Here is a 115,343-nt window from a genome sequence, read left to right on the forward strand (position 1 = left end):
CAGAATCCCTAAGAAATTTGAGGGCAAACCAGCTAAACAAGTTTAAAAACAATCACAGGTTTTGACATTAACTCAAAGCAAACTGTTGTTGGCTCAGATGGTTTTGTGGTCGATAACCCCAAGTTTTTAAAGCAGTCAAAAACAAAGTTAAATCAATTGCAACGCCAGCTTGCACGCCGAACTAAAGGTTCAAATCGCTGGCAAAAAACCAAACAACGCATCAACAAATTACACGGCAAAATCTCACGGCAAAGGCTCGACTTTGCACACAAAATTTCACGTCAGATAACCAATGAAAATGACATTTTAGTGTTCGAAGATTTAAACGTAAAAGGGATGCAAAAGTTCAATGGCAGCATGGTTGCCGACAATATGATGGGCTTAATTACTCAGCTTTCAAAATACAAAACTGAGCTTGAAGGTAAACTCTATCACGAGATTGACAGGTTTGAAAAATCCACAGGGGTTTGTTCTGAATGCGGCCAACATCATGTTTTAACATTGAACGACAGATATTTCACATGTATGGCTTGTGAAACTTACCAAAGCCGAGACTTGTCAGCGGCTAAAAGCATAGCAAAAACAGGTGAATTAGATTTGATTGCGGCTGGGATCGTCGCAAGGGTTACCCCCACATCTCAGCAGAAATCAGCCATTAAAACGAAAGTCTTCGAGCTATCGAAGTTTGCTGTTGGAACTGAGAAAAAAGAAGCAGCCTAGTCTCCAAGTCAAGGCTGTAGAAGCCCATTGATCGACACGGAGTGGCGTCGATGGGTAGTTCACAACTGTTAAATTGGCCGGTACTATCATGTTTTCATTACGTGGATGGGCGTTTTCAAAACCAGTTAAGGTTGCACTAGGCGGCATATAATGTATTTGTGCCACCACCGGGACTATTTTACCCGCGATATCGGCTTCAACTAATAATTGTAAATTACGTGGATAGTCTTCTTCACCTTTAAATATCATTGCCAGCTCGTTTTGACGAGCCACACCGCTTTGCGTTTTTAGCGACTTTTTGGTGTCTGTATCACTGAGTGTTAATACCACCTTACCTAAATTTGGGGCACTTACGGTTAGCTCTATAGCTTGTGGATACACATACCGATATTTAGACAAGCTCACTGTTAACTCCCCGCCTTGCTCACCCACTGGGCTGCTAACAGGAAAGAACTGATTTGGCTTAAGTCTGTCCTCATCATATACCGTTAATGGTTGTGAATAAGGCGGAAACGCCAAACTTTTCTGATACTGATCAGCAACCACAGAGGCGGCTTTGGCTAAGTCTTCATCAAATGCTGACTGAATTACTGAGCTGGTTTTTGTTGTTGCCTTTGTCACAGGTTGGCTTAGCGTGCGCTGCTGAGCAGGAGGTGCCGATATCGGCTTTTTATCATTGAGAGGGGGGTGCAAAAGCCGATGTGCATATAGATCACGGCTACCCTGTCACAGTAAACAATGTAGCACTCACCCCAAAAATGACCCCAACGCTTGTCCGTATTGCTGGTGCTGACAATATTATTACCACCGATTTAATTACCGGCGCAGAAGACTTTAGCTACTATGCGCTTGAAACCCCCGGGCTGTTTTACTTTTTAGGCGTCACTCCAAAAGATCAAAACGCTAAAACAGCAGCAAGTAATCATTCACCTCAGTTTTATGTTGACGAAAATGCCTTACAACTTGGCGTAGAATCACTATCACAACTGGTTGTTGACTACTTACAATAACAACTCAACATAACAAACACAGGGCTAATAACCCTGTGCTTGTTTTATTAGAGAGTGTTATTCAGCTAATATAAATCCCCAATCGCTTACCTTTAATTATAAATTCTCAAATTGGAAAGGACGCCTTAGTGACAGCAGAATATTTTAATTTTTTAAGCCTTATTGGCGTGGCATTCTTTGCAATTTCAGGTGCGTTATTAGGCCATGATAAAGATATTGGCGGATTTGGAGTGGTGGTTGTTGGCTCAGTCACTGCGCTTGGCGGTGGCACGCTCAGAGACATACTTCTTAACCAACCCGTTTTTTGGATAGCCAACCCCGATTTTTTATATGTCACCTATGTGGCTATTTTTGTCACTGTTATGTTTATTAGCCACTTACCCGATGTGTCTAACTATTACATGTTGTTGGTTGATGCAATTGGTATGGCTATTTTTAATGTGGTCGGTATCGAAAAAGCATTAATTGAAGGCACCACCATGATGGTTGCACTTACAATGGGCATGACTACGGGGATATTTGGTGGCTTAATACGCGACGTGATCTGTCGAGAAGTGCCGTTGGTGATGCGAGAAGAGCTCTACTCCACCGCCTGTTTTGCAGGAGGCTTGACCTATGCAGCGCTATTTTTATTAGAAGCCCCTTATTTATGGTGCATTCTTGGTTCGCTGTTGGTCAGTGTTTTTTTAAGATTGGGCGCGCTCCATTTTGACTGGCAGCCCAATCTATTTAGAAAAAGAACACCAAAAATAAACGATTAGTATAAGTATTGCGTTACACTAATCGCTCATAGAGTCCTGATGCCCGTGACACACTTTTACCCATCGCCAGTTGCAGCACTTTTTTATCTGCTACCAGCTCAAAGGTCTGCTTTGCACGGGTAATACCGGTATACACTAATTGCCGGTTAATACCGACGTTTGCTTGTTTAAGTGGTGGCAATACCATAGCAGTGTAACTAAACTCTGAGCCTTGCGATTTATGAATGGTCATAACATACACTTTATCGTGCGCTGGGAGTCGTGCAGGTGAAAATGCACGTTCATTACCCTGCTCATCAATAAACAGTGCTTTGAGTTGGCCACTGTCATCAGGCATCAAAATACCTATATCGCCGTTAAAAAGTTTAAGTTGATAATCGTTTTGGCTAATCATAATAGGCATACCCGTGTAATGTCGCTGATTAGGGTTAACGCTAATTAACCCTTGCTGTTGCAATACACGCTCAATACGCTGATTTAAACTATTAACGCCGTAATCGCCCTCACGCACTGCTGCAAGTAATTGATAGCGGGCAAAAGCCTCATGCACTTTGGCAACACTCGCTCCTTGGGCAATCAGTGTTAAATAATCACCGTAGTGACTTGCCGCGCTGTTTATAAGCTTTTCAATCGGGGTAGAGACAAAATCGTAGTCTAAAATAACATCGCTAAAATGCCCTTGCGTACTGTGTTGTTCAACATAATTTAATATTCCTCGATCATTGGTATTAACAGCCAAAGCCAACTGGCCTATACCACTTTGGGCATCAAAGCGATAACTATGTTGTAAAAAGGCAATGCAGTCAGCCAGTTTAAACTCACTCTGAGTTTGCACGCCAAGTTTAGCAGTGCCATTAAAACACACCTTATTTAATTGCTCACAGCGTGCTTTTGAATACTGCGGTGTTTGTCCAAGCACTAAACCTTGGCATAAATCACTCATTACACTGCCGGTATCAACCGAGGCGAGTTGGTCTTTATCGCCAAGTAAAATCAATCGGGCATGCGCTGGTAGAGCCTCAATTAATTTGGCCATGAGCGATAAATCGACCATACTGGCCTCATCAATAATCAATACATCAACATGCAACGGATTGCTTTTATCGTGCCTGAATTTATTGGTAAATGGCTTAACTCCTAACAAACGATGAATAGTTTGCGCACTTTGCGGGATCAACGCATTAATATCAGCCGGTATTTCTGTGAGCTTATTTTTAGCCCCTAAAATTGACTCTGTTAGTCGTGCCGCTGCTTTACCGGTCGGTGCCACTAATTTTATGCTCAATGGTGCAGCCTGATATAACGACTGTAAAATGGCTAACAGCTTTGTCACCGTGGTGGTTTTACCTGTGCCAGGCCCACCGGTGATCACACTAAAGCCCTTTGTTGCAGCAATGGCACAAGCGACCTTTTGCCAATCAATATCAAGCGTTGGATCATCAGGAAAGTAGCGAGTTAATAACTCAGTAAGGACTTCATCATCAATATTGAGTTGTCGCTCACTCATTGCCAGTAATCGTTGCGCTAAGGTTTGCTCATACCCTGCTAAACGGGAAAAATACAACCGCTGATTAAACAATTGCAGCGGCTTGTGATCCCCCACACTGTTATGCGCGTGTAAGTAATTTATTGCCGCCTCAGTCGTAAAATCGTCACTAAATGGGGTGAGAGTGTCAGGTACGGTACCTTCTAACTTAGTAAAGTCGCTTTGGCGTAAATTAAACGGATTAGCCCAATCAACCTCTGTTAGAGTTAAACAACTATGCTGGCTTTGCTGCGATAAACACAGCATTAAAATAATATAAAATAGCTCGTCATAATCATGTTCAGTATTGTTACCACTGACTAATTCAGCCAGCTTTACATCCACAACACGTACGCGGTGCTGCTCAGTTAAATAGCTAAGCAGCGGCACAACTTTAGGTGTTTGAGTTACAGGGTCCGCTAGTTGTTCATTGAGTAACGCCGACTCATCAACAGGCGCGTTGTCAAAGTCATCAAACAAACCGGGTTGTTGGTTTAAATCACTCATAGCATCGCTCCTTGGCTAAACAAACCATCTAAAATAATAACTTGCTCTGCACTTAACTGTTTAAAGTACACCCCTTCACCCGCTGGCATACCGCGTAAAAAGGTATAATACACGCCGCCTAAATGCGTCTCTATGGCATAATCAGGAATACGCTGTTTAAGCAATCGATGCAGCGCTACGGTATAAATTAAATACTGTAAATGGTATTGGTGGCTGGTCATGGCTTGCTCAAGCTGCTCTGGCTCATAATCTGCGGGGGTACTGCCCAAATAATTCGATTTATAATCTAAAATATAATACTTGCCTTGGTAACAAAAAATTAAATCTATAAAGCCTTTTAGTAAGCCTTTTACATGGGCAAATTCAAGTTTGCTTTGGCTAAAAGCAAAGTGTTTAATCAGCATTTCGTTGAGTTTAGGCGCACTTAGGCTAGCAAGCGGTAAGTTAAACTCCATTTCAACAAGACAATCTCTCGGTGATAATTGACTCAAGCTTAAATTATTTTCACTATTTAATGGGCAATTAAGCGCATCGAGTATCCATTGTTCGGTTATTGGCTGCCATTGTTCACTAATGTGGTATTTTTCAAAAGCACGTTTAATTACTGCCGATAAGTTTTGCTCTGGATTTGAGGGGTGAACAAGCGGGCTGGTAAAATCAAGTTGCTCGAATATTTCGTGTAAGCAACTTCCTGGTTTTGCACCTTTTGGAAAATTATACGGTGAGAGAAGTTCATCTTGTTGCACCGCAAACTCATCTCTTTGATGATCTTCATCGCTGCGCCCAGGTGCCAGTTGGTCAGTATGCTTTTTAAAGCTTAAAGCACTAAAACTGGTTGCCCGCCAATCGCGTTCAATCTGCGTGGTTACAGTATTAATACTCAGCGCCTGCTTTTTAACGTGTTCATTATTAAAGCGAAGTATGCCCTGCTCGAGTAATTCACCCGAGGTAAATTGCAAATATTCCATCGAATCATTGGCATCACAAAACTCACTTAAATGAGTGCGCCATGTTTGGCTGCTGGTTAACGCTAACCCTGAGAACAACACATGCCCAAGCGCACTACTTTGAATCGCTAAGCGGCTACTTTGCCCTTGCCCGATGTTATATACACCCAAGGCACAAAAATGCACTGCACGGGTCAATGCGACATACAATAGGCGTAAATCTTCGGCTAGGCGCTCTTGCTCTGCTTGTTGCAAGGCGTCTTCGCCTTTACTTAAATCAAAAATTAACTTGCCGTTATGGTGATAAAGCGCGTCTTTAGTTTCACGATAGCCACTGGCAAAGGGCATAAATACCAATGGATATTCAAGCCCCTTTGAGGCATGCATAGTGACAATTTTAACCAAGTTTGCGTCGCTCTCTAAACGTACTTGCACTGTTTCGCCATCTTGCTGGCTCACCTTTTGCGCAAACCAACGCAACAAACGAAGTGTCCCTTCAAGCTCTATTTGTTTTTGCTGCAGTATTTCGCCAAGGTGTCTAAAATCGGTAAGCCAACGTTCTACGTTATAGCCCAAGCCTTGCCATTTGGCACTGAGTTGATTATGACTTAGTAAGCGCTCAAGCATCGCCATAGCCCCTTGCTTATGCCAAATATGGCTAAGTTGAGCAAAAAAGTTTAAATGTTCTTGCCATGCATTTTCATCATCGGCCAAAGCAAAAATATCGTTATAACTTAAACAGAATAATGGCCCTGCGAGTACACCACGTAGAAGTGACTCGTCGTACTGGCCGTGCAATGCGGTTAAAAAGTTGAGTAAATGGTGGCTTAGCTCTTGGCTAAATACACTATCACGAGACAAATACACGCTGGCAATATTGGCTTTGCTCAAGGCCTGCTTCATTATTTGCGCTTCAACGCGGTCGCGCACCAAAATACAAATATCAGCAGCGCTTACCGGCGTACTGCCAATACAGGCTATTCCTTGGTTTGCCTGCTCAAGTAAAGTAACTATTTTATTAGCAAAATGGGTGGCTAAATGTGCTTGCCCTACGCCTTTACTGGTCGGCTTGGCTTTTTCATCGCCGGCTTCATCCACAAACACATTAAATTCAAAGGCGGTGGCCGGTTTGCCATCAATTAAAAATGTATCTTCGGCTTTTTTACCCTTGGCTTTCACTTTATTAAAAGGAATGGCATCGTTATAAATAAAGCTGTTGTCGTATTTACCAAACAAGCTATTTACACTGTTGACGATATCACTGCTGGAGCGAAAATTAGTGCCCAATGTAAATTGTTGCGACTGCTCTACGGCCTCTTTGGCACCAATGTAGGTAAATATATCTGCGCCCCTAAAGCCATAAATAGCTTGTTTGGGATCGCCTATCATGGCTAAAGTGGTATTGCTTTGAGCATAAATTTTACTAAAAATACCGTACTGAATAGGGTCGGTGTCTTGAAACTCATCAATCATTGCCACCGGAAATAACTGCGCAATTTTTTGCGACAATACGTCACCCTGCTCACTATTAAGGGCTGTATGTAAATTAGTGAGTAGGTCATCAGGCGTGATCACGCTTTGTTCTTGTTTGCGTTTAACTATGGCCGCTTTTACCCAACTCGCCGCATATTGCACTATCGCAATTTTTAGCCCTTGTTTAATGGTATTGTTAAGTGCGGCTAAGGCATCGAATTGGCTAATAAGTGGATGCGTCAGTAATGTGCCATTTTTTTTATAATTAGCGGTATTACTTAAATTCTCGCTGCTCCAAACCTCAAACGAATATTTGTTAGTACCAAATTCAAAAAAGTCATCATTGCCTAAGCAAAATGCTTCAAGCGCCGCTAAACTGCCTTTTCGCCCGGGTGTTTTTGAGCCACTTAAATCGGATGCTTTAAGAGCACCAATAAACTCTTGCTCTAGGCACGTTTTTTTAAAAGCGGGTATAAGCTCTAAATATTCATCTCGCGCTTGCCACACATCCTCTAAATTTATTTGCGGCGTTATTTCGGCGTTAGCTTTATTTAAAATACTGCTTACTTGGCTAAATAATGATTCAGGTGCGGCAAACACCTCTAAAATCGCATCTGTTCTTTGCTTATTAAGCGGGTAGACAAACGCGCGCCAAAAATCTTTTATGGTCTCAAGCAGTATCTCGCGCTCATCTAAAATAAACTCTAAGTTAAACGCGACCCCCGACTCAAACGCATGTTGTTTTAGCATCCGCTGACAAAAACCATGAATGGTAAAAATAGCCGCCTCATCCATTGATTTAGCTGCTGCATCGAGTAAGTCAAACGCACGATGTTTATCATCTACTGCGGCTATTACACCTTCTATTAATTCATCGTTTGGCTGTTGCCCCAATAAGGCATCGCGCGCGGCAATAATACGGCTGCGTACCCGGTCTTTAATTTCTTGTGTTGCAGCATCGGTAAAGGTAACCACCAAAATTTGCTCAACACTCAATGGCGTACTCAGCTCACCGGGTATTTGCATGCCTAATAAATAGCGTAAATACAAACCCGTGATCGTGTAGGTTTTACCTGTACCCGCACTGGCTTCTATCAAACTTTGGCCTGATAAAGGCATAGTGAGTGGGTTAAGCGCTTGCATAGTCACTCTCCTTGGCATGCTCAAATAACGGGGCGAGTAATTTTTCGCTCCACTTAATAAACTCCTCTTGGCAATCATTGAGCGATTGCACCGTTAAACGAATATAGGGATTCTCCCCTTCACCTGGGCCAATATACTGTGGGCTAAATTTACTGTTAGCTTTTGCCATGTCGCCACCGCTTTTCACGTATTCATAACCGCTCACCGGAAAAAACGCCACCGGCGCATTTCGCAGTGCTTTGTATAGTTCAAACCAATCTGCAAGCAGCAAGTCAGCATTGGCTTTGCTCATAGGGGCAAAGCTAATTTGTTTATCTAAACCCAGTAATAAGGTTTCAACCTCTTGTTGCATGCTTTGAGCTGCCAGGTGATAAAGAAAGCCTTTTATTAAATCTTTGGCTTTAATACTGGCACTGCGGTAAAACACTTGTTTTTGCATATACACATGGTTAAGCCAGCCTTCAATGGTGGTATTTTCAAGCGCAAGTAACACTTCTATCGGTTCGCTTTTACCGGCTTTTATTTGCTCTTTTACTTGCCCTGCAAGCGCATCAACTCGGTGCTGCATACCCTCATAAATTAAGCTGCCTACATTGGCTTGGGGCAACTCACCGCGCTGCAGGATTTGCTTGGTACTGAGCGGCGTATTGTTAATGTTTGCTTCAAGTATTTCGTCAAGGTAAAAATAACGGCGCAGCGCATCTAAGCTAAACGGTTCTTCGTCTTTCGCTATATCGTTAAATTGCGGCAAGCGTAACCCTAAACTTTGTTGATAAAAGCTCTCTTGGGCATGGCATACACTACGAATAAACACATCAAGATCAAGTAGCTCTGGGGGCGTTACATCAAGCGCAGTGATTGCTTTAGGCTCAATAGCCTCGCTAGGCAGCCAAATTGGGTTATAGCTGTGATTATTTACTCCCGCCTGTTCAGTGCTAGCTGGCAAATAATACTGACTATTAAAAGGTTGTAAATGTTGTTGGCTAATAAGGCAATCTGGCAAGGATTTATCACTGGGTTCGCTAAGTTTAAAACTGCGGCCTATGTATTCTAAAAGCTCACTGACAAGCGTTGATGGCATGCGCGGCTGGTTGTCAAAACATGAGCGACCAATGTAGCTCATATATAAATTATCTCGAGCACTTAAGAGCGCTTCTAAAAAGAGGTAACGGTCATCGAGTTTACGTGAACGGTCACCTTTTTGCTTTTTAGAATACGGCACTAAATCAAATCCGATTGGCTGCACCGTGCGCGGGTAATCGGCATCGTTTAAGCCTAGCATACACACCACTTTAAAAGGGACGGCGCGCATGGGCATGAGAGTACAAAAGTTCACTTGTCCTACTAAAAAGCGCTGACCTACACCTTTTTCTTGTATACCTTGTTTTATTAGATAGCTCACTATGCGCTGCGAAACGGCTTTACTGTAGTCGCCGTTGTCGTGGTGCTTCGCAATGTCTTCGAGCACCTTTTGCAGCAGTAATAAATCCCAGCTATCATCGCTTTCGCTCTCATACACAGCATTGAGTAGCTCACTTAGTATATGGGCTTTATTAGAAAGCGTATCATCAGGGGTGAGTTTCGCTTTAAAGTCTTGAAGCACATCAATAAAATGCACCAGCTTATTGAGAGTATCAAGCGCCATACCTTCTACTTCATCGGCGCTGTAAATACCATTAAATGGGCACTGTTCGTCGCGCATGGCAATCCCCAGTAATAAACGGTTCAAGCCATGTTGCCAGGTATTTAAATCAATGGCGGGTAAATCAAAGCTTTGTTTATGCTCAGCGTTTATACCCCACTTTACCCCTACTCGCTCAAGCCAATAATGTATTTGCTCGTATTCATGGGCTTCTAGGCCAAATTTTTCGGCAATTTGCGTAACCTGTAATAAATCAAGAATATCCGACACGCCAAAGCGCGAAAACGGTAAATTAGCTAAACTGGCAAACGAGCTCAGTACTGGTTTTTCTTGCTCTATGGCTAAATCGGCAAGGGCGTATGGTATAAATCGGCTGCCCTGCGCACCACCAAAAACGGCCTCAATGTAAGGGCTATAAGTACCTACATCAGGCATCATCACAATGATATCTTTGGGGGTAAGCGTTGGGTTTTGATTAAACAAATTGAGTAAGTAGTCGTGCAGGCGCTCGACTTCCCTTAATGGTGTGTGGCAGTCACTTAACGTAATGCTGGTATCGTGTGCACTTATGGGCAGTTTACCCTCATCGTTTATAAACCATTCTTTGTTATCGGTAAGCGATTCACCTTTAAAGGCAAGTTGGTATATTTCGCTTTGCACTTGCCCAAGTAAGGTATCGTCAAACGCATCAATAAAACCATCAATCCAACGGGCATCAAGCTGCACCAGTTGCTCAAAATAATCGCGGCCGAGTTTACCCCACGACGACAACAACGGATTACCAATAAAATAGTATTCTTCATCAGGATTCGTTTGCTTTTTTTGCTGCGCTTCCACCAGCGGCATTTTGGCGTATTTAGCGTTTATTTTAGCCGCTGTTTTTTCATCGATTATATCGCCCCAATAATGCTCGCTGGGGTTAAAAAAGAATAAAAACACCTCAGTTTTTTTACTCAAGGCTTCAAACACATCAAGCTGTGAGCTGGCAATAGCAGATATACCAAATAGGCTAATACGCTTTGGCAATAAGCTGCTATCCATACTCTCAAGGGCGCTGAGTAATTGTCCTTGCATGTTGGCGCGGTGAAATTGACTTTGCCCTAGCTGTTTGCTTAATTTGACAAGGCGGCGCCACAAATCGGGTTGCCAAGGAGCAATGCTTACATCAACATCGTCAAGCGTATCAACACCGCTATCCCATTTGGCTATCCAATGGGGGCGATACATTAAATATTGGTCGTACACATCGGCTATTTTTTCACATAGGGCAAAGGTTTTTTGGCCGTCAATATCCCCCTCTAAATAGGTTTTTAGGGGTAAATACAGTGGCTCGTCAATACAAGTAGGTAAAATTGCAAACAGTTTCCAAGCAAGGTTCGGTTTATTAAACGCCGACTCTTTAGGCACGTTTGGCAATAGTTGCTGGTACAACTGCCAAATAAAGCTCGACGGCAGCGGAAAGTCTACCTGCGCAGCCACGCCTAAATTTTCACTTAAACCAATTTTTAGCCACTGCGACATACCCGGCGATTGCACTAACACCACTTCTTTATCAAATGGGCTTTGCAATGGGTTTATTTTTAATAGCTGATGAAACTGCGCTTGCAGGGCTTCCATACGGTTTGATTGAAAAATATTGAGCATACGATACCAGCCTTAATTGAGATAAAGCCAGTGTATGATATTTTCAATTTAAGCGGTAGCGCTAAGAAGACATTGGCGTTAATAAATCAGCAAGTTAGCCCGCCGATAGATGAACTTTTAAACGCACAGCTTTAACCGCAGTGCGTTTATTATTTAACCTGAACTGTGGATAATAAATCCATCTCAAGCAGCTATTTTCAGCGCTAACTGCGTTGAATTTACTTGCAATAGGCTAGCTATTGACGCGTAATTTCGCCTTGTTTTCACTAAAAATCTCTAGCTAGAGAAAATAAACATAAATATCATTTTGATTCAATATGTTAGTAAATCTCTTAACCAGAGTTCAGGTTATTTAAATGGTGATGCTATTTATAAGGACTAATACTTGAAAGACTAAAGTCACTTTGCATAATAACTTGCCCATCAATGCCTTTAAGCTTTAATGAAATAGCAGGTTTCTAATTATAAAAGGTAATGATGAAAGCGGGCACAGTCTATTTTTTAAATATGACAACGAGGGGCAATTTTATTGACAGCAAGATTAAACAATTATGAGTAAATTATGGCAAATAAATGTATAAAAAAAGACACTCAAAGTTGTCCATGAGTGTCCTATGGTTTTTACTAAATTAGCTGCTATTTCAATTCAGCTAGCATTTCATCACTGTAAGCTGTGACTTCTTCGCCGTTTTTAATTTTGCTAATGTAATCTGGGTTAGCAATTAGCGGGCGACCAATAGCAATTAAATCAAATTTATTGTCGTTAATCGCTTCTTTGGCAGTTTCAAAACTATAACTACCTACCCCCACAAAGGTACTTGCATAACCAGCTCGTAAAAATTCAGAGGTTGATTTACCTTCTAGTGAATCAAAACGCATGCTGTCGTCAAAAATACCGCCATGTAAATAAGCTAACTTGCGGTTTTCAAGCTCTGGTAATAAGTAGTCAAATACTGCTTTATCGCGATTGTCTTCGCTCATATTAAAATAAGCACCTGGCGTTAAACGTATTGCGGTGCGTTCATTGCCTACTACATTAATAACTGCATCGGTTACTTCCAGTGCAAAGCGCGACATGTTTTCTGGTGTTTGGCCGTACTCGTCATCACGTTTATTTGCCGCATAATGTAAAAATTGGTCAATTAAATAGCCATTAGCACCATGAATTTCCACGCCGTCAAAACCCGCTTCCATCGCATTTTCTGCGGCTTTAGCGTAATCGGCCACTAAGCCTTTAATATCATCTTTAGTGGCAGCTTTTGGCGTAATATAAGTTAGCTCGCGCATACGCGGTACTGAACCTTCAACCCCTATTGCAGATGGCGCCAAAACATCACCACCAAAAAAGTGAGGGTGAGCAACACGGCCAACATGCCATAGTTGTGCAAACATTTTTCCGCCATTGGCATGTACTGCATCAGTGACTTTTTTCCAACCTTGAATTTGTTCGCTAGTGAAAAGCCCAGGTGTATTTGGATAACCTTGAGCATCAGCACGGATAATAATGCCTTCACTAATAATTAAGCCTACATCAGCACGGCGAGCGTAGTAATCAACCATGGCTTGTGTTGGCACTAAATTGTCATCTGCCATACAACGGGTCATTGGTGCCATAAGTACGCGGTTTTGCAGTTCTATGCTGTTATTTAATTTAAAAGGTGAAAGTAAGTCAATCGACATAATGTTTATCCTTTATTGAATGTACATTCAAGATAAGGTCACTTGAATGAATATTCAAGTATAATTTTGAAACTTTGTTTAAGATTGCGTAAACTCCACCTAAGCCTAAGAAAAATAAATTTATTCATTACTACTCTCTCCACTAAAAGAGTCATTATGAGAACTGCAGAATTTGATACAGAGTTTGTACTGCGCCAAGCTATGGCCATGTTTATGCTTCATGGCTATGCAAAAACCAGTATGCAAAAACTGACTCAAGCCACCCATTTACATCCGGGCTCGTTATACGCGGCATTTGGAAGTAAAAAAGGCATTTTTTTAGCCGCTACTGAGCAATACCAAACCGATCGCAATACACAGTTTACGGCGCTGTTTGAGCACAGCAGTTGTATTTTAGATACGCTGAAACAATACCTTAATATCATTGTGCAAGAATGCGTTGACGGTGAAGCAACCAAAGTGTGCCTACTCACAAAAAGCATTAGCGAGGTAGAGGGTAACGAACCACAAATTTGCCACGTATTGCGTACTAATTTAACTGCATATGAGCATGCCTTTGCGCAGCAGTTACAAAAAGCAATTGATAATAAAGAAATTACCAATGGCCGAAGTGCCATAGAGCTGGCACGATTTTGTGTTATGGGTATATATGGATTACGCACCTACGCATTAACAAACCAAGACCCCGACGCACTAAACCAACTAGCCAATGAGCTACTAGCAGCCATCAGCTAAACTAAATTTTAAAGCGCAGCAGCTCGCTGCTCTTTGTATACTCCACAGTGAGAGAGAGCCAAAAATGACCACTGACAATTTATCAAAGCAAGACGACGTAATTTTAGGCCTTGGCGCAAAAAAACGACTCGCATACATGTACGAAACCGTGCAGCAATTTAAGCAAGTGTGGATTTTAAACGATGACGACGGCTGCGTAATGCTCACTAACGAGGACGACGATTGCGTGCCGGTATGGCCAACACGAGAATTCGCACAAGCCTGGGCAACCGGCGAATGGCAAGGATGTACACCTAAAGCAATTCCAACTGCAGATTGGTTTAGCCGCTGGACACCTGGTCTTGAAGAAGACGACTTACTGGTGGCCGTGTTCCCTACCGAAGAAGACGACGGCACAATTTTATTCCCTGATGAGTTTCAAGCCCAGTTGAGTAAATCAATTAGGAAGTATTAAATTTTAGGGCCTGTTGACCTTTCAGGATTAAAATTTGTTCAATCTAGGGGCCATTTAATCGCGGCGCGAGGTTTGTAACCTAGTGGGCTAAGTAAAAACCGAGCAACAAAGAGTAAATGACCCCTAGGCAGAAACCCTTCGGGCAGCGCCTGTTTGGCATTTACGCTACGTTATCGCCTATTTATGGGGAACAACCACACTACATAGGCTCTGCCTTGCCTAATTACCAAACAGACTGCTGAAAATTCAACCTCGAAAGATAAACAGGCCCTTAAGCATTAAAAGAAAAGTTTATTTACCAAAAGGTTATAAAGCATTTATTATAGTGTTGTAACTTACTTTTATAAAAATCGACTTGGGTGGACGTCAATTCCACCCCTGTAAAAAATCGAATAAAGTAATCAATGTTCAGGTAAATTTAATAAAAAATATACGTTTATTTTCTGTGTTTAAATTGGGGTCTACATGCTGTTCAATTCAAAATATAAAAACAAAATTAATGAGTTAAATAACGAGTTAATGCAATTAAAAAAAACCAATGAAAAACTTGAGGCGCAATTGTTAGCAGCAAACAGCGAGCAATCACAACTAAACGACAATGAAATAGCAAACAATACAGCCTTTGTAAAACAGCGTGAATTAAACACCTTATCATTACAGTCATCTTATTTAATGAGTGACATCAGAGAAAGCTTAGCCTCAACTTCACATAAACTAATTAATGATATTACGTCATTTAAGTCATCCCAAGAATTACTTGATACAATTTTAGATATGTTAGCAACGACTTCATCGTCAACACATAATATCTCAAGAGATACAAAATCAGCCACTAAATCCGTTAAAGAATTGCAGTCAGTAACAACCGGAATTAATGATTTTGTAAACATAATTAAAGGGATTTCTGATCAAACAAATTTACTTGCACTTAATGCGGCCATCGAGGCCGCTAGAGCCGGAGAACAAGGACGAGGCTTTGCTGTTGTGGCAGATGAAGTAAGAACGCTCGCTCAGCGCTCTTCTGATGCATCTAACGAGATCTCTAATTTAATAGCTAAGGTCAATGAGCAAATGCAAAGCGTTGTAACTAACATTACTAGCGTTAGCGAAGAAAGTAATGGCATTGCAAATAGCTCATCAGAAATTGATGCTACCGCTAAAAAGGTGGTTGAACTATCACAAAATATGTATAGCGTTATTGTTAATTCAAGTGCCGATGCATTTATTCAAACAGTAAAAATGGATCACATTGTATGGAAATACGATATTTATAAAGTCATTTTAGGCCAATCAAATAAGACTGCAGAAGACTTTTCTGATCATACCATGTGTCGTTTAGGTAAATGGTATTACCAAGGTGAAGGTGCATTAAAATATTCAAGCATTAACGACTTTAAAGCATTAGAGCAACCACATGAAGATGTCCATAAGAATGGCTTTGCTGCTTTAGAAGCATTCCAATTAGGCGATATCAATACTGCTGTAGAAAAAGTATCTCTTATGGAGCAAGCAAGTTTTAAAGTAGCGGACATACTTAGCGCTTTATCACACAAAATTATGGATTATAACTGTAAATAAAATAGTCAAAAAAACCTCACTTTGCATAGCGTTATGATTCATAATCATTTGGCTATGCATACCAAACTTATATAAATTAATCACAAACTAATGACACCTCCACCTAAGCAATGCTGTTCAATAATCAAAAGTCGGATTTAATTCGTTATGGGCGCTTATTAATTATTGATACCTATAAACAACTTCCCAATAACGTAAATAATAAGCTCAATTGTAGCACTTACCATCTTAATGAAGGGCGTGTAGCCAAAGCCGCGCCTTATGTGGGCATGAATGTGGTATATCCAAAGTATCGTTCACGTAATGCAAAAATAAACACCATTGAAGACAGAATTAATGGCTGTTTTCAACGCTCAATGAAAGGTCAGCCACTGTAAAGCGGATGACTGGCCAAAAGGTGGCGCACCAAAAGACGTGCGTCGATAAATAACTAGATAAGTAAATAAATTAAGCATCGCTGGCGTATTTAAGTCACTCAACGCCCCTCCTATTTACTGCTTTATATTTTACTCGCTCGTCAAAAAATGTACTATGGGGCATATAAATTAACAGCTCGTCGCAGTTAATTAAGACTTTATCGCAACCTAAGTGTAGTTACATTTAAGTCAACGTACTCTTACATGATTAATGACAAGGTAACGACAGGTTACAATAATAAGAGAATGTAAATATGAAAACTTTACTCGCCACGGCAATCAGCTCTGCGTTATTACTTTCGGGCTGCTCTGAGCCAAATGTAAACGCTGACAACAAACAGCAAACTACTGCGCAAAGTATTTCAGCGCAAGCACAACAAGCTACCAACCCATTATTAGAAAAAAGCACACTACAGTACGAAACCCCTGACTTTGCAGTCATCAAAGATGAGCATTTTTTACCTGCCTTTAATCAAGGTATGGCGCAGCAAATGGCGCAAGTACAAGACATTATTAATAATACAGCCCCTACGACTTTTGAAAACACCATCGTGGCACTTGAGCAAAGTGGCGAGTTATTAACGCGTGCAAGCAGCATTTTTTACAACCTTGCAGGCTCTAGCTCAAACCCAGCGCGTCGTGAGCTTCAAAAAGAACTTGCACCAAAGCTTGCAGCGCACAGAGACAACATCTTTTTAAATGATGCGTTATTTAAAAAAGTAGCCACACTTTTTGAAAAAACAGACTCTTTAGCATTAACAGCGCAAGAAACACGACTATTAGACGTTTACTATAAACGTTTTGTACGCTCAGGCGCTCAGCTTAATGATGAACAAAAGCAGCAAATACGTGATATTAACTCATCGCTATCAACTTTAACGACACAGTTTTCACAAAACTTACTTGCGCTAAGTAAAAGTAATGTTGTCATCGTAAAAGACCAAAAAGAGTTAGCTGGCTTATCGGCAGGTCAAATTGAACAATTTGCTAATGCAGCCACAGAAGCCGGCCACGAAGGGCAGTATTTAATTAAAATCACCAATACCACTCGCCAGCCTGTTTTAGCTTCATTACAAAACCGTGATTTACGCGAGAAAGTGTGGCGTGCATCTTCAGAACGCGCGCTAGATGGTGAATTTAGTAATCGCGACATTGTTGCGCAACTAGTTAAATTAAGAGCACAAAAAGCAAAGCTACTTGGCTACAACAGCTGGGCTGAATTTAGTTTAGAGTCGCAAATGGCTAAAAAACCACAAGCTGTATTTGATATGTTTGCTAGCATGGTGCCAAGGCTAACTCAAAATGTAGCGTTAGAAGCTGCCGATATTCAAGAAAAAATAAATGCATCTGCAGAGCAGTTCGAACTTAAACCATGGGATTGGTTATATTACGCCGAGCAAGTACGTCAAGATAAGTACAACCTTGATGAAAAAGCAGTAAAAGAATATTTTGAGTTTAACCGTGTATTAGAAGACGGTGTATTCTTTACCATGAATCGTTTGTATGGCATTACATTTAAGCCACGTAACGATCTACCTGTGTATCACCCAGATGTAAAAGCATATGAAGTATTTGACGCAAATGGTGAAAGCCTAGCTATCTTTTTTGCTGATTATTTTGCGCGTGAAGGTAAACGTGGCGGCGCATGGATGAGCTCGTTTGTTAAACAGTCTGGTTTGCATGGGCAAAAACCTGTTGTCGTGAATGTTATGAACATTCAAAAAGGCGCCAAAGGTGAGCCAACACTTATTAGCTACGATGAAACAACCACTATGTTCCATGAGCTTGGTCATGGCTTGCACGGTATGCTTTCAAAAGTAAAATACCCAACCTTATCTGGTACGTCAGTATCAAGAGACTTTGTTGAATTCCCGTCTACGTTTGAAGAAGATTGGGCAATGCACTCTGAAGTAATTGCTAACTATGCTAAACATTATCAAACAAGCGAGCCGATTCCGGATGAATTACTTGAAAAAGTAATTAAATCAAGAAGCTTTAACCAAGGTTTTGATACATTAGAATATGTATCTGCCGCTTTATTAGATATGGAATGGCATTCATTACCGGCAGATGCCCCACTGCAAGATATTGAAAAATTTGAGCAAGATGTTTTAACAAAACACGGCGTTAACGTGCCATTTGTGCCGCCGCGTTATAAGTCTGCATTCTTTTCTCATTCAATGGGTGGCGGTTACTCTGCAGGCTACTATGCCTACATGTGGAGTGAAATTTTAGCAGCTGACGCTTTTGCTTATGTACAAGAGCAAGGTGGCTTAAAACGTGAACTAGGTGACAAATACCGTAAAGAAATTTTAGAAGTCGGTAACTCGCGTGACCTGATGGAATCGTTTAAAGCATTTCGTGGCCAAGAGCCAGACACATCAGCCTTACTTAAACGTCGTGGTTTAACAGCCACGGTTGAATAACAAGCTGTTAGTAGAGCTTGATGGCTACATAGCCATTAAGCTCTGCTTTATGCTATTACATTAAACTTCAAACGCCCCTCAGCCATTTTTATGGGTATTAATAATTGCCCAGCAGCAAAACGAACGCCCCCACTTACCCAACCTGTTTAACCTTAGCCGAGCATGCATACGTTAAAACATCGGCATAAAAATAATCGAGTCGCGCAAGCGATAGGCTAACAGGCTAACAGGCTAACAGGCTAACAGGCTAACAGGCTAAACTTTATTACAGGCACAAAAAAAGGACGCTAAAAAGCGTCCTAATATTGAATAATGGTGGAGGAAGAGGGATTCGAACCCTCGTTAGGGATTAACCTAAACACACTTTCCAGGCGTGCGCCTTCAGCCACTCAGCCATTCCTCCACGGTGTTGCATTGCAACAGCGCGTTATAGTATGAAATAGGTTACATAGGTGCAAGGCATTTTTAAATTTGTGCTGCTAAGTGCCTAATAATCAATCAGCAATTTACTTTAGGCATAAAAAAACGGCTAACCCAGTAGGATTAGCCGTTTTTATACGAAGTGATGTTTACTTTGCCATGTTGGCTGTAAAGTCTAACATGCGATTAAGTGACTTGAGCGCGCCTTCGCGTAAGTCCATATCTACAAATACTTCTTTACCGCTGGCATCAATCAGTGCTTCCTCAATCGCTTGTAAGCCGTTCATTGCCATCCAAGGGCAGTGAGCGCAAGTTTTACACGTAGCGCCGCTACCAGCCGTTGGCGCTTCAAAAAACTCTTTCTCTGGGCATAGTTGCTGCATTTTATAAAAAATACCGCGATCGGTGGCTACAATAAACTTTTTATTAGGCATAGTTTGCGCAGCTTTAATTAGCTGGCTTGTTGAACCCACCGCATCTGCCAGTGCTACTATTTCGGCAGGTGACTCTGGGTGAACCAATACACCTGCGTCTGGGTGTAGGGCTTTCATATCTTTAAGCGCTTTGGTTTTAAATTCATCGTGTACGATACATGCGCCGTTCCACATGATCATATCGGCGCCGGTATTTTTTTGAATGTAGCTACCTAAATGCTTATCTGGGCCCCAAATAATTTTTTCGCCTTGCTCATCTAAGTGCTCTACTATTTCAAGTGCACACGATGAGGTAACTATCCAATCAGCACGCGCTTTAACCGCGGTAGAGGTGTTAGCGTATACCACCACTTTGCGATCTGGGTGTTGATCACAAAATGCTGAAAACTCATCCACAGGGCAACCAATATCTAACGAACAGGTTGCTTCTAGCGTTGGCATGACCACAGTTTTATTAGGCGTTAAAATTTTAGCGGTTTCACCCATAAAACGTACGCCTGCGACGATGATCATGTCGGCATCGTGGCGAGCACCAAAACGTGCCATTTCTAGTGAATCGGCTACACAGCCCCCTGTTTCTTCGGCAAGTGCCTGAATTTCAGGATCTGTGTAGTAATGGGCTACAAGCACTGCATTTTTATCTTGCAGTAGTTGCTTAATACGTGCTTTATATTCGCCTTGCTCGTCTTTAGTTAACGGCGCTGGCTTAGGAGGAAAGATATAACCTTCAGGCATAATAGTTTGAGCTAGACTCATGTTCTCGACCACTTCATCTACAGTGCATTAATTACGGCAAATTATACGAGAATACGCAGGTAAATAACAGCTATCTGGGCATGCTGTTTATAAATAAAAATAACAAACTAATTTAAATATAATAAGAGGAATGTTGAGATTTTTTAGAAGTGGTGGGTCATGATGGACTTGAACCATCGACCAATGGATTAAAAGTCCACTGCTCTACCAACTGAGCTAATGACCCGCTCTGTGTCTAACTGCCATTAATTCATCCTGAAGCTTGGGACCGGCTCGTCGTCCTGACTCGCGTTCATAAGACTGCGAAACTTCGTTTCGGTTTTTATTCACCCAACTGAGCTAATGACCCGCTCTGTGTCTAACTGCCATTAATTCATCCTGAAGCTTGGGACCGGCTCGTCGTCCTGACTCGCGTTCATAAGACTGCGAAACTTCGTTTCGGTTTTTATTCACCCAACTGAGCTAATGACCCGCTCTAAATTCTGTGTAGAATTAACATGCTGCGTAAATCCGCCGATTAAACCAATCTTTACTTAAATAAAGAATGGTGGGTCATGATGGACTTGAACCATCGACCAATGGATTAAAAGTCCACTGCTCTACCAACTGAGCTAATGACCCGCTCTAAATTCTGTGTAGAATTAACACGCTGCGTAAATCCGCCGATTAAACCAATCTTTACCTAAATAAAGAATGGTGGGTCATGATGGACTTGAACCATCGACCAATGGATTAAAAGTCCACTGCTCTACCAACTGAGCTAATGACCCGCTCTATGTGCTTACTATTTAAGTGAGCTGCGTAAATCCGCCGATTAAACCAAACTTTATCTTGATAAAGAATGGTGGGTCATGATGGACTTGAACCATCGACCAATGGATTAAAAGTCCACTGCTCTACCAACTGAGCTAATGACCCGCTCTGTGTGCTTACTATTTAAGTGAGCTGCGTAAATCCGCCGATTAAACCAAACTTTATCTTGATAAAGAATGGTGGGTCATGATGGACTTGAACCATCGACCAATGGATTAAAAGTCCACTGCTCTACCAACTGAGCTAATGACCCGCTCTGGTTTACTTATAAAAAGTAAGTGCGCGTAAATCCGCCGATTATAACCATTCAATAGAGAATGGTGGGTCATGATGGACTTGAACCATCGACCAATGGATTAAAAGTCCACTGCTCTACCAACTGAGCTAATGACCCGCTCTGGTTTACTTATAAAAAGTAAGTACGCGTAAATCCGCCGATTAGACCATTCTAAATATAAAAAAGAATGGTGGGTCATGATGGACTTGAACCATCGACCAATGGATTAAAAGTCCACTGCTCTACCAACTGAGCTAATGACCCGCTCTTTTTGCCGCATTTCGAGTGGGGTTACCATTCGTTTGCTGCGGGCGCTTATAATACTTATTTATAAAATGAGTGCAACCGAAATTGTCTCTTTTTTTAAGTTTTTATGTCTAGTTGAGCAATTTTAGACCGCTTATGACAAAAAGCAGTCTAATCAAGCATCAACATTTATTTTGATAAGCGTTCTGTGGCTAATTTAGCAGCAGTTGTACTTGGGTACTGATTGATAAGCTCATTCAGTATTTTTTGTGCTTCTGCCTTCAAACCTTGCTCTTGTAAAAGTGTACCAAGCTTTAACATCGCATCTGGGCGTTTATTTGAATTTGGAAATTCGTTAACAACTACTTTAAAGTGCTCGGCTGCTTTTACACCGTCATTTTTAATCGTTAATAGTTGTCCCAGCCAATAATGTGCGTTTGAGGTGTACACTGAATTTGGATACGTTGTTAAGAACGCTTGAAATTCTGGAATAGCTTGGTCGTAGCGTTTATCTTTCATTATAAGCGCAACAGCACGTTCGTACGCTTCGTTTTCAGATAAATCGCTGCTGTAGCTCTGCTCGTTACTAGGCTGTGTGTAGTCTGTTGTAGGCGCTGGAGCGGTCGGCTTTGCATACGCTTGGCTAACACGGTTCTCAATTTCTTGATAAAGCTCGCGTTGACGCTGGAGTACTTTTTCAAGCTTATAGCTTTGCTCTTCTGTTACTCCGCGTATTTGACTAACTTCATCTTGCAGTAAATTGAGCTGTTGCTGTAACTCTACTTGTAAAAAATTACGCTGTTGCATCATACTTTCAAGTGTTGCTAAACGCTTTTCAATGCTTGACTGTGAACTTGCAGCTTCTGAAACAGGAGCGGGAGCAGCCAAAACTTGGGTGCTCCCGCTCAATATCATGGCTGCCAAAATAATTTTCGGCTTCATAATATCTCTTATCTTAGTAAACTAGTACCGCACGGCGGTTTTTAGCGAAAGCAGACTCAGTGCGAGATTTAACCATTGGCTTTTCTTCGCCGTAGCTAACTACTGACATTTGGCTTGCAGAAACACCTAAGCTTTGTAGGTATTTTTCAACTGCTTGTCCACGGTGCTCACCAAGTGCAATGTTGTACTCTGGCGTACCGCGCTCATCTGCGTGGCCTTCAATTAATACTTTAACAGAAGGATTTTTAACTAAAAACTCAGCGTGTGCACGAAGTAAGTCTGCATATTTGCTTTCAACTGTGGCTTTATCAAAGTCAAAGTAGATAATTTGCTCTTGACGAAGCGCTTCGTACTTTTGACGAAGTTGCTCTTCTGCTTGTTGCTCTGGCGTCATTGTGGCTACTTCAACTGTATCCGTTGTTGTTTGCTCAACAGTTGCTTGGTTTGACTGGTTAGCTGCATTTTCGTCGATATCTGAAGATGAGCTACAAGCTGCTAGTGTCATTACTGGCACAGCAATTAGCAGGCCTTTAAGTATTTTGTTAAGTTGCATTGAGTAGATTCCTATTTTGAGTAAACCAGCAATTATTACTGTAAATATGGCGACCAAGCAGGTGCCTTTACTTGTCCATCAAGCACAGGTAAACGTGCTTTAAAACGACCGTCCATCGATACTAGCGCAAGTACCTGTTTATTATTGTGGAGCGTGCTGTATATAATCATCGAGCCATTTGGCGCTATGCTCGGTGATTCGTCAAGGCGAGTTCGTGTTAAAACTTGAAACGCACCTGTAGCCAACTCTTTCTTAGCAAGATGATACTGTCCGTTAGTACGGTTTACCATCACTAATTCTTTTCCGTCTGGCGAAATAGAACCCGCTAGGTTCATGTCACCGTCAAAGGTTAATCTTTGCGTTCTGCCAGTTTTTAAATTTAACTTATAAATCTGAGCATTACCACCCCTTTCCGACGTAAATACTATATCTTCACCATTTGGGTACCACGAAGGTTCGGTATCTATACTACGATGGCGTGTTAATCGCGTCTCTTTACGTGTTAGTAAGTCTAATAAGTAAACCTCAGTTGCACCAGTTTTATCTTTTGACAGCACGAGCAGTAACTTTTTACCATCTGGCGAGAATTGCGGCGCGCCGTTAATTCCCTTGTAGCTGGTGATCAATTCGCGTTTACCCGTATAAATGTCTTGAATGTAAATTTGGCTCTGGCGATTTTCAAAGGTTACATACGCTAACTTAGTACCGTCAGGTGACCAAACCGGCGACATTAATGGCTCTTTTGAACGCAATAATACTTGTTCATTAAAACCATCGTAATCAGCAACGACTAACTGATAAGGCTTTTCTTCGGTATCACGTACAATAACATAGGCTATTTTTGTTAAAAACGCGCCTTTTTCGCCAGTTAGCTTTTCATAAATAACATCACTAATGCGGTGCGAGTATCGACGAAATCCAGTTTCACCAATTACGCTTTGACGTGCTTCTAAAATATGGTCTTGGCTTTGAACAAGCTTACCGTTGCTCATCATTTGTGTTTCACCGCCAGTAATTTGGCCGCGAATAACATCAACAAGCTCATAACGTACTAAGTAACGTCCGTTGGTTTGCTGTTCTACTTCACCCACTAAAACCGCTTCAACGCCTTTATTAACCCAAGCGCCGTAATCAATATCGCCGTCTTTATGTGGTTGTTGAGGCATTTGTGAAACGCTAACTGGCTTAAATTTGCCACTGCGCATTAAATCAGCAGCAATAACATCGCTAAGCTGCTCTGGAATAGGGCCAATACCTTGATATTTAAAAGGCACAATCGCAATCGGTCTTGCACCGTCTATACCTTCAGTAATAACAATTTCAAGTGCCGCGTGTGCAACACCCTGAAACCCTAATATTAAAACTAAACAGGCTATTTTAATTTTGTTAAACATGTCATCCCTTAAAACTCTGGCGCGATGGTTATATTAATATTCTTTAATTGTTCGAATACGTCTTTATCTTTCGATACCGGTAATGTGTCGGCCATGCGAACCGCTCTTAAAGCAGCTTCACACACTAACTTATCACCACCTAACGACTTAACCTGCGTAACCAAGCCATTAAACCCAAGACGGAGATTAATGCGGCATTGCTGGTTTTTCATTTTTTCATCAATTAATAAGTTTTGCTGAATACGCGCCATAATTAATGCACGGTATTTATCAACTTCACTCACTACTTGCTGTTGACGTATTTTATTGCGTGCAGCCTGCTCTTTGGCAAGTTGCTCTTGCAGTATTTGTTCTTGTAATGCTTGCTGACGTTTACGCTCAGCTTCTTCAGCACGTTTTTTACGCTCTTCTTCGGCTTTTTTAAGCGCGGCTTCTTCGGCTTTGCGTTTGTCGGCAGCCGCTTTAGCAGCATCTTCAGCCTCTTGCTTTTGCTTTTGCGCTTGTTTGGCTTTTGCTCGCTCACGTTGTTCTATTTCGCGGGCTTTTTTAGCTTGAGCTTCGGCTTCGGCTCTTTCTTTCTCTTTAGCTTTGCGCTGCTGCTCTAGCTTTTTAATGCGTCTTGCTTCAGATTCACTTTGCTTACGTGCTTCTGCTGCGCGGCGCTCTAAATCACGAATGCGTTTATCTTCAGCGCGCTTTTTATCTTCTTCTTTTTTGCGTAACTCAGCAATTTTTTGCTCAACCTGCTGTTGATCCACGGTCACAGCAGACACCGCATTTTCTGGCTCAGGAATGGCGGCATTAAGCGTCACTTCCATTACTTTAGGTTTAGGTGGATGAATGTTTGCTGATGCATACAAAAATCCCCCTAATGCTAAATGCAGTATTACTGATTTGATTAACGACGTATTCATATGACTACTTGGTCCCCTCAAAGGATTCGGTCATTAAGCCTACCGATGGTACACCTGCATTCTTCAAAAAATCCATGAGCAGTAACACTTCTTGATACGACACTTTACCTGAGCCTTTAATCATTACTGGGGTATCAGGGTTTTTCATTAGTTGTAGTTTAATTACAGCGGCTACATCTAATGCTTCCATTGGCTCTTCCGGATCAGTACCTATGCTTACATAATACTTACCTTGCGAATCAATAGAGGCAATAATGGGCGGCGTATCTTTGGTATCAACTAAGTCTGACTCTTCCATTTTTGGTAGGTCTACTTTTACGCCATGGGTTATTAATGGCGCAGTGGCCATAAATATAATAAGCAACACCAACATTACATCAATGTATGGTACTACATTAATTTCTGCGACTGGGCGACGCTTTTTACGCTGGTACATTCGCTTGAGCCTCTATTTGGGTAGCTGCTTGACGGTGTAAAATATTGGCAAATTCTTCCATAAAGTTAATGTAATGAGATTCTAACTTTTCAACTTTATTAGCAAATCGGTTATAGGCAATAACGGCAGGAATAGCCGCAAATAAACCCATTGCTGTTGCAATCAAAGCTTCTGCTATACCTGGTGCAACCATTTGTAAGGTTGCTTGTTTTACTTCACCTAAGGCAATAAAGGCATTCATAATACCCCATACTGTACCAAACAAACCTATGTAGGGGCTAATTGACCCAACGGTTGCTAAAAACGATAAGCTTGATTCTAGTTTTTCTATTTCACGAGAAAGCGCAACCCGCATTGAACGATGCGTGCCTTCCATAACAATGCCTGCACTTTGAAAGGTATTTTTTTTGTGGCGTGCAAACTCTTTGAAACCTGAGGTGAATAACGCTTCAATACCCGTTGATTGACCACCGCGTGATGAAATTTCGTTATATAGCTTACTTAGGTCAACACCAGACCAAAAACGATGCTCAAATTTTTTGGCATTTGCTAAGGCGTCAGAGATGGCTTTTTTACGTTGAAAAATAATAGCCCACGACATAACCGACATAGCAACCAACGCTAGCATTACTAATTGCACAAGCAAACTGGCTTCTAGAATTAGATCTAAAAAATTAAGCCCTGATCCCACGTTAAACTCCTAAATAATTAAAAACATCAAATTGATTTATTTGAGTAAGGTAACTTTGTAACACATTAGCCACCATTAAAGTTCAGCTAGTGTATCTAGTGTATTTCCTGCTGACAACGATATTGCTGTGAATAGCCAACAAAAAACGTTAAAAAAAATAGTTTTACTACTTAACTCTTGTTTTACTGTATAAATAAATAACAATAAGGCTATTTATAAGCCTGCTTAATTTCACTAAAGAGTCACAAAAATACGCTGTTTATTCAAAATTAATGCATAAGCACTCATAAACACTACACGCTTACCTTAACGTAATAGTAAAACTAATACCGAACGTTTATATGTTAATATACATAAACAAAGCATTTCATTAACTTATAGAATTAATGGTTAATTAACATGCAACATTAAGTAAAAACAGAAAACCCCTGCTATTAGTTTTTTTAATCTGAAAATATAAATTTTCTAGTTTGAACAAATTCTGCCGCTTCGGTATTATTCTCCTATACCGAGCTAGCGCATTAAATGAAAGCTATTTCATTGAATCCAGTTCTTCGTAATATGATTTATTTCGTATTACTTTTTTACTTCTTGGGGTATGACCTCAACAAGTAAAACGTAGTTCCCTAGATTACTTCCTTAAACTTGTTGTTTGCCCGCATTATTTGCGGGCTTTTTTTTGCCCGCAATTTGTAAAATTAGTTACACTCGGGCTCAATACCGTTACTACAGCCGCACAATAGCCTGATATGTCTTAACGCTCAGTGAATTATTGGCAAAGTAAAATACGTCTAAATTTAGCCTTTGCTTATACAAAAAAGCCACTGTCGTTAAAATGACAGTGGCTTTAGAAAGAGTCTCGTTATTCTGGTTATTTAGTCTTTTTTAGGTAACAAGCCAAAATGGTGATACGCATTATCAGAGACAATTCGCCCTCGCGGCGTGCGCTGAATAAATCCTTGTTGAATTAAAAACGGTTCAATCACATCTTCTATGGTTTCTTTCTCTTCGCCTATTGCCGCGGCTAGGTTGTCAAGCCCAACGGGGCCACCCATAAACTTTTCGATGATGGCGAGTAAATATTTACGATCCATGTAATCAAAACCGCTTTTATCAACGTCAATCATGTCGAGGGCTTGTTGAGCTACCTCAGCATTAACCGTACCGTCTGACTTTACTTGGGTGTAATCGCGCACTCGACGCAATAATCGATTTGCAATACGTGGCGTACCGCGCGAACGTTTGGCTATTTCAGCGGCGCCATCGTCACACATTTCTAAACTAAGATAATGCGCTGAGCGCCCCACAATGTGTGATAAGTCTTCCACAGAATAAAATTCTAAACGCTGTACAATACCAAAGCGGTCACGCAGTGGAGAAGTTAATGACCCCGCACGGGTAGTTGCACCAATGAGTGTAAACGCGGGTAAATCAAGCTTAATAGAGCGTGCTGCTGGCCCTTCACCTATCATAATATCGAGCTGGTAATCTTCCATTGCCGGGTAGAGTATTTCTTCAACTTGCGGGCTCAAACGGTGAATTTCATCAATAAACAGTACATCACCCTCTTCAAGGTTAGTAAGCAATGCGGCTAAATCGCCCGCTTTTTCAAGCACAGGGCCCGAGGTGGTTTTAATATTTACATTTAATTCGTTGGCTACAATATTGGCAAGCGTGGTTTTACCTAAGCCTGGCGGACCGAATATTAATAAATGATCCAACGCTTCACTGCGGCTACGCGCGGCTTCAATAAATATTTCCATTTGTTGCTTAACATGCGGCTGACCACGATAGTCGGCCAGTAACTTAGGCCTGATAGCACGGTCTATGGTGTCTTCGTTGGTTTTTTCAGCAGCATCTATTAAGCGATCAGCTTCGATCATAATTTACTCACAGCATTGATTTCAAAGATTCTTTAATTAGAACCTCAGTCGACATATCGGGTTTGCTTATTGATTTTACTGCTTTTTGCGCTTGTGGCAATTTATAACCGAGCGCCACTAACGCCGAAACCGCATCATCGGCCGCATTATTGGCTATAGTTGCATCGCTCGCAGGCTCTATTACGGCGCTATCGCTAAATGGGGTAAATAAGTCATTACCCCAATTTTTTAATCGGTCTTTCATTTCGAGCACTAAGCGCTCTGCGGTCTTTTTGCCCACCCCTGGCAGCTTAACCAAAGCGGTAGCATCTTCATTATTTACACAACTTACAAACTGCTGCGCCGACATGCCCGACAAAATAGCTAAGCCTAATTTAGGCCCTACGCCATTAGCTTTTAACAGCTCTCTAAATAACGCACGCTCGGTTTTATTATTAAAGCCAAACAATAACTGTGCGTCTTCGCGTACTACAAAGTGAGTGTACACAATGGCGTTGTCGCCTACTTTAGGCAAATCGTAAAAACAGGTCATTGGCATTTGTACTTCGTAGCCAACGCCGCTCACTTCTAATAGTATTTCTGGGGGCTGTTTTTCAACTAACACGCCGTTTAAGCGACCTATCATTGTTATTTCCTTAGACGTCCTCTAACGGTTTTGCTTGCGCTACCCGCTAGTTTTATTAAATTTTGTTCAGAGTGGGCATGGCAAATTGCAATTGCAAGCGCATCCGCCGCATCGGCTTGCGGCGTACCTGGCAGTTTAAGTATGTTTTTAACCATATGTTGAACTTGCGATTTATCTGCCCCACCGTTACCCACAACGGCTTGCTTTATTTGCCGTGCTGAGTATTCAAAAACCGGTAAGTCGGCCATAGAGGCACCGACAATCGCAGCGCCACGAGCTTGGCCTAGCTTTAAAGCAGAATCAGGGTTATGCGCCATAAATACTTTTTCTATAGCAAATGTTTCAGGCGAAAATTGCTCTATAAGCTGTGTAATGCCTTGGTAAATCATTTTAAGTCGGGTGGGAAAGTCGTGATCGGCTAATTTAATACAGCCACTGCCTAAGTAAGTAAACTTAGCCCCTTGGTGCGCAACCACACCGTAACCCGTTAAACGCGAGCCCGGATCGATCCCTAAAATTATGGCCAAACAGCACTCTCATTATTGTTATTTATTAATAGTGCTAATAATGCCAGAGCACTGTATAAATTACCAGTACCAAGCAAAAACAAAAATGCCTACATAAAAAGTAGGCATTTAAACGCTATTTGGCTGAAAAGTTTACGCCAATGCGCGTACTAAGCCTTGGGTATTTTGTTTAAGCGTACAAGCAATCATAAAATAGCCTAACCCTGCTACAAACACGCCACCAGCAACGGGGCCAATAATCCAAATATTAGGATGCAGCTTACCCGCTAAATCAAACATTTGCTGCTGTACAATCAATAACGCAATATCGCTGAAAAATGCAGCCACCAGTCCGGCTAAACCGCCCAGTAATAAAAACTCATACAAGGTGGCATTTTTGATTAATCGGCTTTTAGCGCCCAAAGTACGCAGTATCACAATTTCTTGCATCCGCTCACCTAAGCTTGCTTGCACCTGCGATATAAGTACCAACGCGCCACACAACACCACAATAGCCAGTACAAAGCCAATAGCTAACGACACTTGTTCAATAGTCGATTGTATTTGTTTAACAAAGTTGTCTACATCAATCGCTGTAATCGTAGGATATGTACGTAATAACTGGCTAAAGTCGCGCTTTTGCTCAGGCTCAATACGTACTGATGAAATATACGTGGCCGGAAAGTCTTTGAGTACATCGGGGCTTAAAATAATGAAAAAGTTAGGTTTAAGCGTGGCCCAATTAACTTTACGTACATTGGTAATTTTAGCGTCGAACGACTGCGCACCAATTAAAAACGTGAGGGTATCGCCCATTTTCACATCAAGGCGCTTCATCATCGACTCTTCAAGTGAGGCCTCAGCTACTGCGTCATCGCCAAACCACTGGCCATCGATAATGTCATTTTGTGAGGGGACTTCGTTAAGCCAAGTTAAGTTAAGCTCGCGGCCAATACCTGAGCGGGCTTCTTCGTCTTTTTTCTCGTTGTCTTGCAATGACACTTCACGTGCTACTGCTTCGCCATTTACTGCATTCACGCGGCCACGAATCGTTGGGTAAAACTCCGACACTTGAATGCCTTTTTGCGCTAAGTATTCATTTACCGGATCCAGCTCATTTTGCGTAATATTAACCAAAAAGGCATTAGGTGCATCACTTGGTAACTGAGACTGCCAATCCGAAATAATGTCGTTTTTTAGCACAATTAAAAACAACAGTAATTTAATCGCTAGCGAAAAACTAATTAGCTGCACCGCATTAACGTTGGCGCGCTTTTGAATAGACGCAATAGCCAACGACCAGCTGTTACCTGGCTTTAAGCCAAGCTTTCGGCCCCCGCCAAATATTAATTTAGAAATTAAAAACAACACTAAAATAAGCGCAAGCGTTGAGGCAAATAAAATAAGGGTAATTTTAATATTGTTACTAAATAACCACATTAATAAAAATACCGTTAAGGCGCTAAGCCCTAAATGGATTTTACTTACCGCAAGGCGGTCGCCTAAATTACGGCGAAGCACTCTAAGTGGTGGAATATCAAATAAATCTAACAACGGCTTAATAGAAAACATAACCGCACAAATAACCCCGGTGCTAATGGCGACTAACCACGGTTTAAACCCTGCCATGGGCAATTCGGTTCCCATGCTTTTTGCAAGGTAACCAGTTGCAACTTCTTGTAAGCCGTAACCAATAGCAAGGCCAACGACTACCGCCATGGTACACACCATTAATAAGTGCATAAGGTAAATTTTGCGGATCATATCGCGGCTGCCACCTAAGGTTTTCATCATCGCGACGGGGTCGTATTGGCGCTCACAATAGCGCTTAGCCGATACTGCAATAGCAACCGCGGCTAATATAATGCCCAGCAAACCTGCTAACAATAAAAAGCTTTCGGCTCTGTTTAAGCTATTTGAAATGGGTGATTGACGGTCTTTTACACCATACCAGTTTTGGTTTTCTTTAAGTTGCGGTTTTAACCAATCGTAAAAACTATTGATGTCGCTTTCATCACCTGCATACAACTGGCGGTAAAATACACGGCTACCGGGCTGTATTACTTCAGTTTTTGGTACATCATCAATATTAATAAGTACTCTGCGACTGCTAGAGAACACATTAAATGGCGCATCGGGTTCTTCTACAATCACCTTTTCCACATTAAATAACGCGGCACCTAATTCAACTTGGTCGCCTACGTTTATGTTTAAACTGTAAAAAACCGATTCACTTAACCATACGTTACCAGGGCTTGGCGCACCGGGTGCAACCTCAGTTTGAGCATTCAAACCCGACTTAACTTTCAATTGGCCTTTAAGCGGGTAACTGTTTGATGCAGCCTTTACTGAGCTAAACTGCATTTGATCGTTTGCAAACAGCATAGTGTCAAAGTACACCATTTGTGCAGTTTGTAAGTTTTGTTGTTCTGCTTTGGTTATAAAGGCGGTATCTATGGCGTGATTGCTGGCAAGAACACGATCTGCTGCTATAAATGCACTGCTTTTTTGGGCAATACTTTGTGCAATTCGCTCTGTCACCATAGATAAAGTAAGCACGGTTAATACTGCCAGTGCAATGGCTGCGCTTATTACGGTTAGTTCACCACGGCGAAACTCACGAGAAAATAGTTTAAGCGCTAATTTAGCCCACATTTGCCATTTCCTCTGTTGAATTGTGTACCAGCTCACCGGCTTCAATCTGAATAATACGTTCACACTTTTGCGCCAGTGCTTCATCGTGGGTAACTAAAATAAGCGTAGTGCCATTTTGTTTATTTAAATCAAATAATAACGCTTCTATCATGTGGCCGTTTTTGCTATCTAGGTTAGCTGATGGCTCGTCGGCAAACAGTATTTTAGGCGAACCCACGAATGCGCGAGCAATGGCAACACGTTGTTGCTCACCACCAGATAACTGCGACGGGTAATGATCAACACGGTGACTCAAGCCGACTTTTTCAAGTAATGCGAGCGCTTGCTCTTTAGCATCACGTTCGCCAGCAAGCTCAGCGGGTAACATCACGTTCTCAAGCGCAGTTAAACTTTGTACCAACATAAAAGACTGGAATACAAATCCGACTTTAGCAGCTCTCAGTGCTGCACGTGCTTCTTCGTCTAATTCGTGCAGCGGCTCGCCATCTAACACCACCTCGCCACTGCTGGCGGTATCAAGCCCTGCTAGCAAGCTCAATAATGTAGATTTACCAGAGCCCGACGTGCCCACTACGGCAACAGACTCGCCATGCTTGACATTAAAGCTGATGTCGCTGAGGATGGACAACTCACCTTCAAAGGTGGAAACCACTTTAGATAAACCATTTACTTGAATTATATTTAATTGAGAAAGCGCTGACATATGACCCATTCAATCCTACGTTGTGTATTCATTTTATTTTTAGTTATTAACCCACTACACGCGGTAGCTAACAACACGATTTTAATACTTGGTGATAGTTTAAGCGCAGCCTATGGCTTAAAACAAGAACAAGGCTGGGTGCAATTGTTACAAGATAAATACGATACCGAGCAACGCCCTATCAACTTAGTAAATGCCAGTATTAGCGGCGAAACCACCGGCGGTGCATTGCGCCGATTAGACGCGCTACTTGAGCAATACCAACCAACTCACGTGCTCATTGAGCTTGGTGCTAATGATGGCCTGCGCGGTTTTCCAATCACAAAAATGCAAACTAACTTAACGGCTTTAATTGAAAAAAGCCAAGCTGCAAATGCACAAACCGCACTTATGGAAATTTATATTCCACCTAACTATGGCCCACGTTACAGTAAAATGTTCACCGATAGTTTTGCCAGTGTTAGCAAAGCCACAGGCTCTTATTTAATGCCGTTTTTTGTACTTAAAGTAGCAGGAAAAAACGAGCTAATGCAAAACGATAACTTACACCCTAACAAAACTGCGCAACCAATACTACGAGATGAAATGTATAACACGATCAACCAGTGGTTAAATAAAGAGTAAAGCCGTGTAAAACTTCTGGCGCAAGCGCTTAATATTAAACGCTTGCGCAATAAATATCCAAACAAACAAAAGCTTATTGATTTTTTTATAAATACACGTACTATTGCAATCGAAGTCGGTATGTGGCGCAGCTTGGTAGCGCACTGTCATGGGGTGGCAGGGGTCGAGAGTTCGAATCTCTCCATACCGACCAATTAATTTTGTTAACTTCAATTAGTTATAAATTAAAACATCCTCTTTATCGCACTATAAAATTTGCCTTTCTAAATATTTATCGCACCCTTTTTAATCTAATTTATTTTCTACTTTCTGATTCTGATTGGGGGGGATATATAGGAAGAGAGCTAATGGCACCCTCCTAAACCAGCTTTCTCATTATTTTAAAAAATAAACACATTTAACTTGTCTCCATGTTTTTCAAATTGTAATTTGAGTCTAAAAATACAATAGAGAATGTTATGCAGATCGATCAAAAAAGAAAAACCACTTTACCCTTATTGTTTGATGAAATTATTTGCAATTGTGTTTGGCTCAATACCATGCCTTTTAGTATTACAATTTTCAGGTGTAGAGGGTCTAGTTAATCTCAGATCTGCATAAGAATTAAAGCCGAGTCACTTTTATACTCGGCTTTTTAGTCTGAAAAGTATAGGCAATTAATCCAGCCATTAAAATTAAATTAGCCATAAATGAGATGCAGCTGCGGTGCCTTGTGTGGTCTATTTGAGCCATATTTTTCAGCTGGTCGAAAACTGTTTCAATGATGAAACGCGTTGATAACATCGCTCTATCCCAAGATGATATTGGCTGACGTTTCATATTACGTCGTTGACCTGTAATAAAATCAATCCCTTGCTCAGCAAGTTCCGCTTTTAGGTTTGCAGATACATAACCTTTATCTGCGTATAAACTACCTGTAACATTATCGACCATATCTAATAATAAACAAAAATCATCGACATCTACGTAAATTGCATTTAAGTTATTCATGCCCTTGCCTCGGTAATCTTATGTTTCTTGGTCGAAAGATCTGATCACCGCAAGGGCATTTAGTTCCATTTCTTATGTGCAGCTCAGGTTAGCTAGCATAACAACGACAACAAGAATGAGTTCAATAGACATCTTCAACGCTGGCGAGAGTGTTTTATCTTCTTGTAACTGAATTTTAGTTTGCTCAACTATTTCAGTGATATTTATGCTGTTTAAATTCATTAAAGCTAGAGCGATAGGGTAATCGCTCTAGCTTGGCACACTGGCAGGATCAGCCAATAGCTAAAAAAGATCCTTAGAAAATAGTTTGTCTTGGTGAATAATTACCATTTATTTTATATTTAACACCTGTTTAAAATAAACCACAAAAAAAGCGCCATTTGGCGCTTTTTAAATTAGTAGTAAGGTATTAGTGTTTACGCCCTACGCCGTTGCGCACCATATCTTGGCCGCTTTGAAAAATCTCTTCGGTAATTTCACGGGCTAATAAAAGCTGTTGCTTGTCATCAAACACCGCGACAAAACGGCTGCCGTCGGCATTATTAGTTGCCATGCCGACGCCTGCTACGCCAGTTAAACCTAAACCGCCGTTTTCCACTTGCAGTAAAAAGCTTTCAAGTTCCGCGAGAGTGTCGATTGCGGTTAGTTTATTTTCCATTATGGTTACTCTGTATGTTGCTCGCCACGGCGAGTCTGTAAAAAATATGCAGTTATTTTACAGCACACAGTAAAAACTTAAACCACCTTATGGCAAAACAATAACAACGCGCTATAAAGCATCGGCATCATAAATTAAAAACCCCGCAAATGCGGGGTTTATGTATTAGCTTTGCTTCATTGTGCCTTGTTGTTCAAGGCGGGTATGCCAGCTGAATGCTTCTTCTAAAATATGAGGCGTATGGCCGCCACGTACACAAGCACGCTCGTAGTAATCAAGCATAGCGTTGCGATAATCTGGGTGTACACAGTGTTTAATTACTTCAACAGCACGTTCGCGTGGCGCTAAACCACGTAAATCAGCTAGGCCTTGCTCGGTTACTAAAATATCAACATCGTGCTCGGTATGATCGACGTGGCTTACCATAGGTACCACGCTTGAAATAGCGCCGCCTTTAGCAATTGATTTAGTTACAAACACCGATACATGCGCATTACGTGCAAAGTCGCCTGAGCCACCAATGCCGTTCATCATTTTAGTACCACACACATGAGTTGAGTTAACGTTGCCATATATATCAAACTCAAGTGCCGTGTTAATTGCAATAATACCTAAACGACGCACAATTTCAGGGTGATTCGACATTTCTTGTGGGCGAAGTACTAGCTTATCGCGGTACTTTTCAAGGTTATTAAATACTTGTGCGTTACAACGCTCTGATAAAATAATTGAACACCCAGAGGCAAAATTAAGTTTACCCGCATCAATTAAGTCAAAGGTAGAATCTTGTAATACCTCTGAGTACATAGTGAGGTCTTTAAAATCTGAGTCTAATAAACCCATCATGACTGCATTGGCTATGTTACCAATACCCGCTTGTAATGGGCCTAAATTTGCAGGCATGCGCTGTTGCGCTACTTCTTCTTTAAAAAAGTTAACTAAATGGCGTGCAATAGAGGCGGTATCTGCATCTGGGTCGGTTACTGTTGAAAATGAGTCACTTTGATTGGTAAATACAATACCCACAATTTTAGCCGGATCGATTGGAATAGCAGTACTACCGATACGGTCATCTACTTTCACGAGCGGCACTGGAGTACGCGTAGGACGATACGAAGGGATGTAAATATCATGCAGCCCTTCAAGCTCTGGCTGATGTAACATGTTAATTTCTACAATTACCTGTTTGGCAAAAATAGCAAAACTTGCTGAGTTACCTACTGACGTAGTTGGTACTATGTGGCCTTCTTCTGTAATAGCAACGGCTTCAATCACCGCTACATCAGGCATAGTTAACTGATGATTACGTAACTGTTCAACAGTTTCAGATAAATGCTGGTCAATAAACATGACCTCACCGTTGTTAATTGCTTTACGTAATGTGCTGTCTACCTGAAATGGCATACGACGCGCTAACGCACCTGATTCAGTAAGTAGCTTATCTAAGTCGTTACCTAATGACGCGCCCGTCATTAGGTTAATTTTCATTGGGTTTTCACGTACTCGCTCGGCAAGCGCACGTGGTACAGCTTTCGCTTCACCGGCACGAGTAAAACCACTCATACCTACGGTCATGCCGTCTTTAATAAATAAACTGGCCTGCTGTGCAGACATCACTTTGTTGTGTAAATCACTATGACGAATTCGTTCTAATTGCATTTGGAACCCCTTAAACCCCATTATTATTTGGGCGCTATTTTAAGTATTTCCTTATGCTTCGTAAGCTAGACCTAAGTCTCATTTACGCATAGTTGGTATAAAAACGTTGCAGAGCGCTTTAATTTTGTACACTTCATTACTTAACTTATTGCTGTTATTGGGGGGTAGAATACCAAAAAATCTATTCAATCATTTAACTAAATAAGCTTAAAAACAAATATAATTACTTTAAATCAAGTGCTTATATTTTTAGCCAGAAAAGCTAAAATTATAAATTGTATAAAAATAAAGCCGTACAGGCTAAATCCTACAAAATAATAAACGGGTCATTCATTGGGCAGAAACCTTGTAAGGAATAGAATCTACGATTTAGGTATTAAGGAAAATACATAGATTTGTCTGACGAAGAAATTAACTTTTTATCTGGGTTGTTTGAACCTAGTCAAAGTACAGCATTAATTAATGAAACAAAACTAACAGTACAAACATCAATACCAGATGGTATTGCGCATTTACTTGGTCAGGCTAAATTAACCCTATTAGCAGAAGTAGCTCATTACCAACTGTGATTTCCACTTCAATTTAAAACTGATGAATTAGGCCATTTCAGTACTGTGTTAGCAGCCCCAGAAGTGATTGATACTAAAGGCACTCAACGTAGCTGGCGATTAAGTGAATTAAATATTCAAAGCCAAGGTTTTTGCATTGAATCTATCTCAAGCACAGGAATATTTTTAAAATCCACATCAATAAACAGTGAGCTTGATGAGTTACAAAATATGCAATTTATTTTACCCAATGAAGCGGCTATATCATTAGACATAGAACCCGTTAGGCACAGTGAGTGTGGCATAGCAGCTAAAATAAAGCATATTCACCATGGTAAAGAGCAACTGAGAGCGTATTTATTTGAAGTTCATAAACGTGAATATTCAAGCTTATATCAACTTGAGCATAGGCAAGAACTGGGGCTATCAAACTAAAAAGCCACACTAATTAAGTGTGGCTTTACGGATTAAATAAACTTAATTTAGGTCATTTTTACTTTAATCGTTTTGCTATTTCAGCAACGCGCTCACCGTATAAACGAGCCGTTTCTAAATCGCCTGATGGAATAGCCGTTTCGTCAGCATCAGTAGGTGATTGTACTAATACGCCAACCGAACCGCCTAAGTTATTGATGTCTTGACGGGTTGATTCCAATTTATTGGCGGGTGGTAACCCTAGGCTTACCCAAATTCCACCATGCTGTGAAGCTAACGTTTGCATACTAATTAGGGTGACTTGTTTGTCGCCATTTAGGCTGCCGCTATTAGTAAAACCGCCAAACACTTTATCTTTCCAACCCATGGTAAACCACACTTTAGAGGTGGCATCAACAAACTTTTTAAACTGCCAAGGGTATGAGCCCATATAGGTAGGTGCACCAAAAATAATGGCGTCTGCATTGTTTAATGCATCCCAATCGGTGTCTTTAATATCACCATTTTCATCGATTGCAATAAGCTGAGCGTTTGCTCCATCAGCCACAAATTCCGCCACTTTTTTGGTATGGCCATATCCAGAAAAATAAATAACCGCTACTTTACTCATGAACCTTCCTTTTGTTGTGATTTAATAACACGCTTTAAATATAGTATGGCCGCTTAATCTAAAATCAACTAAGCAGCGTGTTTAATTAAATTAAAAGGTACTCACTGAAATTTCTAAATTACTCACCGCACAGCCATACTGCTCAGCACTAATACGGTGATAAACCGACTCAGGCTTAGTTGATAGACTAATAATAAACGCATCTTGCTGACCAACAGCGGTTTGTTCTTGGCTCAAGCACATGGCTTGCGTTAAAGAGCGCAATTTGGCATCCGTTAAAATACTGCCGAAACGCTGAACCGGTAAAGGCGGTATTTTAATTGCTGGTAATGCTTGGCTAATACTGCGCTGACTTAAGGTAAAATCATTATTTTTAATATCAATCACACTGCCAGCAGGCCAGTACGAGTAACTGTAGGTTTTAGTTTCAGCCTGAGCCTGCCCTGTTGATTTAACCATCACCACACCATTTTTACCAATTACGGTCATTAAATTCCCTGATTCAGATTTAATAACCACTAAGGCGGTGGTTTCGTCTACACCAAAACCAAATGCGGGTTGAGCTTGATTTGCACTGAAGCTGTCGAGCAAGGTGCCTAGTCTTAATGTACGGTTTCGCTCACTAAAGTGTGTATCGAGTACACCGTAACTAAATGTGCCTAAACCCCCAAAGCGGTTGTAAGTTAAACTATCGCTGTTTGAGCGCTCACTGGGTGCATCAATGGCTTGCGCGCCTTCTTTCAATGCCGATAAACTTGTGCCATTAGTGATCATAACCACATTACCACCGTGCGCTTGCCCGCCACTTTGCACTGCGGTGCCTGCACTTGTACCTACAACAACAGGGCGAGACTGTAACGCTTTTGTCCATGGATATGGCTGATTATTTTCATCAAACAATACCTTGCGCGTTAAGCTTTGATCGCCGCCATTAAACATAACACCGGTACTATTTTTGATTAGCTGCACTAGAGCGTCTGTGCCGTTTTTACACAGCAAATATTCTGCTTGAGTGCGATCAGGGTAAATATATTCACGTTGATATAGCCCCATTTCAGAGTGCCTAAGCGTGTTTAAATCATCACATTTATTGGTAGTTATTGCTTTAGCAAGCGCAGGAGTTAATGCAAGCCATTGTGAATTTATATTGGGAAAACGAAGTAATCCTTCGTAAAAATCAGCAGATTCATAAGGGTCTCTGCTTGAGGCGGTAATGGCTAGTATGCTCGGGTTAGTACTTTTTACTTTTAAACTGCCCGATATAAATTGCAAAATATCTGTCGCGGCGGATTCGCTATTAAGCGCGGTATTGACCTGCTCTTTTAGTCGCGTATTGTCGCTCTGCAGCTGCGCTACTTCAAGCATATCTATTACAAAATTGTATTCTTGATCCGTTAAACTATTGAGCTGTTTACTATCAATATCGCGCCATAACCATAACAGCTCTTTTTTTGACAATGTGGGTGATGATTTAGCCTGCATTGTTGCTAAATTTTTAATAGTTTTGTTTTTAGCTTGCGTATTTTTACTTGGCCATTGTAGCTTTATTTGACTAATTTTAGCGTGGGAGAGCGCAAATACATTATGTATTTTACCCGGAATTTGTGTGTTTTTTTCACAATTTTTAGGGCTTAAACTAGCACACGTTGTGAGTGCACCGCCGACTAATACTAACGTTTGTTCAGATTCTTTTGCGCTTAACTGCAGCGAAAAAGCAATAAAAAACGAAAAAACAGCCGTTACTGTACGCGATTTAGCTAACCGTTTGTTTGGTAAATATATTCGTTCCATTATGTTATACTCATGTAAAAAATTATAAGAAATAACTTGCGAGAGCGTCTCTCACTTGCTGTGAAAAAAAGGAACTTTAAAACGCGAGTAAGCTAGCACCCCTTTGCTGGCTTTGTCAAAAACCTTTTGGAATGAGAGTTATGTTTAAAAAAGCACGTTTGCTTACAACATATTTCTACTCACCACACTACCTTTCGGAGTGGTTTGACGAGTAGCCCACCACCTCACTTTTTCACAGTGAGGGGCTTAGCGTGTCATTTCACCACTGCCCTGTCTAAAAATATAACAATTAAAAGCCACAGATCTGTTTGTATGTTTTTGTGCGCTTAAAAAGACAAAAGGTATTTAAGATGTTTCGTCAACTAACAATTGCGGCCACAGTAAGCGCATTACTGAACCCGATCACTTTTGCACATGCACAAGAAACCAACACCGACACCAACATTGAACGAGTAGAAGCACGCCGTGAAGAGCTAAGAGACATTCCTTCGCTTGATTCACAAGCTCAAGCAGATAAAGACTATCTTGTTGATGTATTTGGCTTTGGCTCTAGTTTATCAGAAGCCGATCTCACTCAATATGCAGCGTTTGCTGAATTAAGTATTTCACTCACAGAGCAAATAGAGCTGCAAGCAGCAGGTCGATACGATCATTACGATGATTTTGGTGGCACCTTTAATCCTAAAATAGGTTTGAGCTATCGCCCAACTGATTCGTTGGTTGTTCGTGGTTCATGGTCAACCTCGTTTAGAGCACCATCATTAACGCAGGCTGGCGTTAAATTAAGAACCACACAATCTACTTTTGACTGTGGTGCAAACCAAGCTGTAGCCGATTTATACTGTATGGGTGATGGCACCCAAGTGAGTGTTAATTCGTTAGAGTTAGGTAACCCAAATCTAAATGCAGAAGAATCTGAGGCTATTAGTGTTGGTTTTGCATGGAGTCCCTCGGCTAATACTAATTTAACCATTGATTATTGGCAGTTTGATCATGAAGAAGTAATCGATACCAACATGACCGCAGTGCTCGACCGCGCCATAACCGATGCGTCACTTCGTCACTGTGGCATTGTACCACCGGGCGAGCAAGGCATATCGTACGATGAAGCATTATGTGATGTCACCGACAACAGTAATATAAACATAGAGCAAGACGGCGCTAATTTAACTGAGATTTTAAGCAATTATATAGGTGAATTTAACCCACGTGATGACGAGCTATTTTTACCGCTGTTTCGCGATCATGCAATCCCACTTGAAAACACTGGGTCACAAACATTAGCTGGCATAGACTTTAAGTTTGACCATAGGTTTGTATTACCAAGCGGCGATTTAACCTTTGCGTTTGACGGCACTCATTACCTTGAGTTTGAACGTAATAAACCGGGGTCTGACTAGTTAGAGAAGCTGGTGGGAACTTATCGTTATCCTGAAAATATTGCGCGTATGTCAATAGATTGGGAAGCGCAAAGTTACTACCTTAATTAGGTGCAAACTACACCAGCAGCTACGAAGATGATATAGAAGGCCTGCGTAGCCGTGAAATTGATGAGCTAGATTCACTTGGCGTACTAGACTCAAAAGGTGAGCATCAGGTTGATGACTGGCTCGTTTGGGATTTATCTGCGGGTTACTATGTTAATAAATCGCTGACTTTGCGCGCGCATCAATAATATTTTTGATAAAGAGCCACCCACACTTTATGGTTCAAGCCGTGGCTTTGATTCAATCAACCATAATGCCCTAGGTGCTAATTACAAATTAAGTATTAGCTACCGTTTTTAACCGCTTAGCCGCAAAGCAAACGCTTTGCGGCATTCCTTTTATTACAGGTCATGGCTACAGTGACACTGCCTATTAAGTGCTAAAGTACGTTTAAGCGTTTATTTACGCATCAACACAATGACCTTTTATTAAAGTGAAATTATGAAACAAAAACAATTTTCTATGCCCGATGCAAGCATCATTTTGCTTTGCGTGGCAGTGATTGCCTATATGGCCACGGTATTTATTACCTCTGGGGTATTTAATGCAGAGCCTGACAGCCATACTGTGCAGCTTTCACAATATCAAGCAGTTAACGACCAACAATCACCACCTGTTTTTGCACAAGGTGGCGAGGCTGGATTTGCCAGCCGCACCCCTGAAATGAACCTAACCGATGCAACCTTATCGGGCACCACCACGGTGGTGGCCGCACTGGGTACCGATTCAAGCTCACGTACACTGACCAACTTGGTTGCCAAAGCAAAAGGCCTAAAAGAGCAAGGGCTGAATGTATTTTGCCATACCGGTTCGTATCATTTACCCGCGAAAACACTCACCCACTCAATTACTGACGACATCATGTATATAGAGGAGTTTATAGGTGTTGGCGAAGTGGCGATTTCTGATCATCGCAGGAGCCAACCTACGGTACAGCAATTAGCAGAATTGGCAGCAGAGGCCAAAGTAGCCGGTATGCTCAGTGGTAAAAAAGGCACTGTGAGTATTCATGTTGGCCCTGTTGATAGCCATTTAACTATTTTACATCAGGTGGCTGAGCAAAGTGATATTAAGCTTAAACAGTTTTACCCTACGCATATGAACCGCAATAAAGCACTTCTTGATGCCGGTATTCACTTTTGTGATCAGGGCGGTACTATCGACTTTACCACCAGCACAACCGACTATGATTTAGCCCATGGTGAATATGCAGCAGCCCATGCTCTTGCTTACTGCTTAGAACAAGGTGTAGCACCAAATCAACTTACTATGAGCTCAGATGGCCATGCCAGCTTACCTATTTTTGATAAAGACTTTAATTTATTGGGGCTTGAGGTAGGCAAAGAGGCATCACTACTGAGTTCGTTTCAGCAAGCAGTCAAAGAATACAACGTCCCTATAGAGCACGCTTTAATGAGCATAACAAGTAACCCTGCCGATATTTTAGGACTTGATAAAGGCCGCCTTAAAGCAACAAGCGACGCGGATGTTGTCCTTCTCGATAAAGAGACCCTAACCCCTGAGTATGTATGGGCTAACGGCACTTTAATGGTGCAAAACACCCATGCAGTCATAAAAGGAGTGTTCGAGTAACACGCAATGCTGCTGAGAATGCTCAGCAGCATAAAATGCTAGATACTGAGTTATCCTAAGTGCCCACTTTCATAAATTGGGGTTACCCAATATTTTAACGGCGTGTACTTACAAACAGGGCTTAACGCCGTTTTTACTATGGCAAGTTCAGGTAATAATATATGCACCTCAAACTGATAAAAGCTGCGATGCCCTTCTACTTGCTCGGCAATGTCAAATTCACTGTGCTCTTTACTGTAGCCTTCAATGTTTTTTAAGTTAAAGCCGGTAATGCAGTCTATGCCAATTAATATATCAACCACGTCATCTTTTATGTTTGTGGGTACATTTAGGGTAAAAAGTAACTGTTCAGCCATGTTTTTTCTCCAACCAACCATAAAAGATAGGTAATAAATAAAGTGTTGTAATTGTTGAGGTAATTAACCCGCCAATAACCACAATTGCCAATGGTTTTTGAATCTCAGCGCCAGGGCCGGTGGCAAATACCAGTGGCAGTAAACCAAACATGGCGGTTGTGGCTGTCATTAACACTGGGCGAAGGCGTCTGCTTGCGCCATCTAAAATGCGCTGCGTTACATTGGCAGAAAACATTTTCATTTGCTCAAAGTAGCTGATCATCACAATACCATTGAGTACCGCTACGCCAAGTAAAGCAACAAAACCAACCGATGCAGGCACCGACAGGTATTCATTACTAATAAACAGGGCAATCACTCCCCCCATTAACGCAAACGGAATATTAGCAATTATCAGCGTTGATTTAGATAAGGATTTAAACGTGGTAAATAAAATAATGAAAATCAGTATTAATGCCACCGGAATAAGCACCAGCAAGTTTTGTGTTGCACGTTGCTGGCTTTCAAATTCGCCACCAAACGACAAGGTAAAACCACTGGGTAATTTTATGCTGCTATTAATTTTAGCTTCCAGTTCATTTACATAACTAACCACATCGCGGTTATCCACATTAACGCTTACAGAAGCAAAGCGCTTTGCTTTTTCTCGCTCTATTAACAATGGCCCCGTTTTAAAGCTAATATTAGCCACCTCTTCAAGTGGTAGTAGGCTGTTGTCGGGCATTAAAATTAGCTTTTGTTTTAATGCGCTCATTGACGATAACTCAAAGTGTGCTGCGCTTTCGCCTTTTTGTGCATTAAACACAATTGGGATCACGCGGTTTCCTTCTTGCAGTGCCGATACCTGTAGGCCTTCTAATTGCGACTTTAAATAATCACTTAATCCTTCGGTGGTTAAACCAAACTGACTAGCAACCTCAGGAATAAGTTTAATATTTACGTATTTACCCCCTTCGATAAGCGCCATTTGCACATCACTTGCGCCGTCAATGTTAGTGGCAAGTGCCGTGATTTTTTCAGCTAATGAGGAAAGTGTCGCAATGTCATTACCGAATACTTTAATCGAAATATCACCGGTGCCACCGGTGAGCATTTCTGATACCCGCATTTGTATTGGTTGAGTAAAGCCAATATTTACCCCAGGAAATTGCGCAAGTGTTTGTCGAATATCCTCGATTAGCCGCGCTTTGGAGTCAAAACGCCACGTATCTTTTGGCGCTAATTCCATAAACACATCGGTTTCGTTTAATCCCATAGGATCAAGCCCGAGTTCATCGGATCCGGTACGGGCAACAATTTGTACGATTTCAGGGGTGTTTTTTAACAGTGTGGCTTCAATTTGTTTATCTATATCCAACGAGGCTTGCAAGGAAATACTCGGCGATTTTTCCAGTTGCACAATAATGTCGCCTTCATCTAAAACGGGCATAAAGCTTTTACCAAGTCCCTGAAATAACACCCCACTGAGCACTAAAACAGCAACTGATATAACACTAATAGCCACCGGCTTTTTAATTGCTTGGGCAAGTGTTTTAGTATAAAAACCTTGTAATAGCGTGACCATTTTAGGCTGGGTTACGGGTTCATTTTTTAATAACAACGAGGCTAAAATTGGAATAACCGTTAACGATAACAACAGCGCACTAAGCATGGCAAACACGATAGTGAGCGCCACTGGGGTAAATAACTTGCCTTCTAACCCTGTTAGCATTAATAGCGGTGAAAACACGATAATTATAATGATTGTGCCTGAGAACACTGGCGCCGCGACTTCTTTACAGGCGCGATAAATAACATGCAGCCGAGGGAGGTGCTGATTATTAGCCAACCGATTCACTATGTTTTCAACAATAACTACCGATGAGTCCACCAGCATACCAATGGCAATCACTAAGCCACCTAAACTCATTAAATTAGCCGATAAATCAAACTGCTTCATCATTATAAATGTCAGCAATGCCGACATAGGTAAAGACAAAGACACCACCAATGAAGAGCGAATATCACCTAAAAACAAGGCAAGTAGCACTATCACTAAAATAATCGCTTGGCCTAGTGCGCTAGTAATGGTGCTAATTGCGGTATTTATTAAGTTAGAACGGTCGTAAAACACATTAATTTTTGTGCCTTGCGGTAATGACGCTTCAATGGTGCGAAGTTTATCTTTTACATCTTCAACAACTTGCGCTGTATTACTATTTTTAAGCGCAATTATAAGCCCTTGTACCGCCTCTTCACTGTTTTTAGTAACTGCGCCATAACGGGTTAAACTGCCAACGTGTACCGTGGCAATATCACTTAACCGAATAACCTTATTTTGAGTGGACTTAATCACGGTATTTTCAATGGCGGTTATATCGGTGTATTTGCCCTCAGTGCGCAAAATTAAGGTGTCGTTGCCTTTTTCTAAGCGCCCTATGCCACCGTTTTGATTCGTTTGCGTGATTGCTAACTTCATTTCATCAAAGCTGACTTGATGCTGTTGCATCAATAAAGTATTGGGAAGTATTTCATAGGTTTTTGAAAAGCCGCCAAGGCTATTTACATCTGCAACACCGGTTACAGTGCGCAGTAATGGACGAATTTGCCAATCTAAAAGCTCTCTTTTTTCAATCAGCGATAAGTGAGTACTTTCTATAGTAAACATGAACACCTCGCTCAAAGGCGTGCTCATTGGCGCCATGCCGCCACTAATATTACTGGGCAAGGTGGGCAAAATATTTAATAAACGCTCATTCACTTGCTGACGCGCCCAATAAATGTCGGTGCCCTCTTCAAAGTCAATGGTAATATCGGTAATAGAATACTTAGTGGTAGAGCGCAGCATTTGCTGTGACGGAATACCCAGTAATTCGGTTTCAATCACCCGTGTTACTTGCGATTCTATTTCAAGGGCGTTCATGCCGGGTAATTTGTAAACTATTTTAACTTGGGTGGGCGATATTTCTGGAAAAGCATCCACCGGAATACTTAACCAAGATTTAGCACCAATGGCCATAGCAACAATAACAAAAATACTAACAAACAAACGCTGAGTAAGTGAAAACTTAATAAGCTGGTTTAACATTTACTCTCTCCCTAAGTGAAGCAACATACCCTGTAGCGCACTTACCGAGCTTATTAGTACCTGCTGATCATCTAGGTTTTTGTTAGCAGTAAATACATAGTCTTTGCCTTGTGTACCCTTGAGCTCAATCGGCAGTAACTCAAGCTTATCGCCAGACTTTAAAGCAATATAATTAACATCTTCAAATTCAAACACCGCTGACTTTGCTATTTTAAAGCCCGTTAATTTATTTACCGGTGTGACTTTGATAGTTTGCCCCAGTCTAAGCTGGCACTCATTTGAGCTTGGCGACGCCCACACTATTTGATGGTATTTATCTGCAATACTGTCATAGCTCTCAATATTTAAGCTGCAACTTTCTGACAGCTTGAAATGCGCTAACGTGTTGGAAAAACTAAGAGGGACTTTAATCTTAACGCGAATACTACTTGCATCGATAATATCAAACGCGGTGTCACCCATCACACGGTTTCCCGACTCATTAGTGAGTTTTAAAATGCCCGTTTTTGGACTCACTAAGGTCACGTTTTCATTATCATCAATGTTTAAAAATGCCATTTGATGTTGCATATGTTCAAAATTTAGCTTGGCTTCAAAATAGCTTTTTGTGATTTCAACCCATTCAGAACTTCTTATTATTTTGTTTTTTAAGTGTTGTTGGTTTATGTCGTAATGGCTTTTAGCAATAGCGAGCATGTCTTTTGCTGATTGATAGGCATCTAAAAAATGGTGTACATCACTGCCCTCAACGCTTGCAATAGTGGCGCCCTTTTCAACCATGCTGCCGTTAGGGTATAAGTAACGAACCTGCTGTACATCAAACGCAAACAGCACCGTATAATTGACCCCAGGTTTGAAATTAACTTCACCAATTAAACTTTGCCTGTTAATAAACTCTGTTTTTTGAATCGGCGCAAATTCAACATCAAAACCACTGAGTGAAGAAAGCCCTACAGGTGCTAAATTTTGCGAAGCAAACACAGGATTAAATGTTAATAAAGTCACCGTAAAGAAGAAAAATAACGTATATTGAATACGCAAAAAATGACGCATTTTTTTTGTAAAATTTAACAGCATTTAGTTTGTTCACATTTGATTAATTTTATAGAATCAACCATGACTTTTTTAGACTGTTAAATCATCAGGCAAACGCCTTAATATGCTTATAAACCCTGATTTTGGCAGTACAGTACATATGTCCATTGCAAATTTAACCTACTGATATTAGAGAACTTAATGAGAGATAAAATAATCGCAGCAACGCTATTGGTGATCATGGTGTTAAATTTTTTTGACGTGATCATGGATTTAAAATTAGGGGTGCCGCAGTGGCATATTTTTACTGAGAGCTTAATTGTGATTATTTCTGCCTTGGGTGCTCTGTATTTAATTAAAGATATTAACACGCGAACTAAAAAAATTATTAACCTTAAGCGCGAATTACACAGTTCTGTGACTCAGTTAAACAACATATCGCAGGAAATGAAAGACGCGCGTCATGAATACAGTGGTGTTATTCAAACCCAATTTTCACAATGGACATTGACTCGCAGTGAGCAAGAAGTCGCGATGTTATTACTTAAAGGCTTAAGCTTTAAAGAAATAAGCGCACTAAGAAACACTAAAGAAAAAACAGTACGCCAACAAGCATCAGACATCTATAGTAAAGCCGATGTAGAGGGCAGACATGAGTTTGCCGCATGGTTTTTAGAAGACTTTATGCAACAAAGGCACTATCCGCATTCAAGCTCAGCCATTAACTAATGCAGTGACTATCGCATATACTTGCGCGCTATTTTAGTCAGCGTTAAGCTAACGCTTTATTTTCGTCATTATGGTCTATGTGCTCTATAGCCCGCAGAGATAATTCAACGTAAAGGTTTAATATGAATAACAGTACCTACCCTATTGGCAACCCTGGTGAAAAATGGAATAACAATCATAAACTCCAATGGCTTGAAGCCCAGAAAATTAAACGCAGCTATAACGATGAAGTATTAACGCTAATTAATGAGCTAAAAGATACGCTTATTGTAGAGCAATATGGTGAACTTAATTATGCTCAAAACAGTTACCCTTTGTTTGCATTAAAAACCCAAAACTTTGATAAAAATAAACACACAGTGCTAATCACTGGCGGCGTACATGGTTACGAAACCAGCGGAGTACACGGTGCGTTAAGGTTTGCAAAAACATTGGCAACTCAATACGCAGAGAAATTTAATCTGGTGATTACTCCCTGCATTAGCCCATGGGGTTATGAAACAATAAACCGCTGGAACCCAGAAGCAATTGATCCAAACCGTTCTTTTTATGAAGGCAGCCCAGCGCAAGAATCTGCATTGGTAATGAATTATGTGCAATCTTTAAATACTGATTTAATCGCGCATATCGATTTGCATGAAACCACTGATTCAGATAACAGTGAATTTCGCCCTGCACTTGCAGCGCGCGAAGGTAAAGTAAATACTAATTGGAATATTCCAGACGGTTTTTATTTAGTCGCTGACAGCAACAAACCAGAGCCTGCTTTTCAAAAAGCTATTATTGAATGTGTTGAAAAGGTCACACACATCGCTCCAAGCGATGAAAATAAACAATTAATTGGTGTACCTCAAGAACAATTTGGGGTAATAAACTATGCAGCAAAAGAGTTAGGTTTATGCATGGGGTTATCTGATGCGACCTACGTTACAACCACGGAAGTTTACCCAGATAGTGCAACGGCCACCCCTGAAGAATGCATATTAGCGCAAGTTGCGGCAATTTCGGGTGCGTTGGACTACATTATTAATAAGTAATAGTTATGGTATCCATCAGCACATAATAAGGTCTAGACAAAGGAGCGGCTATTGAAATTTAAAAATAATTACGGCAGTTACAGTTTTTATGTTGAGGGTAATATTGTTATTGCGCAATTTAAAGGCAACTTAAACCCTGAGTTATTAAATCACTTTAAAGCCGCTCTGTTAGACACCATTGCAACGTTTAAACATCAACCTTGGGGCTATATTAGCCACTCGCCTGACGTTGTGGCCGCCACCCCTGACGCTGAAAAAAATATGATCGATGTTAGCCAAACAATGGGGATAAATAATTGCATAATGAGTGCCTTTATACTCACCTCTCCCATAGCCATAAGGCAACTAAAACGTATTATGCACAGCTCAGGTCGTGACGCTCATTTACAAGATTGCTTATTTGATGACTTGCCAAGCGCTAAAGCGTTTATAAAAAGTCAGCTTACCTCAGCCGAGTAAATCAATGACACGACCGAGGCATAGTCAACGAAAAACCAAATGGGCTAGTTTTTATAAAACTGACTCTCTTTAGTAATAGAAATGCTATTGTCCTCTTGTGCGGTGATTTTAAACTGCAGCTTACTCACCTTCGTGGGTATATCATATCCATCGGCAGTAACCGTTACAGGAACACTTTTCATCAACCCTGGCTCTACCAACACGGCGTTAGGACTTTGCAAGCTCGCACCTTCTAACCCACTAATTGAAATAGAATAATGCAAAGGTTGCTGCGTTTTGTTAATGATGGTGAGTGTATAAGGGTTTTCGACTAACCCTTCATAATTTACCCGATACAGTGCGTTTCTGTCTCTAAGGACAGAGGCTTCGATAGGCGTACGTTGTAGCATCCAAGCAAACATAGAAATAATTAACAGCGCAGTTAAAGCGCCATAGCCCACTAACTTGAGCCTAAATGGATTAGTTTTTTGCCCCGCCATTTGCTTTTCACTGGCGTATTTAATTAAGCCTTTTTCGTAGCCAAACTTATCCATGGTATCGTCACAGGCATCAATACATAAGCCACAGTTAATACATTCATATTGCAGTCCATTGCGAATATCAATCCCAGCAGGGCACACTTCAACACATAAGTTACAGTCTACACAGTCACCTAAATTAAGCGCTTTAGGATCGGCTTTACGTTTACGTGGGCCGCGGTTTTCACCTCGTTCGCTATCATAGGTTACCACCAGCGTGTCTTTATCAAACATCACAGATTGAAAGCGCGAATACGGACACGCCACTGTACACATTTTTTCTCGTAAAAAACCTGCGTTGCCATAGGTACAAAATGCAAATAAAAACACCCAAAAACTAGTGATCCCAGACCATTCAAAATTAACCATTTCTAGGTATAAGGTTTTAGCTGGAATAAAATACGCTAAAAAAGAAGTGGCAGTTAAGAGTGAAATAACCAGCCATGCACTGTGCTTAGTAATTTTTTTACGCCACTTGGTAATATCCCATGGGCTTTTATCAAGCTTAATACGTTGGTTACGCGTCCCCTCAATACGTTGTTCCACCCAAGAGAACATCAACATCCAAATTGTTTGCGGGCAAGTATAGCCGCACCACACACGGCCAAGCCAATTGGTCACAAAAAATAACGCAAACGCCCCCACCATAAATAGCATGGCGAGAATCATAAAGTCTTGAGGTAATAAGGTTAGGCCAAAAATAGTAAACTTTTGGGTGGCCACATCCAATAAAACCGCTTGCTGACCGTTATATTGAATCCAAGGAATGGCGATAAAGCTGAGCATTAGCAGCCAGCCTAAATTACGGCGTATACGCTGAAAAAACCCTTTTTGCTCGCGTATATAAATCGGCCCTTCTTCTTTGTAGGGCTTAATGATCATGTCTTCTTCTTTAATATCAAACTTCATGCTACTTACTTAATAGTGACGGGTATTAAGTATGCTTTTGCAACTTTCAGACCACAGTGAAAGCTAATTTAACTTATTGATATTTTTTGATTTTACACAAATTACCCAAGCAAAAATTCGCGACATTTAACGACATGCACGATATATCGCGAGTTAAGGTGTGCGTTGCACTGCCAATTTTCGCATTTTTGAGCGAAGCGTACTCTCAGGTAAGCCCAGCTTATTTGCCGCGCCTTGTTCGCCTGCAATTTTCCAGTTACATAACATCAGTACGGAGATAATATGCTGCCTTTGCGCCTCATCTAGTGTAAGCGTTGGGTTAACAGTACTCGCATCACCCGCTTTTAGCGGCTGACTTAACTGCAGCGTGGGCTGTGTAGACAAAATAGCTTCTCGCTCCAACACATTTTGCAGCTCTCTGATATTACCGGGCCAGTCATAGGCCTGTAGTTGCCTAATAGCTTTGTTACTTAACCCCTGTAATTGCTTACCTAGCCGCTTGTTTATTTGCACAATTAAGTTTTGACATAAAAAAGGTATATCTTCTTTTCGCTCTTTTAGTGCTGGCACTTTGATAGGGAACACGTTTAAACGATAATATAAGTCCATTCTAAACTGCCCTGCTTGTACCATTTCCCACAAGTTACGATTGGTTGCAGCAATGATACGAATATCGACTTTTAGGGTTTGGCTGCCCCCTACTCGCTCAAATTCGCGCTCTTGTAATACTCGTAATAATTTACTTTGTGACTCTAACGGCAGCTCTGCCACTTCATCTAAAAATAAAGTGCCCTTATCAGCAAGTTCAAAACGCCCTTTACGTCGCTCATTTGCGCCGGTAAACGAGCCTCGTTCGTGTCCAAACAACTCCGATTCTAATAAGCTAGGGGTAAACGCCGCACAATTAACTTTTATAAACGCCTGCTCATTGCGCTTGCTTAATCTATGTAAGTTACGCGCCACCAGCTCTTTACCAGTACCGTTTTCGCCAAGTATCAACACCGTACTGTCGGTTTCGCTCACTAACTGTATTTGCTGCAACATACGTTGAAATACATCACTGCGCCCTACAAGCCCTGAGTCTTGCCAATCCTGATTTAGCTCGGCAGTAAGGTAGTCGTTTTCATCTTTGAGCTGCTCGCTTAAATGCTTTACTTGCGCTAAAGCATCTTGGAGCGCGGTTTGGGTTCGCTGCTGCGCTGATATATCGCGAAAAACGGCCACGGCACCAATAAGCTGGCTATTTTTATAAACAGGCGTGGAGGTATATTCAACAGCAAAGGCGCTGCCATCTTTACGCCAAAATACTTCGTTTTTAACCTCGCGGCGTTTGCCATCAAACATGGTGCAGTAAATTTGGCATTCATCGGCAGGATAAGGCGTGCCATCGGCATGGCTATGATGATGATATTGATGTATTTTTTTACCCAGCAATTCTTCGGCCGTCCAACCCGTCATTCGCTCTGCGGCTGGGTTTACAAATACCGCATTACCAGATAAATCAAATCCGTATATGCCCTCACCTACCGCATTAAGTAATAAAGTAGGATCGTTTAAAAAGTTTTTTATCATTGCAGACCTCGCGAAATATCGCGAGTATTATGCCAATTCTCTCCTGCTTTAGCACCTAGTAATGGCTAAATAATGCCTTAATATCTATTTTTGCTTCTAGCCGTGCTGCAATTAAATACAAGCCCGCTAGCTTACGGTGAATAAACAACGCATCAACAGGAGGCGTATGCCATTGCTGTGACTGTGCGCTTAACTGCAAGCCAGCATCTTTAATATTGCTAGCAAGCTCGCTGTTTTTAAAATCAAACTCACCGTGATAACGCAGTGGCTCGCAGGCCATTAAAAACAAATCAATCACTTTTTCTTTGTAATTGTCTTTGAGCGAATCTTTAAAATAACCAATATCGGTGGCAGCATTGAGCACCCCTTCACGATCATTATTACTACCAGCTTTAAATAAAGCTAGGTAGGCATTACTTAGTGCTGGGGTAATTTCGCGTGTGGCACCAAAGTCAAATAATACTATTTTTTGTGATTCAGGTTGGTAATGAAAATTTGCAAAGTTAGGGTCGGTTTGGATTAAATTAAAGACAAACATTTCTTTAAAAAATAAATCAATCAGTTGTTCAGCAACTCGGCTTCGCTCTGATTGTGGTAAATATGTAATGCCCTCTATAGGCTTGGCATCTACATACTCCATGGTTAGCACTTGCGCAGTACTGTGCTGAGGATACACGCTAGGGACTTTGAAATGCGCGTTATCTGCTAACAGGTTTTTGTAACGTGCTAAATACTGTGCTTCTAGGGTGTAATCAGCCTCAGCTAATAGCTGTGCCTTAGCTTCTTCAACTAAGGGTTTTATATCCAATTCTTTAGGTAATAATCGCGATAAAGTAAGTAAAGTGATCACATTATCCACATCGCTTACCACACTTTTAGCAATACCTGGATATTGAATTTTAACGGCTAATTGATCACCATTTTCTATATAAGCTAAATGAACCTGCCCAATTGATGCAGCTGCAAACGGTCTTAGTTCAATATGAGAAAAACGCGATAACCAGTCATCCCCCCATTGCTCTTTTAGCACGCTCACTAATTGCTTATGTGGCATTGGGTTGGCATCGGCACGTAACAAAGACAGTAACTGCGCAAGCTCGGGAGTTAATAAGTCGCCAGCATCCATTGAAAGTAACTGCCCAAGCTTCATTGCCGCACCGCGAAGATGCGACAGCTGAGTGGCTAAGTTTTCAATATTTTTCGGCTGGAGTAATAAGCTCTTATTATCCCAACCTTTACCACTAAGCGCACTTTTGGCACCGCCCACTAACATATTTGTGGCAACGCCGGTGGCCAATGAGCCTAACTTTGCAAATCGTGAAAGTCGAGAGGTGGGAACGGATCGCTCATTAGCCATAATTAACCTAATCTATTAATAATAAGGTCAATTAATACGTTTTATTACGCTTATTAGATCTAAATTATAACCGAGGGACTAGCTTAATAGCGCCTTCTACTACTTTTAAATCTAAAGGTAAATTACTTAATAATGCCATTTTAGGATCGTTCATATTTAACTTATAAACGGGGTTAACGGCTAAAAAGGCATTCATTACATCCATGGCCTCGTTATCCAGCACTTCTAAATTACCTTTAAAGCCACCCGCATCAATGCTTGAGTCGAGTAACTTAACATTACGTAAAAATACCGCTTTTTTCTCGCTGTCATAAAAAGGGGTGCCCTGTATTTGCAGCTTTAAGCGCACTGGGTACTTTAACGCAAAAGCATTAATTTCGGCGCTAGAATCAGCACCTAATAAAACATAATCACTATTATCTGGGCCAATATTAACGCTTAAATCATTCACATCAAACTGCACAGGTAAGCCCATCAGGCTAACTTTTTCACTTAATTTAGGTAACTCTTTATTTAGTAACGACTCAACCTCTGAATTTGTAAATGAATAAACCGAAATACCCTGCGTACTGTTACAGGCAGTTAAAAATAATAGTGAAATAAAAACAAAAATTTTCATGCAAAACCCTATTTATTAATCGTCTTGGCAGTAAGTAGCCATAATAAAAAACCGCTTGAATAGCGGTTTTTTTTTATTTTAGTTGATAAAAGTAATTGCGCTTACTTTACAGCAAAAATAACTTTTAATCTTGCTAGTGTGTCAGCTGTAACTGAACCCTCGCTGAGTGCTAATAACTGCTTTAAATAATAATTTAAATCAGCGTGTTCGCCACGGTGCTTATCATCAAGCATGGCTACTTGCTCTACCATTCTTTGCGCTGAGTTGTGCGAACTTACGCTCGCAAGTATTTCCATACGCGTTAGCAGCTGCTCACAGCTCAATGCTGTTTTAACTGTATCATTAAATTGGCTCGGGACTGGCTCGTTGTTCTCAAGTGCAACAAATAAAGCATCTAAATTAGCTTGCTCATTTTTAGCCGCTAAGCCTGTCAGCTTTTCATCTATGGCTGATAACAAAGCAGACACTTTAGGGGTTAACGATTTAAACTGTGTATACCCTTTAACTTTGGTTTGTAAATCAAGTAATTGGGCTTTACCTTCTACACTATTTAATGCTGCTTCAAGCTCATTCAGCTCAGTTGTTGCCAGCTTATCTGACTCGCTTTGTTCGCGCTTTTGCTGTTCAAACTCTTCGCTTCGTTTAGTGAATGTTGCATCATTAAACTCACGGAATTTTTGCCACAATGCGTTTTCAGCTTTTAAACCTGCAAATCCTATGGTTTGCCACTGTTGCTGTAACTGTTTTAGCTGTTGGCAAGCATCTGCTAAATTATCGCTTTGTGATAATTGCTGTGCTTGTTCAACGATCTCATTTTTAAGTGCAGCATTGCCTTTATGAAACGCGTTAAGTGACGCTACAACCTGTTGCTGCTCTGCCTTATAACGCTCGTTCAACACGCGGTATGTTTTCGGGTCAACTTTACCCACACTTCGCCATGCCTTTTGCAAACGATTATAGTTGCTTTCTAGTTGTTTCCAATCTAAATCAGCATCCCCTGTCGCTTGTAAATGCAATGCATGCATATCAGCAATCAATTGCTCGCGCTCTGCTTTTGCTGCCTCACGTTGCACTTCTTGCTCAGCGAAGTAGCTGCGACAAGGAGCAAATAAAAGCTCAATTTTTTCATCGAACTCGTTGCCCTGTTGTTTCTCTTGCTCTGTATCAAGGCGTCCAAGTTCGTTCCAACGCTTGCGAAGTACTTTAACGTGATCAGCGCGCTGTTGCGGATCGTTACACGGCTCATCAACTAACGCTGTTACTTCTTCTAAAAGTGCTGCACGTTTTGGTGCGGCCGCATATTTTTGCCAATCTTTAGCATCGGCTAATTGCGCTTCTAGGTCTGCTTTTAAATTAACCAGCGGTTGTTGATATTTCTCGGTCAATTCGTTAAATAACTCTTCAAAGCCTTTAAACACACCAAATGCAACATTAAAGCGCCCTTCTTCAATTAAACGTTTAACATCACGTGCCTTACGTTTAGCTTGGCTTTGCGTTTTTTCAAGCGGCTTAGTGAGTTCGCTCATTGCAGCTAAAAATTGCTTTTTATGGGCATTAAGTTGGGTTTTAAACGACGCTTGTAAATCATTGCTAAGTACAGCTAAATGGCCGCGTGCCTCTTTAAATGTATGATTAAAAGCACTAAGTTGTTGATCGTAATCACTGAGCTGCTCGGCGGGTTTTATTTCGCATAGCGCATTGTAAGCAATTTTATATTCTTTAATCGCCGCGGTTAGCTCAGGTAACTTGGCAACTTGTAAAAATAGTTGCTCAAGCTTATTAATCACTTGTTTTGATTGCTGATCAGCCATTAGTTGCGTTTTATCTAATGTGTCTTTTGCTTGTGCTACTTTTGCATTAAGCCAATCTTGCTGAATTTGCTCTGGGGTTTCTAATCCAAGTTGCAATGCATTTTCAATTTCTTCACTCAGCGCTTCTAACGTTGCTAATGCTAACACTTGACGTTGTTGCTGCACTAAACGCTGCTGCTCTATTTCGTGTTGCGCTTTTAAAGTTGCAATGTGAGCATCAAGCTTATCGGTAATTGATATATATTTGGCATCAAGGGTTTTTACATGTTCTTCACTTAGCCATTTTAATTCAAGAGCTTGCCACTGCGCTATGAGTTCTGCAGCCTGTGAGTTAACAATGGCGTAGTCATTTTTATCACGCAATGCATTAAGCTTTGCTAAAATTACACGGGTTGCGTTTTCAACTTGCGATGGCATTTCAAGCGCTAAACGCTCGTTTTCAAGATGACTTTCTAGCACAACTTTGGCTTCACCTTGAGCATGCTTTAACAGTGCTTTAGTTAGCTGCTGAGTAATGACTAAATCAACTAACTGTTTTTGCAGCTCTTCGTTTGCTTCTTTAAAGGCTTTTTCAATCAGCTTTGGGTTAGCTAGGCGTTTTAATAGCTTAACTCTCACTTGCAGTTCTTTTTCAGCAAATGCTAGTTTTTCAAGGGTTTTAACCGGTGCAAAGCGTTCAATATACTCATTTTTAATCTGCGCCGATAAGCTACTTTCACTGTTTAATACAGCCGATGAGATTTGTTGTTCAGCAACATCTTTCAATGCCTGATCTTGTTTGTAAGCTTTCCACCACAGTGGTAAGTCGTTTACTTTTTGCAGTGCTTTACGACGGATTTCAGCCGATGAGTCTTCAAGGGCTAAGGTGCTTAAAATTGTTACGTCACGTACCACATCAAGTTTTTCAATCGCATCTAAACGAACTTGTTGCTTCGGGTGTTTCCATTTTGGTGTAAAAAGGTGTTTAAAGATCATTTTCACTGAACCTAGCTATTTCGTTATCTGATTTGAATTCTTTTTGTAGTTGCGCTTTGGTTTTTTGGATCATTTCTCCATTTGCACCAATGGTAAACTGCTCGTTTGATTGTGCTACTTTTGCTTGGTACAACATCACTAGTTGCACTGTTTGTTGCTTTTGCTCATCTGATAAAGGCGTGCCATCTGGCCACTTTCCCGTTGCCGCGCCATACTGTAAGCGCTCAAATAATTCTGGAGTAATATTCTGTACTAGGTTGTCAATATTCATGTCATTTTTTCTTTTTCAGAGTCACTAAAATAATACGGTTAATAAGGTACCAAATACAGCCGATGCCAATGGCCGAGGTATACGCATACCACTGAAGTGTTTTTTCTTGAGGTTGTAGGAAGTACAAACAAAAGAAGCCACCTAAAAATAAGATCAGCGCTAAAAAGGAGTGGTTCATAAACATTTGCTGCTTTTTAATTCGCTGCTCACGTTGAAGTTGTTGAACTTGCTCGGCATTTAATTCAGCAACGTTACTTTGGCAATGTGGACACTGCGAATGTTTATCTGAAATTGATTTTGCACATTTGGGGCAACGAATAATCGCCATACATCTCTCTCCATACTACGCATAAAAAAAGCGCCTTTCGGCGCTTTTCATTGTACTTGTTTTATTGCTCTTTGTCTTTTTTGAATTTAACCCAATAGATGATATTAGGTTATTGGGAACTGTTTATTCAGCGTCTTTTGATTGCTTTTCAAGGCGCTTTTCCCAGAAGGTAGCATTTTTAATCCCTAACTTAACTGGGTCAAATGTGATTTTGCCACCTTTTTTCTTCTGGTCTTCATAATCACTCAAACATGTTAAGGCCGGTTTAGCGACAAAGAAAATGGCTAATATACCCAATATGTTGATCCACGCCATTAAGCCAACGCCTATGTCGCCAATAGTCCATATATAACCGGAACTGTTAACCATGCCGTAGGCTACCATAAACATAATCATAAGTTTTACCACTACAAGCGGAATACTTCCTTTAAAGTAGCGATTTAAGTACGCGATATTCGTCTCAGCAATGAAGTAATAGGCCAGTATGGTGGTAAAAGCAAAGAAGAATAAAGCGATACCTACAAACGCTTCTCCAAAGCTTCCAAATACACTAAACAACGCCATTTGGGTGAATGCTGCTGATCCCACTTCAGTTGCCGCATCGACATTTTGTATAATGAATTGCCCTTCTGGCAAAGTGCCGACTACATTGTATTGCTGCGTCATTAAGATCATTAATGCCGTTGCTGTACATACAAAAAGTGTATCAACATAAACAGAAAAAGCTTGCACTAACCCTTGCTGTGCAGGGTGATCAACTTCTGCCGCAGCCGCCGCATGAGGACCTGTACCTTGACCGGCTTCATTAGAATAGATACCACGCTTAACACCCCAACCAATTGCAGCGCCAAAGCCTGCTTGAGCTGTAAATGCATCACCAATAATGAGCGAGAAAATGCCTGGTACTTTGTCTATATTTAAAAATACGATAATTAAGGCCAGTACGATGTAACCAAGCGCCATAAATGGCACTACAATTTGCGTAAAATTAGCAATGCGCTTTATACCACCGAAGATAATAAAGGCTAAAACAATAAGAATAATGGCCAACGCAACCAGTTTAAAACTGCCTACGTCACCAAAACTTGTAGACACCATAGTGCCATCGCCAAATACTTGAGTAAATGCATTGCCCACAGCATTTGCTTGCACGCCCGGCAGGAAAACCCCACACGCTATAATTGCCGACACAGCAAATAATACAGCTAGCCACTTTTGCCCTAAACAACGGTCAAAATAATACGCTGGGCCACCGCGGTATTGGCCGTCTTCTTCTAATTTATAAATTTGACCTAATGTTGACTCCGCGTATGCAGTACTTGCACCTAAAAAAGCAACAACCCACATCCAAAAAATAGCGCCAGGGCCACCAAAACCAATTGCGGCTGCCACACCGGCAATATTACCAACCCCTACTCGGCCAGATAATGAAACAGCAAGAGCTTGAAAAGATGAGATGCCTTTTTCTGAGGTGTTAGGGCTAAATAATAGCTTACACATTTCTTTAAAATGTCTAACTTGAGCAAATCGAGTTAATACGGAGTAAAATAAGCCTGCGCCTAGGCATAAATAGATGAGTGCATCACTCCAAACAACATCATTAACGGCGCTTACAAAAGCTTCCATGAACATCCTCACAGTTATATTTATTATTATTAATTACCATACTCTGCCACTCAGAATACCTGTCATAAGCTTTACGAAATAAGGGGGTAATCTTTTCCGTTTTTCTTATTGCTCAATCGATATTAACTTAAGTACCCAATGTTGTTAACAGTTAATTTTCAAAACAACTCATTGTTGATTTATATTGAGCCTGCTAAGACAAGGTTTAACTGAGTGGGAATTGATTTAGACTATATGGTATTAAATCTGTCGAGAAGGTATATTGAAACGTTTTAGTGTTGTGGTGGGAAATGATTTTTATTTTTTAATACAGTTGGTTTAGCCTAAAATAAAAAGGGTATCAATATTTATTGATACCCTTAAAGCAAACGTTTTATCTTAAGTCGTCTACAACATTAACAATGGCTGCTAAGGTATCTTGACCAAATTGATAAGAACGACGATCTGACCAACCATAATCTGGATCGGGTAAGTCATTATTATCTTTAAATGGCATTTCAACTGTGTAAGTTAGTGCTTTAAATTCTTCTGCTGTGGCTGATGAACCTACTGTTAAATTAGCTTGACCTGGTTCGTCTTTATCGTAGCCATGCGTATCTTGAAATTCTGGAGTAATAGTTAAAAGCGCGGCTTTAAAGCTATCCTCTAGGCCTTTTAGGCGTGCATCATAGCTTGGTATGCCTTCGCTACCGGCAACAAAATTATATGGAATGGCTTCATCACCATGAATGTCTAGGTGCATGTCTAAGCCGGCTTCGCGCATTTTATTAAGCACTAAGTAAACTTCTGGGCTGTTTTCCATGCTGGGTGTTTGCCATTCACGGTTTAAATTAACCCCTTTAGCATTAGTACGTAAGTGACCACGTGCACTGCCATCTGGATTCATGTTTGGCACTACATAGAATACCGCTTTTGATAGTAACGCTGCTGCATGTGGGTCTTCATCATCAAGTAGCTTGTGTACTAAGCCTTCTACAAACCACTCTGCCATTGTTTCACCTGGGTGTTGACGAGCAGTGATCCAAATTACTTTTTTATCGGCGCTTGGCTGACCAATTTTAAGCACGCTCATGTCACGCCCATCAAGCGTTTGACCTAGTGTTTCTAGTTGGCAAATTTCTTGACTTTGCGCCCATGCTAATAAGTCTAAATGACGATCGTAGCTGTAAGGTGCAAAGTAGGCGAAGTAAACGCTGCTGCACTCAGGCTCAAGCTCAAATGTTAATGTGCCATTTTCATACGAAGACGGTACACGGAACCATGTTTGACGGTCGTATGAGGCAACAGCTTGGTAGTCTACCCAACCATCAGGGTATGCAGACTTATCAAGATTATTAATATTTAACTGATGAAGTTGATAAGGCGTTGTCTCAAGACGAAAGTGAAACCACTGATAAAACTCAGACTGATGATCTTTATTAATTTCTAGCTGAATATTTAACGGATCGGTGGCTTCAATAACTTTAATATTACCACTGTCGAAATTGCTACTGATTTTCATTACAACAAACCTATTAGTTAACTGTGTGTCTTTGACTAAGGCATTTAGCCAAGAGGTAAATACGTGTTACTGCACTTTATAAGTGTATAAACGCGTACCCAATTTAATAAAGCGTACCATAACCGCTTCACTTTAAAAATCTTCAGACCTAAAAAAGCCAGCAAGTGCTGGCTTTTCTTAATTGCTCATGTGTTTATCGAGGTAAACTTGGGAATGAGACTTCTGCCATGTCGCGCATACAGCGAACTACTTGGCAGCTATAACCAAACTCATTGTCGTACCATACGTAAAGTACTACGCGGTTATCATCAACAATCGTTGCTTGAGAATCAACAACACCTGCGTAACGGCTACCCACTAAATCGGTAGAGACGATTTCAGTTGATGCTGTGTAATCAATTTGATCACGTAGGTCTGAGTGAAGTGCTGTTTCACGTAAAAACGCATTAAGCTCTTCAACCGTTGTACTCTTTTCAAGGTTCAAGTTTAAGATAGCTAACGATACGTTTGGTGTAGGTACACGGATTGCGTTACCTGTTAGTTTACCTTCAAGCTCTGGTAATGCTTTAGAAACCGCTTTCGCTGCACCTGTTTCAGTGATAACCATGTTTAGTGCCGCAGCACGACCACGACGTTCTGCTTTGTGGTAATTATCAATTAAGTTTTGGTCATTAGTGTACGAGTGAACCGTTTCAACGTGACCATTCTTAATACCAAACTGATCGTTTAATGCTTTAAGTGTTGGCGTAATTGCATTGGTTGTACAACTTGCTGCACAGACAATTTTGTCTTCCGGTAAAATATCTTGGTTGTTTACACCGTAAACAATATTTTTAATATTACCTTTAGCAGGCGCTGTTAATAATACTTTTACAGCCCCTTTAGATTCTAAATGCTGACCAAGGCCGGCTTCATCTTTCCAGATACCTGTGTTATCAACGACTAATGCGTTTTCGATACCGTAGGCGCTGTAATCAACTTCACTTGGCGAGTTAGCGTAGATAACTTGAATGTAGCTACCGTTTGCTTTAATTGCATTACGCTCTTTATCGATGGTGATAGAACCATTAAATGGACCATGGATAGAGTCACGACGTAATAAGCTTGCACGTTTCTCTAAATCGCCATCTTTACCGCCACGCACAACAATAGCGCGAAGGTTTAAATCGGCATACGGGCCTGATTTTTCAATTAATAAACGCGCTAATAAGCGACCGATACGACCAAAACCGTAAAGTACAACGTCACGTGGTGCTTTTGGTTTAGAGTCAACAATTTCAGCAAGTTCATCTTTAACAAACTCTTCTACTGAACGACCATTCGCTGCATCTGTGTATAAATAGCTGTATGCTAATTTACCAATATCGATACGGGCAGAATTTAATTCCATTTTGCTGATAGCTTCTAAGAATGGGAAGCTTTCACGTAGGCGCAGTTTAGTCCCTTCAAATTGAGCTACTGATTTGTGAGACTTGATAATATCAATAGTGCTTGAATTTACTAATGGACGGCCGTAAACAGCGATTTCAATACCACGATTACGATACAATTTACCAATAATAGGCTGCATGCTTTCTGCGTAATCTTGACGTTCTTGCCAGCTACTTGTGTATTCTAACTCGTGAGATGAGGTCATTTTTTTTACCTAATTAAACAATTTTGAACGGATAGCCTAAGAGTGCATCGAATTTTGAGAGCAATGCATTCCTTCGGGCAGGCCTATTCTAATTTAATCTCATTTTATTCTCTACTGTTAGAGACTAAAGTTTAGGCTAGAATAATACTATATGAGGGTCTGTTGACCTTTGTGGATTAAAATTTGTTCAAACTAGGGACAATTTAATCGCGGCGCGAGGTTTGTAACCTAGTGGGCTCGATAACTGCTCCTGCGTTATTCTACTGGCTTACATCCATGTAAGAATAAGTAAAAACCGAGCAAAGCTTCCGCGTTCTGCTCACGCCCCTTACCTACATCCATGTAGGCAACATTCAGCACATTAAATTAAAAAGCAAAACCACGGCTCGCCAACGTGCCCACTTAACGAGTATGAGGGAAATGGCGCGGATTTATCAACAGACAAAACACACCAGCCATCCGGGCTTGCTTTATTATCATTGGTCAAGAAACAATGACGAAAGTGCATTAACACGTTTGCTCGCTTTAGAACATACTGCAGAAGTTGAACAAAGTGCTGAGATGCAATTTTACTTAGCGTCTTATTACATTAAGGTTGATGAAGAAAAAGCGATTAATTTTTTATACAACACGCTAGCGCGGAATAAAGCCAAGCATGAACCGAATCCTGAAATATATATGTCTTTGATCAGCCTGTTTTATAAACACCAATAATATAAACATGCTTATATTTTTGCCAAAATAGCTCAGCTCTCTGGTATTGAACATATTGATATACTGTTAAATGAGCAGCAGTTAATAGCACAAGGAAAGAATTTAGAGAGTTTAGATAGGTTAGCCGAGTAGACTTTGCAACAAATAGATCAAGGAACGTTTATTTCCCCCCGGAAATAATAAAACAGATACAAAAAAGGCAGCTTACGCTGCCTTTTTGTTTTATTTTTTGCTTGTGCCTACTTCGACACGGGTTTTTAACTTTTGCCCCGGTCTAAAGGTAACCACGCGACGTGCTGAAATTGGGATATCTTCTCCCGTTTTCGGGTTACGTCCCGGCCTTTCTTTCTTATCTCGAAGATCAAAGTTACCAAATCCAGAGAGCTTAATCTGCTCGCCTTTTTCAAGCGCTGAGCGGATTTCTTCAAAAAACGCTTCAACTAAATCTTTGGCATCTTTTTTATTGATCCCGAGCTTTTCAAATAGGTGTTCAGCTATGTCGGCTTTAGTAAGCGCCATATCTAGTCCCTCAACGATGCATTAAACTGTTCGGCCAGTGCGGCCACCACGTTATCAACTACCTGATTGATATCTTTCTCTTCGAGTGTTCTATCAACCGCTTGCAGTGTTAGAGCAATCGCCAAACTCTTATAATTTGGCTCAATACCTTTGCCCTTATACACATCGAATAAGTTTAGGTCAACCAATTGATTTCCGCCAACTTTTCCGATGACGTTTAAAATATCACCTATTTTAACGCTGTCTTGTACTAAAATCGCGATGTCGCGGCGATTTGATGGGAATTTAGACACCCCTACAGCCTGCGGTAAATTTCTTTTTTCTAACGCTGACATTTCAATTTCAAACACAAAAGTAGCGTTATTGATATCTAACGATTTTTGCGCCTGAGGGTGTAATGCACCAAAGAAACCTACTTTTTTACCATCAACATAAATAACGGCTGATTGACCAGGATGAAGGCCATCTGATTGCTCGGCTTTAATTTCAAAGCGGCTAACATCGTTGGTAATTGCAAGTAATGCTTCAACATCCCCTTTTAGGTCGTAAAAATCAACGTTACGTTTTTCTTCAACCCAATGTTCGCCATGCACAAGCCCGGTAATAACACCACCAATAACCGGCACTTGGTAAACGCCATTTTCTGCGCTTTCATCGCTGATAAACTTAAGGCCGTGTTCAAATAAGCGAATACGTGGTTGCTGGCGGTTTTGGTTATAGGCAACAGAAGCTAATAAGCCAGGCATTAAACTTACACGCATCGCTGACATTTCAATTGAAATTGGGTGCGGCAATACCAATGCGTTACACTCTGGATGTAAAATAGCTTGCGCTTTAGGATCAACAAAACTGTAAGTAATGGCTTCTTGATAGCCACGAGTTACTAGCGCATTACGAAAACGGCTCAGGGCAACAGTTGACTCATCATGTGTGGTCATTTTAAGTTTTGCAGTTGGTGCCACATTAGGAATACTGTTATAACCGTAAACACGTGCTACTTCTTCAATTAAATCTTCTTCAATACGAATATCAAAACGGTAGCTTGGTACATCAGCGCTCCAGCTATCATTATCAAATTTAACATCAAGACCTAAACGCGTAAGTATATCGGTTACTTTAGCATCGTCAATGTGATGACCAATAACACGGTCTAAACGTGAACGACGTAAACGCACTTCAGTTACTTTTGGTAACTTATCAGCAGCAACCGCTTCAACGATTGGACCTGCGTTACCACCTACAATCTCCAGAAGTAACGCTGTAGCGCGCTCCATGGCATCGTGTTGTAGTGCAAAGTCGACCCCACGCTCATAGCGATGAGATGCATCAGTGTGCAAACCATAGCTACGTGCTTGTCCTGCAATAGCCACTGGGTTGAAGAATGCGCTTTCTAGTAAAATATCTGCTGTTTTTTCAGTAACACCCGATTGCTCACCGCCAAAAATACCAGCAATGGCTAGCGCTTTATGATGATCGGCAATCACTAATGTCGATTCATTTAATTTAGCCGTATTACCGTCTAATAAAACCAGCTCTTCACCTGGGGATGCACTACGTACTTTAATTCCACCTTCAATTGCATTTAAATCAAATGCATGCATTGGGTGACCAAGCTCTAGTAATACAAAGTTAGTCACATCAACAACCGGATCGATTGAACGTACACCACTACGACGTAGCTTTTCAACCATCCATAATGGCGTCTCAGCGTCTAGGTTAATGCCTTTGATAACACGCCCTAAATAGCGAGGACAGGCATCATCGTTAACCAACTCAATAGATACTTTGTCTTCAATTGTCGGGGTTACCGCTGGAATGCTTAATGTATTTACATCAATACTGTTAAGTACGCCGACTTCGCGGGCAAGCCCTTTGATACCTAAACAGTCGCCACGGTTAGGTGTTAAATCTACGTCAATAATGTTGTCATCAAGCGCTAAATATTCGCGTAAATCGGCACCAATAGGCGCATCAAGTGGCAATTCCATAATGCCATCGCCTTCTTCACTAATACCTAGCTCATCAAACGCACATAACATGCCGTGTGAAGGCTGACCACGAAGTTTGGCTTTTTTAATTTTGAAATCGCCTGGTAACACTGCGCCAACAGTGGCAACTGCAACTTTAATACCTTGGCGACAATTTGGTGCACCACATACGATATCCAGTAGCTCATCATCACCAACATTAATTTTTGTTACACGTAGTTTATCTGCATCTGGGTGCTGGCCACACTCAACCACTTCACCTACCACAACGCCATTAAATTTGGCTGCTGCCGGCTCAACGCCATCTACTTCTAAACCAGCCATTGAAAGCTGTTCCGAAAGAGCTTGCGTATCAATTGCAGGATTTACCCACTCTCTTAACCACTTTTCACTAAATTTCATTTTATCTCTTCACTCTTAACGGAACTGGTTTAGGAATTTTAAGTCATTTTCGAAAAACGCACGTAAATCGTTTACGCCGTAACGCAACATGGTTAAGCGCTCAACACCCATACCAAAAGCGAAACCTGTGTATTTTTCAGGATCGATGCCTACAGACTTAAGTACGTTAGGATGAACCATGCCGCAGCCTAATACTTCTAACCATTTACCGTCTTTACCCATCACGTCCACTTCTGCTGAAGGCTCTGTAAACGGGAAGAATGAAGGACGAAAACGAATTTCCATGTCTTCTTCAAAAAAGTTACGTAAAAAGTCATGTAAAATACCTTTAAGCTCAGTGAAGCTTACATCAGTATCAACCATCAACCCTTCCACCTGATGGAACATAGGCGTGTGTGTTTGGTCGTAATCGTTACGGTATACACGCCCTGGCGAAATAATACGCAGTGGCGGTTGCTCAGTTTCCATAGTACGAATTTGTACACCACTGGTTTGAGTACGTAAAACCAACTTAGGATTAAAGTAAAAGGTATCGTGATCGGCGCGAGCAGGGTGATGCTCTGGTATATTTAACGCATCAAAGTTATGAAAATCATCTTCAACTTCAGGGCCTGATTTAACAGCAAACCCAAGTTCACCAAAGAAGCTTTCAATACGCTCAATGGTGCGAGTCACTGGGTGCAAACCACCCGATGGCATAACACGCCCTGGTAAAGTTACATCGATTGTTTCTGCCGCTAGTTTTTCTTCTAATGCTTTACTTGCTAACAATTCACGCTTGTCATTAATCGCAACTTGCACGTCTTGCTTAGCTTGGTTAATTACTTGGCCTGCTTCTTTACGTTCTTCAGGGGCAATTTTACCTAACGTTTTAAGTAAGCTGGTAATTTCGCCTTTTTTACCAAGATAGTTAACCCTGATCTCTTCTAGCTGCGCGATTTCACTGGCACTGGCTACCGCCTCAAGTGCTTGCGCTAATATGTTTTCTAAGTTCATTCGATACCTGATCTTTCACAGAAGGTGATTACAATTTAGTTAGCTAATGATAACTGAAAGCAGGGTCTAGATTCTAGACCTACTACAGCTTTAGCGTTGATTTTATAAAAGGAATAGTCAATTTTCGTTGTGCAGCCATGGATGCGTGATCTAATTTGTCTAATACATCCAATAAAGCACGCATATCACGACTCAAACGGGTTAATAAAAATCGCGCACATTCATCGCTCAATTCAAGCCCACGCATATTTGCCCGCTTAACCAGCGCTTGTGCTTTATCATCGTCACTCATAGAACGAATTTGAAACGTAGTGCCCCACTTTAAACGTGATTCTAAGTCGGGCAAGCTAATATTAAGCATGTTTGGCAGTAAATCGGCAGTCACTACCAGCATTTTATTGGGCTCATTAAAGCGATTAAAAAAGTTAAATAACGCTTTTTCCCATGCATCATTGCCTGCTACCAAGTGCACATCATCAATACACAATACATCCAATGCTTCAAGCCCATCTAAAACCATTGGTCCAAAATGAATGACCTCGCGCATGGAAAGCAGCATATTAGATAAGCCACGCTCTTGTGCCTGAATACAAGTGGCATATAGTAAGTGAGATTTACCAGAATCTCCTAAGCCACACAAATAGGTATACTGAAAAGAGTGAACAAGCTTAGAAAAGCTATCTTTGAGATGATTTACCTCGAGTGAGTCCTCACCGCCAAAGTAGGATGCAAATGTTTCATCGTCCGGTAAAGTAACCGGCAATGCCATTTGTATTGGCTCTTGAGTCAGCATTAATCTACAACCCATTGATACTCTAGGCTTTGCTCATCAACTATGTGATAAAAAGCACGAGGATCAACATAGTCTTTAAAGGCGTTATCCAGGCCAAGGGCTTTTTTAAGGTCACTCACAGTCCCCGTATGATGAAGCTCAAACTCAACCGAATCGGGTGTTTTGCGTAAAATAACAGCTTGAGTTACTACGCTTAGATTCATTAAGCGGCGCTTAGCCAACTCAATATCAACAAAGCTCTCAGTCCCTTTTAAAGTTAAATTGGCAGTACGCTGCTCATAATAAGCATTAGGATCAATCGCATATTCACCAGCTAAACCTTGTGCTAAATCATCAATCATTTGCGCAACTATTTGCTGTCTATAGCCTGTGATACGGTTAGATTCAAACATCTCATCATTGGTAAAGCGCCAATCTAGTACCCAATTATCAGAGTTAAACGCTTGATACATTCTAGCAGTAATACTTCGCTCAGCACTGTAGCGTTTAGATGCCTCTTCTACAGGCCCAGAAAAATTTCCCCAAACTTCAGGGACACCAACAAGCCGTCTGTCTTGTAAATCGAGTAGAGGCACAACAACCGGCAAACCGCGGCGACTTGCTTTGTCGTAAATCAGTTGCTCTAATTGCGGATAACTCTCTTGAGTAACCAGCTCTCGCTGCCTGTTATCTTCAATGCCTAACCAGATAGCAACCAGTGGACGTTGAGCTCCCCACAACGGCAAATTAAGATCTTTTATTAGTGCATTGATCTTTCGCGCTTCAAATTTAACTAGTAACTTAAGCGTTCCGGGAATACGCTCATCGTATTCAAATTTCAGCATATAATCAGATATATCTTTGGTGCGTTGCTGTGCTATCTGATTTTCATCTGCACTTTTATCACCACTCACTTTTACTAGTACGTTAAGAAGCGCTTTGCGACTAGCGTCTAAACGCGCATCACGAGATTTATCTTCTACAACCAAAATATCTTGATATAGATCAGTTACTTCAACTGCAGATACAGAAACACAAAAGAAAATGGATAAGGCGCTAATTAATAATCTATACACAGGCAAATCATTCTTGGTTTTAAACTGTTTTGATCCTAAATCAAAGCCACTAACAAAGCAAAATTATATTTTTACAGTGAATAAAGCTGCTGGTTAAGTCGAACTTTCTTGTATTAAGAGTCGCTGCGCTACTTCGTAGCGACAACGCAGTAGAATGTCGTAGTGCCCACAGCGGTAGAGAGCCACATAGCAAATGTATAGAGTCGTCATTAGGCGCTTATTATTTTCCTTTTACCTGATGCCTTTTACCTTTCACCTTTCACCTGCGTTTTTACTTTTCTGCAGACGTAAAAAACCCGCTACATTGCTGTAACGGGTTTCTCTTATTTGGAGCCTGGTAATGTCGTGGTGCCCACAGCGGTAGAGAGCCACATAGCAAATGTATAGAGTCGACATTAGGCGCTTATTATTTTCCTTTTACCTGATGCCCTTTACCTTTCACCTGCGCTTTTACTTTCCTGCAGACGTAAAAAAGCCCGACTATTGCTAGTCGGGCTTTCTCTTATTTGGAGCCTGGTGATGTCGTGGTGCCCACAGCGGTAGAGAGCCACATAGCAAATGGGATACTATCATTGGTCGGGGCTCGCCTTCGAGCTGTTTCGTTTCACTACTGAGTTCGGCATGGGCTCTTGGCTATTTTTATTACATCCCAAACAGCAAAAAACCCGTCACATTACTGTAACGGGTTTCTCTTATTTGAAGCCTAGTAGTGTCGTGGTGCCCACAGCGGTAGAGAGCCACATAGCAAATGTATAGAGTCGGCATTAAGCGCTTATTATTTTCCTTTTACCTGATGCCCTTTACCTTTCACCTACGTTTTTACTTTCCTGCAGACGTAAAAAAACCCGCTACATCACTGTAACGGGTTTCTCTTATTTGGAGCCTGGTAATGTCCTACTTTCACATAGCAAATGCTACACTATCATCGGCGCTGTTTCGTTTCACTACTGAGTTCGGCATGGGGTCAGGTGGGTCCAAAACGCTATTGTCACCAAGCAAATATGGTGCAAAGGATTAATGACAAAGCACGTAGTGCTTACATTTCCTTTGCGCAAGGTGCCTCAATGTTAACGCTACGCGCTAAGAGCCACCTCATAAATTTGGAATTTCTGATAATAAAGTTTTCAGTAATCTACTTTAGTTATATTAACTTCTTGCTTAAACTGTCACATAAAACGCGTTTGGCGTTGTATGGTTAAGCCTCACGGGTAATTAGTACAAGTTAGCTTAATGGCTCACACCACTTCCACATCTTGCCTATCAACGTTGTAGTCTTCAACGGCCCTTCAGAGACTTTAAAAGTCTAGTGAGAACTCATCTCGAGGCCTGCTTCGCGCTTAGATGCTTTCAGCGCTTATCAGTTCCGAACGTAGCTACCGGGCAATGCCATTGGCATGACAACCCGAACACCAGCGGTTCGTTCACTCCGGTCCTCTCGTACTAGGAGCAACCCCTCTCAATTCTCAAACGCCCACGGCAGATAGGGACCGAACTGTCTCACGACGTTCTAAACCCAGCTCGCGTACCACTTTAAATGGCGAACAGCCATACCCTTGGGACCGACTTCAGCCCCAGGATGTGATGAGCCGACATCGAGGTGCCAAACACCGCCGTCGATATGAACTCTTGGGCGGTATCAGCCTGTTATCCCCGGAGTACCTTTTATCCGTTGAGCGATGGCCCTTCCATTCAGAACCACCGGATCACTATGACCTACTTTCGTACCTGCTCGACGTGTCTGTCTCGCAGTTAAGCTGGCTTCTACCATTACACTAACCGTACGATGTCCGACCGTACTTAGCCAACCTTCGTGCTCCTCCGTTACTCTTTGGGAGGAGACCGCCCCAGTCAAACTACCCACCAGGCACTGTCCGTAACCCCGATTCAGGGGCCAACGTTAGAACATCAAAACTACAAGGGTGGTATTTCAAGGACGACTCCACAAAAACTAGCGTCTCTGCTTCTAAGTCTCCCACCTATCCTACACATGTAGGTTCAATGTTCAGTGCCAAGCTGTAGTAAAGGTTCACGGGGTCTTTCCGTCTAGCCGCGGGTACACAGCATCTTCACTGCGATTTCAATTTCACTGAGTCTCGGGTGGAGACAGCGTGGCCATGGTTACACCATTCGTGCAGGTCGGAACTTACCCGACAAGGAATTTCGCTACCTTAGGACCGTTATAGTTACGGCCGCCGTTTACCGGGGCTTCGATCAAGAGCTTCTCCGAAGATAACCCCATCAATTAACCTTCCGGCACCGGGCAGGTGTCACACCGTATACGTCATCTTGCGATTTTGCACAGTGCTGTGTTTTTAATAAACAGTCCCAGCCACCTGGTCACTGCGGCTCCCGTCCGCTTAGAGAGCAAGTCTCATCACAGATAGGAGCGTACCTTCTCCCGAAGTTACGGTACGATTTTGCCTAGTTCCTTCACCCGAGTTCTCTCAAGCGCCTTAGTATTCTCTACCTGACCACCTGTGTCGGTTTGGGGTACGATTCGGTATAATCTGAAGCTTAGAGGCTTTTCCTGGAAGTATGGCATCAGCAACTTCATCACCTTGGTGACTCGTCTCGTGTCTCAGCCTAACAGCAACCCGGATTTACCTAAGTCACTAGCCTACACACTTTCACATGGACTACCATCGCCATGCTTGCTTAGCCTGCTCCGTCCCCCCATCGCAATTATACCAAGTACGGAAATATTAATCCGTTTCCCATCGACTACGCCTTTCGGCCTCGCCTTAGGGGTCGACTTACCCTACCCTGATTAACATGGGATAGGAACCCTTGGTCTTCCGGCGTGCGGGTTTTTCACCCGCATTATCGTTACTCATGTCAGCATTCGCACTTCTGATACCTCCAGCATGCCTCCCGGCACACCTTCAACGGCTTACAGAACGCTCCCCTACCACTCAAAATAAATTTTGAATCCGCAGCTTCGGTGCATAGTTTAGCCCCGTTACATCTTCCGCGCAGACCGACTCGACCAGTGAGCTATTACGCTTTCTTTAAAGGATGGCTGCTTCTAAGCCAACCTCCTGGCTGTCTGGGCCTTTCCACATCGTTTCCCACTTAACTATGACTTTGGGACCTTAGCTGGCGGTCTGGGTTGTTTCCCTCTTCACGACGGACGTTAGCACCCGCCGTGTGTCTCCCGGATAGTACTTTACGGTATTCGGAGTTTGCAAAGGGTTGGTAAGTCGGGATGACCCCCTAGCCTTAACAGTGCTCTACCCCCGTAAGTATTCGTCCGAGGCTCTACCTAAATAGATTTCGGGGAGAACCAGCTATCTCCCGGTTTGATTAGCCTTTCACTCCTAACCACAGGTCATCCCCTAACTTTTCAACGTTAGTGGGTTCGGTCCTCCAGTTGATGTTACTCAACCTTCAACCTGCCCATGGCTAGATCACCGGGTTTCGGGTCTATACCTTGCAACTATTCGCCCAGTTAAGACTCGGTTTCCCTACGGCTACCCTAATCGGTTAACCTCGCTACAAAATATAAGTCGCTGACCCATTATACAAAAGGTACGCAGTCACCCAACAAGTCTGCTCCTACTGCTTGTACGTACACGGTTTCAGGTTCTATTTCACTCCCCTCACAGGGGTTCTTTTCGCCTTTCCCTCACGGTACTGGTTCACTATCGGTCAGTTGGGAGTATTTAGCCTTAGATGATGGTCCACCTATATTCAGTCAAAGTTTCACGTGCTCCGACCTACTCGATTTCACTTAGAATGCGTTTTCATGTACGGGACTATCACCCTGTATCGTGGCACTTTCCAGAGCCTTCCATTAACACATAATAAGCTTAAGGGCTGTTCCGATTTCGCTCGCCGCTACTCTCGGAATCTCGGTTGATTTCTTTTCCTACGGGTACTTAGATGTTTCAGTTCTCCGCGTTCGCCTCGTTAACCTATGTATTCAGTTAACGATACCTGCAAGCAGGTGGGTTTCCCCATTCGGAAATCCTAGTCTCAAGTGCTTTTTACTAGCTTGACTAGGCTTATCGCAAGTTAATACGTCCTTCATCGCCTCCAACTGCCAAGGCATCCACCGTGTACGCTTAGTCACTTAACCATACAACCCAAACGGGTCTTTGTTTTGTGACAGTTTAACTTCGCCAGAAGTTAATATTGAATACTAAAGTAGATACCAATCAACAAACGAAACGTTCATTAAATGGCACTGAATGATACTGCTATCATTCTTTTTTACTTTTGAAAACTCTGTACAAATAACATTGTTATTCATACGAATTTTATTATCAGCTTTTCCAAATTTTTAAAGAGCATATTAATTAGTTAAGCCAGTGGCTTAGCTAACTAACAATCATCTGTGTGGACACTACGAACAAATAAGTTCTAAATCGTATAAGGAGGTGATCCAGCCCCAGGTTCCCCTAGGGCTACCTTGTTACGACTTCACCCCAGTCATGAATCACTCCGTGGTAAACGTCCTCCCGAGGGTTAGACTATCTACTTCTGGAGCAACCCACTCCCATGGTGTGACGGGCGGTGTGTACAAGGCCCGGGAACGTATTCACCGCGTCATTCTGATACGCGATTACTAGCGATTCCGACTTCATGGAGTCGAGTTGCAGACTCCAATCCGGACTACGACGCACTTTAAGTGATTCGCTTACTCTCGCGAGTTCGCAGCACTCTGTATGCGCCATTGTAGCACGTGTGTAGCCCTACACGTAAGGGCCATGATGACTTGACGTCGTCCCCACCTTCCTCCGGTTTATCACCGGCAGTCTCCTTAGAGTTCTCAGCATTACCTGCTAGCAACTAAGGATAGGGGTTGCGCTCGTTGCGGGACTTAACCCAACATCTCACAACACGAGCTGACGACAGCCATGCAGCACCTGTATCAGAGTTCCCGAAGGCACCAAACCATCTCTGGTAAGTTCTCTGTATGTCAAGTGTAGGTAAGGTTCTTCGCGTTGCATCGAATTAAACCACATGCTCCACCGCTTGTGCGGGCCCCCGTCAATTCATTTGAGTTTTAACCTTGCGGCCGTACTCCCCAGGCGGTCTACTTAATGCGTTAGCTTTGAAAAACAGAACCGAGGTTCCGAGCTTCTAGTAGACATCGTTTACGGCGTGGACTACCAGGGTATCTAATCCTGTTTGCTCCCCACGCTTTCGTACATGAGCGTCAGTGTTGACCCAGGTGGCTGCCTTCGCCATCGGTATTCCTTCAGATCTCTACGCATTTCACCGCTACACCTGAAATTCTACCACCCTCTATCACACTCTAGTTTGCCAGTTCGAAATGCAGTTCCCAGGTTGAGCCCGGGGCTTTCACATCTCGCTTAACAAACCGCCTGCGTACGCTTTACGCCCAGTAATTCCGATTAACGCTCGCACCCTCCGTATTACCGCGGCTGCTGGCACGGAGTTAGCCGGTGCTTCTTCTGTCAGTAACGTCACAGCTAGCAGGTATTAACTACTAACCTTTCCTCCTGACTGAAAGTGCTTTACAACCCGAAGGCCTTCTTCACACACGCGGCATGGCTGCATCAGGCTTGCGCCCATTGTGCAATATTCCCCACTGCTGCCTCCCGTAGGAGTCTGGGCCGTGTCTCAGTCCCAGTGTGGCTGATCATCCTCTCAAACCAGCTAGGGATCGTCGCCTTGGTGAGCCATTACCTCACCAACTAGCTAATCCCACTTGGGCCAATCTAAAGGCGAGAGCCGAAGCCCCCTTTGGTCCGTAGACATTATGCGGTATTAGCAGTCGTTTCCAACTGTTGTCCCCCACCTCAAGGCATGTTCCCAAGCATTACTCACCCGTCCGCCGCTCGTCATCTTCTAGCAAGCTAGAAATGTTACCGCTCGACTTGCATGTGTTAGGCCTGCCGCCAGCGTTCAATCTGAGCCATGATCAAACTCTTCAATTAAAAAGTTTTATGTCTTTCGACAGCTCAATGAATTCTGAATTTATTTAATATCTTTCGATATTGAATTGACTGTGCTGAATAATTACTAAAAGTAACTATTCTGTTGGTCACTCAGTTTCTCTTTCGAGAAATCACATTGAGACTCTAAATTTGCTTGCCTCGTTACTTGCTCAATAAAGAACGAAGTAGCTTGGCTGTTAGAACTCAATCTGTACGAGTGCCCACACAGATGATTGCTTTATATTGTTAAAGAACGTTGCGATTAAAGCGTTTAACTTTACCTCGCTAGGGCTGCGCATATTACGCTTTCCTATTTTTTTGTCAACACTTAATTTTGTTAAACTTGAAAGTTTTCTAAACTAAGTTTTACTCAACTCACTGATTAGCTCGTGCCTCGCTATGCGTTGGCGTTACCCGTCTCAGTGGGGTCGCATTATAGGGAGAATCAATTTTAACGCAAGCGTTTTTAAACGCTTTTTTGCATTTAATTTTTACCCCAAAGATACCCGACCTAGACACACATGATACCCACAAAACCCTGTGGATAACTCATTTTTTTATGCTGTTTACTAAACTATTTACTGTGCTTATGGTAAGTTGCGCCCGATATTTACAACTCGTTCACTAGGTAACGCACATGACAGATATAATAAATAGTATAAGTGGTCTCTTATGGGGTCATATTTTAGTGTACTTATTAATAGCAGCAGGGTTATTTTTTACCATACGCCTTGGTTTCATCCAATTTGTACAATTCCCACACATGATTAAAGTTATGTTTCAGAGTCGCCAAGGGTCAGATGGCGGTATTTCCTCTTTCCAAGCATTTTGTACTTCTTTAGCAGCCCGTGTCGGTACTGGTAATATGGCAGGTGTTGCCGTTGCGCTTTATTTAGGTGGTGCAGGTGCTATTTTTTGGATGTGGTTAATTGCTTTAATTGGTATGGCTACTAGCTTTGCTGAAAGTACATTGGCACAAGTTTATAAAACTCGAGATGAAGAAGGTAACTTCCGTGGTGGTCCGGCCTATTATATGGAGTACGGACTTGGCAAGCGTTGGATGGGTGTTGTCTTTTCATTGTGCTTAATTTTAGCCTTTGGTTTAGTTTTTAACGCAGTACAGTCAAATTCTATTGCTGCGGCTTTTGAAGTCGCCTTTGGTATCCCTAACTATATAGTCGGTATCGCTCTTGTAATTGGTTCAGGTATTATTATATTTGGCGGTCTGAAAACAATTTCTCGATTTGCTGAATTAGCCGTTCCATTTATGGCTGCTGCTTACCTTATGGTTGCACTTTATATATGTGCTGTAAATTACACTGAATTACCTGATGTATTTATGCATGTGATTAGAAGTGCCTTTGGTCTTGAACAAGCTGGTGCCGGTGCAATTGGTTATGGGGTGATGCAGGCGATGATCCAAGGGATCAAACGCGGCTTGTTCTCAAACGAAGCCGGTATGGGTAGTGCTGCGAATGCTGCAGCAACGGCAACGCCAAACCCACCTCACCCTGCTTCACAGGGGTATGTACAAATGCTGGGTGTATTTGTAGATACTATTATTATTTGTACTGCAACTGCTGCTCTTATTTTATTATCAGAACAGTTAGTACCAGGCTCTGATGTAACGGGTATAGCACTTACACAAGCAGCGCTTGAGGAGCATGTTGGTAGCTGGGGCGCAATATTTGTTGCAGTCGCTATTTTGTTTTTTGCTTTTACATCAATAGTAGCTAACTATTCTTATGCAGAAACGAACTTATTATTCTTAGAGCATAACCACGCATCTGGCATGTTGATCTTCAGGTTATTAGTGTTAGGTATGGTAATGTTTGGTGCATTGGGCGAATTACCACTAGTGTGGACATTAGCTGATGTATCTATGGGCTTAATGGCAATAGTGAACGTAATCGCATTATTTATGCTCTCAGGTGTTGTCGTGTGGCTTGCTAAAGATTATAACGCTCAGCGACGCGTCGGAAAGTTACCGACGTTTGATCCAAGTAAGAACGACAAACTCAATAAAACTATTCCAAAAGGTATTTGGCATAAATAATTAGTTTTTATACTTCAAGTTAAAACCCGAAACGGCCATTGTTATTTCGGGTTTTTTATTGATTTAACTTTAATCTTAAAGTTACTGATAACAGTAGCCACTTATAAATTACTAATGCGAAGATAGACGTTATTAAAGCCGCCCAACCTGCCTATAAGCTCACCTTATCCAAACATTATAAGCATCCTACAAGTAAATTTAATAACCTATGTAGTAGGTCTCATGCTTATAACGACATCCCTGCTTAGGTTTATATACATTACTGCATAACCATAATAACTAACACTGCGCTTATTATACCAATCCGCAATAATACTCAATCATTTTGCGGGGCTAAACGTGTCGCTATCTGTGTTAAAAAATTCTCATTTAGAACAACTAAATAGCGAATTTTTTGCCTAGCTATCAACCCGTTTTTCCTGCCTCAAAATAGACCGCTTAATTAAGCGAATTGGTATTAAAGAGTCTAGTTTATGATTTAGCTAACGAGCTACACTCTGGGTTAATTTGTAAAAAGTCTGAAGTGATCAGTGACAGTCTATTGATGAGCCAAGAGTATGTATCAGCCCTTGCAACAAAACACGAGCTCTTAAGGTGTTGAACAAAAAGTTATTGCTAACAACAGGGGGTGGTAAATTAGTGTGCTTAGTGGGGTTTAGTAATAAAAATGTGATGATTTAATTGGGTGTTATAGAAATAACGTAAAGTGGTGCCCGAGGCCGGACTTGAACCGGCACGACTTGTTAGTCGAGGGATTTTAAATCCCTTGTGTCTACCAATTCCACCACTCGGGCATCGAGTTTGCTAATTAAAGCGTGTGGAGTCATTATTTGGAGGCGGAACCCGGAGTCGAACCGGGGTAAACGGATTTGCAATCCGGTGCATGGCCACTCTGCCATTCCGCCTAAACATATCAAATAATTTGGAGCGGCACACGAGGCTCGAACTCGTGACCTCGACCTTGGCAAGGTCGCGCTCTACCAACTGAGCTAGTGCCGCATAATATTAATTCTAAATAATTTTTTCATAAGTTACATATTGGTGTATGTAACCAAACCACAAAGTGGTGCCCGAGGCCGGACTTGAACCGGCACGACTTGTTAGTCGAGGGATTTTAAATCCCTTGTGTCTACCAATTCCACCACTCGGGCATCGAGTTTGCTAATTAAAGCGTGTGGAGTCATTATTTGGAGGCGGAACCCGGAGTCGAACCGGGGTAAACGGATTTGCAATCCGGTGCATGGCCACTCTGCCATTCCGCCTAAACATATCAAATAATTTGGAGCGGCACACGAGGCTCGAACTCGTGACCTCGACCTTGGCAAGGTCGCGCTCTACCAACTGAGCTAGTGCCGCATAATATTAATTCTAAATAATTTTTTCATAAGTTACATATTGGTGTATGTAACCAAACCACAAAGTGGTGCCCGAGGCCGGACTTGAACCGGCACGACTTGTTAGTCGAGGGATTTTAAATCCCTTGTGTCTACCAATTCCACCACTCGGGCATCGAGTTTGCTAATTAAAGCAAGTGGATAAAACTAATATGGAGCGGCACACGAGGCTCGAACTCGTGACCTCGACCTTGGCAAGGTCGCGCTCTACCAACTGAGCTAGTGCCGCATCATATTAATTCTAAATAAGATTTTTTATAAGTTACATATTGGTGTATGTAACCAAACCACAACGTGGTGCCCGAGGCCGGACTTGAACCGGCACGACTTGTTAGTCGAGGGATTTTAAATCCCTTGTGTCTACCAATTCCACCACTCGGGCATCGAGTTTGCTAATTAAAGCGTGTGGAGTGTTGATTGGAGGCGGAACCCGGAGTCGAACCGGGGTAAACGGATTTGCAATCCGGTGCATGGCCACTCTGCCATTCCGCCTCAATACTAGGTTAGCTTTGAGATAAACTGGAGCGGCACACGAGGCTCGAACTCGTGACCTCGACCTTGGCAAGGTCGCGCTCTACCAACTGAGCTAGTGCCGCTTTGTTTATCTAGGGGCTATGCCCTCTCAACACGGACGCATTCTACAGAGATTATTAAACGCGTCAACACAAAAAATGCTACTTTTGAACTGTTTGATTATTTTTTATCTAAAATGGTGCGTTATTAGACGTTTACAATCAATTTTTGGTCAATTCTGCCCATGCTGCAACTAAATATTGCACCATAGAGCTAAGCGTTAAAAACGTCGCTATGTAAAGTAAGCCATAGCTTAAATACATCATCCAGGTATCGTACTGCCAAATTAGGCCAATAATGGCTAACATTTGCGCTGCGGTTTTTAATTTACCCATATCGGACACAGCTACATTGCCGCGTTTGCCTTGCTCAGCCATCCATTCTCGTAGCGCCGATATAACAATTTCACGGCTTATAATAATAAGCGCAGGAATAGTCATATACAAAGATTGATAATGCTCAGATAAAGCAACCAAGGCAGCGCACACCATTACTTTATCAGCAACAGGGTCTAAAAACGCACCAAAAGGCGTTGATTGTTCAAGCTTACGCGCTAAATAGCCATCGAGTATGTCTGTGATTGAAGCAAGCCAAAAAATAAAGGCAGCAACAAAGAATGCCCATGAATAAGGCATATAAAATATCACCAAAAAAATGGGGATAAGAAAGAGTCTAAACGTTGTGAGTGTGTTTGGAATATTCCACATAACTACTTGGATATGTCTTTTTTTCTATATTCGCACATAGGGCTAGCCCTTGTCATGCAAATGGTTAAATATCTTCTCAGCCATGTCAGGACTGATCCCAGGAACTTTCTTTAGCTGTTCTATATTAGCAGCTTTTACGCCTTGCATGCCCCCTAAATATTTTAATAATGTTTGTCGACGCTTGGAACCAACGCCATCTATTTCTTCTAATAACGACTGAGTACGTTGTTTTTGGCGCTTGTTACGGTGCCCTGCAATTGCAAAACGATGGGATTCATCGCGAATATGCTGAATCAAATGCAGTGCGGGTGCATCAGAATCCATAGGTATAGTTTTACGCCCGCCGTCAATAAGTAAAGTTTCAAGGCCTGGTTTACGGCTAGTGCCTTTTGCAACCCCAACTAATAGTGGCATTTTTGCATGCGGCCAGTTTTCAAAGTATTGTTCTGCCCTACCTAATTGGCCTTTACCACCATCAATAAAAATAACATCAGGAATTTTCTCCTCATCAACCAACTTGTTGTAACGTTTGTTTAGTGCAAACTCCATAGCGGCGTAATCATCACCACCGGTAATACCGGTCACGTTATAACGACGATACTCTTTATTGTTAGGGCCTTGAGAATCAAATACAACACAACTGGCCACGGTGTTTTCACCCATGGTGTGACTGATATCAAAACATTCCATGCGATTAATGTCATCAAGACGCAAGGTAGCCTTTAATTGCGCATAACGCTTGTTTATAGAGTCTTGAGTGCTTTGCTTAACCGTAATACTATTTAATGCGTTTTTATTGGCTAACTGTAAGTACTGTGCTCGCTCACCACGAGTAACCACTTTAAGCGATACTTTACGTTCACTAATTTGAGTTAGTGCTTCGCTGAGCGCATCACTTTCTTCTATTTCAAATGGTAAGATGATTTCTTTGGCAATGCGCCCTGTTGCTCCCGGTGCTAAGTAATATTGGCCTAAGAAAGAGGTTAAGATTTCCTGCTCCTGTGAGTCTTTAGGCACCTTTGGAAAATAAGTTTTACTACCCAGCACTTTATGATCACGGATCATTAATAGATGAATCCCATTTAAGCCATTTAAATGAGCAAAACCTACAACATCCATTTCAGCAAAATTACCTGAGATAGACTGCTGCTCCTGCATTTTACGCAATAGCATAATTTGGTCGCGAACTTTAGCTGCGAGTTCAAAATTAAGCTGCTCACTGGCTTTTTCCATTTTAGCGATAAGATCAGCTATTACTTCATGGGATTTACCGGTTAAAAATTTACGGACATAATCAACTTGCTGCGCGTATTCATCTTCAGAGACTTTATTAACACACGGCGCAGAGCAACGTTTTAATTGGTATTGCAAGCATGGCCGACTACGCGCACGGTAGTAGGCGTCTTCACATTGGCGTACCGGAAATATTTTTTGCATTAAGCGCAAACTTTCTGAAACCGCCCCCGCGCTTGGAAACGGACCAAAATATTCACCTTTTACTTTTCTGCTACCACGATGAAAGGCTAAGCGAGGATGCTTATGATTAGTGAGCAGTATATAAGGGTACGACTTATCATCACGTAACAGAATATTATAACGTGGCTGATATTTTTTAATCAGGTTGTTTTCGAGCAGTAAAGCTTCTGTCTCTGTATTAGTAAGTGTGACTTCAATATTACAAATATTACTCACTAAAACACGGGTTTTACTGTCGGTAATGTTGCTGCGAAAGTAACTGCTCACCCGCTTTTTTAAACTTTTAGCTTTACCGACATAGATAACTTGGTTGTCATTATCGAGCATGCGATAAACGCCAGGCTCACTCGATAATGTTTTTAAAAACTGGGCATGATCAAATTCAGACATATATATCGACTAGTAAGAGATATCTATATCAATCATTTTGTAACGTATGGCTAAATGAGTAAGCTCTACATCGCCTCCTACGTTAAGCTTTTCAAACATACGATAACGATAACTGTTTACTGTTTTAGAGCTTAAATTTAAGCGCTCAGCAATATCCTGTGCTTTTTCACCTTTGGTGATCATTAGCATTATTTGTAGTTCACGCTCAGACAAACTTTGAAATGGGTTTTCATCGGTACGCCCGGTTACCTGTGCAAGTGCAATCTGTTGCGCTATTTCTGGCGCAATATAACGTTGCCCTGCATGCACGCAACGTATAGCACGCACCATTTCATCAGATCCTGCCCCCTTGGTTAAAAAACCATGAGCACCAATTTGCATAACCTTACTTGGAAATGGGTCTTCACAATTAACTGTAAGCACAATAATTTTTACATCGGGACAATAACGGCAAACCTTTTTAGTTGCCTCAAGCCCGCCCATACCAGGCATGTTCATATCCATTAATACTATATTTGGCGCATGTTGACGACAAAACTGCACAGCCTCTTCGCCTGTTTTAGCTTCACCTATTACTTTAAAACCACGTATATCATCAAGAATACGTCTGATCCCTGTGCGCACAAGTTCATGGTCATCAACTAAAAGTACGTTAATCAATGGAACACCCTCACTAGCCTAATAAGATGCAAGTTAACAAAATTAATTCTCAACATTAGCATAGATACGACGAAACCATAACTAATATTATGCTTTCGTAATCGGTCTTTATGACCGATATGATTAAAAGCGTATTTACCTACAGCAGGTAAATACGCCCCAATGATTTATGCTGACGCCTTTTCACTAAAACGGTCTACCCATAAAGCAATAATACCATCGCCAGTTACATTACACGCAGTGCCGAAGCTATCTTGCGCTAGGTAAAGTGCAATCATTAGTGCCACCGCACCTTCATTGAAACCAAGCATGCTAGTTAATAAACCTAACGCCGACATTACCGCACCACCTGGGGCGCCTGGCGCTGCAATCATCACTACACCTAACATCATAATGAATGGCAACATAGCCATTAGTGAAGGTACTTCCATGCTAGGCGATAAAAACATTACAGCCATAGCACAGGTAACTATTGTAATTGTTGAACCTGACAAATGAATAGTGGCGCATAATGGCACTGTAAAGTTAGCTACATCCTCTTTAACGTTATTTGCTTTACTTGATTGCAAAGATACTGGAATGGTTGCCACGCTCGACATGGTTCCTAATGCAGTAAAGTACGCAGGTAACATATTTTTAATTAGCTCAATAGGATTACGCTTAAGTAATAGGCCTGAGGTAATGTATAAAACACTCAACCATAACCAATGCATCACTAACGCAGCAATAAGTACTACACCAAATGCTTGTAATGTATCAACAACGGTGCCTGCTACGGTCATTTCAGCAAATACACCTGCAATGTAAAATGGTAATGCCGGAATAATTACTTTTGAAAGTAAACCATCAATAATATCGCGCCCCTGATCCGACACAGTTTTTAATGTGTCTAAGCCAAGCTGGCTCATACCAATACCAAATACAAATGCTGTGACTAAAGCAGTCATTACACCCATTAATGGTGGAATTTCTAAGTCAATAAAGCTACCTACTTCGGTCACTGCTTCAGCTTCAAATGAAATACCGCCGCTTAAAAACGGAATAACCGCCGTCACTAATAAAAACGCTAAAGTACCAGCTATAATTGTTGAGCCATACGCAAAACCCACCGTTTTTCCCAGTAGATGCCCTGATCCTTTAGGAAGCCCGGCAATTCCAGAGGCAATAAAAAATAAAATAATCAGTGGAATTGTAAAACTAATAAGCTGGCCGATAAGTTCTTTTACTGTATATAAAAGCTCAACGCCAGTTAAGGGAATATAGAGCCCGACTAAGATACCGGCCACAATACCGGTAATTAATTTTAAAATTAACTTCATGGTGATTACTTTATTGAATTTAGATAATGTGTTTTTACCATGTTTTGAATAGTTTGTGTCAATAAACTGTTCAACCGCAGTTCATTTGCACAATTAACCGACAAAATATAAGTGTGTTGTGTTGATTTGTTTAAATAACGACTACATAAAGAAAAGATAAAGTACAAAGTTAAAAACGAACAAATGATTTCAAGTTCGCCTTTTTAATAACTAAAAAATTAACAGATTGAGTTTTTAGTTCAATCCGTTATAAGCGTAATTAATATATGTTATAGCCAAAGCTTACTTTAACTTTTTTTATCTCACAGTAAAGTAGGCTTATAAAGTTAACAGAATAGCTGTTAACGTGTTGATCAGATTGTACCTAAAGGAACATTATGTCTACTATTTTTGAAGATAACTCACTAAGCATCGGTAACACACCGTTGGTAAAACTTAACCGTGTTACAGGTGGGAATGTATACGCTAAAGTTGAATCACGAAATCCTAGCTTTAGTATTAAATGCCGTATTGGTGCATCAATGATTTGGGAAGCTGAAAAATCAGGTCAACTTACCAAAGACAAAGAACTTATAGAGCCAACATCAGGCAATACCGGTATTGCATTGGCATTTGTAGCTGCTTCTCGCGGTTACAAGTTAACGCTTACAATGCCAAACACCATGAGCTTAGAACGTCGTAAACTATTAAAGGCACTCGGTGCTAACCTAGTGCTCACCGATGGCGCTAAAGGCATGAATGGCGCTATTGCAAAGGCCAAAGAAATTCAAGCAGCAGACCCTGATAAGTTTATTTTGCTACAACAATTCGAAAACCCTGCAAACCCTAAAATTCACTTTGAAACAACAGGCCCAGAAATCTTTGATGCACTTGATGGCAAAATCGATTTCTTTGTTGCAGGTGTTGGTACAGGCGGAACTATCACAGGTGTAAGCCGTTATCTTAAAAAAGAAAAAGGCTTAAATGTAAAATCAATCGCTGTAGAGCCAAGCCACTCTCCGGTAATTAGCCAAACACTTGCTGGTGAAGAAGTAAAACCTGGGCCACATAAGATTCAAGGTATTGGTGCAGGCTTTATTCCTGGGAATTTAGACCTATCAATAATTGATGGTGTAGAGCAAGTCTCTAATGAAGAATGTATAGCAATGTGTCACGAACTAATGAAAAAAGAAGGGATTTTAGTTGGTATTTCATCAGGTGCGGCTGTGGTTGCAGCGAAACGTATTGCTGAGCGTCCTGAAAATGCAGATAAAAATATTGTGGTTATTTTGCCAAGTGCAACAGAGCGTTACTTATCAAGCCCGATGTTTGACGAAGAGTTTAGCGAACAAGAGCTTGTGCAATAATCAAGCGAACTGATTAAAAAAGGATGTTTTTTAACATCCTTTTTTATTGCTTTTTTAATAAGTTACTATCTATTTGGTCTACTCCTCTTTACATCTTCTCCATTCCATCACACACTTTATGTATAAGTAATCAACCTGACCAAATATGAAAACAATTTTAACCATTTTTGTACTCATATTTAGTATTTTGATCGTTGGCTGTAATGAAAATACTAGACCTAAAGAGCAGTACATTGACAATGATCGTCCAGGCGACACTGCTACTGTGTATTTTGATGCGCTTTATAACCAGCATAATTTGCAAAAAGCCTGCGATTTCGCAACGCCTAAATTAGCCCGCATAATGAAATCGTATGGGACGGCAAAACAATTTGCCCGTAGTCTTATTAATTTACAATTCGATGAAGTGGTAATTGAAATTGATATGTCAAATTCAAGCCTGCGAGAACAGTATGGCAATCAGGCTAAAATAAACATTGTATTTACCGGTTACTTAAATGGTAAAAAAATCGATGATTTCCGTAGTATCGAAATGCTTAAAATAAAAGGTAAGTGGTACGTAGATAAAATCATCGCCGATCCTTACGGGCGCTGATCAGTCATTCAGAGCCTTAGTAACGATAACCGTATATTCGAGCTTAAAAAATACAAAACATAAAAAAGCCTTAAATCATAAATTTAAGGCTTTTTTATTATCTACTTTATTATAATCCAGTGTTAAATGTCTTCAGGTTTAAAGTTATCAACCGCAATAGCCTGCATTCTTAGCTTATTGGCATGATGCATTGCTTCACCATCAACCTTCGTTACGAGCTCGTGTTCAAGTGCGTAATCAATCGCTTGTTCAATATCATAGGTGGCAGGTACCTTGCCTTTTCGTTGCCACTGTTTTAACTGTTTAAATTGATTTTGCATATCGTGCATTGCTAAAAAAGCATTTTCCATCACTCCTGTGCCTGCATTCTCATCAACGTAACACAAATGGGTAAGCCTATTTCTAAATACGCCTGGTTGAGTCATGTGTTCACAAATACTTTGTGAAGTGGCATCACTTGGTTTGTGATAATGATTACCTAATGGAAAAACAATACGCTTAAGTGCAAAGTTAACCACCGGGTTAGAGAAATTTTTAAAGAAGCCGTCAAATGCTTGACCTATTTCATACAATGACGTCTCTATTGCATACTTAACAAAAGGTAAATCAGCTTGTTGGCGCCCTTCATCTTCAAAACGTTTTAACACGGTAGAAGCAATATACAAATGACTTAATACATCGCCTAAACGTGCCGATATCATTTCTTTGCGTTTAAGTTCACCACCTAACATCAACATTGCAACATCCGTTGTAAACGCCAATCCTCGGCTCATTCTACCTAATTGTTTATAATAGTCGGCCGTCTCTCCACACACAGGCGCTTTAGCAAAGTGGCTGCGAGTTAAACCATGCACCAAGGCCATACTTGCATTACTCAGTGCAAATACAATGTGCTTCATTAATAAGCCATCAAATTGCTCAAGTGCAGCATCATCGTCATCCATTGCTGCCGCTTCCATCTCTTTTAATACAAACGGATGGCAACGAGTTGCACCTTGGCCAAATATCATAAGGTTACGGGTAAGAATATTAGCGCCCTCTACGGTAATAGAGACGGGAATACCCATATAACCGTGTGCTAAATAGTTATTAGGCCCAACCTGAATCCCTTTACCTGCATGAATGTCCATTGCATCATTCATTACCATTCGACCCATTTCGGTCATGTGGTACTTTGCAATAGCAGTCACTACTGACGGGCTAAGTTTTAAATCAATTGCACCTGCGGTCATTAACCGGCATGATTCCAATGCATAAGTTAGCCCGCCAATACGTGCTAACCCTTCTTGTACGCCTTCAAATTGCCCAATTGACACGCCAAACTGTTGGCGAACAACAGAGTAAGCCGAGGTCATTTTAGCCGCTAAATGCCCTGTTGCAGTGCTTAATGCCGGTAACGAAATACCACGCCCTGCGCTTAAACACTCTACTAGCATGCGCCAACCGCGCCCTGCCCCTTGCTGGCCGCCAATAATCCAATCAAGCGGAATAAATACATCCTTACCGTACGTTGTGCCATTCATAAACGCCATGTTAAGTGGGTAATGACGCTCTCCTGCTTTAACACCTGGGTGATCAGTTGGAATAAGTGCACACGTTATTCCGAGCTCTTTTTCATCGCCTAACAATCCATCTGGATCGTACATTTTAAATGCAAGCCCTAACACAGTCGCCACAGGCGCAAGGGTAATGTAACGTTTTGACCAATTTAAACGCAGTCCCAACACTTCCTTACCATCATGCTCGCCTTTGCACACCACGCCAGAATCAGGAATACTGCCAGCATCTGAGCCAGCCTCAGGGCCCGTTAATGCAAAACAAGGTACATCGTCACCTTTTGCAAGGCTAGGTAACCAACGATTTTGTTGCTCAGTTGTTCCGTAATGCAGTAATAACTCACCAGGACCTAAGCTATTGGGTACCATGACCGTCACAGCGGCCGTTAAGCTTTTAGTCGCAATTTTTGACACTATGGTGGAATTAGCAATAGCAGAGAATTCAAGACCCCCAAATTTTTCAGGGATGATCATTGCAAAAAACCCTTCGGTTTTTAAAAAGTCCCACACCTCTTTAGGTAAATCTTTGTCTTTTTGTACAATTTTATAGTCATCAAGCATGGCTAATAAAGTTTCAACTTGATTATCTAAAAATGCAGTTTCTTTTTCACTTAACTGCGGACGCGGATAGTTGTGTAATTTTTGCCAATCAGGCTCACCACTAAATAACTCGCCATCCCACCAAATATCGCCCGCTTCCATGGCTTCTCGCTCTGTTTGCGATAATGGCGGTAATACTTTTTTAAACATTTTAAAAGTGGGTCGAGTAATTAAATTAAGGCGGATATCTTTAATAGCAAATACCACGATCACCACAACCAGTAATATAATAAATACTGACATGAGCACATTCCTTTTATAGTTATAAAAACACTGATTTAATTATGACCGATCTTAATTTAAATACAATGGGGTGTCAGAGGAGTGCCACTAAATGATGAGCCGATTCTATTGTAATTAAAATATAACGATAAAGTAGAGTTACGCATTTATTAGGCACAGCAAAAAGCCCACAAAATGCGTAATGCCAGTCAGTTAAGAACTGACTGGCATTTTCTTTTATAGGGGTACTTATTCGGCTTCTTTCTTATCACCCTTGGATAATGCCTATCTGGTAACCTATCGGGTAAGATAAACAATCTAAGTGTTGTCAGTAACTCATCGTAATGAATAGGCAACTTACTTGCACTATGTATTGGCGTAAACATAAAGAAAGCGATAACCTGTCGCATAGATTGGCTAAAGCTTAGCTGTGTAGGCAAAATATCCTCATCTTTAGTTGCATCAAGCATGACGATACGTATTAAATTGTAAGCGAGTAATAACCCCCATAACTCTTGACGTACCATGTCTGGTTTCTTACTACGTAACGTGTGTTTGCTATGATTCAATCCCTGCTTTATTTCTCTAAACGCCAGCTCAATTTCCCAGCGTTGAGTATAAACCTCTGTTAATTCTTCATATGGAAATCGTAAAGGGTCAATGAGAGAGCTGAGAACACGATAGCTTTTTCCATCCACTTTATAGGTGGTTAATCTTGCCATCATGGTCTCTGGTAATGACTCAAATTTCTTTCTGGCTTGAGGACTTGTGGACAAAATCACTATTTTATCATTGTCATTTATACTATGTTCAACTTGATACTGTAAATCCTTCCTCGCGGGTAACATCCAGTGAGTGTTATCTCCTTGGTTTTGCCACTGATGCAACAGTCCTAATGAGTAATAGCCGCGGTCAAACAAGGTAAGAGAATTATCTGGTACGGCTGGTAATAGTCGTTGAGCTAAGCTCATTTCACCTATGCGACGGGAGTCAAAGCTGCTATCTAACAGTAAATGGCTAGATACTTCCATAAGGCTACACATTCGTACTTGTGGGTAGCTTACTTCTCCATGTTGATTACTGTCACTGCCAAATGCTTCTCTGTTATCTTGATTATCATGAGTTCGAAAACTAACGCCATCAACAGCGAGTAAATTAAGTCCGCACCATTGTTCAAAAGACTGGGTGGAAAAGGTTTTGTGTGCAAGTAATTGAAATGTATGTTGGACTGACTCATAGCCTAACCTTTGCCGGCCTTGAACTAGCGCACTTGGCGCTACTAATTTGTTTTTTCCGGGTAAAGAGATGTCGAGTCTATTAGCGATATCCCAAACGGTTTCGTTTCGGAATAAACTCATTCCAATTACAGACCACATAATAGCTTCTAGCGGTAATCGCCTTTTACGCACAGTAGCAACACCTGCATGTTTAAATGCTTGTTCAAGAATATCAGGGTCAAGAACCTGTTTAAGTTTATCTAGTGTATGTACATCATTTAAAAATGAAGACATGTTATCGAAGTGCTGAATGAGAGACATAAAAAAATCCGATATTATTTCTAATATCGGATTTTGAAGCCATGGAAAGATCAGTCAAGTGATCATAAAAATATTCTTAACTGATCTGCATTACACAAAATGCGGGCTTTTTACTACTTAACTGGTTTTAATTATTTAATTAAAACTGAAAACGCATGTTAGCAAAGTAAGCATCGTTATCTGAGTCATCTGCGTTGTTGCCGTAACCCACTTTTAAACCAATGTTTTTATTGATGAAGTGTTGAGCACCAAAGCTGTAGTTGTCTTCTTTATCGTAAGCTGCAAATACAGAAGTCGCTTTAGAGAAGTAGTAGTTTGTTTCTACGTTCCATTGGTCATCTGCTTCGTCAAGGCTTACAAATGTACCTTCTACTGTTAAGTAGTTACCTTGTTGTAGGTCAATGAAGTATTTTGCAGCTACTGCACGGTAATCAAAGTCATCATCAGATGTTACTGTGAAACCTACATAATCGGTACTATTAAGCATGTGGTTGTATGCTAAAGAAAAGTATGTAACGTTATCACCATCTTTTTGATCAACAAATCTTACTTTTGCAAGTAAATCTGGGTTAAAGAAATAACCAGCAGAAAGTGTGTATGACTCGTTGTTAGAGCCAAAATCAGCATTTTGGTAAGACGCACCAACAACAAAATCTTCAACGAAGTATTCACCGCCAATAGCAGTCTCATCGCCAAAATCGTCATCAGCGTAGCTACCAAATACGTTGCTTTGCTTATTGATGTATTCGAATTGATCGTATGGACCTAGTGTGCTTTTTGGAGAGAAGTAGTAAGTAGAGTCTACGCTGATTGTATCGTTGTTATCAGAATCTTTATAACCTAAGTTACTGATTGATTGATAGCTATCTGCAGCGTGTGCAGCACTTGATAATAAAAGACCTGAAATAATAATTGCTAATTTTTTCATAATGAAACATCCCTATGTACATTGTTTTTGTACTTTAACTACATTGCTAAAGTGGGGGTATGCTAACGCCACGAAACTGAACGAAAACTGAATCAAGCAATTGTATTTGTTAGGGAATTTGTAAGAAAGTGTTGGAGTAATTTATGTTAAAGTAATCGCAACAAGCTGTAAACAATTACTTTAATTTTACACCGATTTTGTTTGTTTCTATAATGAATACTGGCTAATTATCCGATAAACATCATTTATGTTATCACCAGCTTTAAAGTCCTTGCTAATTGGCGTTGGATCTGAACCTACCCATATTTTTAACTCAGCGTCTAAATCAAAGTGCCCAGCACTCTCTTTACTGAACTTAGTTATCTTAGAGTAAGCAATACTGATCATTTCCATTTTAGAACCTGTCACACCTTGTTTATCTAATAAAATTAGTCGCTTATTAGTAAAGATAAACATATCACGAACTACTTTATACGCCTTTTCAACTCGCTCACCTTCAATAAGCGTATTAGCCAATACTTTTTCTAAATCGGCATCATCCACTTCACTGGCGTTACCCATTAAACCACTAAATAATCCCATTACAGTTTCTCCTGTTTAAATATTTGATTTTCTAGCGTATGACCATTTACTAACTGCCTATACTGCCAATTATGTTGGTGGCAAAATTGCAACAGCGCTATGTCAAGTGAATCGCTAGTTGGTTGATACTCAATCACATACTCTTTATGTTGGCTCATATAAACACGGCTCACACCATCAAGTGCTTGGAGTTGTTGCTCCACATTTTGATACGCTTCACTGAGCATTAAAGTGTAAAAATACTTATCTGTATTTGCTGCTTTAGTTTGGTGCTCGCTTAATACGCCTTTATCTAAATGTAGTACTTGAGAACATAATCGTTCAAGTTCCGTTAAATCATGAGAGCTTAAAATAAACGTCGCTTGAGACGATAGCTCAGACACCAGCTCCCTGACTTCTCTGGCATGAATCGGATCAAGTCCTGCTGTGGCCTCATCTAACATCACAATTTGCGGTGAGCCAATTAATGCTTGCGCTATGGTTACACGCTTGCGCATACCGTGGGATAAGTCCCCTGCGCGGTTTTTTGCAATTTCGCTAAGGCCCACTAAATCAAGCACACGAAGTGCCTCTACGTGGCTTTGCTTAGTACTCATGCCTTGTAGCTTGGCATAAAAACTAAGTTGTTTATCTATATTAAAACGCGGATCTAGCTGGGCATCTTGTGGTAACGCACTCACTTTATTAAATAAAGCAGCACTACCAGGTTTATGGCCAAGTATTTCAAGCTCACCTATGCTAGGTGCGATATAGCCACACAACAAACTAAATAAAGTGGTCTTCCCTGCGCCATTAGGGCCAACTAATGCAACTGGCGCGCCTTTTTGAATCTCGAAATTCACATTATTTAGGGCCAGTTTTGAGCCGTACGATTTACTTAAATTACGCCCTGTTATTAATGATTTCATAGTGAGCTCCTTGCAAAAATACGTTGAGCAACCACAAGTAGCACCGCTGTTTGCACAAGTGGAATAGCTAATGCGCTCAGTAACGGTAAGTTTTGTCCCGCTAATAGCTCTATTTGCACACCAGGGAATAAATAATCAAGCACACTTAATGCGGGTATTTGCCACTCTAGTAATCCAACAATAATGCCACCGGCTGTAAAATATAAAATGGCTAACACAATAGATAAGCGAGATGAGCTCGCAAAAGTATTAATTAAGCTCATTAAGGCTACAAACGGCGAAAAAGTAACTATGAGTATTAAAAATATTGAAACAGCACGACCAAGGCCACCAGCAAGTAAGCTCGGCTCGCGAAACCCGAGCACCGCCAATGTCGCTATAAGCGTGATGCCAACTAAACAGGTTAGTACTGCTAACTGCCCTATAAAACGACCAAAGAGTATTTCAAAGCGAGTTGAGCGTAATGATAAAAATCTTAGCGTACCGCGCTCTCTATCACCCACAGTTTGATCACTACAAATAAATAAGCTAAAAACAGGAAAACTATACAAAGCAATAAGCCAATACATAGCAAATTCTGCTTCAGGCCAATCAAGTAACTTATTTAATCCAATAGAGCCGGAAATATCACGGGCTATTTGTTCAAAATCGGGGGAGCTGATAATGCCCACTGCCTGCCCTATGGGGTAACGTAAAATAACAAGCCACACTAGCCCAAAAGCCGCCAGTGCAATAAGTCCTCGTTTAGTTAAAAACATACGTACCAGCTCAAAACCCGCGATTTGGGTTAAGCGCCCTACGTTAACAGGTGATGGTATTGCCATTGACTATCCTTAATGACGTTGTTCGTGCTTTACAATAAGTGTTATTTAACAACACTAAGTGTAAACACGTTGAATTGCTAGCAAAAAAAAGCCTACTCAGAGATAGGCTTTGTAACAAATAATGTAATTTAACCAATTAGTAATTATAAATGTTGCTCATAAATAACTAATGCTTGCTGTAAGTCGGCAATTAAATCTTCAACATCTTCCAAACCAATGTGCAAACGAATAACAGGTCCATGCTCCCATCCTGTTTGCGAGCGCAGCCCTTTCATTGATAGGTTTGCCGTTACTAAGCTCTCAAAGCCTCCCCAAGAAAAGCCCATTTTAAAATGCTGCAAGCTATCTAAAAAAGCATCAATGGCCTTTTGGTTACCGGTTTTCATTACAAACGAAAACAAACCATTACTACCGTCAAAATCGCGTTTGAAAAATTCATGCCCAGGACACGTTTCAAATGCTGGGTGGCGAATATGATCAACCAACGCATGTTGCTCAAGCCATTTTGCTACTTCTAGCGCGGCTTTTTCATGCTGATTTAATCGCACTGCCATGGTACGCAAGCCTCGTAGTGCTAAATACGCATCATCTGCACTGGTGCATTGCCCGAGTAAATAAGAATGTTCACGAAGTGTTGGCCAATATGTTTTATTCGCTACAGCTACGCCCATCATCACATCTGAATGACCTACAATATATTTGGTTGCCGCTTGAATACTAATATCAACACCGTGTTCAAGTGGACGATAGTGCAAACCATTACCATAAGTGTTATCAAGCACCGTCATTACATTATGATCATTTGCCACTTGCACCATAGCGGGAACATCTTGAATTTCCATGGTAATTGAACCCGGAGATTCTAAAAACAACATTTTGGTATTGTCTTGAATGTACTCTTTTATATCTGCGCCAATCATAGGCGGATAATAGGTCGCAGTAATGCCCAGCCCTGCTAAAATCTTGTCGCAAAAATCACGGGTTGGCTCGTAAACAGTGTCCACTATTAAAATATGATCACCGGACTTTAAAAACGATAACAATGTTTGGCTTATCGCCGCAGCGCCACATGGGTATAAGGCACAGCCCTCACCGCCTTCGAGTTCGGTAATTGCCTCTTGCAGGGCAAAATGCGTAGTGGTGCCACGACGGCCATAAAATAACGTTTTATCACCGCGTGTTTTAGCCGCTTCTTTAAGCTCACTTACAGAATCAAACACAATCGTTGAAGCGCGCTGTATCACAGGATTGACTACGCCATGGGTGTACGCTTTTTTGCGCCCTGATGACACTAATTGGGTATTTTTATTTTTGCTCGACATGATTCATCCTTCTATCTGAGTACGCCAATATTCAATTAAATAACGCGAAATCGAATCAGCTCTAGGTAGTTTTAAATGCTCCCCTTGATGGTGCCAATCTTTAAATTGCGCAAGTTCTTCGCGAGAAAACCACTTCGCATCTTCAAGTTCATCTTGCTCTGTGCTTATTTCATCACTGCTTGCTGTGGCAATAAAACCCAGCATAATTGACGAAGGAAACGGCCAAGGTTGCGAAGCAATATACTCCGCTTTTTCCACAATAATACCCGCCTCTTCTTTTACTTCTCGGATCACGGTTTGTTCAAGGGTTTCACCAGGGTCAACAAAGCCTGCAAGCGATGAATACAATCCTTTTGGCCAAGTTGCTTGGCGACCCAATAAGCAGCGTTCAATCCCATCAGAAAATGTTTTAGTTACTACCATAATAACCGCAGGATCGGTACGCGGAAAAGTCTGGTGCAAACACGCAGGATTGTCGCATAATCGAGAGTGACCCGCTTCAACTAAGTGGTTTTTGGTACCACAACGGCCACAAAAACTATGAGTGGCATGCCAGTAACATAACCCTCGGGCAAGCGCTGCATTTGAGCCATCTTCAAGCGCCACCTGTGTACCAAACTGGCGAATATCTGCAAACTGGGCATCACCAACAATCGTTGCTAATAACGACTCGTCGAGTGCGGTTACATCTAGCGCAAATACGGCATTATCCTGTTTATTTGAACCTAAAAAAATAGCCTGCGTTAAATCTAAATGTGCCACCTGTAGGTAAGCCAAATACACCACCTCAGGACTACTGTTAGCAAATAAGGTGTGATTGCCTTTAACTAAAAGCCATAAGCTGTCTGCTGTTTTTTTTGCGTCTACCCAAGTAGGGTCTTTGCGCGCATTTGAGCCTCTGTCTAATGGCATATTACTGTAGTTAAGCATGTAATTCCTTGATACTAATTGATTCTTAAAATTACCATAATCATCTACTAAACCCAATTTATTACCGCCATAAAAAAAGCCTAAATTAGGCTTAATTAATCTATGTACCCGTTGTATTAAAAATGCTCATGTTGAAGGTGGGCATTCTGCTCAAAAATACACCGAACCAACGCAGCGCTTAGAATTTTTAAAGTAGTAACTGATTGTCAATTAAATGAAATTGCTCAGCACTTTGCTTAAGTACCTCTGCGGTTAATTTATCAGCACCGTATACATCACACGGAACATTGTATTGATTTTTTAAGTGCCCCAGTAATAACGCAAAGTCACCGTCACCCGAGAGTAAAATAACCTTATCAAGCTGCTTTCCCTGCTCTAGCATATCTATGGTTATACCTACATCCCAATCGCCTTTGGCACTGCCGTCACGGCGTTGAATAAAGGGTTTTAGTTTTACTTCAAAGCCAATAGCGCGCAAAATATTTTGAAACTGATTTTGCTTTTCATCACCTCGGTATATTGCATAAGCAAACGCACATTCAATATCGTATTGTTGCTCTATCATTCGCCAAAAGGCATTGTAATCAAAGTTTTTACCGTGGCTTTCGCGACAGGTGTAATAAATATTTTGTACATCGACAAAAATACCTACACGAGGTTTACTGCTTTGTTGTGAGGTCATTATTATGTCCTAATGAGTGATACTTGCAATTGCGTGTTAAGTAACCTAAATTAGTTACCAAACCCAACGTAACCAATTATAGTTACATTTAACAATGTAACCTAATTTAGTTACATATAAATAATTTATCTGGATTTTTATGATTGGTGTGATCAGCGGCGATATTATTAAATCGCAAAAAATACCTAAACAACAATACGATGCCATGCTTTATCAGCTAGAGCAAAGTTTACGTGCAAATTGTAATAAAACAACATCTTGGGATATTTACCGTGGGGATGCATTTCAGCTGCAAGTAGAAAAAAGTGAACAGTTAGTTACCACCGCTATTCTTATCTACCTACAGCTAAAATCTGCCGGCTATGAACTGCGCCAAAGCATGGCGTTGGGGCACATAGATAACCCTGGTAAGAGTATAAAAACGGCCACAGGCTCTGCGTTTACTCTCTCTGGTCATGAGCTAGATAAAATGACAAACCAGCGTTTTACATTTGCTATTGCAAAGCAACCAGTTGATGAGAGCTTTAAGCTAAACCTAGCGTTTGTTGATGTATTGCTGTGTAAAATAACTCAAAAACAAGCAAACGCTTTGTATGTATATTTAACCCATACTAATAACAACCATGCAGCATTAGCTAAAGAGCTCAATACCAGCCGCGAAAACGTTACTAAGCTGCTTAATCTTGCTAACTATCAGCTGATAGAACGATTTATTTTACATGCACAACAACAGCTTAAAAGCATACAGCAAGGACATGACTAATGGAATTTTCACTATTACTCGTTGCACTGATTATTGGCCACTTACTCGCTGATTTTTATTGGCAACCCATGAGCTGGGTAAACGACAGAAACACCCGTCATTTTAAAGCAAAAAAACTTTACTACCATGTATTGGTTCACGGAATTACCAGTGCAGTCGTTGTGGCACTTTGGGAATATAGTTTTGGCTGGCAACAATTAGGCAGCGTATTACTGGCGACCGGCATTATTATGATCAGTCACTACTTTATTGATATTGCTAAATCGTATTCAAATAAAGGCGTAGAGCCTTTTTTATTAGACCAAATTGCCCATATCACCGTCCTTATTGTGATAAGCATTTGGCTCACTGATAATCAGCAATTTACTAACAATTTTATGGCGTTATTGTTCAACGAAAAAGTGCTGTGGGTTATAACTGGTTACCTTATTATTTTAAGTCCCAGTGCGGTATTTATAAGAATGATGTTAGAGCGTTTAACTAATCACTTTTCTAGTGATGGTAGCCTCCCTTTAGTAGGACAAAGTATTGGTATGCTCGAACGAGTACTTATGCTGACATTTATTTTATTAGATCAGTTTGCTGGGCTTGGGTTTTTAATTGCCGCCAAATCCGTGTTTAGATTTGGCGACTTAAGTGCCAGCAAAGATAAACAACTCACGGAATATGTGATGCTAGGCACGTTACTGAGTGTTAGCGTTACGCTGTTTGTTGGCCTAGGCATTAATTACTTACTGATAAATTAAAAACAAAAAAGCGCTAACCTTAAAGCTAGCGCTTTTTTTGCAGCTGCGTTTAACTAAACGCAGTGACAATTAGTCGTTATTTGCTGGACGACGACGGCGTTGACCACTACCCCCAACCGATTGACGCTTTGCCCATGGGTTTTGTGCATTTTCATCGGTTTTAGCTGCTGGCTTTTTAGAGCCACCACGACGTGGGCCCGTACCATTGCCACCATTGTTAGGCTTTTTGCTATTAGGCTTGCTGCTATCTGATTTAGGCTTATTAAATGGTTGTTTTTTCTTTGGCTTTTTAGCAGGCAGTGGGCGAGCATCGAGTGCGCGCTCAGCAACAGGGTTAGCCGGTTCAAAGCCTTCTTCTTCAGCACGAGGAATTAACTCGCCAATAAAGCGTTCAATACCGTATAAATCTACTGCATCGTCGACCGTTACAAACGAAATGGCATGCCCTGATGCACCCGCACGACCAGTTCGGCCAATACGGTGGACATAATCTTCATATACATTAGGTAAGTCGTAGTTAACTACGTGTGGAAGCTCAACAATATCTAAACCACGAGCAACAATATCAGTTGCCACTAATACGCGCACTTCACCGCTTTTAAAGCCTTCCAATGCTTTAACACGTGCGCCCTGAGATTTATTACCATGGATTGCTGCGCCAACAATATCATCGCGTTCAAGTTGCTTAACTAAACGATTAGCTCCATGTTTAGTACGGCTAAATACCAGTACTTGTTGCCAATCATTGCTACGAATTAAATGGCTTAATAAGGCCGTTTTACGCGCTTTATCGACAGCGTACACGCATTGAGTCACGCTTTTAGCAGTGGTGTTTTTGGCAGCGACTGAAATTTCAACCGGATCGTTAATTAACCCTTTGGCTAATGCACGAATGTCGTCAGAAAAGGTTGCTGAGAACATTAAGTTTTGACGTTTTTCAGGCATTTTTGCAATTAAGCGTTTAATGTCGTGGATAAAGCCCATGTCTAACATACGGTCGGCTTCATCTAAAACCAGTACTTCAACGCTATCAAACTTAACTGCGTTTTGATTATGTAAATCAATTAAACGCCCAGGTGTGGCCACTAAAATATCAACCCCTTTGCGAAGGCGCTGCATTTGTGGGTTAATTTTTACACCACCGTAAACCACAAACGAACTCACATCAGAATGCTTAGCGTACTCTTCAACGTTTTCGCTTACTTGCAACGCAAGCTCTCGGGTTGGCGTTAAAATAAGCGCACGTACATGATTACTTTTTGCTTTAGTGCCCGACGATAAACGCTCAATTAGTGGCAAAGTAAAACCAGCGGTTTTACCTGTACCTGTTTGTGCTGCGGCCATTACATCGCGACGCGCAATAATTGCTGGGATAGCTTGAGCCTGAATAGGCGTTGGCGTTTCATAGCCCTTTTCTAAAACCGCATTAACTAAAGACTGTGATAAACCTAAACCATCAAAACTCATATAAACTCTCTATTTCAAATTAGGCCAAAGTGGCCAGTTGCGCGCATTATACCTTTAGTAGCTCAGAATGCATGCCATTATTTACTTTGTGCCAAATCAATACACACAAATACTAAAAAAGCGGCTAAACAGCCGCTTTTATTTACCTGAGCATTACAAATGCTAAAGGATTATTTTACACCTAACTCACGTAAACGCTCTTGTAAGTAGCTATCTGCTGTGTAGCGTTCCGATAACACCACATCTGGACGAGGGTGTAAAAACAATGGTAATGAAATACGTGATTTGGTTGTTGCTTTACCCGATGGATTAATAACACGGTGAATCGTTGATGGGAAGTAGCCACCCGATGCTTCTTGTAACATGTCACCAATATTAATAATTAGACTACCAAAATCACATGGCACGTCTAACCAATCGCCATCGGTTTTTTGTACTTGTAAACCCGGCTCGTTTGACGCTGGTAATACGGTTAATAAGTTAATATCACCGTGCGCAGCAGCACGAATAGCACCAGGCTCTTCATCACCTGTCATTGGCGGGTAATGTAAAATACGTAACAACGTTTGCTCAGATTGGGCAATCATATCTTTTAAATCGATAGAGAACTTAGCACGCACTTCTTCAGGCGCTTCAGCCTGAACCCAGCTTAATAATGTTGCCGCAAATTCATTAGCTAAACGGTAGTACTCACGCACATCAGTTTCTAATTGTGCAGGAACACGGCCTTTAGGGTAAACATGAAAGTACTCTTTAATGTCTTTTACTGTATGGCCTTTAGCTACTTCTGATACCGACGGTGGAAAATAACCATCTTGCGTTTCTTTTGAAAATAAAAACTCATGCTTTTGCTCTGAGTTAAAAAAGTCTTGCCAATTTTTATAAATAGACTCAACTAAAGATTGCGGAATAGGATGGTTTTTTAATACGCCAAAACCAGTATTTCTCAACGATTCAACAAATTGCGCAGCCGCATCGTCCGCTTTATAATCAACTGTAGGTAATTGCATGGTACATTCCAGTAAGTAGGTTGTTAGAAGCCATTTACCAATTCGCTTGAGAAAAGATCCACTAAATTAACTAAATATTACATGCTAACTACGCAAAAAAATTATATCTACTTGTTCTAGATAAGGTTTTTTAAACGCCGATAAACAACGACTTAATACATTAAATTAATCACAGGTTTATGCAAATTGGTATTACATTCAAATATAGCTGAACTACTTAATTCAAGTAATAAAGGCTGCATTTTTATGCTGTGCGAGGATAGACAAACCCCTTTGAAATTATAAGGACATATGTCCGCACTCAATTAGCAAGCCCTTTCTAGCTTGATCGAGATCAAAATAACGCTTGTATTGAATTTTCATCCCATCGTACCAATCTCTTATTTATCAGCACCACACACTTTATCAATTAGTTAAGGTATTCTCATGCGACAAAAAGTCTCTTTTATAAGCGGTGAATTAGAACTCGCTGGACAACTTGAACAGCCCTCTGGTGAGGTGAAATTTTATGCCTTATTTGCACACTGTTTTACCTGCTCTAAAGATGTAGCGGCTGCAACACGAATAAGCCGCGCACTCACTCAGCAAGGCATTGCTGTATTACGCTTTGATTTTACTGGGCTTGGTAATAGCGATGGTGACTTTGCCAACAGTAACTTTTCATCAAACATTCAAGACTTAGTGGCTGCTGCCAATCACTTAAGAACACACTTTAAAGCACCTCAGTTATTAATAGGTCACAGCTTAGGTGGTGCTGCGGTGCTTGCAGCAGCAGAGCACATACCCGAAGTGTCAGCTATTACGACTATAGGCGCGCCATCAGATGCCCAGCACGTTACCCATAATTTTGCTGCTCATTTAGATGAAATAAACCAATCGGGTGAAGCAAAAGTGTGTTTAGCTGGGCGTGAGTTTACGATTAAAAAGCAATTTATAGATGACATCGCCAAATACGATAACAGCCATATAGGCAAGCTTAAGCGTGCTTTGTTGGTTATGCACTCTCCTATTGATGCCACCGTGAATATTAGTGAAGCCGAAAAAATTTACGCCGCTGCCAAGCATCCAAAAAGCTTTATAAGTTTAGATAATGCCGATCACTTACTCAGCAATAAAGAAGACGCTAACTACACAGCCGATGTCATTGCTACGTGGGCTAATCGCTATGTTAAATACGAGAAAACACCCTATAGTGCAAAATTAACTAACGGCAGTGTATTAGTTGAAGAAAAAGATCATCAATTCACTCAGCACGTGAGTACTAAAAACCATACATGGCTTGCTGATGAGCCTACTGATGTTGGTGGTAAAAACTTAGGCCCAGACCCTTATGATCATTTACTCGCTGGGCTTGGAGCGTGTACTGCAATGACACTTCGCATGTATGCAAGTCGCAAAGAGTTACCGCTAGAGCATATAAAAGTAGAGCTTAACCATACCCGCAATTACAACCAAGATTGTGATGATTGCGAAAAAACCGGCAATCTAGAGGCCATTACCCGCAAAATAACCTTACAAGGAGATTTAACTGACGCTCAGCGAAATCGATTACTCGAAATAGCCGATAAATGCCCTGTGCATAAAACGCTTCATAATAGCCCTTTGGTGGTGAGTGAACTGGTAGAGTAACTTAAAACTAAAATAGCGCAGTAGGCCTGCGCTATTTTTAGGATTTTAATTTAAAAAGCTGACTGTATCGTTTAATTTTCTAAAAACGCCGCTACCTCTTTACTCATTCTATCCACCAGCCATTTAGGCCCGCCATCGTACATATCGTTATGACGTGATTCTGATATCAACGTTTGTGTAAAAGGATAAACAGTTAACTCTTGGTCGGTTAAAAGCACGTTCACATCGGTTGGGTAATCACTACCTCGAAGTGTGAGCACATGTATGTTTTTATTGCGTGGCAATAACATGCGGCGGTGATCGAGCGTAATTAGTTGGCTTACTTCACTTGGGTAAATAGCTGTATACAAGGCTGAGATATCTCCACCATTTGAGTGGTCAAATAAAGTGAGTTTTGTAAAATCATACTCAGGGTATTTAACACTTAGCTCATTAACTAAAAATTTTAGTGTTACAACACCCCGGTGCTAATTTTCCATACGGGTGGTCAAATAAGGCTGCGCATCATTAAGCGCAGGGTCACTTTTAAGCTCATGTGCTACCGCAATGCTTAAATAGCTTACTTACAAAGGTGTATTCATTGTGGCTAATGCCATATCCCGCATTTACAAATACCACTGGGCATTTGACTTGCGCGCTGCACTTAAGGTGGTTAGTTGGTAGGGTAATATTTACAGGTATAGAGCGATTACGACTATCATCAATCACTACATCGTCTTGGGCATAACTTTATGATGCAAATAGCGAAGCACTTAAAGTAAGCGCACTTAATATTAAACGCTCTTTTATAATTTTTAAAATGCATTTCATTGTATTATCTATATATTTTTAAGTAGTATTAATTTTTATTATAAAGGTTAGCGCGCGCCTTTGCTAATTTGTGCGATAATAGCGATTATTGTTTTACTATTATCGCAAAAGAATCCATTCATGAAATCATATAGCAGCATTGAACAACGCATCGACATTCTACAAAGCAGAATTGAAGCCTACCAAGAAGAAATTAAAGTGTTACAAGCCGAGCCGAAAAGTAACAACGAACGCATTATTTTTAAGTTTATTGAAACCGGCAGTACAGGTAAAACCAAAGACTTTGTGAGAGAGCTTGGGATTAAATCACCGCGCGATAGCTTATATTCATCAGGTGATGTAACTAAACTGATTAAAGATGGCGCTGATGATATTTCGCCTGAGCTACTGAGCATAGCCCGCTCACTTGCTAGTGCACGTAACAAAAATGGCCCTGCTTGCTAATAGTAAATACACGTATTAGCCGTAAGCTCTTGCGGCTAATCAACCAGCTCGATATCAAGTCCTGTTAATAGATTTAACGCTTCAAGCCGTTCAAACTTTGCATTACTCACATCATTGTTTGTTATATCAATATTAAATTGCGTTGCGCCAACAAAATTTGCTTTTCTCACATTAGTTTGATGAAACAGGCTGTCTCTAAAATCAGTATCCGAGAAGTTGCTTTGAGCTAAGTTAGCGTGTCTAAAATCGACATCTTTGGCAAAACAGTTCGTCATTGTTAAGGCTTTTAACTGTAATTCAAAAAACGAACTATGGCTCAGCTCACACTGTTTAAAACTCACCGGTGACGTTAGCGCTAATTGCGGCCAATTTACTTGCCCCCACACTATGCTATTGAGTTTACAATTTGCAAAGCTCACCTCTTCTAGCGAGCTGTAATTCCAGTTAAGCTCACTCAAATTACAGTTTATAAACTCACACTCTATAAACCGACAGGCACTAAATTGACTGTGACTAAAATCGCAATCAATAAACTGACATTGTTCAAACTCAATATCGCTAAAGCGCTTTGCATTTGCTGTAAAGTTTGAAAATGACTGATCAAAATAATGACTTTCTTTAAATAGCTCGCTCATAAAAATAAAGCACCTAAATTGGGTTTTGCCAAACAAAAAAACCCTTAGGTATTTAGCCTAAGGGGTTTTTATCTAACTAAAAATTAGCTTTATTCTGCGCTTGGTAATTCTTTCTCAACTACACTAATTGCAAGCTCTGTCAGCGAATCGTTGTTAGCTTTGCTTGGTGCATCGGTTAATAAACACGATGCTTGTGTGGTTTTAGGGAAAGCAATAACGTCACGAATGTTATCAGTACCACATAACAACATAACTAAACGGTCTAAACCGAACGCTAAACCTGCATGCGGCGGTGTGCCGTATTTAAGTGCGTCAAGTAAGAAACCAAATTTATCTTGCTGCTCTTGCGCTTCAATACCTAAAATTCTAAATGCCGCTTCTTGCATATCTGCATTGTGAATACGTACCGAGCCACCGCCCACTTCGTAGCCGTTTAATACCATATCGTAAGCATCTGAAATAGCCGCTGCTGGGTTTGCTTCAAGCTCACTGGCACTAATATCTTTTGGTGCAGTAAATGGATGGTGTACAGCGTGTAATGTGCCTTCGTCATCTTCTTCAAACATTGGGAAGTCAACAACCCAAAGTGGTGCCCAGCTATCTAAATTAGTGATTTCTAAATCAATACCAATTTTTAAACGAAGTGCGCCCATGGCTTCATTTACGGTGTTGCGTTTATCCGCACCAAATAAAATGATATCGCCTGTTTGTGCATTAGTACGTTCAAGTAACTGCGTGATCACATCTTCATTTAAGAATTTAGCGATTGGCGATTGTACGCCCTCAACGCCTGCATCGCGGTCATTTACTTTCATCCATGCTAAACCTTTAGCACCGTAAATACCGATAAACTTAGTGTAGTCATCTAGTTGCTTACGAGAAAGTGATGCGCCACCTGGTACCGTTAGTACTGCAACACGGCCTTTTTCATCATTTGCTGGACCTGAGAATACTTTAAACTCTACGTCTTTTACTAAATCGGCTACATCAATTAGCTTCATTGGGTTACGTAAGTCTGGCTTATCAGAACCATATAAGCTCATTGCTTCAGAGTAAGGCATAACTGGGAAATCACCTAAATCAATATTTAGTAATGACTGCCACATTTCACGAATCATTTTTTCAGTTATACCGCGTACTTGATCAGAGCTCATGAACGAGGTTTCTAAATCTATTTGAGTAAATTCAGGTTGACGGTCTGCACGTAAGTCTTCATCACGGAAACATTTAACAATTTGGTAGTAACGGTCAAAACCCGACATCATCAACAATTGCTTAAATAACTGTGGCGACTGCGGTAATGCGTAAAAGCTACCTTTGTGTACTCGACTTGGCACTAAGTAATCACGTGCACCTTCTGGCGTTGCTTTAGTTAGTACTGGCGTTTCGATATCTAAAAAGCCATTTTCATCTAAAAAGCGACGTACAAAGCTACTTGCTTTAGCACGTAATTTAATACGGTCGCTCATTTCTAAACGACGTAAATCTAAGTAACGATATTTTAAACGACGCTCTTCTGAGTTTGTTTGATTAAAATCAAGCGGAAGCGGCTCAGAGCGGTTGATAATAGTTAGCTCAGTACCTAAAATTTCTACTTCGCCGGTTGCCATATCTTTATTTACTTGGCTGTCTGGGCGTGCACGAACAACCCCTTTTAACTGCACACAAAATTCTTGACGAAGTTTGTTAGCTGTTTCCATTAATCCTTCAACTTCCGGATCGAATACAACTTGTACTAAACCTTCTCTATCGCGTAAATCGACAAAGATAAGTCCACCAAGGTCACGTCGTTTGTTGATCCAGCCACATAGTTCAACTTCCTGATCTACGTGAGTTTTATTTAGCTGTCCGCAGTATATAGAGCGCATAGTTTTCCTGTCAGATAAAAGGCATATAGCGGTTAAACACTGTTGTTTTAAAAGTTTTTATAAACACCAAAATGAAAATAAAGCCGCTAGCAATTCAAAATAATCAAATTAAGCCCTGCATTATACCCAAGTAGGTTGAAGATGCTAGGGCGTGTTTACCTTTCGGGGTGGAATTTACAGCGCACTGTTTTGTTATTTGTTACACTACCGGCACTTTATATCAAGGCTTTTGTTTGTATGCTATATATTGGATGCCCGCAGTGGTCGAGCAGCGCATGGAAAGGAAATTTATTTTCACGCCAGTGTAAAAATGCCGATATGCTTAGCGAATATGCGCAGCATTTTAATTCGGTAGAAGGTAACACCAGTTTTTATGCCGATCCCTCGCCTGACACCGTATTACGATGGGCTGCCAGTGTACCCGATGAGTTTAAATTTACCTTTAAGTTTCATCAGCGCTTTAGTCACGAACTCCAACTTACTAACGTGCAAAATGAGCTAACTAATTGGCTTAATTTATTCGCCCCTCTATTTGAAAAAACAGGGCAAATAATGCTGCAATTACCTAAAGCGTTTGCGCCACAACATTTAACTAAGCTTGCCGCTTTTATTGAGTTACTTCCTAAAGAGCTAAACTATGGGGTTGAGGTACGCCACCCTGATTTTTTCAAAAAAGGTGAGGCCGAAATCGCACTTAATCAGCTTTTAATGGCAAATAATATAAACCGTATTGCTATGGATACTCGGGCGCTCTTTGCAGTAAAGCCAACCACCGAAGCGCTAATAGACGCCCAACAAAAAAAGCCCCACTTACCAGTTCACGCTATTGCTACGGGCTCGCAGCCTATGGCGCGCTTCGTTATTGCTAACTTAGAAAACGATTATAAGACCTTTTATCAGCCTTGGCTTAGCAAAGTAACCCAGTGGCTAAATGAGGGCAAAAGCCCCTATGTGTTTTTTCATACGGCTGATAACCGCGAAGCGCCTTTACTGGCTCGCCAGTTTTGCCAAGATTTGGGGTATAATCACAACGTACTCAATCCATTTAGTGGCGAGAAAGAAGCCCACCAGCAAGCACTTTTTTAAAAATAAATTCAAAATACAGAGACAATAATGAGTGAATACGCACGTTACTTTACCGGCTACCCTGCCAATATCGTTGAGCAAGTATTAAGATTAATAAAAGCAGGAAAGGTAAGTGAGTATTTACTTAAAAAGTACCCGCAGGCGCATCGCATTACCAGTGATAAGTTACTGTATAGCTACGCCACTGAGCTTAAAAAACAGTATTTAAAAAATGCACCGCCGTTTGGCCGCGCAGCATTTAAAAAACAAGGCGATATGGTCACCAATGCACTCGGAACACACACGTATCGTATGCAAGGTAAAACCCGTAAGCACGATTTAGCTATCAACAGCGATTTACTACACGCACCGGAACCATTATTAAAAGCATTAGTGGTGCACGAACTCGCGCATTTTAAAGAAAAAGATCATAACAAAGGCTTTTATAAATTATGCTGCCATATGGAGCCGCAGTACCATCAGCTAGAACTAGATTTGCGTATGTTTTGCGTGTTAGTTGAGCAAAATAACAACCCTTATTCACCCTAACGTATTTATAAGCCTATCAATTATGAACCCACTGTAAATTTAGCTAATCCTATTAGCTGCCCTGATTCAGTAACAACCTGTACTTGCCATTTCCCAGCTGGATCTGCTGGAAAGTTCATTTTGTGGGTCCATGCTCTATAGCCTTGCTCTCGTCCACCTGTAATATTTAATGCAATTCGATCTACGACTTGGTTATTAAGGGTCCAAACATGAAAAATCTTTTCGTTTAACCCTCTTGGCGCTTTTACCGCTGTCCAACTATATAAACCTTCACGTCTTAATGTATCTACATCTAACACCTTAACGTTACCGATGGGCTTGCGTTGCTGAATATCGACTTCATGGGATAACGTGATATCAGTTAAGCGCAACGCTGCTGGCGGTACCCAGCTACGTAGCTGCCATAAACCAACACTAAGTGCACTCAATAATACAACTAACAAAGGAAAACGCCACCAACGCGCGTTAGGCATTAAGTTACCTAAGCTAGGAATGGTAAAAATAATGGCAGTGATCAAGGCTATCTCTATGCTTTGGCTTGTCGTAAGGTTAAGTAAAATTGGTAAAGTGACTGAAATGGCCACAAACAATGCAAAGTTATGAAATACCGTAAAGAGAACACTGTGTTTAGCTAATTTTTTATAATACAGTGGATCAACAACTGATATAAACGCACAGAGAATAATTAACGAAGTAAATATAGCTTGCGGATGATTCCAAGAAGTCGCCGCGAGAAAAAATGGCAGCGCAAAAAAAAGGCTTTCCTGTTGCACCATTTGCAAAGCAAAGCGCATAACATTAGGAGAAATAGCCACGCCAAAACGTTGCTCAACTTTATCACGTAGCCAGTTATCAACAATCAACCATAGCCAACTAACTATCAACAATATGGCAATAATTTGCGAGAATGACTCTTTACGTTCAACCAATACATAACTTGCGACCCCACTACAAAACGCAAATACTGCCAATAAACCAGGCCGCTGTTGCATCATAATTATAAATTTTGTTATTAAATTCTTAAAATAGCTCATTCAGTAGAGAGTCCGCATAAATCTGTAATAATTGTAGCTTTAAAGCCACCAGCACTGCACCTTAATATATGCATGAAAACTTTACACTTTTTGTTGTGAAAATTAACTAATACCGCTTGTTAGCGATAACTACGTGAGATCTCTTCACTCACCCAATGTAGCAATTGTTTTATCGCTTTTGATAGCACCTGATTTTGCCGCACAATGTAGCCTAGACTGGTGGTTGGAAACTTGGGTAAGGCGGTGACTGTAGTGGTTAAATTTGCTTTACTGCGCAGTGAAAACTCCGGCACAATCGCAACACCAAAGCCCGCTTCAGCCCAATCAATTTGTGCATCCACACTGCCCACTTCCATTACCCGATAATTCGGTAAGTTTAAAGACGGTAATGCGCTATCAAGTAACTCTCTTGTACGCGTATCATGGCCGAGTAAAATTAATGTTGGCGGCTCAGTCAGCGTTATAGTGTTGTTATTTTTAGCTTGCTGCCATAGCTGTAAATGATTACCTAGCGCACACCACTTTATCTGCTGCAATTGCGTAAAATGCAGTGGTTCACTTTCTTTTTGCGCAATAACAAAACCAAGATCAGCCTCCGCACTTTTCACCAACGCCGATGCTTGTGATGAGGTAGTATTGAGCAAAGTAAAGTCAATTCCTGGAAACTGACGTTTAAATAGCTGGAACGGCTCAATCAACAACAACCGAGAAATAATATCACTTGCAGCAATCGTTAGGGTGCCTTGGCGTAGATCATTTATCGCATTTAAATCAGACTGGCAAACCTGTAATTCCCACAAAGTTTTTTGCCCAGACTGCAATAGCCGTAAACCTGCTTGCGTCAAACTAAACGGATTACGCTCGATCAGTTTCGCCCGTGTCATTTTTTCTAGTTGCTTAATGTGCAAGCTAACATTGGGCTGTGTCATATGCAGCGCATTGGCGGTTTTACCAAAATGCTTTAGTTGTGCTAATGTGACAAAGGTTTTTAACCAATGAATATCTAACATCTTGATGACCTTAACTATCTAAAATCGATATGAAATTCTTATCAGGATAATAATTATAATTAATTTCTCTTATTTAGATAGTGCGCATACCATATTCATTCAATCAATTTGGAGAGAAATTTATGCCGTCAATTGTTGTTGTAGGTGCAAACTGGGGTGATGAAGGCAAGGGCCGCATCGTCGATTTTTTAGCAGAGGATGCATCTGCAAGTATTCGCTTTCAAGGTGGTAACAACGCCGGCCATACCGTTGTGAATGAGTTTGGTACGTTTAAATTACACCAATTACCAAGTGGTATTTTTAATCCTGATTGTATTGCCGTATTAGGCCCTGGCATGGTGATAAGCCCTGGCGCATTAAGCGAAGAAATCGCTGAAGTTAAAACCGCTGGCGTTGAGGTAAAACTGTGCATTTCTGATCGTGCAACCCTGTGTTTACCGCTACACGCTCTTGAAGATACACTTGAAGAAGTACGTTTAGGTGATGCCGCTTACGGCTCAACTCGCCAAGGTATTGCCCCTGCATACGGCGACCGAGTAATGAAAAAAGGCATTTTAGTTGGTTGGTTAAATCAACCAGAGGTTTTATTAGAGCGTATTCAATTTATGCTTGATTGGAAAATGCCACAGCTAAAAGCCCTTTACCCAAGCTGTGATTTTTCACAAACAGCTGAACAAATGACTGAGTGGTTATTAGCTGTCAGCGCTCCTTGGCGTGAATTTATTTGTAATGTAACAGAGCCTTTAAAAGCGCTACAAAAGCAAGATGCAAACTTATTATTTGAAGCGCAACTAGGCGCTGGCCGTGATTTAGTTTATGGCGAATACCCTTATACTACATCATCAAACGTCACTGCCGCCTATGCAGGAATTGGCAGCGGTTTACCGGCACTGAGACCTGAACGTGTTATTGCAGTAGCTAAATCGTTTAGTTCATCTGTTGGCACAGGTACACTCGTTACCGCAATGGCGGAGCAAGAGAATTTTCGCGAAAGCGCCAATGAGTATGGTGCAGTAACTGGTCGCCCACGTGATATGGGTTATTTTGATGCTGTTGCCACGCGTAATGGAGTTGAACTACAAGCTGCTACTGAAATTGCATTAACTAAAATTGATTGCCTATCGGGCATGACGGATTTAAAAATCTGTGTTGGTTATGCAGGCGATCACAGCGAAAATCCTATTTGGCCACAAACAGCCGCTTTAACGCCAATCTATGAAAGCATGCCAGCGTGGGATGAAGATATTACCGGTTGTCGTACTTTTGACAGTCTGCCTGCGGCCGCTCAGCACTATGTTGAACGCATCGAAGCACTGATGGGCGTGCCTGTGAGTATGGTGTCTGTGGGCCCTGAGCGTGAGCAAATGATTATCCGCTAAACACTCAATGACTATAACCCAAGTGCTTATATAAACGGCTTGGGTTAGACGCTAGGCAATTGCAGCTCCTCATCCACTATCTAAAAATTTTTTGAGTTCGTTATTCAAAAATATAAATCATTTCATCATAAAGTAATTGATTATCACCACAAGTGTATTTAAAGCACATTTAAACTCGATTTAACGCGTTCTAGTACAACGGTGGTTCTAAATGATTTGATATTATCGTTTTCATGAAAAAAATTATCACAAATATCTTCTATATACCGACTATGCAAATCTCTACTAAAACTTCATTAGGCGTTACTTTAAATATAATTTCATCAGCACTTTTTGCACTAATGTTTGCTTACACTTCACTGTTAAATGAACTTCAAGGTCATGAAACAGATGGTTGGCGGGTTTTATTTACGATGCCATTTTTAACTGTTTTTATTCTACTAAAAGGTTGCTGGCCACTTGTACTCGGCATATATACGAGGATGCGATATGAAAAGTATTTTTGGCTAACACGGCTCCTTTCATCTTTTTTAGTTGGTGCACAATTATGGCTATTCATGTGGGCACCCGTAAATGGATATGGTCTAGCGGTTTCATTAGGTTACTTTATCATGCCAATTACTATGGTAATTATCGGACGGCTTGCTTTTCAAGAGCGTTTAACCCCGCATCAAAAAGTAGCGTGTTTATTTGCTCTGATAGCTATTATAAATCTATTAATTGTTTCTCAATCAGTTTTGTGGCCGGTTTGGGTCGTATGCATAGGTTACCCTATTTATTTTTGGCTACACAAAAAAACCAACACTAATAACATTAGTTGCTTTTTATATCGCAACGAGATTTACCAATAATTACTTAAGGCAATAACCCTCATAAACCAAAAAGCGCAAGGTAAACTCGCGCTTTTATTGTGTTATTTAAAGCTTAAAGTTTTAAAGCTTCGTAGCTTTACAAACCAAGCTCGGCCATAAAGTCGTCATCTGCATCACTGGCTTTTGCATCGTCCGCAGCTTTTTGTTTTTCTGCTTTATGCTTTGCTTCGTTTTCGATGATGTCATCAGGGTCTACTGCTTCGATAATATCAAAGTCATGTAGCTTGATGAACTCTGTTTTATCCATCGCTAACTCTAAATAGAAGATATTTTGCTTGCTCGTGGTGAAGGTTACACGACGTGCTTGTGGTCTATCCATAGTGGTATCAACCGATATTTGCACTTGTTTATTAATAGCCATCATTTTTGGCTGATTTTGGGTAATAGAGGTATGCAGCTGTTCACGCACTTTTGACGTGAAGTCGCCCACTATTTGGTTCATCAGCTCGCCCATTACATTTGAAACGTCATCTGATAAATGACTGTGGGCAATTTCTTCTTCTGGCATGCCCATGTTGCGCATGTAATCGCCGTAAATTTCCATTGCGGCTTGCGCTGTAAAATTAGTTACAACCAACCCTGTAAAGCCACCATCAAATAATACAAAACAGCCAATATCTGGGCGCATACAAGTGCGCGTTATTTTTTGCACCATAGCCGAGTAGCTAATTTCATTACCACTGGCTGATGATAGTACCTCCGTCACTGAATGACATAGGGTTGCTAATATATCGTCTGTGCTAATTACCTTACTTTTGCTCATTTAACGTTCTCTTTTATACTTACTTATTCATAATTCTAGCCAAGCTACTGAATTTATCACTGACTATCCAGTATAAAATGTTAAAATAGTGCCATTATTTTTAAAGAGACTGCCTTAGTGAGTATAAAAGACAGTATTTACGCCTCTGAGCAACAAGTAAAAGATTTTAGCTTTGACCAAAATGTGGTTGAGGTTTTTCCGGATATGATCCAGCGCTCTGTGCCTGGATACGCCACCATTGTCAGCACTATGGGTAAATTGGCGGGAGAATATGCGCAAAGTAATTCAAACCTTTACGACTTAGGTTGCTCGCTTGGTGCGGTTACTCTAAGTATGCGCCGTAATATTCGTACCGACAACTGCCATATTATTGCTGTAGATAACTCACAAGCTATGGTTGAGCGCTGCAAGGTTCATTTACAAGGCTTTAAATCAGACGTGCCGGTTACAGTAACTTTGGGCGATATTAACGAGCTTGAGATTCAAAATGCGTCGGTTGTGGCCATGAACTTTACCTTGCAATTTATTCCGCCTTTACAGCGCCAAGCCGTGCTTGAAAAAATTTACGCTAACTTAAAACCCGGTGGCGTACTACTCCTTAGCGAAAAAATTAAAGCCGAAAACGAGCAGTGCGATAACCTATTAATTGATTTGCACCACGACTTTAAACGTCACAATGGCTACTCAGAGCTTGAAATAAGCCAAAAACGTACAGCCATTGAAAACGTAATGCGCCCCGATACGCTGAGCACGCACTTTAATCGTTTAAGCGAGATTGGTTTTAGCCAAACGCAGGTGTGGTATCAATGTTTTAATTTTTGCTCAATGGTAGCAATTAAATAAAAAGAGTAATGTATGTCTCAATGGTTTAACCAATTTTACGCAGCAATTGCACAAAGCCCGCTTAGCCACTGGCTAGAAACCCTGCCCGGTCAATTAAAACATTGGCAAAACGAGGCAAGCCATGGTGATTTACCAAAATGGCAAAAAGTACTTAAAAATTTGCCTGAAGTAAAAACAACCCACGTTGATATTGCTACTAAAGTAGAAATTGGCGCACCGGGTGAGATGAGCGAAGGCGAGCAAAAACAAGCTACGCATTTATTAAAACGCATGATGCCATGGCGAAAAGGTCCCTTTACTGTACATGGTATTGAAATAAACACCGAATGGCGCAGTGACTGGAAATGGGATCGACTTCTGCCGCATATTGAGCCATTAAAAGGCCGTACTGTATTAGATATTGGTTGTGGCTCTGGGTATCACCTATGGCGTATGCGCGGTGAAGGTGCTCAGTTTGTAGTGGGTATTGACCCATCTGACTTATTTTTATGTCAGTTTCAGGCAATTAAACACTTTAACCCAGATGAAAACGTGCATTTGTTACCATTAGGTGTAGAAGCCCTGCCAGAGCTCAAAGCGTTTGATACGGTATTTTCAATGGGGGTGCTTTATCATCGTCGTTCCCCTATCGACTTTTTAGCGCAATTAAAAGCACAGCTTCGCCCAGGCGGAGAACTCGTGCTTGAAACATTAGTGATTGAAGGCGATGAAAACACCGTATTAGTACCGACCGACCGCTACGCGAAAATGCGTAATGTATGGTTTATTCCAAGCACTGCGGCATTAAAATTGTGGATGGAACGTGTTGGCTTTAAAGATGTGCAGATTAAAGATTGTGCTATTACAACGCTCGACGAGCAGCGTAAAACTGACTGGATGGAAAACGAATCTTTAGTTGACTTTTTAGACCCCGCTGACACCAGTAAAACCATTGAAGGCTACCCTGCACCACTTAGAGCGATACTTACAGCTAAAGCCTAATTCGTAGTATTAATTTTTTATTTCCATATTAAAAAGCGCCATTGGGCGCTTTTTTTGTTTACTAATACAGCAACTAGCGGACAAGTGTCCTTGTCTTTAAAATCAAATTCAGATTTCAACTAGCCGCGCCCTTGCAATTGTTGTAAAATACGCGCGTTTCTAAGTAAGCATCAAAACAACTATTTTGAGGAAAACCTGTGAGCGAACAAAAACAGTCTCTAAGCTATAAAGACGCGGGCGTAGATATCGACGCTGGTAATGCTCTTGTTGAGCGTATTAAAGGCGTAGTTAAAAAAACTCGTCGTCCTGAAGTGATGGGCGGAATTGGTGGTTTTGGCGCACTTTGCGAAATTCCTGAAGGTTATAAGCAACCCGTACTTGTAGCAGGCACCGATGGTGTAGGCACTAAGTTACGTTTAGCAATTGACCTTAAAAAGCACGATACTGTAGGTATCGACTTAGTTGCGATGTGTGTAAATGATTTAATAGTACAAGGCGCTGAACCCCTGTTTTTTCTAGATTACTATGCAACGGGTAAACTAGATGTAGACACAGCAGCCGACGTAGTAACCGGTATTGGTAAAGGTTGTGAAATTTCAGGTTGTGCCCTAATTGGTGGCGAAACAGCTGAAATGCCAGGTATGTATGATGGTGAAGACTACGACATGGCAGGCTTTTGTACAGGTGTGGTAGAAAAATCAAAAATTATTGATGGCACTAAAGTAGCTGCAGGCGATCAACTTATTGCCCTTGCATCTAGCGGTCCTCACTCAAATGGTTTCTCTTTAATTCGTAAAGTTTTAGAAGTCTCTAACGCTGATACTAATCAAGTGATTGATGGCAAAACCTTAGGTGAGCACCTTTTAGAACCAACACGTATTTACGTTAAACCATTACTTGAGTTGTTCAAGCAAGTAGACGTGCATGCCCTTTCGCATATTACTGGTGGCGGTTTTTGGGAAAATATCCCACGCGTATTACCTGAATCTGCTAAAGCGGTTGTTAAAGGTGATAGCTGGCAATGGCCAAGTGTGTTTAGCTGGTTGCAAGAAAACGGCAACATTACAACACACGAAATGTACCGCACATTTAACTGTGGTGTAGGCATGGTGTTAGTTGTACCTGCGGATGAGCTTGAAAATAGCTTAAATATCTTAAAAGATCTTGGCGAGAACGCATGGCACCTTGGTGAAATCCAAGATGCAGTTGCTGGCGAAGAGCAAGTTGAAATTGTAGGTGGTGCTGCGTAATGGCACCCACTCGTCTAGTAGTTTTGATCTCAGGCAGTGGCTCAAATTTACAAGCCATTATAGACGCCTGTGAAAGCGGCGAGATAAACGCCAATATAGCGGCTGTTATTAGTAACAAAGCAGACGCTTATGGG

General features: G+C 41.1%; 86 protein-coding genes, 20 tRNA genes, 3 rRNA genes and 6 pseudogenes (1 of these 115 running past the window's edge). 32 read left to right on the forward strand and 83 right to left on the reverse strand.

All coding sequences use genetic code 11. From position 1 onward, the window contains the following. Positions 1-105: 105 nt before the first annotated feature. Positions 106-720 (forward strand): RNA-guided endonuclease InsQ/TnpB family protein, encoded by a 615-nt coding sequence (locus BG00_RS12820; protein WP_253861391.1) that lies wholly within the window; start codon positions 106-108, stop codon positions 718-720. Here BG00_RS12820 and BG00_RS12825 read toward each other — a convergent pair. Further along, a complete protein-coding gene (locus BG00_RS12825) occupies positions 676-1,341 on the reverse strand; it encodes a hypothetical protein (RefSeq protein ID WP_253861392.1) in 666 nt (221 codons plus the stop codon). The genes BG00_RS12820 and BG00_RS12825 overlap by 45 nt on opposite strands. Before the next feature lie 65 nt (positions 1,342-1,406). Between BG00_RS12825 and BG00_RS17485 the strand changes: the two are divergent. Together BG00_RS17485 and BG00_RS12835 are read left to right on the forward strand one after the other, a co-directional pair. Next, positions 1,407-1,730: pseudogene (locus BG00_RS17485) on the forward strand (M20/M25/M40 family metallo-hydrolase); the annotation flags it as partial. 128 nt (positions 1,731-1,858) lie between these two features. Then, complete coding sequence (locus tag BG00_RS12835) at positions 1,859-2,491, forward strand: trimeric intracellular cation channel family protein (RefSeq protein ID WP_036983031.1); 633 nt, start codon at positions 1,859-1,861, stop codon at positions 2,489-2,491. A gap of 13 nt (positions 2,492-2,504) precedes the next feature. On the opposite strand, the gene recD is transcribed toward BG00_RS12835, so the two are convergent. The 4 genes from recD to BG00_RS12855 form a co-directional block, all read right to left on the reverse strand. Further along, positions 2,505-4,523, reverse strand: a complete 2,019-nt coding sequence (recD, locus tag BG00_RS12840; RefSeq protein ID WP_036983033.1) for an exodeoxyribonuclease V subunit alpha — start codon at positions 4,521-4,523, stop codon at positions 2,505-2,507. Then, a complete protein-coding gene (gene recB / locus BG00_RS12845) occupies positions 4,520-8,086 on the reverse strand; it encodes an exodeoxyribonuclease V subunit beta (RefSeq protein WP_036983035.1) in 3,567 nt (1,188 codons plus the stop codon). Before recB ends, recD begins: the two co-directional genes overlap by 4 nt. After that, positions 8,073-11,372, reverse strand: coding sequence for an exodeoxyribonuclease V subunit gamma (gene recC, locus BG00_RS12850; protein ID WP_036983037.1), 3,300 nt, complete (start codon positions 11,370-11,372; stop codon positions 8,073-8,075). Before recC ends, recB begins: the two co-directional genes overlap by 14 nt. Positions 11,373-12,008: 636 nt before the next feature. Beyond that, complete coding sequence (locus BG00_RS12855) at positions 12,009-13,052, reverse strand: alkene reductase (protein WP_036983038.1); 1,044 nt, start codon at positions 13,050-13,052, stop codon at positions 12,009-12,011. Positions 13,053-13,208: 156 nt separating this feature from the next. On the opposite strand from BG00_RS12855, the gene BG00_RS12860 reads away from it, so the two are divergent. The 5 genes from BG00_RS12860 (at position 13,209) to BG00_RS12880 (ending at position 18,661) form a co-directional block, all read left to right on the forward strand. Then, positions 13,209-13,787 carry a TetR/AcrR family transcriptional regulator gene (locus BG00_RS12860; protein WP_036983039.1) on the forward strand — a complete coding sequence of 193 codons (579 nt, stop codon included), beginning with the start codon at positions 13,209-13,211 and terminating at the stop codon, positions 13,785-13,787. Positions 13,788-13,851: 64 nt separating this feature from the next. Next, on the forward strand, positions 13,852-14,241 hold the full coding sequence (locus tag BG00_RS12865; protein WP_036983040.1) for a DUF2750 domain-containing protein: 390 nt from the start codon (positions 13,852-13,854) through the stop codon (positions 14,239-14,241). Positions 14,242-14,706: 465 nt separating this feature from the next. Beyond that, the gene (locus tag BG00_RS12870; RefSeq protein ID WP_036983041.1) at positions 14,707-15,819 is read left to right on the forward strand and encodes a methyl-accepting chemotaxis protein; all 1,113 of its coding nucleotides are present in this window, start codon (positions 14,707-14,709) and stop codon (positions 15,817-15,819) included. A gap of 110 nt (positions 15,820-15,929) precedes the next feature. Then, positions 15,930-16,196 carry a c-type cytochrome gene (locus BG00_RS12875; RefSeq protein WP_036983042.1) on the forward strand — a complete coding sequence of 89 codons (267 nt, stop codon included), beginning with the start codon at positions 15,930-15,932 and terminating at the stop codon, positions 16,194-16,196. 293 nt (positions 16,197-16,489) lie between these two features. After that, positions 16,490-18,661: a M3 family metallopeptidase gene (locus BG00_RS12880; protein ID WP_036983043.1), complete on the forward strand. Its 2,172-nt coding sequence runs from the start codon at positions 16,490-16,492 to the stop codon at positions 18,659-18,661. Positions 18,662-18,974: 313 nt separating this feature from the next. On the opposite strand, the gene BG00_RS12885 is transcribed toward BG00_RS12880, so the two are convergent. The 20 genes from BG00_RS12885 to BG00_RS12980 all read right to left on the reverse strand — a co-directional run bounded on the left by BG00_RS12885 (position 18,975) and on the right by BG00_RS12980 (position 32,909). After that, a tRNA-Ser gene (locus tag BG00_RS12885) sits at positions 18,975-19,064 on the reverse strand. 166 nt (positions 19,065-19,230) lie between these two features. After that, positions 19,231-20,271 carry a quinolinate synthase NadA gene (gene nadA / locus BG00_RS12890; RefSeq protein ID WP_036983045.1) on the reverse strand — a complete coding sequence of 347 codons (1,041 nt, stop codon included), beginning with the start codon at positions 20,269-20,271 and terminating at the stop codon, positions 19,231-19,233. 150 nt (positions 20,272-20,421) lie between these two features. Continuing rightward, positions 20,422-20,497, reverse strand: a tRNA-Lys gene (locus tag BG00_RS12895). Positions 20,498-20,816: 319 nt separating this feature from the next. After that, a tRNA-Lys gene (locus BG00_RS12900) sits at positions 20,817-20,892 on the reverse strand. 73 nt (positions 20,893-20,965) lie between these two features. Further along, a tRNA-Lys gene (locus tag BG00_RS12905) sits at positions 20,966-21,041 on the reverse strand. Positions 21,042-21,113: 72 nt separating this feature from the next. Then, a tRNA-Lys gene (locus BG00_RS12910) sits at positions 21,114-21,189 on the reverse strand. 72 nt (positions 21,190-21,261) lie between these two features. Then, a tRNA-Lys gene (locus tag BG00_RS12915) sits at positions 21,262-21,337 on the reverse strand. Between the two features lie 65 nt (positions 21,338-21,402). Then, positions 21,403-21,478, reverse strand: a tRNA-Lys gene (locus tag BG00_RS12920). A 71-nt stretch (positions 21,479-21,549) separates the two neighbouring features. Then, a tRNA-Lys gene (locus BG00_RS12925) sits at positions 21,550-21,625 on the reverse strand. A gap of 171 nt (positions 21,626-21,796) precedes the next feature. Further along, positions 21,797-22,549, reverse strand: a complete 753-nt coding sequence (gene ybgF / locus BG00_RS12930) for a tol-pal system protein YbgF (protein WP_036983047.1) — start codon at positions 22,547-22,549, stop codon at positions 21,797-21,799. Positions 22,550-22,562: 13 nt separating this feature from the next. Further along, positions 22,563-23,102, reverse strand: coding sequence for a peptidoglycan-associated lipoprotein Pal (gene pal / locus BG00_RS12935; protein ID WP_036983049.1), 540 nt, complete (start codon positions 23,100-23,102; stop codon positions 22,563-22,565). A gap of 35 nt (positions 23,103-23,137) precedes the next feature. After that, positions 23,138-24,496, reverse strand: coding sequence for a Tol-Pal system beta propeller repeat protein TolB (gene tolB, locus BG00_RS12940; protein ID WP_013464640.1), 1,359 nt, complete (start codon positions 24,494-24,496; stop codon positions 23,138-23,140). An 8-nt stretch (positions 24,497-24,504) separates the two neighbouring features. Further along, positions 24,505-25,410, reverse strand: coding sequence for a cell envelope integrity protein TolA (tolA, locus tag BG00_RS12945; protein ID WP_036983050.1), 906 nt, complete (start codon positions 25,408-25,410; stop codon positions 24,505-24,507). Between the two features lie 4 nt (positions 25,411-25,414). Continuing rightward, positions 25,415-25,846, reverse strand: coding sequence for a protein TolR (gene tolR / locus BG00_RS12950; RefSeq protein WP_016899822.1), 432 nt, complete (start codon positions 25,844-25,846; stop codon positions 25,415-25,417). Further along, positions 25,833-26,537, reverse strand: a complete 705-nt coding sequence (gene tolQ, locus BG00_RS12955; protein ID WP_036983052.1) for a protein TolQ — start codon at positions 26,535-26,537, stop codon at positions 25,833-25,835. Before tolQ ends, tolR begins: the two co-directional genes overlap by 14 nt. 875 nt (positions 26,538-27,412) lie before the next feature. Beyond that, a complete protein-coding gene (gene ruvB, locus BG00_RS12960; RefSeq protein WP_013464636.1) occupies positions 27,413-28,420 on the reverse strand; it encodes a Holliday junction branch migration DNA helicase RuvB in 1,008 nt (335 codons plus the stop codon). Positions 28,421-28,427: 7 nt separating this feature from the next. After that, positions 28,428-29,045 (reverse strand): Holliday junction branch migration protein RuvA, encoded by a 618-nt coding sequence (ruvA, locus tag BG00_RS12965; RefSeq protein WP_036983054.1) that lies wholly within the window; start codon positions 29,043-29,045, stop codon positions 28,428-28,430. A 2-nt stretch (positions 29,046-29,047) separates the two neighbouring features. Continuing rightward, positions 29,048-29,572 carry a crossover junction endodeoxyribonuclease RuvC gene (gene ruvC, locus BG00_RS12970; protein ID WP_008114131.1) on the reverse strand — a complete coding sequence of 175 codons (525 nt, stop codon included), beginning with the start codon at positions 29,570-29,572 and terminating at the stop codon, positions 29,048-29,050. A gap of 132 nt (positions 29,573-29,704) precedes the next feature. Beyond that, the gene (locus tag BG00_RS12975; protein ID WP_036983056.1) at positions 29,705-32,206 is read right to left on the reverse strand and encodes an ABC transporter permease; all 2,502 of its coding nucleotides are present in this window, start codon (positions 32,204-32,206) and stop codon (positions 29,705-29,707) included. Then, entirely contained in the window at positions 32,196-32,909 is a 714-nt protein-coding gene (locus BG00_RS12980) for an ABC transporter ATP-binding protein (protein ID WP_036983484.1), read from the reverse strand. The genes BG00_RS12975 and BG00_RS12980 overlap by 11 nt, the downstream gene beginning before the upstream one ends. On the opposite strand from BG00_RS12980, the gene BG00_RS12985 reads away from it, so the two are divergent. After that, positions 32,910-33,533, forward strand: a complete 624-nt coding sequence (locus tag BG00_RS12985; protein WP_036983058.1) for an arylesterase — start codon at positions 32,910-32,912, stop codon at positions 33,531-33,533. A 116-nt stretch (positions 33,534-33,649) separates the two neighbouring features. Further along, positions 33,650-33,726: transfer RNA gene (locus BG00_RS12990), tRNA-Pro, on the forward strand. A gap of 410 nt (positions 33,727-34,136) precedes the next feature. Here the strand turns inward: BG00_RS12990 and BG00_RS12995 are convergent. The 3 genes and pseudogenes from BG00_RS12995 to BG00_RS13005 form a co-directional block, all read right to left on the reverse strand. Then, positions 34,137-34,496 (reverse strand): annotated as a pseudogene (locus BG00_RS12995) (transposase); the annotation flags it as partial. Positions 34,497-34,932: 436 nt separating this feature from the next. Further along, positions 34,933-35,181, reverse strand: coding sequence for a hypothetical protein (locus tag BG00_RS13000; protein WP_008114111.1), 249 nt, complete (start codon positions 35,179-35,181; stop codon positions 34,933-34,935). 165 nt (positions 35,182-35,346) lie between these two features. After that, a complete protein-coding gene (locus BG00_RS13005) occupies positions 35,347-36,840 on the reverse strand; it encodes an acetyl-CoA hydrolase/transferase family protein (RefSeq protein ID WP_036983061.1) in 1,494 nt (497 codons plus the stop codon). A 389-nt stretch (positions 36,841-37,229) separates the two neighbouring features. On the opposite strand from BG00_RS13005, the pseudogene BG00_RS13010 reads away from it, so the two are divergent. Then, positions 37,230-37,823 (forward strand): annotated as a pseudogene (locus tag BG00_RS13010) (hypothetical protein). 58 nt (positions 37,824-37,881) lie between these two features. Here BG00_RS13010 and BG00_RS13015 read toward each other — a convergent pair. Both BG00_RS13015 and BG00_RS13020 read right to left on the reverse strand, forming a co-directional pair. Then, on the reverse strand, positions 37,882-38,433 hold the full coding sequence (locus tag BG00_RS13015) for a flavodoxin family protein (RefSeq protein ID WP_024601163.1): 552 nt from the start codon (positions 38,431-38,433) through the stop codon (positions 37,882-37,884). 90 nt (positions 38,434-38,523) lie between these two features. Next, on the reverse strand, positions 38,524-40,224 hold the full coding sequence (locus BG00_RS13020) for a cyanophycinase (RefSeq protein WP_036983063.1): 1,701 nt from the start codon (positions 40,222-40,224) through the stop codon (positions 38,524-38,526). A gap of 452 nt (positions 40,225-40,676) precedes the next feature. Between BG00_RS13020 and BG00_RS13025 the strand changes: the two are divergent. Next, positions 40,677-42,011, forward strand: a pseudogene (locus tag BG00_RS13025) (TonB-dependent receptor domain-containing protein); the annotation flags it as partial. A 141-nt stretch (positions 42,012-42,152) separates the two neighbouring features. Then, positions 42,153-43,304 (forward strand): beta-aspartyl-peptidase, encoded by a 1,152-nt coding sequence (iadA, locus tag BG00_RS13030; protein ID WP_250653045.1) that lies wholly within the window; start codon positions 42,153-42,155, stop codon positions 43,302-43,304. A gap of 50 nt (positions 43,305-43,354) precedes the next feature. On the opposite strand, the gene BG00_RS13035 is transcribed toward iadA, so the two are convergent. From BG00_RS13035 to BG00_RS13045, 3 genes are read right to left on the reverse strand one after another with little or no spacing between them, the layout of a single operon-like run. After that, positions 43,355-43,660: a DUF3240 family protein gene (locus tag BG00_RS13035; RefSeq protein WP_036983065.1), complete on the reverse strand. Its 306-nt coding sequence runs from the start codon at positions 43,658-43,660 to the stop codon at positions 43,355-43,357. Beyond that, positions 43,653-46,727, reverse strand: coding sequence for an efflux RND transporter permease subunit (locus tag BG00_RS13040; protein WP_036983067.1), 3,075 nt, complete (start codon positions 46,725-46,727; stop codon positions 43,653-43,655). Before BG00_RS13040 ends, BG00_RS13035 begins: the two co-directional genes overlap by 8 nt. Continuing rightward, positions 46,728-47,768 carry an RND family efflux transporter gene (locus tag BG00_RS13045; protein WP_253861393.1) on the reverse strand — a complete coding sequence of 347 codons (1,041 nt, stop codon included), beginning with the start codon at positions 47,766-47,768 and terminating at the stop codon, positions 46,728-46,730. A gap of 195 nt (positions 47,769-47,963) precedes the next feature. On the opposite strand from BG00_RS13045, the gene BG00_RS13050 reads away from it, so the two are divergent. From BG00_RS13050 to BG00_RS13060, 3 genes are all read left to right on the forward strand, one after another. Beyond that, positions 47,964-48,491 carry a helix-turn-helix transcriptional regulator gene (locus BG00_RS13050; protein WP_036983070.1) on the forward strand — a complete coding sequence of 176 codons (528 nt, stop codon included), beginning with the start codon at positions 47,964-47,966 and terminating at the stop codon, positions 48,489-48,491. Between the two features lie 122 nt (positions 48,492-48,613). Then, positions 48,614-49,528 (forward strand): M14 family metallopeptidase, encoded by a 915-nt coding sequence (locus BG00_RS13055; RefSeq protein WP_036983072.1) that lies wholly within the window; start codon positions 48,614-48,616, stop codon positions 49,526-49,528. 51 nt (positions 49,529-49,579) lie between these two features. Next, positions 49,580-49,987, forward strand: coding sequence for a hypothetical protein (locus BG00_RS13060; RefSeq protein ID WP_036983074.1), 408 nt, complete (start codon positions 49,580-49,582; stop codon positions 49,985-49,987). Between the two features lie 44 nt (positions 49,988-50,031). On the opposite strand, the gene ccoG is transcribed toward BG00_RS13060, so the two are convergent. The 10 genes from ccoG to BG00_RS13110 form a co-directional block, all read right to left on the reverse strand. After that, the gene (gene ccoG, locus BG00_RS13065; protein WP_033102667.1) at positions 50,032-51,414 is read right to left on the reverse strand and encodes a cytochrome c oxidase accessory protein CcoG; all 1,383 of its coding nucleotides are present in this window, start codon (positions 51,412-51,414) and stop codon (positions 50,032-50,034) included. A gap of 153 nt (positions 51,415-51,567) precedes the next feature. Further along, positions 51,568-52,986, reverse strand: a complete 1,419-nt coding sequence (locus BG00_RS13070; protein WP_036983075.1) for a sigma-54 interaction domain-containing protein — start codon at positions 52,984-52,986, stop codon at positions 51,568-51,570. A 55-nt stretch (positions 52,987-53,041) separates the two neighbouring features. After that, positions 53,042-54,343: an ABC1 kinase family protein gene (locus BG00_RS13075; RefSeq protein WP_036983077.1), complete on the reverse strand. Its 1,302-nt coding sequence runs from the start codon at positions 54,341-54,343 to the stop codon at positions 53,042-53,044. 64 nt (positions 54,344-54,407) lie between these two features. Next, complete coding sequence (locus tag BG00_RS13080) at positions 54,408-54,962, reverse strand: YceB family lipoprotein (protein WP_024601178.1); 555 nt, start codon at positions 54,960-54,962, stop codon at positions 54,408-54,410. Positions 54,963-55,063: 101 nt separating this feature from the next. Next, the gene (locus BG00_RS13085; protein ID WP_036983079.1) at positions 55,064-57,748 is read right to left on the reverse strand and encodes a DUF349 domain-containing protein; all 2,685 of its coding nucleotides are present in this window, start codon (positions 57,746-57,748) and stop codon (positions 55,064-55,066) included. After that, complete coding sequence (locus BG00_RS13090) at positions 57,738-58,019, reverse strand: YeaC family protein (RefSeq protein WP_013464607.1); 282 nt, start codon at positions 58,017-58,019, stop codon at positions 57,738-57,740. Before BG00_RS13090 ends, BG00_RS13085 begins: the two co-directional genes overlap by 11 nt. A gap of 1 nt (position 58,020) precedes the next feature. Continuing rightward, positions 58,021-58,347, reverse strand: coding sequence for a hypothetical protein (locus tag BG00_RS13095; RefSeq protein ID WP_013464606.1), 327 nt, complete (start codon positions 58,345-58,347; stop codon positions 58,021-58,023). 123 nt (positions 58,348-58,470) lie between these two features. Beyond that, positions 58,471-59,973: an alanine/glycine:cation symporter family protein gene (locus tag BG00_RS13100; protein WP_036983081.1), complete on the reverse strand. Its 1,503-nt coding sequence runs from the start codon at positions 59,971-59,973 to the stop codon at positions 58,471-58,473. A 373-nt stretch (positions 59,974-60,346) separates the two neighbouring features. Beyond that, positions 60,347-61,474 carry a M14 family metallopeptidase gene (locus BG00_RS13105; protein ID WP_036983082.1) on the reverse strand — a complete coding sequence of 376 codons (1,128 nt, stop codon included), beginning with the start codon at positions 61,472-61,474 and terminating at the stop codon, positions 60,347-60,349. 193 nt (positions 61,475-61,667) lie between these two features. Next, a complete protein-coding gene (locus BG00_RS13110; RefSeq protein WP_036983084.1) occupies positions 61,668-63,110 on the reverse strand; it encodes a glyceraldehyde-3-phosphate dehydrogenase in 1,443 nt (480 codons plus the stop codon). A gap of 348 nt (positions 63,111-63,458) precedes the next feature. On the opposite strand from BG00_RS13110, the pseudogene BG00_RS13115 reads away from it, so the two are divergent. Continuing rightward, positions 63,459-63,956: pseudogene (locus BG00_RS13115) on the forward strand (DUF2989 domain-containing protein); the annotation flags it as partial. 90 nt (positions 63,957-64,046) lie between these two features. Here BG00_RS13115 and ihfA read toward each other — a convergent pair. From ihfA to BG00_RS13155, 8 genes are all read right to left on the reverse strand, one after another. Next, a complete protein-coding gene (ihfA, locus tag BG00_RS13120; protein ID WP_008114070.1) occupies positions 64,047-64,343 on the reverse strand; it encodes an integration host factor subunit alpha in 297 nt (98 codons plus the stop codon). A 2-nt stretch (positions 64,344-64,345) separates the two neighbouring features. Then, a complete protein-coding gene (gene pheT / locus BG00_RS13125) occupies positions 64,346-66,733 on the reverse strand; it encodes a phenylalanine--tRNA ligase subunit beta (protein ID WP_036983086.1) in 2,388 nt (795 codons plus the stop codon). Positions 66,734-66,748: 15 nt separating this feature from the next. Further along, on the reverse strand, positions 66,749-67,729 hold the full coding sequence (gene pheS, locus BG00_RS13130; RefSeq protein WP_013464600.1) for a phenylalanine--tRNA ligase subunit alpha: 981 nt from the start codon (positions 67,727-67,729) through the stop codon (positions 66,749-66,751). Between the two features lie 82 nt (positions 67,730-67,811). Beyond that, the gene (gene hda, locus BG00_RS13135; RefSeq protein ID WP_171034748.1) at positions 67,812-68,522 is read right to left on the reverse strand and encodes a DnaA regulatory inactivator Hda; all 711 of its coding nucleotides are present in this window, start codon (positions 68,520-68,522) and stop codon (positions 67,812-67,814) included. After that, entirely contained in the window at positions 68,522-69,577 is a 1,056-nt protein-coding gene (locus tag BG00_RS13140) for a DUF2066 domain-containing protein (RefSeq protein WP_036983088.1), read from the reverse strand. The genes hda and BG00_RS13140 overlap by 1 nt, the downstream gene beginning before the upstream one ends. 881 nt (positions 69,578-70,458) lie before the next feature. Further along, a 5S ribosomal RNA gene (rrf, locus tag BG00_RS13145) occupies positions 70,459-70,573 on the reverse strand. A 195-nt stretch (positions 70,574-70,768) separates the two neighbouring features. Continuing rightward, positions 70,769-73,655, reverse strand: a 23S ribosomal RNA gene (locus tag BG00_RS13150). Positions 73,656-73,949: 294 nt separating this feature from the next. Continuing rightward, a 16S ribosomal RNA gene (locus BG00_RS13155) occupies positions 73,950-75,483 on the reverse strand. The 16S, 23S and 5S rRNA genes sit together here, the layout of an rRNA operon. Before the next feature lie 637 nt (positions 75,484-76,120). Here BG00_RS13155 and BG00_RS13160 point away from each other — a divergent pair. Beyond that, the gene (locus BG00_RS13160; RefSeq protein ID WP_036983090.1) at positions 76,121-77,539 is read left to right on the forward strand and encodes an alanine/glycine:cation symporter family protein; all 1,419 of its coding nucleotides are present in this window, start codon (positions 76,121-76,123) and stop codon (positions 77,537-77,539) included. 707 nt (positions 77,540-78,246) lie between these two features. Here BG00_RS13160 and BG00_RS13165 read toward each other — a convergent pair. From BG00_RS13165 to BG00_RS13235, 15 genes are all read right to left on the reverse strand, one after another. After that, positions 78,247-78,333 (reverse strand) — tRNA-Leu (locus tag BG00_RS13165). A 37-nt stretch (positions 78,334-78,370) separates the two neighbouring features. Further along, a tRNA-Cys gene (locus BG00_RS13170) sits at positions 78,371-78,444 on the reverse strand. 18 nt (positions 78,445-78,462) lie between these two features. Beyond that, positions 78,463-78,538 (reverse strand) — tRNA-Gly (locus BG00_RS13175). A 65-nt stretch (positions 78,539-78,603) separates the two neighbouring features. Next, positions 78,604-78,690 (reverse strand) — tRNA-Leu (locus BG00_RS13180). A 37-nt stretch (positions 78,691-78,727) separates the two neighbouring features. After that, positions 78,728-78,801: transfer RNA gene (locus BG00_RS13185), tRNA-Cys, on the reverse strand. A gap of 18 nt (positions 78,802-78,819) precedes the next feature. Then, positions 78,820-78,895, reverse strand: a tRNA-Gly gene (locus tag BG00_RS13190). Positions 78,896-78,960: 65 nt separating this feature from the next. Further along, positions 78,961-79,047, reverse strand: a tRNA-Leu gene (locus tag BG00_RS13195). 39 nt (positions 79,048-79,086) lie between these two features. Continuing rightward, positions 79,087-79,162 (reverse strand) — tRNA-Gly (locus tag BG00_RS13200). A gap of 66 nt (positions 79,163-79,228) precedes the next feature. Continuing rightward, positions 79,229-79,315: transfer RNA gene (locus tag BG00_RS13205), tRNA-Leu, on the reverse strand. Between the two features lie 36 nt (positions 79,316-79,351). Continuing rightward, positions 79,352-79,425, reverse strand: a tRNA-Cys gene (locus BG00_RS13210). Between the two features lie 28 nt (positions 79,426-79,453). Beyond that, positions 79,454-79,529 (reverse strand) — tRNA-Gly (locus tag BG00_RS13215). Between the two features lie 138 nt (positions 79,530-79,667). Further along, positions 79,668-80,213, reverse strand: coding sequence for a CDP-diacylglycerol--glycerol-3-phosphate 3-phosphatidyltransferase (gene pgsA / locus BG00_RS13220; RefSeq protein WP_013464594.1), 546 nt, complete (start codon positions 80,211-80,213; stop codon positions 79,668-79,670). Between the two features lie 42 nt (positions 80,214-80,255). Then, the gene (uvrC, locus tag BG00_RS13225; protein WP_036983092.1) at positions 80,256-82,079 is read right to left on the reverse strand and encodes an excinuclease ABC subunit UvrC; all 1,824 of its coding nucleotides are present in this window, start codon (positions 82,077-82,079) and stop codon (positions 80,256-80,258) included. A gap of 9 nt (positions 82,080-82,088) precedes the next feature. Then, positions 82,089-82,739, reverse strand: coding sequence for a UvrY/SirA/GacA family response regulator transcription factor (gene uvrY, locus BG00_RS13230; RefSeq protein WP_013464592.1), 651 nt, complete (start codon positions 82,737-82,739; stop codon positions 82,089-82,091). A 167-nt stretch (positions 82,740-82,906) separates the two neighbouring features. Beyond that, entirely contained in the window at positions 82,907-84,058 is a 1,152-nt protein-coding gene (locus tag BG00_RS13235; RefSeq protein ID WP_036983096.1) for a dicarboxylate/amino acid:cation symporter, read from the reverse strand. Between the two features lie 377 nt (positions 84,059-84,435). Between BG00_RS13235 and cysK the strand changes: the two genes are divergently transcribed. Together cysK and BG00_RS13245 are read left to right on the forward strand one after the other, a co-directional pair. Further along, positions 84,436-85,404 carry a cysteine synthase A gene (gene cysK / locus BG00_RS13240; protein ID WP_013464591.1) on the forward strand — a complete coding sequence of 323 codons (969 nt, stop codon included), beginning with the start codon at positions 84,436-84,438 and terminating at the stop codon, positions 85,402-85,404. A 145-nt stretch (positions 85,405-85,549) separates the two neighbouring features. Continuing rightward, complete coding sequence (locus BG00_RS13245) at positions 85,550-85,999, forward strand: hypothetical protein (RefSeq protein WP_036983098.1); 450 nt, start codon at positions 85,550-85,552, stop codon at positions 85,997-85,999. A 122-nt stretch (positions 86,000-86,121) separates the two neighbouring features. Here the strand turns inward: BG00_RS13245 and BG00_RS13250 are convergent, their stop codons facing one another. The 9 genes from BG00_RS13250 to BG00_RS13290 all read right to left on the reverse strand — a co-directional run bounded on the left by BG00_RS13250 (position 86,122) and on the right by BG00_RS13290 (position 96,091). Beyond that, positions 86,122-88,398: an acyl-CoA dehydrogenase gene (locus BG00_RS13250; protein WP_036983100.1), complete on the reverse strand. Its 2,277-nt coding sequence runs from the start codon at positions 88,396-88,398 to the stop codon at positions 86,122-86,124. A 188-nt stretch (positions 88,399-88,586) separates the two neighbouring features. Then, a complete protein-coding gene (locus BG00_RS13255) occupies positions 88,587-89,915 on the reverse strand; it encodes an IS4 family transposase (RefSeq protein ID WP_051498246.1) in 1,329 nt (442 codons plus the stop codon). Between the two features lie 139 nt (positions 89,916-90,054). Next, positions 90,055-90,843: a putative porin gene (locus BG00_RS13260; RefSeq protein ID WP_036983103.1), complete on the reverse strand. Its 789-nt coding sequence runs from the start codon at positions 90,841-90,843 to the stop codon at positions 90,055-90,057. 207 nt (positions 90,844-91,050) lie between these two features. Continuing rightward, positions 91,051-91,425: a PH domain-containing protein gene (locus BG00_RS13265; RefSeq protein WP_036983105.1), complete on the reverse strand. Its 375-nt coding sequence runs from the start codon at positions 91,423-91,425 to the stop codon at positions 91,051-91,053. Then, positions 91,425-92,333, reverse strand: coding sequence for an ABC transporter ATP-binding protein (locus BG00_RS13270; RefSeq protein WP_036983108.1), 909 nt, complete (start codon positions 92,331-92,333; stop codon positions 91,425-91,427). The genes BG00_RS13265 and BG00_RS13270 overlap by 1 nt, the downstream gene beginning before the upstream one ends. Then, positions 92,330-93,157 (reverse strand): ABC transporter permease subunit, encoded by an 828-nt coding sequence (locus tag BG00_RS13275; RefSeq protein ID WP_036983111.1) that lies wholly within the window; start codon positions 93,155-93,157, stop codon positions 92,330-92,332. The genes BG00_RS13270 and BG00_RS13275 overlap by 4 nt, the downstream gene beginning before the upstream one ends. Before the next feature lie 143 nt (positions 93,158-93,300). Further along, positions 93,301-94,479 (reverse strand): cystathionine beta-lyase, encoded by a 1,179-nt coding sequence (locus tag BG00_RS13280; RefSeq protein ID WP_036983113.1) that lies wholly within the window; start codon positions 94,477-94,479, stop codon positions 93,301-93,303. Between the two features lie 3 nt (positions 94,480-94,482). After that, the gene (nudC, locus tag BG00_RS13285) at positions 94,483-95,409 is read right to left on the reverse strand and encodes an NAD(+) diphosphatase (RefSeq protein ID WP_036983115.1); all 927 of its coding nucleotides are present in this window, start codon (positions 95,407-95,409) and stop codon (positions 94,483-94,485) included. Between the two features lie 187 nt (positions 95,410-95,596). Further along, positions 95,597-96,091, reverse strand: coding sequence for a LabA-like NYN domain-containing protein (locus tag BG00_RS13290; RefSeq protein ID WP_036983117.1), 495 nt, complete (start codon positions 96,089-96,091; stop codon positions 95,597-95,599). Between the two features lie 139 nt (positions 96,092-96,230). Between BG00_RS13290 and BG00_RS13295 the strand changes: the two genes are divergently transcribed. Further along, a complete protein-coding gene (locus BG00_RS13295; protein ID WP_036983119.1) occupies positions 96,231-96,854 on the forward strand; it encodes a hypothetical protein in 624 nt (207 codons plus the stop codon). After that, positions 96,854-97,600, forward strand: coding sequence for a DUF3307 domain-containing protein (locus BG00_RS13300; RefSeq protein ID WP_036983121.1), 747 nt, complete (start codon positions 96,854-96,856; stop codon positions 97,598-97,600). The genes BG00_RS13295 and BG00_RS13300 overlap by 1 nt, the downstream gene beginning before the upstream one ends. 69 nt (positions 97,601-97,669) lie before the next feature. Here BG00_RS13300 and BG00_RS13305 read toward each other — a convergent pair whose 3' ends face one another. Beyond that, positions 97,670-99,067 (reverse strand): DEAD/DEAH box helicase, encoded by a 1,398-nt coding sequence (locus BG00_RS13305; RefSeq protein WP_036983123.1) that lies wholly within the window; start codon positions 99,065-99,067, stop codon positions 97,670-97,672. 170 nt (positions 99,068-99,237) lie between these two features. Then, the gene (locus BG00_RS13310) at positions 99,238-100,077 is read right to left on the reverse strand and encodes an isopenicillin N synthase family dioxygenase (protein ID WP_036983125.1); all 840 of its coding nucleotides are present in this window, start codon (positions 100,075-100,077) and stop codon (positions 99,238-99,240) included. Between the two features lie 426 nt (positions 100,078-100,503). Between BG00_RS13310 and BG00_RS13315 the strand changes: the two genes are divergently transcribed. Continuing rightward, the gene (locus BG00_RS13315) at positions 100,504-101,706 is read left to right on the forward strand and encodes a bifunctional alpha/beta hydrolase/OsmC family protein (protein WP_036983127.1); all 1,203 of its coding nucleotides are present in this window, start codon (positions 100,504-100,506) and stop codon (positions 101,704-101,706) included. A gap of 71 nt (positions 101,707-101,777) precedes the next feature. Here the strand turns inward: BG00_RS13315 and BG00_RS13320 are convergent. Then, a pseudogene (locus BG00_RS13320) lies at positions 101,778-102,516 on the reverse strand (alpha/beta hydrolase). A 120-nt stretch (positions 102,517-102,636) separates the two neighbouring features. Between BG00_RS13320 and BG00_RS13325 the strand changes: the two are divergent. Then, the gene (locus tag BG00_RS13325) at positions 102,637-102,960 is read left to right on the forward strand and encodes a hypothetical protein (RefSeq protein ID WP_036983129.1); all 324 of its coding nucleotides are present in this window, start codon (positions 102,637-102,639) and stop codon (positions 102,958-102,960) included. 35 nt (positions 102,961-102,995) lie between these two features. On the opposite strand, the gene BG00_RS13330 is transcribed toward BG00_RS13325, so the two are convergent. After that, entirely contained in the window at positions 102,996-103,595 is a 600-nt protein-coding gene (locus BG00_RS13330; RefSeq protein ID WP_036983130.1) for a pentapeptide repeat-containing protein, read from the reverse strand. 89 nt (positions 103,596-103,684) lie between these two features. Beyond that, positions 103,685-105,463 carry an aspartate--tRNA ligase gene (gene aspS / locus BG00_RS13335; protein ID WP_036983132.1) on the reverse strand — a complete coding sequence of 593 codons (1,779 nt, stop codon included), beginning with the start codon at positions 105,461-105,463 and terminating at the stop codon, positions 103,685-103,687. 237 nt (positions 105,464-105,700) lie between these two features. On the opposite strand from aspS, the gene BG00_RS13340 reads away from it, so the two are divergent. Beyond that, positions 105,701-106,549, forward strand: coding sequence for a DUF72 domain-containing protein (locus BG00_RS13340; protein ID WP_036983496.1), 849 nt, complete (start codon positions 105,701-105,703; stop codon positions 106,547-106,549). 27 nt (positions 106,550-106,576) lie between these two features. Then, positions 106,577-107,077: a M48 metallopeptidase family protein gene (locus BG00_RS13345; protein ID WP_036983134.1), complete on the forward strand. Its 501-nt coding sequence runs from the start codon at positions 106,577-106,579 to the stop codon at positions 107,075-107,077. A 20-nt stretch (positions 107,078-107,097) separates the two neighbouring features. On the opposite strand, the gene BG00_RS13350 is transcribed toward BG00_RS13345, so the two are convergent. Together BG00_RS13350 and BG00_RS13355 are read right to left on the reverse strand one after the other, a co-directional pair. Next, positions 107,098-108,111 carry a DUF5924 family protein gene (locus BG00_RS13350; RefSeq protein ID WP_036983135.1) on the reverse strand — a complete coding sequence of 338 codons (1,014 nt, stop codon included), beginning with the start codon at positions 108,109-108,111 and terminating at the stop codon, positions 107,098-107,100. 119 nt (positions 108,112-108,230) lie between these two features. Further along, positions 108,231-109,121 (reverse strand): LysR family transcriptional regulator, encoded by an 891-nt coding sequence (locus BG00_RS13355; RefSeq protein WP_036983137.1) that lies wholly within the window; start codon positions 109,119-109,121, stop codon positions 108,231-108,233. A 122-nt stretch (positions 109,122-109,243) separates the two neighbouring features. Here BG00_RS13355 and BG00_RS13360 point away from each other — a divergent pair, with 122 nt between their 5' ends. Then, on the forward strand, positions 109,244-110,500 hold the full coding sequence (locus BG00_RS13360; protein WP_036983139.1) for an adenylosuccinate synthase: 1,257 nt from the start codon (positions 109,244-109,246) through the stop codon (positions 110,498-110,500). 233 nt (positions 110,501-110,733) lie between these two features. Then, positions 110,734-111,351, forward strand: a complete 618-nt coding sequence (locus BG00_RS13365) for an EamA family transporter (protein WP_150111315.1) — start codon at positions 110,734-110,736, stop codon at positions 111,349-111,351. A gap of 97 nt (positions 111,352-111,448) precedes the next feature. On the opposite strand, the gene BG00_RS13370 is transcribed toward BG00_RS13365, so the two are convergent. Then, positions 111,449-112,135, reverse strand: coding sequence for a DUF3334 family protein (locus BG00_RS13370; RefSeq protein WP_036983141.1), 687 nt, complete (start codon positions 112,133-112,135; stop codon positions 111,449-111,451). A gap of 117 nt (positions 112,136-112,252) precedes the next feature. Here BG00_RS13370 and cmoA point away from each other — a divergent pair, with 117 nt between their 5' ends. The 4 genes from cmoA to purN form a co-directional block, all read left to right on the forward strand. Beyond that, positions 112,253-112,978, forward strand: a complete 726-nt coding sequence (gene cmoA, locus BG00_RS13375) for a carboxy-S-adenosyl-L-methionine synthase CmoA (RefSeq protein ID WP_036983143.1) — start codon at positions 112,253-112,255, stop codon at positions 112,976-112,978. A 12-nt stretch (positions 112,979-112,990) separates the two neighbouring features. Beyond that, the gene (gene cmoB, locus BG00_RS13380) at positions 112,991-113,959 is read left to right on the forward strand and encodes a tRNA 5-methoxyuridine(34)/uridine 5-oxyacetic acid(34) synthase CmoB (RefSeq protein ID WP_036983145.1); all 969 of its coding nucleotides are present in this window, start codon (positions 112,991-112,993) and stop codon (positions 113,957-113,959) included. Between the two features lie 197 nt (positions 113,960-114,156). Next, complete coding sequence (gene purM, locus BG00_RS13385; protein ID WP_016899473.1) at positions 114,157-115,209, forward strand: phosphoribosylformylglycinamidine cyclo-ligase; 1,053 nt, start codon at positions 114,157-114,159, stop codon at positions 115,207-115,209. Next, on the forward strand, positions 115,209-115,343 hold the 5' portion of the coding sequence (purN, locus tag BG00_RS13390) for a phosphoribosylglycinamide formyltransferase (protein WP_036983147.1). It continues 513 nt past the right edge of the window; the window shows 135 of its 648 coding nt (coding positions 1-135); its start codon is at positions 115,209-115,211; its stop codon lies beyond the right edge, outside the window. The genes purM and purN overlap by 1 nt, the downstream gene beginning before the upstream one ends.

Origin of the sequence: Pseudoalteromonas sp. SCSIO_11900 (assembly GCF_000576475.1) — a bacterium.
Classification (GTDB): domain Bacteria; phylum Pseudomonadota; class Gammaproteobacteria; order Enterobacterales; family Alteromonadaceae; genus Pseudoalteromonas; species Pseudoalteromonas tetraodonis.

Excerpts from the sequence above, each read along its gene's own strand:
- recD (WP_036983033.1), bottom strand. The coding sequence starts at position 4,523 with ATGAGTGATTTAAACCAACAACCCGGTTTGTTTGATGACTTTGACAAC.
- recB (WP_036983035.1), bottom strand. The coding sequence starts at position 8,086 with ATGCAAGCGCTTAACCCACTCACTATGCCTTTATCAGGCCAAAGTTTG.
- recC (WP_036983037.1), bottom strand. The coding sequence starts at position 11,372 with ATGCTCAATATTTTTCAATCAAACCGTATGGAAGCCCTGCAAGCGCAG.
- BG00_RS12855 (WP_036983038.1), bottom strand. The coding sequence starts at position 13,052 with ATGTCGATTGACTTACTTTCACCTTTTAAATTAAATAACAGCATAGAA.
- BG00_RS12860 (WP_036983039.1), top strand. The coding sequence starts at position 13,209 with ATGAGAACTGCAGAATTTGATACAGAGTTTGTACTGCGCCAAGCTATG.
- BG00_RS12865 (WP_036983040.1), top strand. The coding sequence starts at position 13,852 with ATGACCACTGACAATTTATCAAAGCAAGACGACGTAATTTTAGGCCTT.
- BG00_RS12870 (WP_036983041.1), top strand. The coding sequence starts at position 14,707 with ATGCTGTTCAATTCAAAATATAAAAACAAAATTAATGAGTTAAATAAC.
- BG00_RS12875 (WP_036983042.1), top strand. The coding sequence starts at position 15,930 with ATGCTGTTCAATAATCAAAAGTCGGATTTAATTCGTTATGGGCGCTTA.
- BG00_RS12880 (WP_036983043.1), top strand. The coding sequence starts at position 16,490 with ATGAAAACTTTACTCGCCACGGCAATCAGCTCTGCGTTATTACTTTCG.
- nadA (WP_036983045.1), bottom strand. The coding sequence starts at position 20,271 with ATGAGTCTAGCTCAAACTATTATGCCTGAAGGTTATATCTTTCCTCCT.
- ybgF (WP_036983047.1), bottom strand. The coding sequence starts at position 22,549 with ATGAAGCCGAAAATTATTTTGGCAGCCATGATATTGAGCGGGAGCACC.
- pal (WP_036983049.1), bottom strand. The coding sequence starts at position 23,102 with ATGCAACTTAACAAAATACTTAAAGGCCTGCTAATTGCTGTGCCAGTA.
- tolB (WP_013464640.1), bottom strand. The coding sequence starts at position 24,496 with ATGTTTAACAAAATTAAAATAGCCTGTTTAGTTTTAATATTAGGGTTT.
- tolA (WP_036983050.1), bottom strand. The coding sequence starts at position 25,410 with ATGAATACGTCGTTAATCAAATCAGTAATACTGCATTTAGCATTAGGG.
- tolR (WP_016899822.1), bottom strand. The coding sequence starts at position 25,846 with ATGTACCAGCGTAAAAAGCGTCGCCCAGTCGCAGAAATTAATGTAGTA.
- ruvB (WP_013464636.1), bottom strand. The coding sequence starts at position 28,420 with ATGATCGAAGCTGATCGCTTAATAGATGCTGCTGAAAAAACCAACGAA.
- ruvA (WP_036983054.1), bottom strand. The coding sequence starts at position 29,045 with ATGATAGGTCGCTTAAACGGCGTGTTAGTTGAAAAACAGCCCCCAGAA.
- BG00_RS12975 (WP_036983056.1), bottom strand. The coding sequence starts at position 32,206 with ATGTGGGCTAAATTAGCGCTTAAACTATTTTCTCGTGAGTTTCGCCGT.
- BG00_RS12980 (WP_036983484.1), bottom strand. The coding sequence starts at position 32,909 with ATGTCAGCGCTTTCTCAATTAAATATAATTCAAGTAAATGGTTTATCT.
- BG00_RS12985 (WP_036983058.1), top strand. The coding sequence starts at position 32,910 with ATGACCCATTCAATCCTACGTTGTGTATTCATTTTATTTTTAGTTATT.
- BG00_RS13000 (WP_008114111.1), bottom strand. The coding sequence starts at position 35,181 with ATGGAAAATAAACTAACCGCAATCGACACTCTCGCGGAACTTGAAAGC.
- BG00_RS13005 (WP_036983061.1), bottom strand. The coding sequence starts at position 36,840 with ATGCAATTAGAACGAATTCGTCATAGTGATTTACACAACAAAGTGATG.
- BG00_RS13015 (WP_024601163.1), bottom strand. The coding sequence starts at position 38,433 with ATGAGTAAAGTAGCGGTTATTTATTTTTCTGGATATGGCCATACCAAA.
- BG00_RS13020 (WP_036983063.1), bottom strand. The coding sequence starts at position 40,224 with ATGGAACGAATATATTTACCAAACAAACGGTTAGCTAAATCGCGTACA.
- iadA (WP_250653045.1), top strand. The coding sequence starts at position 42,153 with ATGAAACAAAAACAATTTTCTATGCCCGATGCAAGCATCATTTTGCTT.
- BG00_RS13035 (WP_036983065.1), bottom strand. The coding sequence starts at position 43,660 with ATGGCTGAACAGTTACTTTTTACCCTAAATGTACCCACAAACATAAAA.
- BG00_RS13040 (WP_036983067.1), bottom strand. The coding sequence starts at position 46,727 with ATGTTAAACCAGCTTATTAAGTTTTCACTTACTCAGCGTTTGTTTGTT.
- BG00_RS13050 (WP_036983070.1), top strand. The coding sequence starts at position 47,964 with ATGAGAGATAAAATAATCGCAGCAACGCTATTGGTGATCATGGTGTTA.
- BG00_RS13055 (WP_036983072.1), top strand. The coding sequence starts at position 48,614 with ATGAATAACAGTACCTACCCTATTGGCAACCCTGGTGAAAAATGGAAT.
- ccoG (WP_033102667.1), bottom strand. The coding sequence starts at position 51,414 with ATGAAGTTTGATATTAAAGAAGAAGACATGATCATTAAGCCCTACAAA.
- BG00_RS13070 (WP_036983075.1), bottom strand. The coding sequence starts at position 52,986 with ATGATAAAAAACTTTTTAAACGATCCTACTTTATTACTTAATGCGGTA.
- BG00_RS13075 (WP_036983077.1), bottom strand. The coding sequence starts at position 54,343 with ATGGCTAATGAGCGATCCGTTCCCACCTCTCGACTTTCACGATTTGCA.
- BG00_RS13080 (WP_024601178.1), bottom strand. The coding sequence starts at position 54,962 with ATGAAAATTTTTGTTTTTATTTCACTATTATTTTTAACTGCCTGTAAC.
- BG00_RS13085 (WP_036983079.1), bottom strand. The coding sequence starts at position 57,748 with ATGATCTTTAAACACCTTTTTACACCAAAATGGAAACACCCGAAGCAA.
- BG00_RS13090 (WP_013464607.1), bottom strand. The coding sequence starts at position 58,019 with ATGAATATTGACAACCTAGTACAGAATATTACTCCAGAATTATTTGAG.
- BG00_RS13095 (WP_013464606.1), bottom strand. The coding sequence starts at position 58,347 with ATGGCGATTATTCGTTGCCCCAAATGTGCAAAATCAATTTCAGATAAA.
- BG00_RS13100 (WP_036983081.1), bottom strand. The coding sequence starts at position 59,973 with ATGGAAGCTTTTGTAAGCGCCGTTAATGATGTTGTTTGGAGTGATGCA.
- BG00_RS13105 (WP_036983082.1), bottom strand. The coding sequence starts at position 61,474 with ATGAAAATCAGTAGCAATTTCGACAGTGGTAATATTAAAGTTATTGAA.
- BG00_RS13110 (WP_036983084.1), bottom strand. The coding sequence starts at position 63,110 with ATGACCTCATCTCACGAGTTAGAATACACAAGTAGCTGGCAAGAACGT.
- ihfA (WP_008114070.1), bottom strand. The coding sequence starts at position 64,343 with ATGGCGCTTACTAAAGCCGACATAGCTGAACACCTATTTGAAAAGCTC.
- pheT (WP_036983086.1), bottom strand. The coding sequence starts at position 66,733 with ATGAAATTTAGTGAAAAGTGGTTAAGAGAGTGGGTAAATCCTGCAATT.
- pheS (WP_013464600.1), bottom strand. The coding sequence starts at position 67,729 with ATGAACTTAGAAAACATATTAGCGCAAGCACTTGAGGCGGTAGCCAGT.
- hda (WP_171034748.1), bottom strand. The coding sequence starts at position 68,522 with ATGCTGACTCAAGAGCCAATACAAATGGCATTGCCGGTTACTTTACCG.
- BG00_RS13160 (WP_036983090.1), top strand. The coding sequence starts at position 76,121 with ATGACAGATATAATAAATAGTATAAGTGGTCTCTTATGGGGTCATATT.
- pgsA (WP_013464594.1), bottom strand. The coding sequence starts at position 80,213 with ATGTGGAATATTCCAAACACACTCACAACGTTTAGACTCTTTCTTATC.
- uvrC (WP_036983092.1), bottom strand. The coding sequence starts at position 82,079 with ATGTCTGAATTTGATCATGCCCAGTTTTTAAAAACATTATCGAGTGAG.
- BG00_RS13235 (WP_036983096.1), bottom strand. The coding sequence starts at position 84,058 with ATGAAGTTAATTTTAAAATTAATTACCGGTATTGTGGCCGGTATCTTA.
- cysK (WP_013464591.1), top strand. The coding sequence starts at position 84,436 with ATGTCTACTATTTTTGAAGATAACTCACTAAGCATCGGTAACACACCG.
- BG00_RS13245 (WP_036983098.1), top strand. The coding sequence starts at position 85,550 with ATGAAAACAATTTTAACCATTTTTGTACTCATATTTAGTATTTTGATC.
- BG00_RS13250 (WP_036983100.1), bottom strand. The coding sequence starts at position 88,398 with ATGTCAGTATTTATTATATTACTGGTTGTGGTGATCGTGGTATTTGCT.
- BG00_RS13255 (WP_051498246.1), bottom strand. The coding sequence starts at position 89,915 with ATGTCTCTCATTCAGCACTTCGATAACATGTCTTCATTTTTAAATGAT.
- BG00_RS13260 (WP_036983103.1), bottom strand. The coding sequence starts at position 90,843 with ATGAAAAAATTAGCAATTATTATTTCAGGTCTTTTATTATCAAGTGCT.
- BG00_RS13265 (WP_036983105.1), bottom strand. The coding sequence starts at position 91,425 with ATGGGATTATTTAGTGGTTTAATGGGTAACGCCAGTGAAGTGGATGAT.
- BG00_RS13270 (WP_036983108.1), bottom strand. The coding sequence starts at position 92,333 with ATGAAATCATTAATAACAGGGCGTAATTTAAGTAAATCGTACGGCTCA.
- BG00_RS13275 (WP_036983111.1), bottom strand. The coding sequence starts at position 93,157 with ATGGCAATACCATCACCTGTTAACGTAGGGCGCTTAACCCAAATCGCG.
- BG00_RS13280 (WP_036983113.1), bottom strand. The coding sequence starts at position 94,479 with ATGTCGAGCAAAAATAAAAATACCCAATTAGTGTCATCAGGGCGCAAA.
- nudC (WP_036983115.1), bottom strand. The coding sequence starts at position 95,409 with ATGCTTAACTACAGTAATATGCCATTAGACAGAGGCTCAAATGCGCGC.
- BG00_RS13290 (WP_036983117.1), bottom strand. The coding sequence starts at position 96,091 with ATGACCTCACAACAAAGCAGTAAACCTCGTGTAGGTATTTTTGTCGAT.
- BG00_RS13295 (WP_036983119.1), top strand. The coding sequence starts at position 96,231 with ATGATTGGTGTGATCAGCGGCGATATTATTAAATCGCAAAAAATACCT.
- BG00_RS13300 (WP_036983121.1), top strand. The coding sequence starts at position 96,854 with ATGGAATTTTCACTATTACTCGTTGCACTGATTATTGGCCACTTACTC.
- BG00_RS13305 (WP_036983123.1), bottom strand. The coding sequence starts at position 99,067 with ATGAGTTTTGATGGTTTAGGTTTATCACAGTCTTTAGTTAATGCGGTT.
- BG00_RS13310 (WP_036983125.1), bottom strand. The coding sequence starts at position 100,077 with ATGCAATTACCTACAGTTGATTATAAAGCGGACGATGCGGCTGCGCAA.
- BG00_RS13315 (WP_036983127.1), top strand. The coding sequence starts at position 100,504 with ATGCGACAAAAAGTCTCTTTTATAAGCGGTGAATTAGAACTCGCTGGA.
- BG00_RS13325 (WP_036983129.1), top strand. The coding sequence starts at position 102,637 with ATGAAATCATATAGCAGCATTGAACAACGCATCGACATTCTACAAAGC.
- BG00_RS13330 (WP_036983130.1), bottom strand. The coding sequence starts at position 103,595 with ATGAGCGAGCTATTTAAAGAAAGTCATTATTTTGATCAGTCATTTTCA.
- aspS (WP_036983132.1), bottom strand. The coding sequence starts at position 105,463 with ATGCGCTCTATATACTGCGGACAGCTAAATAAAACTCACGTAGATCAG.
- BG00_RS13340 (WP_036983496.1), top strand. The coding sequence starts at position 105,701 with ATGCTATATATTGGATGCCCGCAGTGGTCGAGCAGCGCATGGAAAGGA.
- BG00_RS13345 (WP_036983134.1), top strand. The coding sequence starts at position 106,577 with ATGAGTGAATACGCACGTTACTTTACCGGCTACCCTGCCAATATCGTT.
- BG00_RS13350 (WP_036983135.1), bottom strand. The coding sequence starts at position 108,111 with ATGAGCTATTTTAAGAATTTAATAACAAAATTTATAATTATGATGCAA.
- BG00_RS13355 (WP_036983137.1), bottom strand. The coding sequence starts at position 109,121 with ATGTTAGATATTCATTGGTTAAAAACCTTTGTCACATTAGCACAACTA.
- BG00_RS13360 (WP_036983139.1), top strand. The coding sequence starts at position 109,244 with ATGCCGTCAATTGTTGTTGTAGGTGCAAACTGGGGTGATGAAGGCAAG.
- BG00_RS13365 (WP_150111315.1), top strand. The coding sequence starts at position 110,734 with ATGAAAAAAATTATCACAAATATCTTCTATATACCGACTATGCAAATC.
- BG00_RS13370 (WP_036983141.1), bottom strand. The coding sequence starts at position 112,135 with ATGAGCAAAAGTAAGGTAATTAGCACAGACGATATATTAGCAACCCTA.
- cmoB (WP_036983145.1), top strand. The coding sequence starts at position 112,991 with ATGTCTCAATGGTTTAACCAATTTTACGCAGCAATTGCACAAAGCCCG.